Raw genomic sequence first — 89,627 nt, 5'->3', positions numbered from 1 at the left:
CTGGACGAACACGAGCGAAATGATCGATACCTGACGATGCGAGTGTCACCCATGTGACTGAACTCATTTGTTACCCATGTGCTTGTCCTCTACATTGCCCCGCATACGGGCCCGATGGAGCCGGGCTACCCTCGCGAACTCCCCCGCCACGGAGGCCCGCCCCGAGAGCACGTCCCTGTGCTCATCGGGGCTCTAGCGACATCCATGTCGCATGACCTCCTGAGCGCCGGTTTCGCTCGGCCTTCTGAAGGGGCGTTCCGGTGCGCTCGGATATTTCTCTGGAAGTCCAAAAGCCAGAGCCAGAGCTGACGCGCTTTTGCTTTTCGTAGGAGCGAGCTTGCTCGCGAACCCTGACTCCCCACGTTCGCGATAACTCGTAGGGCGCATAACGCCTACGGCGTTATCCGCCAAATCGCGGACAAAGTTGCTCCTACGGTTTCAGGAAGCACGGACGTAGGAGCGGGCCCTGCCCGCGAATCGCGCGCAGGGCGCGCTCCTACAGGGGAATGGCATGGCTCGGCCCGCGTAGGAGCGGACTCCGTCCGCGATTGGTCTCACCGCCCACGCCGGACACCCCGGTGGCACGGCCAACGGCGGATAACCGCGAACGGTCATTCGCCCTACGCCAGGTACCCCTCCACCTCCTCCGCCAGCCACTCGGCGAACACCGCCACCTTGGTCCGCGTCTCCTCCCGCTGCGGCCACACCAGCCAGTAGGGGTAGGCGTAGGGCGCGCTGACCTCGCCCAGTTGCACCAGCTCGCCGCGGGCCAGGGCGCCGGCCACCAGGCTGCGGCGTTCGACGCTCACGCCCAGGCCCAGGCGCAGGGCCTCCACCACCAGGTTGGAGTCGTTGACGGTGAACAGGCCGTCGCCTTCGGGCAGCGCCACGCCCGCCGCCTGGCACCAGGGCAGCCAGGACTCGAAGCCATGGATCAGCGGGCCGGCGAGGATCTGCTGCGGCGTGCGCGGCAGGCGCCCGCCGTTGAAGTGCGGGGCGCACACCGCCACCAGCTCGTCGTCGAACAGGCGTTGCTGGGCCAGGCCCTCCCAGTGCCCCTGGCCGATGCGGATGGCCACGTCGGCCAGGCCCTGGCGCAGGTCGATCACCTCCAGGCTGGCCAGCAGGCGCAGGCGGTACTGCGGGTGGCGCCGGCGGAAGCCCGGCAGGCGCGGCAGCAACCATTGCTGGGCGAAGGACGGCAGCACCGCCACCACCAGTTCGCCTTCGCTGGGCCGCGCCCGCGCCAGGCGCGTGGCCTCGGCGATGTCGCGCAGGGCGCGGCGCACCTGCAGGGCATAGAGCCGGCCCTCCTCGCTCAGGCGCAGGCCGCGGCCCTCGCGCTGCAGCAGGGTGACGCCGAGCAGTTCCTCCAGCTGGCGCACCTGCTGGCTCACCGCCGAATGGGTGACGTGCAGCTCGGCGGCGGCCTGGGTCACGCTGCCGAGCCGGGCCACGGCCTCGAAGCTGCGCAGCGCGGACAGGGGTGGATAGGCGCTCATGTAAGTTCCGCTAACCCTTGCAGTTATAAATCGTCGATTTTTTCCGCCCTTGCGAGCCGCTAGATTTGGCGACAAAAGCACTGGCGCACGGCCCCTTCGGCCGGCCACCCCATGTAATCTCCAATAACAGGATGCCTTCATGCAACTGATCGGAATGCTCGATTCGCCCTACGTCCGCCGCGTGGCCATCAGCCTGCGCCTGCTGGACGTCGACTTCAGCCACCGCTCGCTCTCGGTGTTCCGCCACGTCGAGGAATTCCGCGCCATCAACCCGGTGGTCAAGGCGCCCAGCCTGGTGCTGGACGACGGCCAGGTGCTGATGGACTCCAGCCTGATCATCGACCTGGCCGAATACCAGGCCGGGCGCAGCCTGATGCCCGCCGAGCCGGCCGCGCGGGTGCGCGCCACGCGTCTGCTGGGCCTGGGCCTGGCGGCCTGCGAGAAGGCCGTGCAGCTGTACTACGAACTGCAACGGGACGAGGCCCGGCGCGACCCCGCCTGGTACGCCCGGGTGGACCAGCAGCTGCGCGCCGCCTGCGCCAGCCTGGAACTGGAGCTGCTGACCCAGCCGCTGCCGCGCGACGGCAGCCTGGACCAGGCCGGCCTGACCGCCGCCGTGGCCTGGACCTTCATCCAGCTGGTGCATGCCGAGCGCGTGGCCGCCGGCGACTACCCGGCGCTGCGCGACTGGACGGCGTTCGCCGAGACGCTGGAAGCCTTCAAGGCCTTCCCGCCGGTGTGAACCCTGCGCGGGCGAGCCCGGCGGCTCGCCCACACTTCATCGTTATTGCAGTCAAACAGCAATAACATTCATTGGATATGCATCGTCGCGCTGTCTAGCATGGCCTCCAGCCTTCGCCCCTGCGGCGAATCGCCGCTCGACCAACCATAAGGAAGCGCCCGCCCGACCGGCCCCAGGCCGGATTCGCGATGCGCGGTGCCTGCGTGACATGCATCCATTGACTGCCCCCCTTCCCGGAGCCTCTTGCGAGGTGCCGCGATGAAAGCCGCTGCCTTCGAGGCCTGGCTGCGCCGCCTGGCGCCCTGCGCCGGGCCCTCGTCCAACCGCGACTGGCTGCGCGCCGTGCTCGGCTGCGGCCTGGCCCTGGGCCTGAGCATGCCCTTGTGCACCTGGCTGTTCGGCATCGACACCGTGCTGCGCATCGGCCCGCCGCTGGCCGCCTCCGCCCTGCTGGCCATCGCCGTGCCCTCCAGCCCGCTGGCGCAGCCCTGGTCGCTGCTGGGCGGCAACCTGGTGGCCGCGCTGGTGGGACTGCTGCTCGGCCACTGGCTGGGCCACAGCTGGCCGCAGGCGTCGCTGGCCATGGCCGTGGCGGTGCTGCTGATGCTCGGCCTGCGCTGCCTGCACCCGCCGAGCACGGCCATGGCCTTCAGCCTGGCCCTGGGCGGGCCGCTGGTGGACCAGCAACTGCTGCACCTGCTGCTGCCGGTGGGCGTGGCCTCGCTGGCGCTGATCGGCGTGGCCCTGCTCTACAACAACCTCACCCGCGCGCCCTACCCGCGCAAGCTCGCCACCCCGGCCAGCAACCCGCACCTGACCGCCGACCCTCTGCCCGGCGAGCGCCTGGGCCTGCACGCCGACGACCTGGAAAGCGCCCTGGCCAGCGCCGGCGGCTTCGTCGACGTCACCCCCGAGGACCTCGAGCGCCTGCTGCTGGCCGCCGAGAAGCACGCCAGCGAGCGCCTGCTGGGCGGCATCCGCGCGCGCGACATCATGTCCCGCGACATCCGCTCGGTCAGCCCGGACGCGCGCATCGAGGAGGCCTGGGGCCTGCTCGACAAGCACCACCTCAAGGCCCTGCCGGTGCTCGACCGCGGCCACCTGGTGGGCATCCTCACCTTGAGCGACCTGTTCCGCGGCCAGCGCCGCCTGCGCTCGCCCTTCGGCCAGCGCGTCGGCAACCTGATGACGCACCGCGTGCAATCGCTGCGCGAGGACGCCCAGCTGCCGGAGCTGATCCAGCTGCTTTCCGACCAGGGCCGGCACTGCCTGCCGGTGGTCGACGACGCCGGCCGGCTGGTGGGCATGCTCAGCCAGACCGACCTGATCGCCGCCTTCCGCCACCTCTGGCTGCAGCCGCAGGTGCAGGCCGAGCGGGCCCTGCAGCTGGCGGTCTAGGCCTCGTAGTCCCAGCGCTGCGACCAGTCTATGTCCTCGGCCACCACTTCGCGGAGGATGGCCAGGGCGTTCTGCAGCGCCGGCGAGTCCTTCTCGCGGGAGTACACCAGGTAGGTCGGGTAGATGAATTCCGGCGCCAGCGGCACCCGCTCCAGCACCCCGGCCTGCAGGTAGCTGTGCACCACCCGCGTGCGGAAGTAGCCGCTGCCGCCGCATTGCAGCAGGTGCTGCAGGGCCAGCGGGCCGAGGCTGAAGCGGGTGGCGGCGTGGGCCCGGTCCGGCAGCGCGGCGTCGTGCTGGCGGCGGAATTCCTCGCCCCAGTCGATGTAGATGTAGGGCTCCGGCTGCTGCGTCGAGCGCACCAGGATCAGCTTCTCCTCCAGCAACTGCTCCACCTGCATGCCCGGCCAGTAGTCCGGGCGGTAGACCAGCGCGGCGTCGAGCACGCCCAGCTCCAGCTGCTTCTGCAACTGCTCGCCGCTGCCGACCTCGGCGTGCAGGGCCAGGGCCGGCATGCGCTGGCGCAGGCGCACCGTCCAGCCGAGCATCAGCGGGTTGCTCAGGCTCAGCTCGCCGCCGATGCTCAGCGCCTCGCGGTAGCCCGCCGGCAGCGGCAGGTCGCGCCGCGCCGCGTCCCAGGTCTGCACCAGTTGGTTGGCGTAGCCGAGGAAGCGCTCGCCGTCGGCGGTCAGCCGGGCGCCGGCGCGGCTGCGCTGGAACAGCCGGCAGCCCAGTTGCGCCTCGAGGTTCTGCACCCGCGCGGTGACCGTGGTCTGGGTCACGTGCAGGCGCTGCGCGGCGGCGACGAAGCTGCCGCCACGGGCGATTTCCAGGAAGGTGCGCGCCAGGTCGATGTCCATGGGAAGGGCTTGCGGCGAAGGATGCCGCAGTCTAGTCGAACTCCAGTTCCTCGTGGCGCTGGCGGGTGAAGCGCAGCAGCCAGAGGCAGATGAGGAAGCCGCAGGCGGCCAGCGCCGCGGCCACCAGGAAGATGCTGGCGTAGTCCGAGTGCGCCGCCACCGCGCCCATCAGCGGGCCGGCCAGGCCCAGGGCCAGGTCGAAGAACAGCGCGTAGGCGCCCAGCGCCGAACTGCGGCTGGCGGCGGGGATGCGCAGCACCGCCTCGACGCCCAGCGCCGGGTACACCAGCGACAGCCCGGCGCCGGTCAGCGCCGTGCCGAGCAGGGCGAAGGCCGGGCTCGGCGCCTGCCACAACAGCAGCAGGCCGGCGCTTTCCACCAGCAGGCAGAGCACCGCCACGTTGAAGCCGCCGAAGCGGTTGATGGTCCAGGACAGCAGCAGCCGCGCGCCGACGAAGCTGATGCCGAACAGGCTCAGGCACCAGGCCGGGTCGGCCCAGCCGCGGCTGCCGTAGTAGAGGGTGATGAAGGTGGCCAGGCTGCCGAAGCCGATGGAGCCCAGGGCCACGCACATGCCGTAGGGGAGTACCCGGCCGAGCACGGCGAAGAAGGCCATGCGCGTGCCGGCGATGATCGGCGCCGGCGCCCTGCCGCGGGCCAGCAGCAGGCCCAGGCCGGCCAGCGCCAGGATGCCGGCGCCCAGGCTCCACAGCCCCAGGTGCGCGGCCATGCCCACGCCCAGCGGCGCGCCCAGGGCGATGCCGCCGTAGCAGACGATGCCGTTCCAGGAGATCACCCGAGCGGTGTTCTGCGCGCCGACCCGGGCGATGCCCCAGCTCGCCGTGCCGATGCCCATCAGGCCCTGGGCGAAGCCGATCAGCAGGCGGCTGCCCAGCAGTAGCGCCAGGCTCACCCAGACCAGCGCCTGTAGGCTGGTGGCCAACAATACCAGCGCGCCGCCGCCGGCCAGCGCCAGCAGGCCGTAGATCACCGCGCGCTTGGCCCCCAGGGTGTCGGTCAGGCGCCCGGCCAGCGGCCGCGAGGCGAGGGTCGCCAGGTACTGCGCGCCTATCACCACGCCGGCGGTGGTGGCGTCGAAGCCCAGGTCGTGGTGGACGAATCCGGGCAGCACCGGCAGCAGGAAGCCGATGCACAGGAACAGCAGGAAGGTGAAGACGACGATCGAGACGATCTGCAGGGTGACGGCGTGCGGACGCTGCTCGGGAGAGCTCATGAACGGGCCTGGCGCGAGGGGATGTCAGGGACTGCGCCATCATTGCCCGATGCCGGGAAAATTGAAAGCCACCTATCGATTCCGCGGCCGACCGGCCGGCGCCGAACGCCTATAGTTGATGCACGACCGACCACCGGAGGCCCACCATGGACACCACCCCACACACCTTCGCCGAGCTGTTCAAGCAACTGGGCCTGCCCAGCGGCCGCCAGGAGATCGACGCCTTCCTCGCCGCGCACCGCCTGCCCGAAGGCCAGGCCCTGGCCGATGCGCCCTTCTGGAACGAAGCCCAGGCGACGTTCATCCGCGAGGCCCTGGAAGAGGACTCGGACTGGACCGAGGAAGTCGACGAACTGGCCGCGCGGCTGTCCCACTGAGCTACTTCAGGTAGGAACGCAGCACGCCCATCACCTGGTCGAGGTCTTCCGCGCGCTGCTGCGGCGTGCGCGCCTCGGCCGCCAGGTGCTCGCGCAGGTGCCCTTCCAGCACCTCGGCCATCAGGCCGTTGACCGCGCCACGGATCGCCGCGATCTGCTGCAGCACCGCGGCGCAGTCGCCCTCCTCCTTCTCCAGCGCGCGCTCCAGCGCCTCGCTTTGCCCCCTGATGCGGCGGATGCGGGTGAGCAGCTTGCGTTTGTCGCGGATGGTGTGGGCCATGGGCTGACGTCCTCAAGGTATACTGGGGTATAGTATATGAAACGGATTCCGGGACATTCTCCCATGCCAGCCCCCGCCTTCGCTCCCTCGCACCCGCACGACTTCCACGAAAGCAACCCGCTGGCCGAGCGCGACACCCTGCGCGCGGTGGTGCTCACCGCGCTGATGATGGTGCTGGAGATCGCCGGCGGCTGGTACTTCAACTCCATGGCCCTGCTCGCCGACGGCTGGCACATGAGCTCCCACGCCCTGGCCCTGGGCCTGGCGTTCTTCGCCTACGTCGCGGCGCGGCGCCTGAAGGGCGACGGGCGCTTCGCCTTCGGCACCTGGAAGATCGAGGTGCTGGCCAGCTACAGCAGCGCCCTGCTGCTGCTCGCCGTGGCGGCGCTGATGCTGTTCGAGTCGCTGGCGCGGCTGATCAATCCCTCGCCCATCCACTACGCCCAGGCCATCGTCATCGCCGCGCTCGGCCTGCTGGTCAACCTGGCCTGCGCCTGGCTGCTGCGCGACCACCACGAGCACGAGCATGAGCACGGGCATGACCATGACCACGATCATCACCACGACCACGGGCACGCCCATGGCCACGACCTCAACCTGCGCGCCGCCTACCTCCACGTGCTGGCCGACGCCGCCACTTCGGTGCTGGCCATGTTCGCGCTGCTCGGCGGCCTGCTCTGGGGCGCGGCCTGGCTCGACCCGCTGATGGGTATCGTCGGCGCCGTGCTGGTGGCGACCTGGGCCCGTGGCCTGCTGCGCCAGAGCGGCCGCGTGCTGCTCGACGCGGAGATGGACGCGCCGGTGCTGGAGGAAGTGCGCCAGGCCATCGCCGCCGGCCCCTACCCGGCGCGCATCACCGACCTGCACCTGTGGCGGGTGGGCAAGCGCAAGTACGCCTGCATCCTCAGCCTCAGCACCGCCAGCCCGGCGCGGCCGGAGGACTTCAAGGCACTGCTGGGGGCGCACCAGGTGCTGGCCCATGTGACCGTCGAGGTGAACCCCGCCTGAGGCGCCGGGCGGCCTTTGACGATAGCGGCCATCTGCGGCCTAATGCACGCCCCCGACCGTCGCCGCCGCCCATGTCCGAGAAGCCGTTTTCCGCCGCCCAGCACCGCGCCAGCACCCTGCACCTGCCGGCCGGCCCCTGGTCGACGGTGCTCGACTGCCTGTGCGCGCGCTTCCCGGCGATCCCCCGCGAGACCTGGCTGCAGCGCCTGGCCCGCGGACGCGTGCTGGATGCCGAAGGCCGCGCCCTGGATGCCACAACGCCCTACCGCGAGGGCTTGCGCGTGCACTACTTCCGCGAGGTGGAGGCGGAAACGCCGATCCCCTTCGAGGAGCGCATCCTGCACGTCGACGAGCACCTGGTGGTGGCCGACAAGCCGCACTTCCTGCCGGTGACGCCCTCCGGCCAGTACGTCGAGCAGACCCTGCTGGCGCGCCTGGCCCGGCGCCTGGACAACCCGCTGCTGGTGCCGCTGCACCGCATCGACCGGCCCACCGCCGGGCTGGTGCTGTTCTCCGCCAACCCGGCCAGCCGCGCCGCCTACCAGGCGCTGTTCCGCGAGCGGCGCATGCACAAGCGCTACGAGGCCATCGCCCCGCCGCTGCCGCAGCTGGAATTCCCCCACGTGCGGCGCAGCCGCCTGGTGGACGGCGAGCCCTTCATCCTCATGCGCGAGGCCCAGGGCGCGGTCAACAGCGAAACCCGCATCGAGGTGCTGGAGCGCCGCGAGCACTGGTGGCGCTACGCGCTCTACCCGGTGAGCGGCAAGCGCCACCAGCTGCGCGTGCACATGGCCGCCCTGGGCGCCGCGCTGCGCAACGATCCGCTTTACCCGCAGCTGCTGCCGGAAGAGCAGCGGCGCAGCGACGACTACAGCCGCCCGCTGCAGCTGCTGGCCCGCCACCTGGCCTTCGACGACCCGCTGACGGGCCGGCCGCGGCAGTTCGACAGCCAGTTGCAGCTGGACTGGTGAGCCGGGCCTTTCATCGATTTCATCAATAGTCGAAAGCAGGAAGTTCCATTTCCGCCGGGGGTGGCCGTTGCGCTTTCATAAGCGTCATCCCACTGACGGAACGCAAGGAGCCCGCCATGAGCTATACCGCGAAGTCCTTCTCGGCGCTGGTCAACGCCCTGCGCGCCAACGGCATCACCCGCCCGGAGCAGATGGCCCGGCAGCCCTTCCGCAATGCCCAGGGCTACTGGTCGGCGGAGGTCAAGGCATGAACGCACGGACTTACCGCCACTCGCCGCTGGGCGAGGATGGGTCGCTGCTGTTCTACCTGCTGGCGGTGGCCTGGTTGCTGTGTTCGGGGGTCTGACGCCCCGGACTTGCAGGAGCGAGGGGGACGCCTGGTTTCGGGGCGCTCGGAGGTTTCTCTGGAAACCCGTAGGGCGCATAACGCCTACGGCGTTATCCGCCGAATCGCCCACGCCGGACGCCCCGGTGACACGGCCAACGGCGGATAACCGCGAACGGTTATTCGCCCTACGAGTTTGCCGGCTGACTCTGCATCATCCGCCCACGCCGAACGGCCCCCTCTCCCTTCAGGGCGGGCCGCGTAGGCGAGGGTTGGGGAGAGGGGACTGTCCGGCGCGATGCGAAACCACGAAGCTCCCGGGCTCCCCGTAGGGCGTATAACGCCTACGGCGTTATGCGCCAAATCGCGGACAAGGTCCGCTCCTACGGGGGTAGGAAAACGCTGTCGTAGAATGGGTTGAGCCTGCGAAACTCATGGGGCCGCCCCCGGGCTATTTCTTCAGGCAACCACTCATGAACGTCTTGCGCTCGTCGCCCTTGAGCGCCTTGGCCGCGGCGTCCTTGTTGCACTGGGCCATCTTCTCCTGCTGCGGGGTGAGTTTCTTGCCGGTGTCGCCGCCGCCGGCCTTCAGGCAGTTGCTCATGAAGGCCTTGCGTTCGTCGCCCTTGAGCGTCTTGGCGGTGGCGTCGGCGTTGCAGGTCTTCATCTTTTCCTGCTGGGCGGTGTTGGCGGCGAAGCCCTGCACCGAGAACAGCAGCGCGCACAGCAGCAGGGGAAGGCGGAGCTTGATCATGGAGCGGTCTCCTCGAATGATGATCGCTTCCTGAGCGTAGCTTGCTGTTACATTTGTGCGAGTCCGCCACCGCGCGCCCTGCCCGGCTGACAGCGCCCCGGCAGCGGTTATAATCGCGCCTGCTATGCTTTTCCCGCATATCCCTATCCATCAGCCACACGCCATCAGGAACACAGGTGACGAAAGACGAACTGCGCGCCGAACTGGAGCGCCAGGAACAGCGTTACAAGGATGTCTACGGCGGCGAGGTCACCCTCTACGCCGCCCAGCCCGACCCCGACAAGAAGCCCTGGCGCAAGCGCCCGACCGTGCAGGACAAGGCCTTCGACCGGGAACTGGAGAAGATGCAGAGCGACCTGCAGAAGGCGCAACAACGCCAGGCCGAACAGGACGCGACCTGAGCGGCGGCGGCCCCGCGAAAACGTTGCAACGCATTGCCCGCAGCGCTGCAAGCCCCGTGCGACCGGGTGTCGCGAGATTCCGAGAATCGCTTCAGGTTTCAGACGACATCCTATCGCTTCTGGCATAATCGCCGCCCCCGTCACCGACCGGTCACAGAAACTTCATGTTCGATCTTTTCAGCGGACTCGACCCCTGGGTAGGCATCAGCCTGGTGCTGGCGCTGGGCTTCGTCCTGGCCTTCGAGTTCATCAACGGCTTCCATGACACCGCCAACGCAGTGGCCACGGTGATCTACACCAAGGCCATGTCGCCCTACCGCGCGGTCATCCTCTCCGGCATCTTCAACTTCCTCGGCGTGCTGCTCGGTGGCGTCGGCGTGGCCTATGCCATCGTCCACCTGTTGCCGGTCGAACTGCTGATCAACGTCAACAGCGGCCACGGCCTGGCCATGGTGTTCTCCCTGCTGGCCGCGGCCATCGCCTGGAACCTGGGCACCTGGTACTTCGGCATCCCCGCCTCCAGCTCGCACACCCTGATCGGCTCGATCCTCGGCGTGGGCCTGGCCAATGCGGTGATCACCGGCGTGCCGCTGGCCGACGGGGTGAACTGGCAGAAGGCGATCGACATCGCCATGTCGCTGATCTTCTCGCCGCTGGCCGGCTTCCTCGTCGCCGCCCTGGTGCTGATCGGCCTGAAGTGGATGTACCCGCTGTCGAAGATGCACAAGACCCCGGAAACCCGCCGCGAAGTCGACGAGAAGAAGCACCCGCCGTTCTGGAACCGCCTGGTGCTGGTGCTCTCGGCCATGACCGTGAGCTTCGTCCACGGCTCCAACGACGGCCAGAAGGGCATCGGCCTGATCATGCTGGTGCTGATCGGCATCGTCCCGGCCAAGTTCGTCCTCGACCTCAACAGCACCACCTACCAGATCGAACGCACCCGCGACGCCGCCATCCACCTGAGCCAGTTCTACCAGCGCCACACCGACGTGCTCGGCGACATGCTGGCCCTGGGCAAGGGCGCCGACGGCGAGATGCCCGAGCTGTACCGCTGCGAGCCGAAGCAGACCGAGTCCACCCTCAAGGGCCTGCTGAGCGACATCAAGGGCATCTCCAGCTACAACGAACTGTCCGCCGACAGCCGCGTGCAGGTGCGCCGCTACCTGCTGTGCCTGGACGACACCGCGAAGAAGGTCGGCAAGCTCGACAGCCTGCCGGCGCGCGAGAAGGCCGACCTGGAGAAGCTGCGCAAGGACCTGACCAGCACCACCGAATACGCGCCCTTCTGGGTGATCATCGCGGTGGCCCTGGCCCTGGGCGTGGGCACCATGGTCGGCTGGAAGCGCGTGGTGCTCACCGTCGGCGAGAAGATCGGCAAGCAGGGCATGACCTATGCCCAGGGCATCAGCGCCCAGCTCACCGCCACCGCGGCGATCGGCATGGCCAACCTCTACAGCCTGCCGGTGTCCACCACCCACGTGCTGTCCTCCGGCGTGGCCGGCACCATGGTCGCCAACCGCAGCGGCCTGCAGGGCGGCACCGTGCGCAACATCCTGATGGCCTGGATCCTCACCCTGCCCACCTCCATGGCCCTGGCCGCCGGCATGTTCTGGCTGGCGTCGCGCTTCTACTGACAGCCAGGGGATGCTGACGACACTGGCGCTGTGCGCCTGGCTGGCCGCCTGTGCCGTCCAGGACCTGCGCCGCCGCCAGGTGGACAACCTGCTGACCCTCGGCGGCCTGGCCATGGCCGCCGGCCAGTTGCTCCTCACCGGCCACAGCCTGACCCAGCACGCCCCTGCCGCCGCCCTCGCCGCGGCCGGCCTGGGCCTGCTGCTGAGCCTGCCCGGCTACCTGCTGGGCAAGCTGGGCGCCGCGGACGTCAAGCTGCTCGCCGCGCTGGGCCTGGCCAGCGATCCCTACAGCCTGCTCTATGCCCTGGCCCTGGCCTGCCTGGTGACGGTGGCGCTGATGCTGGCGAGCAAGCTTTCCCTTGAGTCGCAACGGCTGCCGAAGGCTTTCGAAGGCTGCCTGAAACCCTTCGACCTGAGCCGCTCGAAGTCCTTTCCCTTCATATTCTCGATCTTCTGCGGCTACCTGCTGCAGCTGTCATTCCGCTGACGCCAATCATCCGCGCCACCGGCTAAAGTTCCGCCCGGCGCCGCCGATATAGCCTGCCTACTTCGTCGTTTCCGCAGGATGCTCTACCCATGCTTCGCCCGCTGTCCTTCGCCAAGAAGATCCTTCTGGCGGCCTCCCTCGTGGTGATCTTCGCCTTCGCCTGCTTCATCCTCTTCAACGACTTCCGCCAGAGCCGCGCCATCCAGGAGGACACCGAGTCCTACCTGCGCGAGATCGGCAGCCTCACCGCCAGCAACATCCAGAGCTGGCTGGAAGGCCGCATCCACCTGGTGGAGATGGAAGCCGCGCAACTGGCCGACGGCGAGCCGACCGCCGAGCGCATCCAGCACGTGCTGGAGCAGCAGGTGCTGCAGCGCAACTTCGAATCGGTGTACCTGGGCGAGGCCGCCAGCGGCGTCTTCACCATGCGCCCCTATTCGCCCATGCCCGACGGCTACGACCCGCGCCAGCGCGGCTGGTACAAGGACGCCGTGGCCGCCGGCCGGCTGATCGTCACCGAGCCCTTCCTCGACGCCGGCACCAAGGAGCAGATCCTCGCCATGTCGGTGCCGGTCATGCGCAACGGCCAACTGGTCGGCGTGGCTGCCGGCGACATGAAGCTGGAGACCATCACCGCCATCCTCAACTCGCTGAAGTTCGACGGCGACGGCTACGCCTTCCTGGTCAGCGACGCCGGCAAGGTGCTGCTGCATCCGGACGCCGGGAAAGTGTTCAAGAACCTCGCGGAAATCTACCCGCACGGCGCGCCGCAGGTCCGCCCGGGCGTCCAGGAGGTCGACGTCGACGGCCGCACCCAACTGGTCTCCATGACCCGCGTCGAGGGCCTGCCGGGGGTGTCCTGGTACGTCGCCCTGGTGCTGGACAAGAGCGCCGCCTACGCCATGCTCAGCGACTTCCGCACCTCGGCCATCATCGCCACACTGGTGGCCATCGTCGCCATCATCTTCCTGCTCGGCATGCTCATCCGCGTGCTGATGCAGCCGCTCACCGCCATGGGCCGCGCCATGCAGGACATCGCCCAGGGCGAGGGCGACCTGACCAAGCGCCTGAAGGTCGACAGCCGCGACGAGTTCGGCATGCTGGCCGAGGCCTTCAACCGCTTCGTCGAGCGCATCCACGAATCCATCCGCGAGGTGGCCGGCACCGCCCGCCAGCTGCATGACGTGTCGCAACTGGTGGTCAACGCCTCCAACTCGTCCATGGCCAATTCCGACGAGCAGGCCACCCGCACCAACAGCGTGGCCGCGGCCATCAACGAACTGGGCGCCGCCGCCCAGGAGATCGCCCGCAACGCCGCCGATGCCAGCCACCACGCCAGCGACGCCAGCCACCAGGCCGGCGACGGCCGCCAGGTGGTGGAACAGACCATCGCCGCGATGAACCAGCTGTCGGAGAAGATCAGCTACGCCAGCACCCACATCGAGGCGCTGAACAGCCGCACGGTGAACATCGGGCAGATTCTCGAGGTCATCAAGGGCATCTCCGAGCAGACCAACCTGCTGGCCCTGAACGCCGCCATCGAGGCCGCCCGCGCCGGCGAGGCGGGCCGCGGCTTCGCCGTGGTGGCCGACGAGGTACGCAACCTGGCGCACCGCGCCCAGGAGTCGGCGCAGCAGATCCAGGGCATGATCGAGGAACTGCAGGTCGGCGCCCGCGAGGCGGTCAACACCATGGGCGAAAGCCAGCGCTACAGCCTGGAGAGCGTGGAGATCGCCAACCGCGCCGGCCAGCGCCTGGCCAGCGTCACCGGGCGCATCAGCGAGATCGATGCGATGAACCAGTCGGTGGCCACCGCCACCGAGGAGCAGACCGCGGTGGTGGACTCGCTGAACATGGACATCACCGAGATCAACACCCTCAACCAGGAAGGCGTGGAGAACCTGCAGGCCACCCTGCGCGCCTGCGCCGACCTGGAGAACCAGGCCGGCCGCCTGCGGCAGTTGGTGGACAGCTTCCGGATCTGATCCGCCATCCATGAACAAGGCGCCTGCGGGCGCCTTTTTCATGTTCGCAAGATGCCACCTGTAGGAGCGGGCCCTGCCCGCGAATCGCGCGCAGGGCGCGCTCCTACAAGGGTGCGAGGCATGGGCACCCGTAGGGCGTATAACCGTTCGCGGTTATACGCCGATACACCGACCTCATGCCCGACCTCCCGGCCGAGAGCGGACCAGGGCCAAACGGCGGATAACGCCGCAGGCGTTATGCGCCCTACGTTCCATTCGCGGTCCGTTCCCATGCCCGGCCCATCGCGCACCACGCTTCTTTCTGCCTTTCACCCGCCGACCGCTACCGTTCGTCCGCCTCGCTAAAGCTTCCTACGGAAAATGCCGACTTCATGTCTGAAAGCCGCATCAGCCGGCGCTTCAGCCCCGGGCAAGGGCTTACCGGCACAGGAGTGCCATGGGCCGCACGCCATCCGCGAGCGGCCCCCACCGCCGCCCCACCCGGCGCGCGGTCTGTAGTCCGGGAGCCCCGAACCATCGCCGGGGCCCCCAATCACTGGCCCCCTCCCTGGATGCAAAAACAAGATGATGAAGAACCTGAAGTTCAGCCACAAAATACTGCTGGCCGCTTCCTTGGTGGTTTTCGCCGCATTCGCGCTCTTCACCCTGTACAACGACTACCTGCAGCGCAACGCCATCCGCGCGGACCTGGAGTCCTACCTGCAGGAAATGGGTGAAGTGACCGCCAGCAACATCCAGAACTGGCTCAGCGGGCGCATCCTGCTGGTCGAGCACAGCGCCCAGAGCATCGGCCGCGACAGCTCGCCGGCCACGCTCGGCGCCCTGCTGGAGCAGAAGGCGCTGACCTCGACCTTCAGCTTCACCTACCTCGGCCAGGCGGACGGCACCTTCACCATGCGCCCGGACGACAAGATGCCCGATGGCTACGACCCGCGTACCCGCCCCTGGTACAAGGACGCCCTGGCCGCCGGCGGCACCACCCTGACCGAACCCTACGTCGACGCCGCCACCGGCCAGCTGATCATCACCATCGCCACCCCGGCCCAGGCCGCCGGCAAGACGGTGGGCGTGGTCGGCGGCGACCTCAACCTGCAGGCCATCGTGCAGATCATCAACTCGCTGGACTTCAGCGGCATGGGCTATGCCTTCCTGGTCAGCGGCGACGGCAAGGTGCTGGTCGCCCCGGACAAGCAGCAGGTGATGAAGAACCTCGGCGAGATCTACCCGCAGAACACCCCGCGGATCGGCAGCGGCTTCAGCGAGAGCGAGCTTGACGGCGCCACCCGCATCCTCGCCTTCGCCCCGGTCAAGGGCCTGCCTTCGGTGAACTGGTACATCGGCCTGTCCATCGACAAGGACAAGGCCTACGCCATGCTCAGCACCTTCCGCACCTCGGCGGTGATAGCTGCGCTGGTCGCCATCGTCGCGATCCTCCTCCTGCTCGGCATGCTCATCCGCGTGCTGATGCAACCGCTCACCGCCATGGGCCGCGCCATGCAGGACATCGCCCAGGGCGAGGGCGACCTGACCAAGCGCCTGGCGGTGCACAGCCACGACGAGTTCGGCACCCTGGCCGAGGCCTTCAACCGCTTCGTCGAGCGCATCCACGAGTCCATCCGCGAAGTGGCCGGCACCGCGCGCCAGCTGCATGATGTGTCGCAACTGGTGGTCAACGCCTCCAACTCGTCCATGGCCAACTCCGACGAGCAGGCCAACCGCACCAACAGCGTGGCCGCGGCGATCAACGAACTGGGCGCCGCCGCCCAGGAGATCGCCCGCAACGCCGCCGACGCCAGCCACCACGCCAGCGATGCCAGCCACCAGGCCGGCGACGGTCGCCAGGTGGTGGAGCAGACCATCGCCGCGATGAACCAGCTGTCGGAGAAGATCAGCTACGCCAGCACCCACATCGAGTCGCTGAACAGCCGCACGGTGAACATCGGGCAGATTCTCGAGGTCATCAAGGGCATCTCCGAGCAGACCAACCTGCTGGCGCTCAACGCCGCCATCGAGGCCGCCCGCGCCGGCGAGGCGGGCCGCGGCTTCGCCGTGGTGGCCGACGAGGTGCGCAACCTGGCGCACCGCGCCCAGGAAGCCGCGCAGCAGATCCAGGGCATGATCGAGGAACTGCAGGTGGGCGCCCGCGAGGCGGTGACCACCATGGGCGAAAGCCAGCGCTACAGCCTGGAGAGCGTGGAGATCGCCAACCGCGCCGGCCAGCGCCTGGCCAGCGTCACCGGGCGGATCAGCGAGATCGATGCGATGAACCAGTCGGTGGCCACCGCCACCGAGGAACAGACCGCGGTGGTGGACTCGCTGAACATGGACATCACCGAGATCAACACCCTCAACCAGGAAGGCGTGGAGAACCTCAAGGCCACCCTGCGCGCCTGCGCCGACCTGGAGAACCAGGCCGGGCGCCTGCGGCAGTTGGTGGATAGTTTCCGCATCTGAGGATATGCGATGCGAAAAAGGCGCCTGCGGGCGCCTTTTTCATTTGCGAGCATATAGGTGGCACGCATGCTCTTCGTAGGAGCGAGCTTGCTCGCGAATGGTGTCACCCGGTGGCAGTTGTGTTTCGGGTTGGCTCCGCTCCCTCTCCCGCAAGCGGGAGAGGGGGCTATCCGGTATGCACGGGAAATTCAGCGTCAACCTGTAGGAGCGGGCCCTGCCCGCGAATCGCGCGCAGGGCGCGCTCCTACACGGGCATGGGGTATGGGCGGCCCTACGTCCTACCGCCGCTTGCCGCCCAGCAGCGAGCCCATCAGCCCGCGCACCAGCTCGCGGCCGATCTGGTTGGCGGCCTGGCGCACCACGGTCTTCATGGTCTGGCTGGCCAGGCTGCCGAGGATTTCCCCGGCCATGCTGCCCAGGCTGCTGCCGGCGTCGGCCTTGGTTTCACTGGGCGCCATCTTCTCGTCGGTGCGGCCGGTCAGGCGCTCGTAGGCCGATTCGCGGTCGATCGGCTTGTCGTAGCGGCCGGCCAGCGGCGAGCTGCGAATGATCGCGGCGCGCTCGGCTTCGCTCAGCGGGCCGATGCGCGACTGCGGCGGGGCGATGGCCACGCGCTGGACCATGGACGGCGTGCCCTTCTCTTCCAGGGTGCCCACCAGCGCCTCGCCGATACCCAGCTCGGTGAGCACCTGCAGGGTGTCGAACGCCGGGTTCGGGCGGAAGCCGTCGGCCACCGCGCGCAGGGATTTCTGCTCCTTGGCGGTGAAGGCGCGCAGGCCGTGCTGGATGCGCAGGCCGAGCTGGGCCAGGACGTCGTCCGGCAGGTCGCCGGGCGACTGGGTGACGAAGTACACGCCCACGCCCTTGGAGCGGATCAGCCGCACCACCTGCTCCAGGCGGTCGTGCAGGGCCTTGGGCGTGCCGTTGAACAGCAGGTGCGCCTCGTCGAAGAACAGCGCCAGCACCGGCTTGTCGGCGTCGCCGCGCTCGGGCAACTGCTCGAACAGCTCCGACAGCAGCCAGAGCAGGAAGGTGGCGTAGACCTTGGGCGCCTCGTGCACCAGCCGACTGGCGTCGAGCAGGTGGATGCGCCCGCGGCCGTCGGAGTCCGGCCGCAGGATGTCCTCCAGTTGCAGCGCCGGCTCGCCGAAGAAGGCCTCGGCGCCCTGCTGTTCGAGGGTCGCCAGGCGCCGCAACAGGGCCTGGGAGGAAGCCCCGGTGAACAGGGCGCGGTCCTCGCCAAGCACTTCCGGGTGGTCCTTGAGGTAGTTGAGCAGGGCCTTCAGGTCCTTCAGGTCGAGCAGCAGCAGGCCCTGCTGGTCGGCCACCTTGAAGGCGGCGAAGAGCGCGGCCTGCTGGCTGTCGGTCAGCTCCAGCAGGTTGCCCAGCAGCAGCGGGCCCATTTCGCTGAGGGTGGTGCGCAGCGGGTGGCCGGTCTTGCCGGCGACGTCCCACAGGCTCACCGGGTAGGCCTTGGCCTGGTAGCCCAGCCAGGGCATCGAGGCGATGCGCTCGGCCACCTTGCCCTGGGGGTTGCCCGCCGCGCCCAGGCCGCAGAGGTCGCCCTTGATGTCGGCGGCGAAGACCGCGACGCCGGCATCGCTGAAGCTCTCGGCCAGGTGCTGCAGGGTCACCGTCTTGCCGGTGCCGGTGGCGCCGGCGATCAGGCCGTGGCGGTTGGCCAGCTTCCACGGCTGGCTGACGGGCTGGCCATCGGCGCCGGCGCCGATGATGAGTTGGTTGCTCGCTGACATCCTTGCTCCCCTGGTGGACGGAAGGTCATCCGGCAAGACTGGCGCGTCGCGCGGCGAAGCGCAACGGCGGCGAAGCGCTTTTCAGCCCCGGGCCTCGTCGACGCGGAAGACGTGCTTGAGGTAGCGGCCGAAATTCTCGTCGTTGCACTGCATCTTGCCCGGGGTGTCGGAGATCTTCGCCACCGGCTGGCCGTTGCAGGCGGTCATCTTCAGCACGATGTTCATCGGCTCGACGCCGGGGATGTCGCAGGTGAACTGGGTGCCGATGCCGAAGCTGACGTCGATCCGCCCGCGCAGCGAACGGTAGATGTGCAGCGCCCGCGGCAGGTCGAGGCCGTCGGAGAACACCAGGGTCTTGCTGCGCGGGTCGATGCCCAGCTGCTCGTAGTGGGCGATGGCCTTCTCCGCCCATGCCAGCGGGTCGCCGGAGTCGTGGCGCAGGCCGTCGAAGAGCTTGGCGAAGTACAGGTCGAAGTCACGCAGGAAGGCGTCCATGGTGATCACGTCGGTCAGCGCGATGCCCAGCTGGCCGCGGTACTCGCGGACCCAGGCGTCCAGCGCGGCGGCCTGGCTGTCGATCAGCCGCGGGCCGAGCTGCTGGTGGGCCATCAGCCACTCGTGGGCCATGGTGCCCAGCGGCTTGAGGTCGAGCTTGCGCGCCAGGTGCACGTTGCTGGTGCCGACGAAGCGGCCCGGGAAGCTCGCCTTCAGCTCGCGCACCACGCATTCCTGCACGGCATAGGAGAAACGCCGGCGGGTGCCGAAGTCGGCCATCTTGAAGCCGGCCAGTTCCTCGGCGCTGGCCTCGCGGCGCAGCCAGTCGAGCTTGTCGCGCAGGCGCTCGCGCACCAGGTCCAGGGTCACCTGTGGATAACGCTGCAGGTTGCGCGCCTCGCTGATGCTGGCCAGCACCGGCACCTCGAAGAGGATCACGTGCAGCCAGGGGCCCTTCAGGCGCAGGAAGAACGCGTCGTTCTCGATGCCGGTCTGCACGTAGCGCATGTTGAAGCGGAACAGGCCGAGGAAGCGGATGAAGTCCGGCGTGAAGAAGGGAATGCGTTCGAGGAAGGCCAGTTGCTCGCTGCTGAAGCTCAGCCCGGCCAGCGCCTCGATGCGCTCGCGGATGCGCGCCAGGTACGGGCGCAGGTCCTCGCGGTTGCGGCAACGGAACTCCCACTCCACCTCGGCGTTGGGGTAGTTGTGCAGCACCGCCTGCATCATGCTCAGCTTGTAGAAGTCGGTATCCAGCAGGTTCTGCACGCCGAAGGGGGTGAATGCGGACTCAGCCATGCTCGCCTCTCGCCTGTCGTCAGCCTGCAGTCTAACGGCATGCATTCGCCGCGCGCAGAAAAAACCCCGCCGGGGCGGGGTTTTTCCAGTCGTTTCGGGCTCAGCGCGGCGCGCTGACGCCGCCCTGGGACATGCCGAAGAGGAACAGCAACAGGTCGTGGTCGGGACGCGCCGCCTGCTTGGCCTGCACGTTCGCCGGCACGCGACAGCTGGCCTGCTGGCCGTGGGAGCCGATCACTTCGGGGCCCGGCTCGTGCCAGGCAGCTGCCGCCAGCGTTGCCACGCCCAGGGCGCCAACGAGGAGCAAACTTCGTGTGATTTCTAGTTTCATGCCTGCAACCCTTTGATGGCGCTGCCAAACGCCGCCTCGTAACCATAGACAAAGGCTTGCCATTGCGCTTCCGTCCACGACGAACGGCGCTTCACCTGGCGCAGGTCGTGACGGGCCGCGCGCCTGGCGCTGAAACGCTGGCGGGCCTTCTCCATGTCGATCAGGGCCACGTCGATCTGCTCGCCCTCGACCTTGACGAAGACATGCTTGAGGTACAGGCAGCCATGCTGCCAGCGGCCCAGGTTGAGCCTGGCGAGGGTCTTGCCGTACTGCTGCAGCACGCGCTGGTGCACGGCCTCGCCCCAGCGCTCGTGGTCGCCGCGGGCGTAGCAGTCTTCCAGGCTCGAATAGCCGTCCAGCGACTCGGTGACCAGCAGGGCCTGCCATTCGCCGTCCACCTTGCGGCAGCCGGCGTAGACCAGGGTCGGCACCTTGACGCCCAGGGACGCGGCGGCCTGCAGCGCATCGCGCTCGCGGATGGCGGTCGGGTAGCCGAAGGGGTGCAGCAGGTCACGGTAGATGTGCCCGACCTGCTGCTTGCGATAGAGCAGGCGGCCATCGTCGGTCAGCACGCGCTGGACCCCGCTCTCGCCGCCGCGGCGCCGGTTCGGCTCCTCTACCCATTTGCCGGGAATCTGCAACCAGCGATCGATGGCATCTTCACCGGAAATTCGCTGCAGAGCTGCCAAATCAGCGCCCATCATTACTCCTTACGCAGAATGTAGACCCGCCACATGTGCACCAGCGGGACGAAATCGATATGGTCCTGCACCGCGAACCCGGCCTGGCGGAATTCCTCCTCGATGGTGCGGGCAGGAATCACGAAGCGGTTCTGGTACGCGTGCTTCTTGCGCCCTTCCTCGGCGCGACGACGTTTCCAGGCCTTGAAGTTGCCGTCGACCCACAGCGAAAGGATCACGCTGTCGCGGGTCACGCGGTGGAACTCGCGCAGCATGGTCATGCGGTCGCTCGGTTCACCGATGTGGTGCATCAGGCGCATGCTGAAGATGCTGTCGACGGCGTTGTCCGGCAAATCGATGGCGAACGCCGAAGTCTGCAAAGGTCGCACGCGTTTGACAACCTCCTCCGGCTGGCCGGCGCAGGCCACGGCGATCATGTCGGCGGAATTGTCCGCGCCGATGATCACCCGGTTGTCCTTCTCGGCCAGCATCGGCCAGAAGCGGCCGGCACCGCACGGCAGATCCAGCACCAGGTTCGGCTGGCCGGCCAGCTTGAGCGCCTGGCGGGCGATCTGGACATCGCGCCAATGGGAAAGTTTCCGAGACAGCCCACTGCGATGCTTGCGCAGGTAGCGCTCGGCATGCTGACGGTCGTACTTCTGGGAAAACTCGAGCTCGACGGGCTTGTCGCTCATGATGGGGTTCCTGCTCATTTTTTATACGAAACTACGGGTGATTCTGTATCCATGCGGTCATGCGCATGTGAAAAATTCGTCAAGCCTCGCCGACCAGGCGGACCTCGAAACGGCAGCCGTGTGGCTGTGCCGGTGTCAGGTTGACCTCCCAGCCTTCCGCCGAGCAGATCCTCTTCACCAGCGAAAGGCCCAGGCCAAGGCCCTCGCCGCGCTGTTGCGGGCCGCGGACGAAGGGCTGGAACATGCGCTCGCGCTGCTCCTCGGGGATGCCTTGGCCGCTGTCCTCGACGACGAAACCGCTGGCGGACAATTGCAAGCGGATGTGTCCTGCATCCGTGTAGTGCATGGCGTTGCGCAGCAGGTTGCTCATCACCGAGCGCAGGAAGGCCGCGTTGTATTGCTCCGGCGGCACCGCCTGCACCTCGTAGATCAGCTGCAGCCCCTTGGCCTCTATGGGCCCGCGCCATTGCCCGGCCAGGTCGTCGGCGATGCGCTGCAGGCCGGCCCGCGGGGCGATGTCCAGCTCCTTGGTGCGCGAGCGCGCCAGCATCAGGAAGGTCTGCACCAGGTCACGCATTTCCTCGCTGGCGGTGGTGATCCGCGCCAGCTGGGTACGCGCCTTCGGGCTCAGGCCCGGTTCCTCGGCGAGCAGCTCGCTGCTGCTGGCGATCACCATCAGCGGCGTGCGCAGCTCATGGCTGACATCGCTGGTGAACAGTTTTTCCCGGGTCAGCACCTGGTGCAGTTGCCCGATCGCATAGTCGAATGCCGCCGCCAGTTCGCCGACCTCGTCGTGGGCGTAGTCCGGCGCCAGCGGCGGCGCCAGGTCCAGCAACTGGTCGCGGTGGCGCACCTGGCGCGCCAGGCGCACCACCGGCTCCATCACCTTGCGCGAGAGCAGCCAGCCGAGCAGGCCGGCCAGCGCCAGGCTGAGCACGTAGCCGGTCACCACGGCAGCGTACAGGACCTGCTCGCGCGCCTCGAAATCGCTCTGGTCCTGCAGCAGCACGTAGCGGCGGCCATCGGCGTCGCGCACCAGCGCATGGAACGACAGCTCGCCGTCGAACACCTCGTGGAAGCCCGACTCCAGGCGCCGCAGCGCCGGCGGCATGGCATAGACGCCGACGCCGTCGCTGACGAAGAAGCGCATGCCCGGGTCCAGCCGCGGGCCCCTGCCGCTGCGCAGGTCCTCGTTGATGATGCGGTCCAGCTCGCCGCCCAGGTCACGGGAAATCAGGCGCTCCTCGACCACGTGCACCACGCCGACGATGCTCAGCGAAAACAGGCCGCCGACCAGCGCGGTCATGAACACGAAAGCAAAGACGATCCGGCGGGAAAGGCTCTGCCTATACTCCATTCGTTTCCTCCGCCAGGCGGTAGCCGACACCGTGGACGGTGTGCAGCAAGGGCATGGCGAAAGGCTTGTCGATCACCTGGCGCAACTGGTGGACGTGGCTGCGCAGGCTGTCGCTGTCCGGGCAGTCGTCGCCCCAGACGGCTTCCTCGAGCACGTCGCGGCGCACCACGTGCGGGCTCTTCTGCATCAGCACCGCCAGCAGCTTGAGGCCGATGGGGTTGAGCTTGAGCGGCCTGCCGCCGCGGTTCACTTCCAGGGTGTCGAGGTTGTAGCTCAGGTCCGCCACCTGCAGTTCGCGGCGGCCGCCGCCCTGGGTCCGGCGCAGCACCGCCTCGATGCGCGCGGCCAGTTCCGACAGGGCGAAGGGCTTGAGCAGGTAGTCGTCGGCGCCGGAACGGAAGCCCTGCAGGCGGTCGTCCAGTTGGTCGCGGGCGGTCAGCATGATCACCGGGGTGTCGCGCCGCGCGTCCTCGCGCAGGCGCCGGCACAGGGTGAAACCATCCAGGCCAGGCAGCATCACGTCCAGGACGATCAGGTCGTAGTGCGCGGTCGCCGCCAGGTGCAGGCCGGACAAGCCGTCCTGCGCGCAATCCACCGTGTAACCCTTGAGCCCCAGGTAATCCGCCATGTTGGCCAGGATGTCCCGATTGTCTTCAACCAACAGAATCCGCATGTTCCTCTCCGCTTTGCAGGGCACCCTAGACTAGCTCGCTTAATTGGAACTTAAGCGTCTTTGACGTTTTTTTCACAACGCCCCGGGCCGGCGGCGAGGCCGCGCCAGCCTTGGCGTGAAGGGAATGGATGCGCGGAGGGGCTTGCCTGCGCGGGGGCGGCCATCCGGCGCCCCCGCGGCGGTTCACTTGCCCATCAGCCAGTTGCCGGTGAACAGGCCGAGCAGGGTCATCGCCAGGGAACCGCTGACGTGCACCACGATCGCCCCCATCGCCCAGGCCAGGCGGCCTTCCTGCAACAGGGTGACGACCTCCGCGGAGAAGGTCGAGAAGGTGGTCAGGCCACCGCAGAAGCCGGTGATGATCAGCAGCCGCCACTCCGGGGCTATGCCCTGGGCGCTGGCGAAGTAGGCGACGGCGACACCGATGATGTAGCCGCCGATCAGGTTGGCGGCCAGGGTGCCGGGGGGCACGGTGGGCATCAGGCTGTTCAGCTTGAGGCCGAGGTACCAGCGCAGCAACGCGCCGATGGCGGCGCCGAGGGCGATGGCGAGAACCGGTTTCCACATGATCCTGTCCTTGAGGGGCTTTCGGACAGGCCGCAGGCGAACGCCTACGCGCCTGGTCCAGGTGAATGCGTAGGCATCATCAGCCACGGGGGCGGTTGAAGGAGGAATGCCATCTCCTGCGCGGCACATCTTGGCACAAAGCGCCGGAAACGAAAAAGCCCCGCCGAAGCGGGGCTCTTTCTCAGCCAGGGGCCGGGAGGCTTACATCATGCCGCCCATGCCACCCATGCCGCCCATGTCCGGCATGGCCGGAGCGGCCTTGTCGTCGACCACTTCGGCAACCATCGCCTCGGTGGTGACCATCAGGCCGCCGATGGAGGCAGCGGCCTGCAGGGCCGAACGGGTGACCTTGGCCGGGTCCAGGATGCCCATCTCGATCATGTCGCCGTAGACACCCGTAGCGGCGTTGAAGCCGAAGTTGCCGGCGCCTTGCTTGACCTTGTCAACCACCACGCTCGGCTCGTCACCGGCGTTGGCGACGATCTGGCGCAGCGGGGCTTCGACGGCGCGACGCAGCAGGGCGATGCCGACGTTCTGGTCTTCGTTGTCGCCCTTCAGGCCTTCGATGGCCTGCAGTGCGCGCACCAGGGCCACGCCACCGCCGGGAACCACGCCCTCTTCCACCGCGGCACGGGTAGCGTGCAGGGCGTCTTCGACGCGGGCCTTCTTCTCTTTCATCTCGACTTCGGTGGCAGCGCCGACCTTGATCACGGCAACACCGCCGGCCAGCTTGGCCAGGCGCTCTTGCAGCTTCTCACGGTCGTAGTCCGAGGAGGTCTCTTCGACCTGCTTGCGGATCTGGGCGACACGGGCCTCGATGTCGGCCTGGGAGCCGGCGCCGTCGATGATGGTGGTGTTTTCCTTGTTGATGGAAACACGCTTGGCGTTACCCAGGTGCTCCAGGGTGGCGCCTTCCAGGCTCAGGCCGACTTCTTCGGAGATGACGGTACCGCCGGTCAGGATGGCGATGTCCTGCAGCATGGCCTTGCGGCGATCGCCGAAGCCCGGGGCCTTGACGGCGGCGACCTTGACGATGCCGCGCATGTTGTTGACCACCAGGGTGGCCAGGGCTTCGCCCTCGACGTCCTCGGCGACGATCAGCAGCGGACGGCCGGCCTTGGCGACGGCTTCCAGCACCGGCAGCATTTCGCGGATGTTGGAGATCTTCTTGTCGACCAGCAGCAGCAGCGGGTTTTCCAGCTCGGCCACCATGGTGTCCGGCTTGTTGATGAAGTAGGGCGACAGGTAGCCGCGGTCGAACTGCATGCCTTCGACGACGGACAGTTCGTTCTCCAGGCCCGAGCCTTCCTCGACGGTGATGACGCCTTCCTTGCCGACCTTGTCCATGGCTTCGGCGATGATCTGGCCGATGGATTCGTCGGAGTTGGCGGAGATGGTGCCTACCTGGGCGATGGCCTTGGAATCGGCGCAGGGCTTGGCCAGGTCCTTCAGCTGGGCGACGATGGCCACGGTGGCCTTGTCGATGCCGCGCTTGAGGTCCATCGGGTTCATGCCGGCGGCAACGGCCTTCAGGCCTTCGTTGACGATGGCCTGAGCCAGGACGGTGGCGGTGGTGGTGCCGTCACCGGCGGCGTCGTTGGCCTTGGAGGCAACGTCCTTCACCAGTTGGGCGCCCATGTTCTCGAACTTGTCCTTCAGCTCGATTTCCTTGGCGACGGACACGCCATCCTTGGTGATGGTCGGTGCGCCGAAGGACTTGTCCAGCACGACGTTACGGCCTTTCGGGCCGAGGGTGGCCTTGACGGCGTCGGCCAGCACGTTCACGCCGACCAGCATTTTCTTGCGAGCGGAATCGCCGAACTTAACTTCTTTGGCAGCCATGTTCTCTTTCCTCTAAATCGAATTCGGTGGGATTGGGGACGCAGCGGATCAGTCTTCCAGGACGGCGAGGATCTCGGACTCGCCCATCACCAGCAGTTCTTCGCCGTCGACCTTGATGGCATTGCTGCCCGAGTAGGGGCCGAATACCACCTTGTCACCCACCTTCACTGCCAGGGCGCGAACTTCGCCGTTGTCCAGCACGCGGCCGGCACCGACGGCGACCACTTCGCCACGGTTCGGCTTCTCGGCGGCGGAACCCGGCAGCACGATGCCGCCCGCGGTCTTGGTTTCTTCCTCGCTGCGACGAATGACGACGCGGTCATGCAGAGGACGAAGCTTCATAGTCGTAACTCTCCCAAACAGTGGTTTCCAACAGCCGGATCGATGTCCGGCAGGTTTTGTTGAAGCCGGCTTCGCCGGTTTGCGGCCCGACGGGCGAGCCGCATAAGACAGCCTGTCCGAATGACAGGGACCTTGCGGTGCCTGCTACATGAGGTCGTCGTGGGGCATTTCAAGGCCGAGGGGAAAAAAATTTCAGCGCAGGCGATCGTTGTCGCGGCGTTCGAACTCGCCCTCGATCACGTTCGGCCCTTGTGGGCCGCGCGATTGCGCCGACGGGTCGTCGGCGAACGCGCGGCGGCGCTCCTCCTGCTCGCGCATGCGCCGGCGCAACCCGCCCAGCAGCAGGCTGCGGGTGAACGGCAGCAGGCAGAGCAGGCCGAGGATGTCGCTGATGAAGCCCGGCAGCATCAGCAGGGCGCCGCCGACCGCGATCAGCAGGCCCTCGAGCATTTCCTGCTCGGGCACCTCGCCGCGGGACAGACGCTCGCGGGCGCGCCACAGGGTGGCCAGGCCGGCCACGCGCAGCAGCGCCGCGCCGAGGAAGGCGCTGGCGACCAGCAACAGCAGGGTCCAGCCCACGCCGATGACGCTGCCGACCTTGATCAGCACGGCCAGTTCGATCAGCGGGAAGAGCAGCAGGAAGAACAGGGTGACTCGCATTTCAGGGGTCCTTGGCGGGGCGTCGGCCCGGATATTCCGTAGTTGGCGCCGACACCCGCCTATTTCAAGCCTGGATCACCTCGTTGCCTGGCCAAGCCTGCGCCCGCGCCAGTTGCACCAGCGCCTGGCGCACCTCGCCAGGGCTGGCGCAGGGCGCCGGGAACGGCAGCCAGTGGAGGATGGAGCCGACGCGCAGGTGGAAACCTTCCGTATCGATTCCCACCAGTTCCGGGGCCTCGCCCACCGGCAGGCCGGCCAGTTCCAGGTAGTGCACGATGGCATTGGCGTGGTCCTGGTTCATGTGCCCGACCATGCCCTGCTCCACCTCGCCGGCGAAGGGGTTGGCCAGGGGCACGCTGTCGGCGCCCAGCCAATGGATGTCGCCGAAACCGCCGATGAAGCGCCACTGCACCGGCTGCAGCACCCAGAAATCGAAGTCGTGGGCCCTGTGGTAGTCGCGCGAGCCGGGGAAGTAGGCGTAGTAGCGCTGCGCCGCGGCCTCGATCTCCTCGACGTCCTCCAGCGGCCGGGCCTCGGCCAGCAGGGTCAGGCGGCCGGCGGCCTGGATGTCGTCGGCGCCGCGCTCGCCCACCAGCAGCGAACACTTGGCGTCGGCCTGCAGGTTGTGGGTGTGCTGGGCGATCCGGCTGATCAGGATCAGCGGCCGGCCGGCGCCGTCGAGGCAGTATGGGACCACCGAGCCGAAGGGGTAGCCCGGCCACTTCTTCGACTGGGTGGAAAGCACTGCCCGGTATTCCTTGAGCAGCAATTCTCGGGCATTCTTGGCAGCTTTCACGCTCACCTTATGACTCCTCGCTAAGAATCCGTCGCAAACGGACGGGCACAGAAAATTCGTTCACCGTTGCCGGCGAGGCCAATCACCCGACATTGCCGTGGGGATTCCAACCATGCAATTGCAAGACAAGGTCATCATCATCACCGGCGGCGGCCAGGGCCTGGGCCGCGCCATGGGCGAGTTCCTCGCCGCCAAGGGAGCGAGACTGGCGCTGGTCGACCTGAACCAGGAGAAACTGGACGAGGCGGTCGCCGCCTGCAAGGCCGCCGGCGGCGACGCCCGCGCCTACCTGTGCAACGTGGCCAACGAGGAACAGGTTAGCCACATGGTGGCCCAGGTGGCCAGCGACTTCGACGCCATCAACGGCCTGGTGAACAACGCCGGCATCCTGCGCGACGGCCTGACCATCAAGGTCAAGGACGGCCAGCTGAGCAAGATGAGCCTGGCCCAGTGGCAGGCGGTGATCGACGTCAACCTGACCGGCGTGTTCCTCTGCACCCGCGAAGTGGCGGCGAAGATGATCGAGCTGGGCAACCAGGGCGCGATCGTCAACATCTCCTCCATCTCCCGCGCCGGCAACATGGGCCAGGCCAACTACTCCGCGGCCAAGGCCGGCGTCGCCGCCGACACCGTGGTCTGGGCCAAGGAACTGGCGCGCTACGGCATCCGCGTGGCCGGCGTGGCCCCCGGCTTCATCGAGACCGACATGGTCGCCAGCATGAAGCCCGAGGCCCTGGAGAAAATGACCGCCGGCATCCCGCTCAAGCGCCTGGGCCGCCCGGACGAGATCGCCCACTCGGTGGCCTACATCCTCGAGAACGACTACTACACCGGCCGCGTGCTGGAGCTGGATGGGGGGCTGCGCCTGTAGGACAGGCAGCTGCAAGCCTCAAGCTGCAAGCTGCAAACCGCTTGCAGCTTCTGGCTTACCGCTTGCAGCTTTACGCCCTACCACCCCACCCCGATCCCCAGCGTATAGCGCCGCTGGTTGACGCCGCCGTCCTCGGCGCTCAGGCGGTCCCATTCGCCCTTCAGGCTCAGCGCCGCCCAGGAGGTCAGCTTGTAGCGGATGCCCGCCTCGCTCTCCACCTCGTAGTCCACCTTCGACGACAGCGGCTTGCCCACCTCGCCGTTGGTGAAGATCTCGAACTGCTTGGCCAGCAGGTAGCGGTTGTAGTCCCACTTCACGCTCGCCGAATAGAAATGGTCCTTCTCGCCGCCCACGAAGTCGTAGTCGTTGCGGTTGACCAGGGTGGCCAGGGAGAAGGCGCCCAGTTCGTTGTCCCAGAACTGGTAGCCGGGACCGGTACCGACGGTGCGCTTCTTCTCCAGGTCCTCGACCCAGTCGCGCTTGTATTCCGCCTTGCCCTGCCAGAACCAGTGCTCGTCGAAGAAGCGGTCCAGGGCATACTCGGCGGAGTAATTGTTGACGCTGACCGAGTCGTCCTTCTTCTCGCGGTTGTACTCGCCCTGCAGGTTGTGCCGCCACATGCCGTGGCGGGCGTTGGTCTTGAAGTCGACGTCGTAGTCCTCGACGTCGTTCTCGGCCATGGTGTGGTCGACGGAGAAGTCCACCTGGCCCTTCCACACCCAGTCCTGCAGCAGCGGGCGCGGCGGCACTATCTGCTCGATGCTGGCCAGGGGCACAGTCTCCTCGGCGCCGTTGACCAGGGTGACCTTGCCCGGCTCGGCGGCCTTCAGGCCCTTGGAATGCTCGCCGGTGGCGTCCTCGTCGTGCTTGACCAGCAGGTTCTGCTCGGTCTGCAGGGTGGCGATCTTGTCGCCGGTCAGGGTGACCTCGCCGGCGTAGTCGGTGGCCAGCACCAGGCGGCCCCCGTCGTAGAGCTTGATCTTGCCGGTCAGCCGGTCACCGTTCTTCAGCCAGACGGTATCGGCCAGGGAAGTCAGTGGAGCGGCGGCGACGGCAAGGCACAGCAGGGTTCTCGACAACATGAGCGGCATTCAATTCGGATGGCTGGAACAAAAGCCGGGCATTATCCGCACACCCGACACCAGAGCAACGACTGACCGGCCCCCATGCGGGGAGTTCAACTGGATGGATGAAGGGCACCTCCTGCATCATTGCGGCTCTATGCTGTCGACCAGGCCCCGCTGCCAGTGGAAAACCGCCCCATGCCTTCGAGAAAGCCGCCCGCTCCCCTGCTGGAAAACACCGCCGACCTGGGCCTGGAAAGCCTGCAGGTACGCCGCGAGGCCATCTATCTGGCCTTGTCCCAGGTACCCGAAGGCTACGTGGTGAGCTACGGCGAGCTGGCCCGCATGGCCGGCCTGGGCCGCTCGGCGCGCCTGGTGGGCCGGGTGCTCAGCCAGCTGCCGGAGGGCTCGCGCCTGCCCTGGCACCGGGTGATCGCCGCCGGCGGGCGCATCAGCCTGCCGCTGGGCAGCCCGGGCGGCGACGAACAGCGGGCACGATTGCGCGCCGAGGGGGTCCGAATCCACAACGATCGGGTGGACATACGTCGGCACGGCTGGCTTCACGGCGGGCTCTGCGAGTAGAGTTCGCGTAATTTTTTGCGTGCTGGAAACCTTTCATGAAGAAGCACTCCTGGCGAGAGGCACTGGTTGCCTACAAGTCTCCCGCCAGTCTCGCGCTTTTGCTGCTCGGCTTCGCCGCCGGGCTGCCGACGATGCTGGTCTTCACCACCCTCTCGGTGTGGCTGCGCGAAGCCGGCGTGGCGCGGGAAACCATCGGCTTCGCCAGCTGGCTGGGGCTGGTCTACGCGTTCAAGTGGGTGTGGTCGCCGATGCTCGACCAGTGGCGCCTGCCCATCGTCGGCCGGCTCGGCCGGCGCCGCTCCTGGCTGGTGTTCTCCCAGGCGCTGATCGCCATCGGCCTGCTCGGCATGGCCCTGTGCAACCCGCAGAGCCACCTGCCCTGGCTGATCGGCCTGGCCCTGGTGGTGGCCTTCGCCTCGGCCACCCAGGACATCGCCATCGACGCCTACCGCCTGGAGATCGCCGAGAACACCCGCCAGGCCGCCCTGGCCGCCTGCTACATGACCGGCTACCGCGGCGCCGTGCTGCTGGCCAGCGCCGGCGCGCTGTTCCTCGCCGAGTGGCTGGGCTCCAGCAGCCTGCACTACAGCCAGGCGGCCTGGGGCCTGACCTACGCGCTGTTCGCCCTGCTGATCCTCCCCGGCCTGGTCACCAGCCTGCTGATCCGCGAGCCCGACGTGAACGTCCAGCCGCAGGCGGTGGGCAACTCCGCCTACGCCTTCAACCACCAGTTGCTCTCGGTGCTGCAACTGCTGGTACTGCTGATCTCGGTGCCGGCCATGCTCACCGCGCTGACCAACCAGGCCTGGCCGCGGGCGGGGCTCTACGCCCTGTTCATCGTCCTCTGCCTGAGCCCGCGCGGGCGCAAGCAGATCCGCCCGGTGCGCGAGCTGCTCTCGCGGGTGCGCCGGCCATTGCTGGTCGCCGCCCACGGCAAGGGCGTGCCGCAGTTCGACTTCGTCCACCAGGCGGTGTCGGTGATAGTGCTGATCATCCTGCTGGTGACCGGCACCGCCATGGCCAACTCCGCGGGCGCCGGCAAATGGTGGCTGGCGAGCCTCTACCTGCTGATCGCCCTGAGCTGCCTGTCGGCCCCCGGCCGCCTGCTGATGGCGCCGGTGCTCACGCCCATCACCGAGTTCATCCGCCGCTACCGCTGGCAGGCGCTGCTGCTGCTCGGGCTGATCTCCACCTACCGGCTCTCCGACACCGTGATGGGCGTGATGGCCGGGGTGTTCTACATCGACATGGGCTTCTCCAAGGAAGTGATCGCCACCGTCAGCAAGCTGTTCGGCGTCATCATGACCCTGGTCGGCGCGGCGGCCGGCGGCCTGCTCATCGCCCGCTTCAGCATCCTGCCGATCCTGTTCATCGCCGGCGCCGCCTCGGCCGGCACCAACCTGCTGTTCGCCATGCTGGCGCACATGGGCCCGATCACCGACCCGAGCGTGATCGGCGAGGACGTCTTCACCCTGCTGCGCGAATTCGAGCCCCGCGTGAGCATGTTCGTGCTGACCATCATGCTCGACAACTTCAGCGGCGGCCTGGCCGCCTCGGCCTTCGTCGCCTACCTGTCGAGCCTGACCAACCTGAAGTTCTCCGCCACCCAGTACGCCATGCTCAGCTCCACCATGCTGCTGCTGCCGCGCTTCATCGGCGGCTACTCGGGGAGCATGGTCGAGCACATGGGCTACGAGCACTTCTTCTTCGTCACCGCCGTGCTCGGCATCCCCACCCTGCTGCTGATCGGCTGGCTGTGGCTGCGCCGCGACAAGGGCATGCCCGACGGCGTGCCGCGCGAACCGGAAGAGCCGGTGGCCACGCGGCACGGCGCCGAGCGCAGCGGCTGAGCTGCCTTGGGCGGGCCCTGCCCGCAATTCGCGCGCAGGGCGCGCTCCTACAGGGGAATCCGTACCGAGGCGCCTTCGTAGGATGGGTATCGCTTCGCTCCACCCATCCTACGCCAGAATTCCCCCTCGACCTGTAGGGGCCCTGCCCACAATTGCGCCGGCAAGGCCGGCGCAGAAACGAAAAAGGCCGGCACATGGCCGGCCTTCCTCATGGGCTCGCCCTCACTCGGCGAAGGCTTCCTCCTCGGAACCCCTGACCACCCGCACCACCCGGCTCGGCAGCGCCAGGTCGATCCCGCGGTCGCGCAGGCACAGGCGCACCTGCTCGTTGAGCATGAAGGTCACCGCGCCGAAGTCGGCATTGGCGGTCCACAGGCGCAGCGACAGGGTCACCGAATTCTCGCCCAGGGCCGAGACCACCACCACCGGCGCGGGGGTCTTGAGCACGCGCGGGTCCTGGGCCAGCTCCAGGAGGATGCCGCGGGCGGCGTCCAGGTCGGCGTCGAAGGCCAGCTTGATGTCGAAGATCACCTGGCGCGTGGCCTGGCTCGAGACGTTGGTGATGATGCCGTTGGACAGCGCGCCGTTGGGCATGATGACCGTGCGGTTGTCACCGGTGCGCAGCACGGTGTGGAAGATCTGGATGCTGTCCACGGTGCCGGCGACGCCCTGCGCCTCGATGGCATCGCCGACCTTGAACGGGCGGAACAGCAGGATCAGCACGCCGCCGGCGAAGTTCGACAGGCTGCCCTGCAGGGCCAGGCCGATGGCCAGGCCGGCGGCGCCGATGGCGGCGACGAAGCTGGTGGTCTGGATGCCGATCATCGAGGCCACGCTGACCACCAGGAGGATCTTCAGCACGATGTTGACCAGGCTGCCGATGAAGCCCTGGAGGGTCTTGTCCACCCGCTGGCTGGCCAGCAGCCCGCCCACCCGGCGGGTCAGCAGGTTGATCAGCCACCAGCCGACCAGCAGGGTGATCAGCGCCAGCACGGCGTTGCCCAGGTAACTCAGCACCAGCGGCGTCCAGGCCTCAGCGCTGCGTACTATCTGGTCGTAGTTCATGTCCATGGAATGGGGCCCCCTTGGTTTCGATCCGTAGAAATGCGATCGCCATGGCGAACCATGGCGATCGGTGTTCGCCGAGCGGTACTCTAGTTGCGACGCCGCCCGGTCGACGAGGTTCCGCTCAATCGCGGAAGTTGTTGAACTGCAGCGGCATGCCCAGGGATTCGCTGCGCAGCAGGGCGATCACTTCCTGCAGGTCGTCGCGCTTCTTGCCGGTGACGCGCACCTGCTCGCCCTGGATGGCGGCCTGGACCTTCATCTTGCGGTCCTTGATCAGGCCGACGATCTTCTTCGCCAGGTCCTTGTCGATGCCCTCGCGGAAGTCCACTTCCTGCTTGACCACCTTGCCCGAGGGGTAGGCGTCCTTGAGCTCCATGCACTGGATGTCGATCTTGCGCTTGATCAGGTTGCTGCGCAGGATGTCGAGCATCTGCTCCAGCATGAAATCGGCCTCGGCGGTCAGGGTAACCGACTTGTCCTTGGGCTCGAAGCTGCACTTGCCCTTGAGGTCGAAACGGCGATCGAGCTCCTTGCCGGCGTTGTCCAGGGCGTTGGTCAGTTCGTGCTTGTCCAGTTCGGACACCACGTCGAACGAAGGCATGTCATCTCTCCAGATGGACGGCGCGACCCGGTTCACAGTCGGGCATGCGCCTGGCTTGACGGTAAAAATGCGCGCTCATTATAACTGAGCCACAAGCGCGCGCCCGGCCAAGAACCGGCGAACTCCCCCCGCCACCTCCGAGTCCCCTGCCCCATGCCAACCAACCATCTGAGCATCCTGGTGGTCGATGACGCGAAATTCTCCAGCGCCATGATCGGCCGGGCACTGAGCCAGGCCGGCTACCAGAACGTGCGCTTCGCCAGCAGCGCCAGCGAGGCCCTGCAGCTTCTGGAACGGGAACCGGTGAGCGTGCTCCTGGCCGACTGGCTGATGCCGGAGATGGACGGCCTGGAGCTCACCGCGCGGGTACGCCAGCTGGACGAGAGCGGCGACCACTACACCTACATCATGCTGCTCACCGGCAAGGAGGGCGACAACGCCCTGGCCGAGGCCTTCGACCGCGGCGTGGACGACTTCGTCAGCAAGGCGGCCATGAGCGAACAGCTGGTGCCACGGGTGCTGGCCGCCGACCGCCTGTGCAACACCCTGCAGCGCCTGCTGGTGGAAAACCGCCTGCTCACCGAGAACATCAACCGCCTGGAGGAGCGCAACCTGGTGGATGCCGCCACCGGCCTGGGCAACCTGCGCTACCTGCGGCAGAAGCTCGCCGACAGCATCCGCCAGGTGGAGTCCCGCGGCGGCGCGGTGTGCTACCTGCTGATCGGCATCCCCGCCCTGCTGGAGCAGGACGGCCAGCACTTCCCCGGCTTCCACCAGGAGCTGCTGCACGGCATCGGCCGGCGCCTGCAGCAACTGGTGCGGCCGCTGGACGTGCTGGCGCGCATCGACGAGCAGCACTTCGGCCTCATCACCCTGATCGACGACCTCCAGGAATGCTCGCCGAGCAGCTTCCGCCGCCTGCACGAGGGCCTCAACCTCAAGGCCTTCAAGACCAGCCGCGGCTTCGTCAGCCTCAAGGCCGGCATCGGCCTGGTTGGGCTGGACGCCAAGTCCCTGCCGCTGCAGGCCGAGGCCGTGCTGGAACAGGCCCGCCAACTGCTGCCCGACGCCTACGCCAGCGGGCGGATCAACGCCAGCCGGCTGCCCGGGGTGCGCTAGACTTCGCAGTACGCCCATCGACCTGCGAAGCCCCACCATGAACTGGACCATCCTCGGCGCCGGCAGCCTCGGCAGCCTCTGGGCCGCCCGCCTGGCCCGCGCCGGCCTTCCCGTGCAGCTGCTGCTGCGTGACCGCCAGCGCCTGGCGGCGTACCGCGCCCGCGGTGGCATCAGCCTGTGCGAGGACGGCCGCGAGAGCCTCTACCCGATCCCGGCGGAAACCGCCGGCCAGCTGAACGCCCCGATCCAGCGCCTGCTCCTGGCCAGCAAGGCCTACGACGCCGAGGAGGCCGCCGCCAGCGTGGCCGCGCACCTGGCCCCCGGCGCCGAGATCATCCTCCTGCAGAACGGCCTGGGCAGCCAGCAGGCGGTGGCCGCGCACCTGCCGCGGGCGCGCTGCCTGTACGCCTCCAGCACCGAGGGGGCGTTCCGCGATGGCGATTTCCGCGTGGTCTTCGCCGGCCGCGGGCAGACCTGGCTCGGCGACGAACACGGCGGCCCGGCGCCGGCCTGGCTGGCCGAGCTGGCCAGCGCCGGGATTCCCGCGCAATGGAGCGACGACATCCTCGAACGGCTGTGGCGCAAGCTGGCGCTGAACTGCGCGATCAACCCGCTGACCGTGCTCCACCACTGCCGCAACGGCGAGCTGGCCGGGCATGCCGAGCAGGTCGCCGGCCTGTGCGACGAACTCGGCCAGTTGCTCCATGCCTGCGGCTACGACGCCGCGGCGCGGGAGCTGCAGGGCGAAGTGGAACGGGTGATCGCCGCCACCGCGGCCAACTACTCCTCCATGTACCAGGACGTGGCCAGCGGCCGCCGCACCGAGGTCGCCTACCTGCTCGGCCATGCCTGCGCCGAAGGCCGCCGCCGCGGCCTGCCGCTGCCCGGGCTGAACGCCCTGCACCAGCGCCTGCGCGACGCGCTGCGCCAACGCGGATTGCCCGAGGCCTGAACGGCGGGCTAACCTGCCCGCCCCGCCCTCGATCGCCGAGCCCCTATGCCGTCCTTCATCAACCTGCGCCAGCGCCTGGAAAACCTGCCGGTCGGCCAGAAGATCCTCGCCGCCCTGCTGGTGCTGCTGGCCACCGTGTTGCTGGCGGCCAACCTGGCGTTCATCAGCGCGGCCTACTGGATCTCCCAGGACAGCGTGGCGCCCCAGGCCCTGCAGACCATCGGCCGGCTGATCGCCAACCCGGCGCTCAGCTACCCGGCGCTGAGTTCCCCGGAGCAGGCCGACACCCTGCTGCACCAGCTCGACGACTACCAGCCACTGCGCGCCGCCGCGCTCTACGATGCCAACGGCACGCGCATCGCCCAGTCGCCCCGGGAAGGCTCGCTGCCCAGGCACCTGGAAGACCTGGAGCGCTGGCGCGCCCACGAATACCGCCTCAACGCCCTGTTCGAGCTGCCCCAGCCCGGCGGGCGCAACGGCTACCTGCTGCTGGTGGCCAGCAGCGAGCTGCCCGGCGCCTTCTACACCGGCACCCTGACCGCCAGCCTGGCGATCCTGGCCGTGAGCGTGCTGCTGTGGATGCTGATCGCCCGGCAGATCCGCCGCCTGATCACCCGGCCGATCCGCAGCCTGGAGGAACTGTCGCGCCAGGTCACCCGCGAGGAGAACTACTCGCTGCGCGCCGAACGCGGCAACGCCGACGAGATCGGCCGCCTGTCCGACGCCTTCAACACCATGCTGACCCGCATCGAGGCCCGCGAGCAGCAGCTCAAGCGCGCCCGCGACGACGCCCAGGACGCCATGGCCCAGGCCCAGGACCTGGCCGAGGAAACCCGCCGCTCCAACCGCAAGCTGGAGCTGGAAGTCCAGGTGCGCAGCAAGATCGAGAAGAAGCTCACCGGCTTCCAGCACTACCTCAACAGCATCATCGACTCCATGCCCTCGGCCCTGATCGCGGTGGACGAACAGCTCTACGTCACCCAGTGGAACCAGGAGGCCAGCCGGCTCTCCGGCACCAGCCTGGACGACGCGGTGAACCAGCCGGTGTTCCTCGCCTTCCCCTCGCTCAAGCCCTTCCTGCTGCAGCTCACCCGCGCCGCCGAGCAGCACAAGGTGGAGCGCGTCGAGCGCGTCACCTGGGCCTTGATCGACTCGCCGCGGCACTATGCCCTGACCTTCTACCCGCTGATGGGCGGCACCGGCCGCGGCGCGGTGATCCGCATCGACGACATCACCGAGCGCCTGGGCATGGAGGAGCTGATGGTGCAGTCGGAGAAGATGCTCTCGGTGGGCGGCCTGGCCGCCGGCATGGCCCACGAGATCAACAACCCGCTGGGGGCCATCCTGCACAACGTGCAGAACATCCGCCGGCGGCTGTCGCCGGAGCTGCCGAAGAACCTGGAGGTGGCCGCCGAGGTGGGCATCGCCCTGGACGACCTCAACCACTACCTGGAGGCGCGGGAGATTCCCAGGCTGATGGACGGCATCCAGTACGCCGGCTCGCGCGCGGCCAAGATCGTCACCCACATGCTCGCCTTCAGCCGCCGCAGCCACCGGCAGATGGCGCCCTGCGAGCTGCCATCGCTGATCGAGCAGGCGGTGGAGATCGCCGGCAACGACTTCGACCTGGCCGGCGGCTTCGACTTCAAGTCGCTGGAAATCGTCCACGAGTTCGACCCGCACCTGGGCCCGGTGCCGGTGATCGCCAACGAGTTCGAGCAGGTGCTGCTCAACCTGCTGAAGAACGCCGCCCAGGCCATCCACCTGCGCGACGACGAGGAGGAAGGCGAACAGGGCCGGATCATCCTGCGCACCCGGCTGAACCCGCCGTGGGCGGAGGTACAGGTGCAGGACAACGGCTGCGGCATGCCCGAGACGGTGCGCAAGCGCATCTTCGAGCCCTTCTTCACCACCAAGGAAGTGGGCCAGGGCACCGGCCTGGGCCTGTCGGTGTCCTATTTCATCATCACCAACAACCACAAGGGGCAGATGGAAGTGCAGTCGGAACTCGGCCAGGGCACCTGCTTCACCCTGCGCCTGCCGCTGGGCGACGAGCCCGTGGCGCCGGTGGCGCTGCCGCCCCCGCAGAACAAGGAGCTCTGAGGCATGGGCTACCGCCTGTCGAAGATCTACACCCGCACCGGCGACGCCGGCGAAACCGGCCTGGCCGATGGCAGCCGGGTGCCCAAGCACCACCCGCGCATCGAGGCCATCGGTTGCGTGGACGAACTGAACAGCCAGTTGGGACTGCTGCTGGCCGACCTGCAGGAAGCCCGCAGCGCCGCGCTGGACCAGCTGCTGACGGTGCTGGCGCCGGTGCAGCACCGCCTGTTCGACCTCGGTGGCGAACTGGCGATGCCGCAATACCGGGCCCTGGACGACCACGAGGTGGCCCGCCTGGAGCAGGCCATCGACGCCTGGAACGAGGAGCTGGAACCGCTGAAGGACTTCATCCTCCCCGGCGGCTCCCGCCTGGTGGCGCAGATCCACGTGTGCCGCGCCCTGGCGCGCAAGGCCGAGCGCCGCTGCCAGCAGCTCAACGCCGAGGAGCCGCTGCAGGGCGCGGGGCTGCGCTACCTGAACCGGCTGTCGGACCTGCTATTCGTCGCCGCGCGCATCGCCGCCAAGCGCCAGGGCGTGGCCGAGGTGTTGTGGAAGGCGGCGGAAAAGCCCGCCTGAAACAAACTGAGCGGGCCCTGCCCGCGATTCGCGCGCAGGGCGCGCTCCTACAATGGGAATGACGTGGGGGCGATTGTAGGAGCGGATCTCATCCGCGATCCGCGCCGATACGTCCGGCTATCGCGGACAAGGTCTGCTCCTACGTTGCTGGGAAGCACGGCTTTTCGTAGGAGCGAGCTTGCTCGCGAACAGGAAGCGCTGCGGGGCTCATTCGCGAGCAAGCTCGCTCCTACGAAGAGCACCTCGGTACGGCCTGGCTGCTCCGGCCTACGCCCCGGCCTTCGGCCAGAACGCGCGGATGCCGGCCACGCCCTGGGCGCCTGCCTGCCAGGCGCGCTCCAGGTCCTGCGGGCCCAGGCCGCCGAGGAGGAATACCGGCTGGTTGAAGCCTTCCACCAGTTGCTGCGCCGCGTCCCAGCCCAGCGCCGGTTCGCCCGGGTGGCTCTGGGTGGGCTGCACCGGCGACAGGGTGACGAAGTCCACGCCCATGGCGCTGGCCAGCGCCAGCTCCTCGGCGCCGTGGCAGGAGGCCGCGAGCAGGCGCTCCTGGGGGAAGGGACGGCCGTTGGGGGCGTACTTGCGCAGTTGCTCGGCGGTCAGGTGCCAGCCGGCGGAGGGGAAGTCGCCCAGCCATTCCAGCGGGCCCTTGAGCATCAGCTGCGCCTTGCCGGCGCACAGCCCCACGGCGTCCACCGCCATGTCGCGGTATTCCGGGCTGTACATGTTCGGCGCGCGCAGCTGGATCAGGCGCACGCCGCCGGCCACGGCGGCGCGGATGCCCTGCAGGACTTCCTGCGGCTCCAGGCCGTCGGGGGTGATCAGGTAGCGCTCGGGCAGCCGCGCGGCGTGCACGATGGGCCGGTTGGCGGCGGGGAACTCGTAGTCGGGCAGCTCCCGCGGGGCCACCCAGGCCAGCGGCTGGCCCTCGGCGCCGTGGGGCTCGCCGGAGAACCCCGAGACCTCCCAGACGTCCAGCAGCACCTGCTTGTCCGGGTAGTCGTGGGCCACGCGGATCAGCGGCCGGGCGCGCTCGACGCGGATGCCCAGCTCCTCTTCCAGCTCGCGGGCCAGCGCCGCCTGCACCGGCTCGCCCTCCTCCACCTTGCCGCCGGGGAACTCCCAGAGGCCGCCCTGGTGCTTGTCGTCCGGGCGCCGGGCGATCAGCACGCGGCCATCGGCGCCACGGATCACGGCGGCGGCGACATGTACTCGTTTCACTGCATAACTCCTCGTCGGTTGCCGGCGCTCAGGGGCGCTCGGCCAGCGCGGCCTGCAGCCAGGGCTGGAAGGCCGCCCACTGGTAGATGGTGTCCACGTAGGCCTTGGCCAGCGGCGGCAGCTCCACGGCGTAGCTGCGCAGGCGCGTGGCCACCGGCGCGTAGAAGGCGTCGGCGATGCTGGCATGGCCGAACAGGAACGGCCCGTCCTGGCCGAAGCCCTGGCGGCACAGGGTCCACAGCTCGATGACGCGGGCGATGTCGGTTTCCACCTCGGGCGGCACCTTGGCCAGCGGCTTGTGCCGCTGCAGGTCCATGGGCATGTGCGAGCGCAGGGCGGGGAAGCCGCTGTGCATCTCCGCGCAGATCGACCGCGCCAGCGCCCGGGCCGCCTCGCCGCGCGGCCACAGGTGTGCCTCGGGGAAGCGTTCGGCCAGGTACTCGGCGATGGCCAGGGAATCCCAGATCACCCCGTCCTCGCACTCGAGCACCGGCACCTTGCCGGTGGGCGAGTGCTCGCGGATGCGCCGCGAGGTGTCGACGCCGCCCAGCGGGATCAGCACCTCTTCGAATTCCGCACCGGTCAGTTGCATGGCCAGCCAGCCACGCAACGACCAGGACGACAGGTTCTTGCTGCCAATGACCAGTTTCATCGCTCGTTCCTCGCTCAAGCTGCAAGCTGCAAGCTGCAAGCTGCCTTCAGGTCCTGTATTCCGCGTTGATCTTCACATACTCGTGGGACAGGTCGGTGGTCCAGATGGTCTCGCTGCAGTCGCCGCGGCCCAGCTCGATGCGGATGGTGATCTCTTCCTGGGCCATCACCCGCGCGCCCTGGTCCTCGGTGTAGCTGGCGGCGCGGCAGCCGCGGCTGGCGATGCAGACTTCGTCGAGGAACACGTCGATCTTGCTGACGTCCAGGTTCGGCACGCCGGCGTAGCCCACCGCGGCAAGGATGCGGCCCCAGTTCGGGTCGGAGGCGAACAGCGCGGTCTTGATCAGCGGCGAGTGGGCCACGGCGTAGCCGACATCCAGGCACTCCTGGTGGGTGCCGCCGCCATTGACCTGCACGGTGACGAACTTGGTGGCGCCTTCGCCGTCGCGGACGATGGCCTGGGCCAGCTCCATGGACACCTCGATCACCGCCTGCTTCAGGGCGCCGAACAACGCGCCGCTGGCCTGGGTGATCTCCGGCAGCGCGGCCTGGCCGGTGGCGACCAGGGTGCAGCTGTCGTTGGTGGAGGTGTCGCCGTCGATGGTGATGCGGTTGAACGACTTGTTCGCCGCGTCGCGCAGCAGGTCCTGCAGCACGCCCTGGGCGACCTTGGCGTCGGTGGCGATGTAGCCGAGCATGGTAGCCATGTTCGGCTTGATCATGCCGGCGCCCTTGCTGATGCCGGTGACGGTGACGGTGACGCCGTCGTGCACGAACTGGCGGCTGGCGCCCTTGGGCAGGGTGTCGGTGGTCATGATGCCGGCGGCGGCCTCGGCCCAGTTGTCCGGGCCCAGGGCGGCCAGGGCGGCCGGCAGCGCGGCCTCGATCTTGGCCACCGGCAGCGGCTCGCCGATCACCCCGGTGGAGAACGGCAGCACCTGGCTTTCGTCCACGCCGGCCAGCTCGGCCAGCCTGGCGCACACCGCCGAGGCGTTGGCCAGGCCCGGCTCGCCGGTGCCGGCGTTGGCGTTGCCGGTGTTGGTCACCAGGTAGCGCACCGGCCCGAGGAAGCGCTTCTTGCACAGCAGCACGGGCGCGGCGCAGAAGGCGTTGGTGGTGAACACCCCGGCCACGGTGGAGCCTTCGGCGCAGCGCATCACCACGACGTCCTTGCGACCGGGGCGCTTGATGCCGGCGGAAGCGATGCCCAGTTCGAAGCCGGGGACCGGATGCAGGGTGGAGATGGGGCCGAGACCGACAGCCATGGATGTGCTCCTTACGAAAAAGGGTGGATCGAATGTGAAAAACGCCGCGAGCGGCAGGGCCGGTCGCGGCGTCGTGTGGTCAGGTCAGGCGGATCAGTTCACCTGGCCATGGCAATGCTTGTACTTCTTGCCGGAGCCGCAGGGGCACAGCTCGTTGCGGCCGATCTTCGGCTCGGCGCGCACCGGCTCCAGCGGCACGACCTGGGCCGGGCCCTGCTCGCCCTCTTCGCCTTCCTCGGCATCGGGGGCCTGGTCGATGGACGGCGCCTCGGCGTGCTGGAACTGCATGCGCTTGGCCATTTCCTCGGCCTCGCGGCGCAGGCGCGCCTCTTCCTCGGCCGGATCCTCGCGGCGGACCTGGACGAAGGACAGCACGCGGATGGTGTCGCGCTTGATGGAATCCAGCAGTTCCTGGAACAGGTTGAAGGACTCGCGCTTGTATTCCTGCTTCGGGTTCTTCTGCGCGTAGCCGCGCAGGTGGATGCCGTGGCGCAGGTGGTCCATGGTGGACAGGTGGTCCTTCCACAGGTCGTCCAGCACGCGCAGCAGCATCTGCTTCTCGAAGGTGCGCAGCGCCTCGGCGCCGGCCAGCTCTTCCTTCTCGTTGTAGGCGGCGACCAGCTCGGCGAGGATCTTCTCGCGCAGGGTCTCCTCGTAGAGTTTCTCGTCGTCGTCCAGCCACTGCTGGACCGGCAGCTTCAGGCCGAAGTCGCTGTACAGCGAGGCTTCCAGGCCGGAGATGTCCCACTGCTCGGGCAGCGACTGCGGCGGGATGTGCTGGCTGATGGTGTTGTTCAGCACTTCCTCGCGGAACTCGGCGATGGTGTCGCCGATGTTCTCCGCGGCCAGCAGGCTGTTGCGCATGTGGTAGATCACCTTGCGCTGCTCGTTGGCCACGTCGTCGAACTCGAGCAGCTGCTTGCGGATGTCGAAGTTGCGGCCTTCGACCTTGCGCTGCGCCTTCTCGATGGCGTTGCTGACCATGCGGTGCTCGATGGCCTCGCCCGGCTGCATGCCCAGGGCCTTCATGAAGTTCTTCACCCGGTCGGAGGCGAAGATGCGCATCAGGTTGTCTTCCAGCGACAGGTAGAAGCGGCTGGAACCCGGGTCGCCCTGGCGGCCGGAGCGGCCCCGCAGCTGGTTGTCGATACGGCGGGACTCGTGGCGCTCGGAGGCGATCACGTGCAGGCCGCCGGCCTCGATCACCTGCTGGTGGCGCTTCTGCCATTCGGCCTTGATCTGCGCGATCTGCTCATCGCTGGGGTTTTCCAGGCCGGCGATCTCGGCTTCCCAGTTACCGCCCAGGAGGATGTCGGTACCGCGGCCGGCCATGTTGGTGGCGATGGTCACCGAGCCCGGCGCACCGGCCTGCGCGATGATCTCGGCTTCCTTCTCGTGGTACTTGGCGTTGAGCACCTTGTGCTCGATGCCGGCCTGCTGCAGCAGCTGGGAGACGTACTCGGAGGTCTCGATCGAGGCGGTACCGACCAGGATCGGCCGGCCCAGGGCCTGGCTCTGCTGGATGTCGGTGATGATCGCGGCGTACTTCTCTTCCTGGGTCAGGTAGACCAGGTCGTTGAAGTCCTTGCGGGCGATCGGCCGGTGGGTCGGGATCACCACCACGTCCAGGCCGTAGATCTGGCGGAACTCGAAGGCCTCGGTGTCGGCGGTGCCGGTCATGCCGGACAGCTTGGTGTAGAGGCGGAAGTAGTTCTGGAAGGTGGTGGAGGCCAGGGTCTGGCTCTCGGCCTGGATCGGCAGGTTCTCCTTGGCCTCGATGGCCTGGTGCAGGCCCTCGGAGAGGCGGCGGCCGGGCATGGTGCGGCCGGTGTGCTCGTCGATCAGCAGGACCTGGTCGCCCTGGACGATGTATTCGACGTTGCGGTGGAACAGGGTGTGGGCGCGCAACGCGGCGTAGACGTGGGTCAGCAGGCTGAGGTTGTGCGCCGAGTAGAGGCTCTCGCCCTCGCCCAGCAGGCCGGCCTGGCTCAGCAGTTCCTCGACGTAGGCGTGGCCCTGCTCGTTGAGTTCGACCTGGCGGGTCTTCTCGTCGATGCTGTAGTGGCCCTGCTGGGTCACCTGGCCCTCGACTTCCTCGATGTGGCGCTTGAGGCGCGGGATCAGCTTGTTGATCTTGATGTACAGCTCGGAGCTGTCTTCGGCCTGGCCGGAGATGATCAGCGGGGTGCGCGCCTCGTCGATGAGGATGGAGTCCACTTCGTCGACCACGGCGAAGTTCAGCTCGCGCTGGAACTTGTCCTGCAGGCTGAAGGCCATGTTGTCGCGCAGGTAGTCGAAGCCGAATTCGTTGTTGGTGCCGTAGGTGATGTCCGAGGCGTAGGCCGCGCGCTTCTCCTCCGGCGGCTGGAACGGCGTGACGATGCCCACGGAAAGGCCGAGGAACTCGTACAGCGGACGCATCCAGTTGGCGTCGCGGCGGGCCAGGTAGTCGTTCACGGTGACCACGTGCACGCCCTTGCCGGACAGCGCGTTCAGGTACACCGCCAGGGTGCCCACCAGGGTCTTGCCCTCGCCGGTGCGCATCTCGGCGATCTTGCCCTCGTGCAGGGTCATGCCGCCGATCAGCTGGACGTCGAAGTGGCGCATGCCCATCACCCGCTTGCCCGCCTCGCGGGCCACGGCGAAGGCTTCGGGGAGCAGGTCGTCGAGGCTCTCGCCCTTGGCCACGCGCGCCTTGAACTCTTCGGTCTTGGCCTTCAGTTGCTCATCGGAAAGCGCCACCATCTGTGGCTCGAGCGCATTGATGGCCTGGACCTGCTTGGCCATGCGCTTCACTTCACGCTCGTTCTTGCTTCCAAAGAGTTTTTTCAACAAAGGCGCAAACATATCGACTGGGTCATCCGAACTTGGGGAATGGAGGGCTGCCCGACTGGCTGGCCGCGGCTTGCATCGACGGCAAAGGGAGCATTCTACTCGGAAACGTGAACGAAAGAAGTGCCCAGGTCATGCCGGGGACTTTCCCTGCACGCACATTGCCTGGCCGGAACGCGGGGGAGGACTGGCAGTCCGCCTGCTTTATATTGTGTCGCACGGGGAAAGTTCAAGGCTCGACTGCGGCGGACGTCGGCGCGGCGGCCCGGGATGCCCCCATTCTGATACCATCGGCGCTCAACAACCCCGGAATTTTCGCCATGGCGTTCCGCCCGCTGCCGGCACAGGCCACCACCAAGCTGCTGCGCGAAGCCAAGCCGTTGCAGACGCTGTTCAACGAGGCCCAGCGCCTCGCCCAGTTGCAACAGCTGCTCGACAGCCAGCTGCAGCCGGCCGCGCGCCCGCACTGCCGGGTCGCCGCCTGGCGCGCCGGCAGCCTGCTGCTGGTGCTGACCGACGCGCACTGGGCCACGCGCCTGCGCTACCAGCAGAAACGCCTGCTGCGCCAGTTGCAGATGTTCGACGAGTTCGCCGGGCTGCAGCACATCCTGTTCAAGGTCCAGCCCCAGGTCGAGCGCCGGGCGCCGGTGCGCACCCACCAGCTCTCCGTCGCCGCCGCCGAAGCCCTGCAGGAAGCCGCCGAAGGCATCAGCAACCCGCGCCTGAAGGCCGCCCTGGAACGCCTGGCCAGCCGCAGCCGCCCGCGCGAAGACTGAGCCCCGCCGCTACCGCCGATCCGTTCGGGCCTTTCATCGGCCTTTGCCGGTGAACTCGTGTGAATTTTCCTTCTCCAACCTCCAAGCATCTTGCCCGCGTCATTTCGCAAACATAAAAAAAGGCCACCCGGAGGTGGCCTTCAATATGTACGGCTTGAAAGGAGGAAGGTTTCCTCAAACGGCCGCAGCGGGCCGCATGTAGGAAATCGGCGCGGTGCTCGCGTCTTCGAAGGTGACCACTTCCCAGGCCTCCTTGTCCGCGATGAGTGCGCGGAGCAGGCGGTTGTTCAGGGCATGGCCGGACTTGAAGCCGCGGAACTCGCCGATAAGGCTGTTACCAAGCAGGTACAGGTCACCGATGGCGTCCAGGATCTTGTGCTTGACGAACTCGTCCTCGTAACGAAGACCGTCTTCGTTGAGCACGCGATACTCGTCGACCACGATGGCGTTCTCCACGCTGCCACCGAGCGCCAGGTTCTGCGAACGCAGGTACTCGATGTCGCGCATGAACCCGAAGGTCCGCGCGCGGCTGACTTCCTTGACGAAGGAAGTGCTGGAGAAGTCCACCGTCGCCTTCTGGGTGCGACCACGGAAGACCGGGTGATCGAAATCGATCTCGAAGCTCACCTTGAAGCCGTCGAAGGGAACGAAAGTGGCGCGCTTGTCGCCCTCTTCCACGGTCACTTCACGCTTGATGCGGATGAACTTCTTGGCCGCCTCCTGCTCCTGCAGGCCGGCGGATTGGATCAGGAATACGAAGGGCCCCGCGCTGCCGTCCATGATCGGCACTTCCGAGGCGGACAGCTCGACATAGGCGTTGTCGATGCCCAGGCCGGCCATGGCCGAGAGCAGATGCTCCACCGTATCCACTTTGACGTCACCCTTGACCAGGGTGGTCGACATGGTGGTCTCGCCGACGTTCGAGGCCCGTGCCGGGATTTCCACCACCGGGTCGAGGTCGGTACGGACGAACACGATACCGCTGTCCACCGGAGCCGGCTTCAGGGTGAGGTAGACCTTCTCCCCCGAGTGCAGACCGACGCCGGTGGCCCGGATGATGTTCTTCAAGGTGCGTTGTCTGATCATGGCTTTGGCCGCTTTCGCGCAAGTTGCGAACTGTTGTCAACAATGGGCGGCGATGATAGCAGAACCGCCCTTTGCTGAACACCAATCACGTTCATACTCCTGATAAATTGCCTCAATCGGCCTGGCGACGCAGGAATGCCGGGATATCCAGGTAGTCCAGGTCGTCCTGCGGGTTGAGCTTGGCCGCGGTGGCCGCGCTGCCGTGCGCCTGGTTGCGCATCACGGTCGGGCGGTCCAGGTCACGGTAGTTCACCGACTGCTGCTCGCGCTGTACCGGAGCCTGGCTGCTGACCGCCTGGGTCTGCACGGTGTTGTCGACCACCTTGACCGGTTTTTCCAGGCGCGCGCCCAGGCCGGTGGCGACCACGGTGACGTGCAGTTCGTCGCGCATGTCCGGATCGATCACGGTGCCCACCTTGACGGTGGCGTGCTCGGAGGCGAACTGCTCGATGATGTTGCCCACGTCGGAGTACTCGCCCAGGGACAGGTCGGGACCGGCGGTGATGTTCACCAGGATGCCGCGGGCGCCCTGCAGGTTGACGTCTTCCAGCAGCGGGTTGCGGATCGCCGCCTCGGTGGCCTCGCGGGCACGGTTCGGGCCGCTGGCGGCGCCGGTGCCCATCATGGCCATGCCCATCTCGCTCATCACGGTCTTCACGTCGGCGAAGTCGACGTTGATCATGCCCGGACGCTTGATGATGTCGGAGATGCCGCGCACGGCGCCGGCCAGCACGTCGTCGGCCTTGGCGAAGGCGGCCAGCAGGCTGGCATCCTTGCCGAGGATGGTCAGCAGCTTCTCGTTGGGGATGGTGATCAGCGAGTCGACGCTTTCCGCCAGGGAGCGGATGCCCTCGTCGGCGATCTGCATGCGCTTGCGGCCCTCGAACGGGAACGGACGGGTGACCACCGCGACGGTCAGGATGCCCATTTCCTTGGCCACCTCGGCGATGATCGGCGCCGCACCGGTACCGGTGCCGCCACCCATGCCGGTGGTGATGAAGACCATGTCGGCGCCTTCCAGCACCTCGGCGATGCGCTCGCGATCCTCGATCGCGGCCTGGCGGCCGACTTCAGGGTTGGCGCCGGCGCCCAGGCCCTTGGTCACGCCCGGGCCAAGCTGCAGCACGGTGCGCGCCGCGATGTTCTTCAGCGCCTGGGCGTCGGTGTTGGCGCAGATGAACTCCACGCCATCGACGTTGTTCTTGGCCATGTGGTTCACGGCGTTGCCGCCGCCACCACCGACACCGATGACTTTGATTACTGCCGTTTGTGGGACGTTATCGACGAGCTCGAACATTTTCCCTTCTCCTTCCTTTCTAGTTGTGTCGCCTACGTTTTACCGCGCCGGTAAATCAGAAATTGCCCTGGACCCAGCGTTTGAGCCGTTCCAGGACAGGTGTCTTGGGTTCATCGCTGAAGCCGCTGCCGCCGGACATGGAGACGCCGTCGGACTGCTTCTGCAGGCCATACATGAGCAGGCCCACGCCGGTGGAATAGATGGGGTTGCGCACGACGTCGGTCAGCCCCTTGACGCCCTGCGGCACGCCCAGGCGCACCGGCATGTGGAAGATCTCCTCGGCGAGCTCCACGGCGCCTTCCATCTTGGCGGTGCCGCCGGTCAGGACGATCCCGGCCGGGATCAGGTCCTCGTAGCCGCTGCGCCGCAGTTCGGCCTGGACCAGGGTGAAGAGCTCGTCGTAACGCGGCTCCACCACCTCGGCCAGGGCCTGGCGCGACAGCTCCCGCGGCGGCCGGTCGCCGACGCTGGGCACCTTGATGGTTTCGCCCGCGCCGGCCAGCTTGGCCAGGGCGCAGGCGTAGCGGATCTTGATTTCCTCGGCGTACTGCGTGGGGGTGCGCAGGGCCATGGCGATGTCGTTGGTGACCTGGTCGCCGGCGATCGGGATCACCGCCGTATGGCGGATGGCGCCCTCGGTGAAGATGGCGATGTCGGTGGTGCCGCCGCCGATGTCCACCAGGCACACGCCCAGTTCCTTCTCGTCCTCGGTGATCACCGAGTAGGCCGAGGCCAGTTGCTCGAGGATGATGTCGTCGACTTCCAGGCCGCAGCGGCGCACGCACTTCTCGATGTTCTGCGCGGCGTTCACCGCGCAGGTCACCACGTGCACCTTGGCTTCCAGGCGCACGCCGGACATGCCCAGCGGCTCGCGCACGCCTTCCTGGTTGTCGATCACGTAGTCCTGGGCCAGGGTGTGCAGCACCCGCTGGTCGGCCGGGATGGCCACGGCCTGGGCGGCGTCGAGCACGCGGTCGATGTCGGCCGGGCTGACCTCGCGGTCGCGGATGGCCACGATGCCGTGGGAATTCAGGCTGCGGATGTGGTTGCCGGCGATGCCGACGAAGGCCGAGTGGATCCGGCAGCCGGCCATCTGCTGCGCCTCGTCGATGGCGCGCTGGATGGACTGCACGGTGGACTCGATGTTCACCACCACGCCCTTCTTCAGGCCGCGCGACGGATGGGTGCCGATGCCGACGATCTCCAGCTTGCCATCGGCCGCGACCTCGCCCACCAGTGCCACCACCTTGGAGGTACCGATGTCCAGGCCGACCACCATCTTGCCGCTCTGCACGCTTGCCATGGTTATTGCTGTCTCCTCAAATCACTGCGCGGCCGCGGCCTGGGCCACGTCCGTCTGCGGCAGCGGGTCGCGCCACGCCACGGCCAGGCCGTTGGGGTAGCGCATGTCGATGCGCGCAATCTTCGATATCTGTTCTTTCAGGGCCTTTTCGTAGATGGTCACGAAACGGCGGATCTGTTCGACCGTGTGGTCGCGGCCCAGGACGATCTGCACGCCCTGGGCGGTGTCCAGCGTCCAGGCGCCGCGCGAGCTCATCTCCAGGCTGGCGATGGTGAAGCCCAGGGGCCGCAGCAGTTGGCTGAGGATCTGGTACTGCTGCATCACCTTCTGCTGGGCGAACTGCGGGCCGGACAGGCGCGGCAGGTGCTCGTAGTGCGACACCTCGTGGGGCGCGAAGGCCTGGCCCTGGTTGTTCAGCAGCGCCTCGTCGCCCCAGCGGGCCACCGGCAGCTGTTCCTCCAGGTGGATCACCACCTGGTCCGGCCAGACGCGGCGCACCTCGGCGTGGGCGATCCAGGGCATCTGCTCCAGTTCCTGGCGCATGCCGGCCAGGTCGATGGTGAAGAAGCTGGCCGAGACGAACGGCGTGATGCGCTGCTGCACCGCCTGCTGGCTGATGTAGCTGAGGTCGCCCTCGACGCTGATCTTGGCGATCGGGCGGTCGGCGTAGGGCAGCACGTACTGCGCGCCCTGGTAGGCGCCGAAGCCCAGCGCGGCCAGCAGCACCGGCCACATCAGGATGCGCAGGAAGCCGAAGCCGGGCCTGGGCAGGCGAGCGCTGATCGGCTCCTTCGCCACCAGGCGGCTGGCGCCGCGCGGCACCGGCTTGCGCGCGGGCGCGCGGCCGATACCGGGTTGCGAGTGGCGGAGCATCGCGCCGTTCATGGTCTTACCCCCTTGCCTCGACGCTGTCGGCGAGGATCGCCAGCACCAGTTGCTGGAAATCCAGGCCGGCCGCGCGCGCGGCCATGGGCACCAGGCTGTGGTCGGTCATGCCCGGTGCGGTGTTGACTTCGAGCAGCCAGAAACGCCCCTCGGCGTCCTGCATCACGTCGGTCCGCCCCCAGCCCTGGATGCCCAGCGCCTCGCAGGCGCGGGCGCACAGGTCCTGCAGCTCGCGTTCCTTCTCGGGGGCAAGGCCGCAGGGGATGCGGTACTGGGTATCGCTGGCCAGGTACTTGGCGTCGTAGTCGTAGAAGCTGTGCGGGGTGCCCAGGCCGATGGCCGGCAGCACCTGGCCGCGCAGGGTGGCCACGGTGAACTCGGGGCCGCTGATCCACTGCTCGACCAGCACTTGCGAATCGTATTCGGCGGCGCTGCGCCAGGCCGCGATCAGCGCTTCCACGCCGTCCACCTTGGCCATGCCGATGCTGGAGCCTTCATGGGCCGGTTTGACGATCAGCGGGAAGCCCAGTTCCGTCGCGGCGCGGCGGCAGTCGTCCTCGCTGGCCAGCACGGCATAGGCCGGCGTCGGCAGGCCCAGGCTCAGCCACACGCGCTTGGTGCGCAGCTTGTCCATGGCCAGCGCCGAAGCCAGCACGCCGCTGCCGGTGTAGGGGATGCCGGCGACTTCCAGCAGGCCCTGCATGCTGCCGTCCTCGCCGCCACGGCCGTGGAGGATGATGAAGGCGCGGTCGATCTTCTCGCTCAGCAGGCGCTGCAGCAGGTCGTCGCCCACGTCGATGCCGAAGGCGTCCACCCCGGCGTCCTGCAGGGCCTTGAGGACCATGCCGCCGGATTTCAGCGAGACCTCGCGCTCGGCGCTCCTGCCGCCGTAGAGCACGGCGACGCGGCCGAAGGCACGGGGCTCGAGGGTGGATTCGAGTGCGTCGTTCATCACGCCTTCCTCGGGGCGTCGCCGCCGAACATCGGGTTCTTGATCAGCGCCGGGGCCAGGCCGCCGATGTCGCCGGCACCCTGGCAGAGCAGGATGTCGCCGGCGCGCAGCAGCGGCTTGAGCAGCGCGGCGAGGTCGCCGTCACGCTCCAGGTAGATGGGGTCGAGCTGGCCGCGCTGGCGGATGCTGTGGCACAGCTGGCGGCTGTCGGCGCCGGGGATCGGCTCCTCGCCGGCCGGGTAGACCTCCATCAGCAGCAGCACGTTGGCCTCGCCGAGCACCTGCACGAAGTCCTCGTAGAGGTCGCGGGTACGGGTATAGCGGTGCGGCTGGTAGACCATCACCAGTCGCCGCTCCGGCCAGCCGCCGCGCACGGCCTTGATCACCGCGGCGACTTCGCGCGGGTGGTGGCCGTAGTCGTCGACCAGCATCACGCTGCCGCCGTCGACCTGCAGCTCGCCGTAGACCTGGAAGCGCCGGCCCACGCCCTGGAAGCCGGACAGGCCCTGGACGATGGCTTCGTCGGAAATGCCCTCGTCGGTGGCGATGACGATGGTCGCCAGGGAATTCAGCACGTTGTGCAGGCCGGGCATGTTCACCGAGACGTCCAGCGGCTCGCGCTCCGGGCGCAGCACGGTGAACCAGGTGCGCATGCCTTCCTGGCGGATGTTGATGGCGCGCACGTCGGCGTCTTCGCTGAGGCCGTAGGTGACGGTCGGGCGCGCCACCTGCGGGAGGATCTCGCGGACCACCGGGTCGTCCACGCACATCACCGCCAGCCCGTAGAACGGCAGGTTGTGCAGGAAGTCGACGAAGGTCTTCTTCAGCTTGTTGAAGTCGCCGCCATAGGTGGCCATGTGGTCGGCGTCGATATTGGTGACCACCGCGACCATCGGCTGCAGGTGCAGGAAGCTGGCGTCGCTCTCGTCGGCCTCGGCCACCAGGTAGCGGCTGGTGCCCAGCTGCGCGTTGGTGCCGGCGGCGTTCAGGCGGCCGCCGATGACGAAGGTCGGGTCCAGGCCGCCCGCGGCGAACACCGAGGCGATCAGGCTGGTGGTGGTGGTCTTGCCGTGGGTGCCGGCCACCGCGATGCCGTGGCGGTAGCGCATCAGCTCGGCGAGCATTTCCGCGCGCGGCACCACCGGCACGCGGCGCTCCAGGGCGGCGGCGACTTCCGGGTTGGCCTTGTTCACCGCGCTGGAAACCACCAGCACGTCGGCACCGTCGGCGTTCTCCGCGCGGTGGCCGATGAAGACCTGGGCGCCGAACTTCTCCAGGCGCTCGGTCACCGCCGAGGCCTTGAGGTCGGAACCGGACACTTCGTAGCCGAGGTTCAGCAGCACCTCGGCGATGCCGCACATGCCGGCGCCGCCGATGCCGACGAAGTGGATGCGGCGGATGCGCCGCATGGTGCGGGTGCCGCCGGGTTCGTTAACCACGGGCCACCTCCAGGCAAGCGTCGACCACCGTGCGGGTAGCCTCGGGCATGGCCAGGCGCCGGGCGCTGGCGGCCATCTGCTTCAGGGATTCGGGATGCATCAATACCTCGGACAGCTGCGCGGCCAGGTCGGCGGCGTCGGTAGACTTTTGCGGCAGCAGGCGGGCGGCGCCCTCCCGTACCAGGAATTCGGCATTGCGCGTCTGGTGGTCGTCGATCGCGTGGGGCAACGGCACCAGGAAGGACGGCAGGCCGGCGGCGGTCAGCTCGCTGACGGTCAGGGCGCCGGCGCGGCAGATCACCAGGTCGGCCCAGGCGTAGGCCGCGGCCATGTCGCCGATGAACGGAGCGACGTCGGCTTGGACACCGGCCTGGGCGTAACGCTCCGCGGTGACCTCGGCATGCTGACGACCGGCCTGGTGGCGAATGGCCGGGCGCTGCTCGGCGGGGATCAGCCTCAGCGCCTCGGGCAGCAGCTTGTTCAGCGGCTCGGCGCCCAGGCTGCCGCCCAGCACCAGCAGGTTGACCTTGCGGCCGGCCAGCGCGGCGCGGGCGTCGGCGTCGAGGAACAGCTCGGCGCGCACCGGGTTGCCGGTGGTCAGGCGCTTGGCGCTGGCCGGGAAGGTGTCCGGGAAGGCCTCGCAGACGCGCCTGGCCAGCGGCGCCAGGCCACGGTTGGCGGTGCCGGCGACGGCGTTCTGCTCGTGGATCACCAGGGGCGCGCCGCTCAGCTTCGCCGCCACGCCGCCGGGGCCGGTGACGTAGCCGCCCAGGCCGAGCACGCAGACCGGCTTGAGCCTGCGAACCACGCCCAGGGCCTGGAACAGCGACTTGAGCAGGTCGAAGGGCGCGCGCAGCAGGGCCAGGCGGCCCTTGCCGCGCAGGCCGCTGACGTTGATCAGGTGCAGCGGCAGGCCGGCCTTGGGCACCAGGTCGTTCTCGATGCCGCGCGGCGTGCCGAGCCAGTGCACGGCGTAGCCGCGGGCCTGGAACTCGCGGGCGCAGGCCAGGGCCGGGAACACGTGGCCGCCGGTGCCGCCGGCCATGATGAGGACGTTACCTTTCATCGGCGAAGTCCTCCTCGGTGAATTCGTACTCTTCGCTGCCCACCGCCGTGCGCCGCTCCCATTCGATGCGCAGCAGCATGCCCAGGCAGGCGCAGCAGATGACCAGCGAGGAACCGCCGTAGCTGAGGAACGGCAGGGTCAGGCCCTTGGTCGGCAGCAGGCCGACGTTCACGCCGACGTTGATGAGGAACTGGCCGATCCACAGGAAGGCCAGGCCGTAGGCCACGTAGGCGGAGAAATACTGCTTGGCCTGCTCGGCCCAGATGCCGATGTAGAGCGCGCGCAGGCCGACGAAGACGAACAGGCCGACGGTGGCCAGGGCGCCGACGATGCCCAGCTCCTCGGCCAGCACGGCGAACACGAAGTCGGTGTGCGCCTCGGGCAGGTAGAACTGCTTCTGGATGCTGTTGCCCAGGCCCATGCCGGTCCAGCCGCCGCGGCCGAAGGCGATCAGCGCCTGGCTGAGCTGGTAGCCGGCGCCGAACTGGTCGGCCCAGGGGTCGCTGAAGTTGGTCAGGCGCGCCATCCGGTAGGGCTGGGTCCAGATCAGCAGGGCCACCGCGCCCACCGCCAGGGCCACCATCAGGCCGAAGCGGAACAGGCCGACGCCGCCGAGGAACAGCATGGCCGCCGCGGCGCCCATCATCACCACGGTGGCGCCGAAGTCCGGCTCGCGCAGCAGCAGGCCGGCGAACGGCAGCAGCACGGCGAAGGGCTTGAAGAAGCCGATCCAGCTCTCGCGCACCTCGTGCTGGCGGCGCACCAGGTAGCCGGCCATGAACACCACCACGAAGACCTTGGCGATCTCCGAGGGCTGGATGTTGAACAGGCCGAAGCCGATCCAGCGCATGGAGCCGTTGACCTCGCGGCCGACGCCGGGGGTGATCACCGCCACCAGCAGCAGGAAGGCCACGCCCAGCAGCTTCCAGCTGTGGCGCTGCCAGGTCTCCATCGGCGTCAGCATGGTCACGCCGCAGGCGACGAAGCCGATGGCCAGGTAGATCAGGTGGCGCACCGAGAAGTACAGCGGGTTGCCCGACTGCGCCGCCGCCACTTCCGAGGACGCCGAGGTCACCATCACCAGGCCCAGGCCGAGCAACGCCAGGCAACCGGCGAGCAGCGGGAAGTCCAGGTCGATGCCGTTGCGGCTGATCAGCGGGGACGGGTATGGGCGCAGGAAGGAGAACATCAGGCGATCTCCTCCACGGCCCTGGCGAACAGGCGGCCGCGCTCTTCGAAGTTCCTGAACATGTCCAGGCTGGCGCAGGCCGGCGACAGCAGCACGGCGTCGCCCGCTTTGGCGAGCTCGGCGGCCTTGCGCACGGCTTCGTCCAGCGTCTGCACGCGCACTTTCGGCGTCTGGTCGCTCAGCGCAGCGCCAACCAGCTCGGCGTCGCGGCCGAGCAGCACCACGGCGCGGCAGAACTTCGCCACCGGCTCGCGCAGGGCGCTGAAATCCGCGCCCTTGCCATCGCCGCCGGCGATCAGCACCAGCTTGCCGTCGATGTCGGCGCCCAGGCCCTCGATGGCGGCCAGCGCGGCGCCGACGTTGGTGGCCTTGGAGTCGTCGTAGAAGCTCACCCCGGCGCGCTCGCCGACCCACTGGCAACGGTGGGCCAGGCCGGCGAATTCACGCAGGGTCTGCAGCATGGGCTCGAACGGCAGGCCCACGGCGTGGCCCAGGGCCAGGGCGGCCAGGGCGTTGGACTGGTTGTGGGCGCCGCGGATCTTCAGCTCGCGTACCGGCATCAGCGCCTCGAACTGGAAGGCCAGGCACTTCTCGCCGCCCTCTTCCACCAGGCCGAAGGCCTTGAAGTCGGGCTTGTCGGTGCCGAAGGTCCAGCACGGCACGGCGTCGGCGATCAGCGGACGACTGAGGGCGTCGGCGCGGTTCACCACGACCTGGCGGGCGCCGCGGAAGATGCGGTGCTTGGCCAGGTGGTAGTCGGCCATGCCGTCGTAGCGGTCCATGTGGTCTTCGCTGACGTTCAGGCAGGTGGCGACCTCGGCGCCCAGGCGCTCGCAGGTCTCCAGCTGGAAGCTGGACAGCTCCAGCACGTACAGCTCGACGTCGTCGGCCAGCAGGTCCAGGGCCGGGGTGCCCAGGTTGCCGCCCACCGCCACGCGCTTGCCGGCCGCCGCGGCCATCTCGCCGACCAGCGTGGTCACGGTGCTCTTGGCGTTGGAGCCGGTGATGGCGACGATCGGCGCCTTGGCATGGCGGGCGAACAGGTCGATGTCGCCGGACAGGCGCACGCCACGGGCGGCAGCTTCCACCAGCGCCGGCGTACGCAGCGACAGGCCGGGGCTGACGTACAGCTCGCGGGCGCGGCAGAGGAACCCGGCGTCCAGCTCGCCGCAACGCACGTCCACCTGCGGGTACTGGGCGCGCAGGCTGGCCAGCTCCGGCGGATTCTCGCGGGTGTCGGCCACGGCGAAAGGCACGCCCTGGCGCGCCAGGAAGCGCACCAGCGACATGCCGCTCTTGCCGAGGCCGACAACGATGCGGAAATTGTCCGAAGCGATCAGGCTCATGCTGCTTTTGCCCTCAACGCAGTTTCAACGTGGCCAGGCCGATCAGCACGAGAATCACCGTGATGATCCAGAAGCGCACGATCACGCGCGGCTCCGGCCAGCCCTTGAGTTCGAAGTGGTGGTGGATGGGCGCCATGCGGAACACCCGTTTTCCGGTCAGCTTGAAGCTGGCGACCTGGATGACCACCGACAGGGTTTCCATGACGAACACCCCGCCCATGATGAACAGCACGATCTCCTGGCGGACGATCACCGCGATGGTGCCCAGCGCGGCGCCCAGGGCCAGCGCGCCGACGTCGCCCATGAAGACCTGCGCCGGGTAGGTGTTGAACCAGAGGAAGCCCAGGCCCGCACCGACGATGGCGGAGCAGAAGATGATCAGCTCGCCGGCCCCGGGCACGCTGGGGATCAGCAGGTATTCGGCGAACTTCACGTTGCCCGACAGGTAGCAGAAGATGCCCAGGGCGCCGCCGACCATCACCGTCGGCATGATCGCCAGGCCGTCCAGGCCGTCGGTCAGGTTCACCGCGTTGCTGGAGCCGACGATGACGAAGTAGGTCAGCACCACGAAGAAGATGCCCAGGGGAATCTCGATGTTCTTCAGCAGCGGCAGGATCAGGGTGGTTTCCACCGGGGTCTCGGCGGTCAGGTAGAGGAAGACCGCGGCGCCCAGGCCGAACACCGACTGCCAGAAATACTTCCAGCGGCTCGGCAGGCCGCGGGAGTTCTTCTCGATCACCTTGCGGTAGTCGTCGACCCAGCCGATGGCGCCGAACAGCAGGGTCACGGCCAGCACCACCCAGACGTAGCGGTTCGACCAGTCGGCCCAGAGCAGGGTGCTGATGGCGATGGCGGTGAGGATCAGGGCGCCGCCCATGGTCGGGGTGCCCTTCTTCGACAGGTGCGACTGCGGCCCGTCGTTGCGCACGGCCTGGCCGATCTGGCGGATCTGCAGGGTGCGGATCATCCAGGGGCCCAGCCACAGCGACAGGGCGAGCGCGGTCAGCACGCTGAGGATGCCGCGCAGGGTCAGGTACTGGAAGACGCCGAAGCCCTTGTGGAACTGTTGCAGGTACTCGGCGAGCAGCAGCAGCATCAATGTTTCTCCTCGGGGGAGGCGCACAGCGCCGCGACGACCTTGTCCATCGCCGCGCTGCGCGAGCCCTTGATCAGAATGGTGGTGGTGGAGGGTTCGCCGGCCAGGGCCTGGATCAGGCTGGCCTGGTCGGCGAAGTGCCGGCCCGCCGCGCCGAACGCCTCGACGGCGTTGCGCATCAGCGGCCCCACGGCATAGAGCGCACCGACCTTGCCCGCGGCGTAGACGCCCACCTCGCGGTGCGCGGCCTCGGCCCAGGCGCCCAGTTCGCCCATGTCCCCGAGGACCAGGACGGTCCGGCCGGAAAAGCCGGCGAGTATATCAACGGCCGCGCAGATTGACGCCGGGTTGGCGTTGTAGCTGTCGTCGATCACCCGCATGCCGTTCGTCGCCAGCTGGGCAACCGCGCGGCCCTTGACCGGCTGCAGTTGCGCAAGGCCCCGGGCGATCCCGACCAGCGGCACGCCCAGGGCGTGGGCCGCGGCCGCGGCGGCCAGGGCGTTGGCGACGTTGTGTTCGCCCAGCAGGTTGAGCTGGATGCGCGCCTCGCCGGCCAGCCCCAGCAGGGTGAAGCCGACGCAGCCGCGGGCGTCGCGCTGCAGGTCGCGGGCGCGGAAGTCGGCGTTGCCGTTGTTCAGCGCGAAACTCAGTACCCGGCGCCCGGCGGCGCGGGCCTTCCAGGTGTCGAAGGCGCGGTCGTCGAGGTTGAGCACGGCGCTGCCGGCCGCATCCAGGCCCTCGAGGATCTCGCCCTTGGCCAGGACGATCCTGTCCTGGCCGCCGAACTCGCCGACGTGGGCGGTGCCGGCGTTGGTGATGATGGCCACCTGCGGGCGTGTCAGGCCGACGGTGTAGGCGATCTCGCCGACCCGCGAGGCGCCCAGTTCGATCACCGCGCTGGCGTGCTGCGGGCCGATCTGCAGCAGGGTCAGGGGCGCGCCCAGGTCGTTGTTCAGGTTGCCGCGGGTAGCCAGGACCTCGCCCTGGGTGCGCAGGATGCTGGCGAGCATCTCCTTGACCGTGGTCTTGCCGCTGGAGCCGGTCACCGCCGCCACCTGGCCGGTGAAGGCGGCGCGGTTCAGCGCGCCGAGGCGGCCGAGGGCCTCGCGGGTGTCGGCCACCAGCAGCTGCGGCAGCGGCGCTTCCGCCACCTCGCGCTGCACCAGGGCGGCGACGGCGCCCTTGGCGGCGACCTCGGCGAGGTAGTCGTGGCCGTCGAAGCGCGGCCCGCTCAGGGCGACGAACAGTTGGCCGGCCTCGATGGCGCGGCTGTCGGTGCTCACCGCGTCGAAGGCGACGTCGGCGCCCAGCACGCGGCCTTCCAGGGCGGCGGCGACTTCACTGAGCAGCAGCGGCTTAAGCATCTTTCTTCACCTCCCAGGCTGCCAGCGCCTTGGCGGCTTCTTGCAGGTCGGAGAACGGCTGGCGGACGCCGGCGATCTCCTGGTAATCCTCGTGGCCCTTGCCGGCCAGCAGCACCACGTCGTCGGCGCCGGCGCCGGCGATCAGCTGGGCGATGGCCAGGCCGCGGCCCGGCACGAAGCGCACCGCCTCGGGCCTGGCGAAGCCGGCACGGATGTCGTCGATGATCCGCGCGCTGTCTTCGCTGCGCGGGTTGTCATCGGTCACCAGCACGCCGTCGGCATGCCGTTCGGCCACCTGGGCCATGATCGGGCGCTTGCCGCGGTCGCGGTCGCCGCCGCAGCCGAACAGGCACAGCAGCTTGCCGTGGGCATGCGGGCGCAGCGCCAGCAGGACCTTCTCCAGGGCATCGGGGGTATGGGCGTAGTCCACCACCACCAGCGGCTTGTCGCCGCCGCCCAGGCGCTGCACGCGGCCCACCGGGCCCTGCAGTTGCGGCAGCACCTTGAGGATGTCGCCCAGCGGGTAGTCCAGGCCGAGCAGCGCGCCGACCACCGCCAGCAGGTTGCTCAGGTTGAAGCGGCCGAGCAGCGGGCTGCGCAGCACGCCCTCGCCCTTGGGCGAGACCAGGTGGGCTTCGACGCCGGCGTCGCTGAAGCGCGCCTCGCGGCAATGGAGGAAGGCGCTGGCGTCTTCCAGGCTGTAGCCCATCAGGCGCGAGGGGTGCGCCTCGCCGGCCAGCTGGCGGCCGAAGGCGTCGTCCAGGTTGATCACCCGGCACTTCAGGCCCGGCCAGGCGAACAGCCTGGCCTTGGCGGCGCCATAGGCTTCCATGGTGCCGTGGTAGTCCAGGTGGTCGCGGGACAGGTTGGTGAACACCGCGACGTCGAATTCGAGGGCGGCCACGCGGCCCTGCTCCAGGCCATGGGAGGACACCTCCATGGCCACGGCGCGCGCGCCGTCCTGCTTCAGCCGCGCCAGGGTGGCCTGTAGCGCCAGGGCGTCGGGGGTGGTGTGCCTGCCGCTTTCCAGGGCGCCGTGGAAACCGTTGCCCAGGGTGCCGACGATGCCGCAGCGCTGGCCGAGCAGGTCCAGGGCCTGGGCCAGCAACTGGCTGACGCTGGTCTTGCCGTTGGTGCCGGTGACGCCGATCAGCTCGATGCCGCGGCTGGGCTCGCCGTAGAAGCGCCCGGCGATGGCCGAGAGCTGGGCGGCCAGGCCCTTGATGGCGACCAGCGGCGTATCGCCGCTGGGCGCGACGGACGCCCCCTCGGCCTCGTAGGCGATGGCGGCGGCGCCACGGGCGACGGCGTCGGCGATGTGCGCGCGGCCGTCGTGCAGGGCACCGGGAATGGCCAGGAACAGGTCGCCGGGCTTGACCGCGCGGCTGTCCAGGGTCAGCTCGCGGATCAGCACGCCGTCCTCGGCCTGCGGCAGCAGTTGGTTAAGGCTCATCGGCATCAGCCACGCCCTCCTTTCATGGGCGCAGCATCGGCTTGCTGCTGCGGGGTCGTCTGCAGGTTGTCTGGCGGAATGTTCATCAATCGCAGCGTGCCGGACATCACCTTGCTGAACACCGGAGCCGAGACCAGGCCGCCGAAGTAGCCGGCCTTGCTGGGCTCGTCGATGACCACGACGACCACGAAACGCGGGTTGCTCATCGGCCCGAAGCCGGCGAACAGCGAGCGGTAGGAATTCTCGGCGTAGCCCTTGGCGCCGGTCTGGGTCTTGCGCGCGGTACCGGACTTGCCGGCCACATGATAGCCGGGGACCTGGGCGCGATAGACGCCGTTCGGCGCCTCGACCACCTGCTGCAGCATGCCCTGCATGGTCTTGGCGACCGGCTCCGGGATCACCTGGCTGGCGGTCGGCTGGCGGTCGGCGCGGACCATGGTCAGCGGCACCGTCTGGCCGTTGTTGGCCAGGGCCGCGTAGGCGTGGGCCAGCTGGATGGCGGTGACCGACAGGCCGTAGCCGTAGGACAGGGTGGCGGTCTCGGCCTTGCGCCACTCGCGGTAGTTGGGCAGGTTGCCGACGCGCTCGCCGGGGAAGCCCAGGCCGGTGTCCTGGCCCAGGCCGACCTTCTGCATCAGCTGGTAGATGGCCTCGCCGCCGATGTCGAAGGCGACCTTGCTCATGCCCACGTTGCTGGAGCGGATGAGGATGCCGGTGAGGTCCAGCACCGGGCCTTCGGTGCGCGACACGTCGCGGATGGTGTAGCGGCCGATCTGCAGGGTGCCCGGGTAGACCTCGACTGTGTCGCTGGGCTTCCAGCGCCCGGTCTCCAGCGCCGCGCTCATGGAGAACGGCTTCATGGTCGAGCCCGGCTCGAAGACGTCGATCATGGCGCGGTTGCGCATCATCTCCGGCTGCATGTCGCGGCGGTTGTTCGGGTTGTAGGTCGGCTGGTTGGCCATGGCCAGGACCTCGCCGGTCTTCACGTCGAGGATCACCAGGCTGCCGGCCTTGGCGCCGTTCTCGACGATGGCGTTGCGCAGCTCGCGGTTGGCCAGGTACTGCAGGCGCAGGTCGATGGACAGCGCCAGGGTCTTGCCGGCCTTGGCGTTGCGCGTGACCTGCAGGTCGCGGATCAGGTGGCCGCGGCGGTCCTTGAGCACCTGGCGCTTGCCCGGCACGCCGGCCAGCCAGCTGTCGTAGGACAGCTCGACGCCTTCGCGGCCGCGGTCGTCCACGTCGGTGAAGCCGACCACCTGGGCGGTCACGTCGCCGGCCGGGTAGAAACGACGAAACTCCTCGATGGAGTAGACGCCGGGAATCCTGTTGGCCTTGACCTCGGCCATCACCGCCTCGCCCTGCTCGGGCGTGAGCCCGCGGACCAGGTAGATGAATTCCTTGTCGGCCATCTGCTCCAGGCGCGCGCTCAGCGCGTCGCGGTTGACCCCCAGGGCGTGGGCCAGGATCGGCCACTTGTCGCGCTCCAGCACCAGCTCCTTGGGGTTGGCCCAGAGGGTGGCGACCGGGGTGCTCACCGCCAGCGGCTCGCCGTTGCGGTCGGTGATCTGCCCGCGGTGGGCCGGAATGGAGATGTGCCGCACGCTGCGCGCGTCGCCCTGCTCCTGGAGGAAGTCGTGGTCGATCACGTGCAGGTCGACGATGCGCCAGACGATGGCGGCCACCATCGCCAGCAGCAGCCCGACGGCGACGCGGAAACGCCAGGGGAAGAGCGCGCCGTTGAGGTTCTTCATGGCGCCACCATGATGATTTCCGCCGGGTCCGGCACGCGCATCTTCAACTGGCCGGTGGCCAGGGTCTCGATGCGGCTGTAGGCGGTCCAGGTGCTCTGCTCCAGCACCAGGCGGCCGTACTCGGCCTGCGCCTTGTCGCGCACGCTGAGTTCGGCGTACAGGGTGTTCAGCAACTGGCGGTTCCAGTAGGCGCTGTAGGCCACGGAAATCGCCGACAGCAGCACGCCGATGAACAGCAGCAGCATGATGAAGCTGCCGGTGGGCAGGCGCTTGGCGAACAGGCGGCTCATCGCAGCTTCTCCGCCACGCGCATCACCGCGCTGCGCGAGCGCGGGTTGGCCTTGAGCTCGGCGTCGGAAGCGTACTGCGGCTTGCCCAGCAGCTTCAGGCGCGGCTCGAAGGCCTTGGCGCGGATCGGCAGGTCGCGCGGCAGGTTGTCCGCCTCGCCCTTGGCGTGCTTGCGCATGAACTGCTTGACGATGCGGTCTTCCAGGGAGTGGAAGCTGATCACCACCAGCCGGCCACCCACCGCCAGCGCCTCCAGGGCGGCGTCCAGGCCGCGCTCGAGGTCGCCCAGTTCGTTGTTGACGTGGATACGCAGGCCCTGGAAGGCCCGGGTAGCCGGGTTCTTGCCCTTTTCCCAGGCCGGGTTGGCCTCGGTGATCACGGCCGCGAGGTCGGCGGTGCGCTCGAAGGGCTTCTCCGCCCGGCGCTGCACGATGGCGCGGGCCATGCGCCTGGCGAAGCGTTCCTCGCCGTACTCCTTGAACACCCGGGCGATCTCGTCCTCGGCGGCGCTGGCGATCCACTCGGCGGCGCTGACGCCGCGGCTCGGGTCCATGCGCATGTCCAGCGGGCCGTCGTTGAGGAAACTGAAGCCGCGCTCGGGATCGTCCAGCTGCGGCGAGGACACGCCCAGGTCCAGCAACACGCCATCGACGCGGCCGGTCAGGCCGCGCGCGGCCAGCTCTTCGCCCATCTCGGCGAACGACCTTTGTACAACGACGAAGCGGCCGTCTTCGGCCGCCAGTGCTTGACCCGTGGCTATCGCCTGGGGGTCCTTGTCGAACCCGAGCAACTGTCCGCCCGGGTCCAGCCTGCCAAGCAAGGCCCGGCTGTGCCCTCCCCTGCCGAAGGTACCGTCCACATAACGGCCGCCCGCCCTCGGGGCCAGCGCGTCGACGGCCTCCTCGAGCAGAACGGTGATGTGTTGGTAGGTGGCGTTCACAGGCAGGCTCACAAAATCAGGTCGCGTAGTTCATCCGGCAGTCCGCCGGGTTCCTTGATGGCGGCGAGGTCGGCCTCGGCCACCGCATTCCACTTGTCTTCGTCCCACAGCTGGAACTTGTTCAACTGGCCGACGAGCATCGCCCGCTTGTCCAGCCCGGCGTACTCGCGCAGCCGCGGCGGCACCAGGAAACGCCCGTTGCCGTCCAGTTCCAGGTCCACCGCGTTGCCGATCAGCAAACGCTGCAGGCGCCGCGTTTCTTCACGCAGCGAGGGCAGCTCGCGGAGCTTGGCTTCGATGAGTTCCCATTCGGGCAAGGGGTAGACGGTCAGGCAGGGGTCGACGGCATCGATGGTGACGATGAGCTGGCCATTGCAACGCGAAACGAGCTCGTCACGATACCGACTCGGCATCGCGAGGCGCCCTTTGGCGTCGAGACTGATGGCGTTGGCTCCGCGAAACACGTCAGCGTTTCCCCCGGTGGTTGGCTTTCCTTGCCAATTGATCCCACTTTTACCCACTTCATACCACTTGCGCACACTATAGAAATGCGCGCTCCCCACCGTCAAGGCGAGGCCGAAGGGAAAAATCCTTATAGGACGGAGATTTAGCGTGCTTTTAAGAGGTTCGGTGGCGTTTTTGACGCCATCTGGAAAGGCAAAAAGCCCAGTGTTTTCAAAACACTGGGCTTTTTTACTTAAAGCAACTTCTTAAGATTTATGCTTCTTCCATCGCGCGACAAATGGTCGTTGTGGGAAGAAGTGGGAAAAGTGGGGAGAGCCGATCTGTAAGCCGGGTTCTGTCGAGGACAGCCATTCCTCTGGGACGTCCATCACTGAACGCCTCAAGCGACCTACCCGAATCCAGCGCGGGCCACGCAACGGATTCCTATTTGGTCTTGCTCCGAGTGGGGTTTACCTAGCCACGCACTGTTGCCAGCCGTGCGGTGCGCTCTTACCGCACCTTTTCACCCTTACCGGCGCTGTAGCGCTTAGGCGGTTGTTTTCTGTGGCACTTTCCGTAGGCTCGCGCCTCCCAGGCGTTACCTGGCACTCTGCCCTATGGAGCCCGGACTTTCCTCCCCCATGTGGAAACCACATGGCAGCGACTGTCCAATCGACTCTCCGGCGCCAAGGTTAGCGGCAGCGACTGCCTGCCGCAAGGGCAATCCGCCAGCCCGCTACGAAGGTCTCAGGTCGCGAACGGCGGCCTCAGTCCGCCTTGCGCTCCAGCGCCGCCTGGTACAGCAGGTTCTTGCGCACCCCGGTGATCTCCGCCGCCAGCGCCGCCGCGCGCTTGACCGGCAGCTCCGCCAGCAGCAGGTCGAGCACCCGCAGCGCTTCGGCGTCGATGCCCTCCTCCTGCGGCGCCTCCCAGCCGCCCAGCAGCAGCACGCACTCGCCGCGCTGCTGGTTGGCGTCCGCCGCCACCCAGTCGCGCAACTCGCCCAGGGGCAGGCCCTTGAGGGTCTCGAAGGTCTTGGTCAGCTCGCGGGCCAGCACCGCCTGGCGCGCCTCGCCGAACACCTCGGCCATGTCCTGGATGCACTCCAGCAGGCGGTGCGGCGCCTCGTAGAAGATCAGCGTGCGCGGCTCCTCGCGCAGCGCCTCCAGGCGCGCCTTGCGCCCGGCCGTCCTGGCCGGCAGGAACCCTTCGAAGACGAAGCGGTCCGACGGCAGGCCCGCCGCCGACAACCCGGCGATCAGCGCGCAGGCCCCCGGCACCGGGACCACCCGGATGCCCGCGGCGCGCGCCTGGCGCACCAGGTGGTAGCCGGGGTCGGAGATCAGCGGCGTGCCGGCATCGGAGACCAGCGCCACGTCGTCCCCCGCCAGCAGGCGGGTGATGAAGCGCCCGCCCTGCTCGCGCTCGTTGTGCTCGTGGCAGGCGGCCAGCGGCGTCTCGATGCCGAAGTGCTGCAGCAGGCGGATCGAGTGGCGGGTGTCCTCGGCGGCGATCAGGGCCACCTCGCGCAGGGTGCGCTGGGCACGGGCGCTGATGTCGTCGAGATTGCCGATGGGCGTAGCCACTACATACAAGGTACCGAGGGACACGCAGCGCTCCTTAATCCCGAACCGGAAAATTCCCCATTGTATCCCGTTTCAGGCGCCCGCCATCGCCTCGGCCTGCCGCCTTGGGTACAATTGCCGACTCTTTGAATGCGCCACGAGAAGCCCGATGATGATCGCTCGACTGCGTCCGCTTTCCGCCCTGTGCCTGGCCACCCTGCTGGCCGCCTGCGCCAGTTCGCCCTCCTCCAACCTCGGCGAGTTGCCGCGCACCCCGAACGCCAGCATCGAGCAACTGCTGCAGCAGGCCGCCACCGCCAAGCCCGAGGAAGCCGTGCTGCTCAAGCTGTCGGCCGCCGACCTTGCCTACCAGCAGAAGGACATCGCCCGCGCCGCGCAGATACTCCAGCAGCTCCCGATGGACAGCCTCAAGCCGGCGCAGCAGATCTTCGCCAGCACCCTGGATGCGCAGATTTCCCTGGCCCGCAACAAGCCCAAGGCCGCCCTCAAGGCCTTCGACCATCCCAGCTTCGCCCACCTGGGCGAATTGCCGGTGGAACAGCAGGCGCGCAGCGGCCTGGTCAAGGCCCAGGCCCTGGCCGCCGATGGCCAGACACTGGCCGCCGCCCGCGAGCGCGTGTTCGTCGACCCGCTGCTCAACGCCGAGGCCAGCAAGGCCAACCACGAGGCCATCTGGGGCCTGGTCTCCAGCCTGCCGGTGGAGCAGTTGCAACCGGTGGCCAACGAAGGCGACCTGAACGGCTGGCTGGACCTGGCCCGCGTGGTGAAGAGCGCCTCGACCCTGCAGGAGCAGCAGGCCAACATCGACACCTGGCGCCAGCAGAACCCGCAGCACCCGGCGGCCAAGCAACTGCCGGACGCCCTGGAGAAGCTCAAGTCGCTGGCCGCCCAGCCGCTGAACAAGATCGGCCTGCTGCTGCCCCAGCAGGGCCAGTTGGCCGGCGTCGCCCGCGCCCTGCAGGACGGCTTCATGGCCGCCTACTACCAGGCCCAGCAGGGCGGCAGCCAGCAGCCGGCCATCCAGCTCTACGACAGCAGCCAGGTGCGCTCGCTGGACGACTTCTACCGCCAGGCCCAGGCCGACGGCGTGCAACTGGTGGTCGGCCCGCTGGAGAAGCCGCTGGTCAAGCAGCTCGGCGATCGTCCGCAACTGCCCATCACCACCCTGGCCCTGAACTACACCGACAGCGCCCAGGCCGGCCCGGCCCAGTTGTTCCAGTTCGGCCTGTCGGCCGAGGACGAGGCCCGCGAAGTGGCCCGCAAGGCCTGGGACGACGGCATGCGCCGCGCCGTGGCGCTGGTGCCGCGCGGCGACTGGGGCGACCGCGTGCTGGCGGCCTTCAGCCGTGACTGGCAGGCCCGCGGCGGCACCCTGATCGCCGCCGAGCACGTCGACCAGCCGGTGGAGCTGGCCCAGCAGATCGCCGACCTGCTCCAGCTGCGCCAGAGCGAAGGCCGCGCCAAGCGCCTGCAGGGCGTGCTCGACAGCAACGTCGACACCCAGCCCTCGCGCCGCCAGGACATCGACTTCATCTTCCTCGCCTCGACCCCGCAGCAGGCGCGCCAGATCAAGCCGACTCTGGCCTTCCAGTACGCCGGCGACCTGCCGGTCTACGCCACCTCCAACCTCTACACCGGCCAGAGCAACCCGGCGCAGGACCAGGACCTCAACGGCATCCGCTTCTGCGAGACGCCCTGGCTGCTGCAGACCGGCAACCCGCTGCGCCAGCAGGTCGTGGCCCAGTGGCCGCAGGCCGCCACCAGCCTCGGCCGCCTCTACGCCATGGGCGCCGACGCCTACCGCCTGGCCCCGCGCCTGCCGGAGCTGAAGGCCCTGCCGGGCATGCAGCTCGACGGCTTCACCGGCAACCTGAGCCTGGCGCCCAACCAGCGCATCCAGCGCCAGCTGCCCTGGGCGGAGTTCCGCAATGGCCAGGCGCAGGCACTGGAGAACGGCGGCCTTTGATCGGCGGGCGCGGCGGCTCCGCCGAACTCGGCCGCCGCGCCGAGCAGCTCGCCCGCGAGCACCTGCAAGGCCAGGGCCTGCGCCTGCTGGCGCAGAACTGGCGGTGCCGCCGCGGCGAGTTCGATCTGGTCATGCTGGACGGCGATACAGTAGTATTCGTCGAAGTTCGCTGCCGCCGGCACCAGGCCTGGGGTGGCGCCCTGGAAAGCGTGGATGCGCACAAGCGCCAGCGGCTGGTCGCCGCCGCCGAACATTTTCTGCAACAGGAAGCCCGCTGGTCCCGGCACCCCTGCCGGTTCGACGTAGTGGCGGTGCAGCCCTCCGCGGGGACCCCACCCGCTCAACTGAACTGGATCACCAACGCCTTTGACACCTGATCAGACGCTCGACGAAAGGTCACACCTGATGGACATGCAATCCCGTATCCGCCAGCTCTTCCATGCCAGCATCGAGACCAAGCAGCAGGCCACGGAAGTGCTGATTCCGCATATCGAACAGGCCAGCATGGTGATGGTCAATGCCCTGCTCAACGAAGGCAAGATCCTCAGTTGCGGCAACGGCGGCTCGGCGGGCGACGCCCAGCATTTCTCCTCGGAACTGCTCAACCGCTTCGAGCGCGAGCGCCCGAGCCTGCCCGCCGTGGCCCTGACCACCGACAGCTCGACCATCACCTCGATCGCCAACGACTACAGCTACAACGAGGTGTTCTCCAAGCAGATCCGCGCCCTCGGCCAGCCCGGCGACGTGCTCCTGGCGATTTCCACCAGCGGTAACTCGGCCAACGTCATCCAGGCCATCCAGGCCGCCCACGACCGCGAGATGGTGGTGGTGGCCCTGACCGGCCGCGACGGCGGCGGCATGGCCTCGCTGCTGCTGCCGGAGGATGTCGAGATCCGCGTGCCGGCCAAGGTGACCGCACGCATCCAGGAAGTGCACCTGCTGGTGATCCACTGCCTGTGCGACCTCATCGATCGTCAACTGTTCGGGAGTGAAGAATGAGTCGTAGTCCGCTGACCCTCGCCGGCCTCCTTGCCCTGACCCTGGTCATGGGCGGCTGCAGCAGCTTCCTCAGCGCCACCCGCGAGGAGCCCATCGACGACAACCGCGGCACCCGCACCATCGGCAGCACCATCGACGACTCGCTGATCGAGACCAAGGTCGCGGTCAACGTCGCCAAGGCCGATCCGGACCTGGACCGCAACTCGCACATCGTCGTCATCAGCTACAACGGCGTGGTCCTGCTGGCCGGCCAGACGCCGCGCGCCGACCTGAAGAACAAGGCCGAGCAGGCCGCCCGCGGCGTGCAGAAGGTCAAGACCGTGCACAACGAGTTGCAGGTCATCCAGCCCTCCTCGCTGCTGGCGCGCAACAACGACACCTGGCTGACCACCAAGATCAAGACGCAGATGCTGACCGACGCCAACGTGCCGTCCTCGCGCATCAAGGTCGTCACCGAGAACGGCATCGTCTACATGCTGGGCCTGGTGACCCGCCGCGAAGGCGACCTGGCCACCCAGGTGGTGCAGAACGTCAATGGCGTGCAGAAGATCGTGCGGCTGTTCGAGTACATCGACTGAGCGACTTCAGCCAGTTGAAAAAGCCCCGCCAAGCGGTAATGCTGTTCACTTAAGAAAAACGCCGCGACTCCCATGGGAGTCGCGGCGTTTTTCTTGGTCTGTTTTCTAGCCTCTGTGGGTCGATTCTGGTGTCGAGCCCTCTCGGAGTGGCTGAAAAACATACAAACAACCCGCTGCCAGATGACTGGCAGCGGGTTTCTGGAGTAGCCCGCCAAGCGTTAAACGCTTAAGTGAACAGCATTACCGCCAAGCGGGGCTTTTTCTTGGCGCCGCGGCGGCTCTTCGTAGGAACGCAGGGCGCATAACCGTTCGCGGTTATCCGCCGCTGGCCAAAACTGTACCGGGACGCCCGGCGCGGCCGGTGAATCCAATCGCGGACGGAGTCCGCTCCTACGCTCGTGCTTCCGGAGCAGGCTCTGTCCACGATTCGGCGGATAACGCCGTAGGCGCTATCCACCACAGAATGGGTTGGGCGAAGCGATACCCACCTCGGCGCGCCCTGCAAAGCAGGCTCCTACGGGCCCACCTGCCCGCCGGCGAACCATCACAACCGCGCGGGCATGAAAAAGGCGATCCGAGGATCGCCTTTTTTCTTACTTGACCACCTTCAGGCTGGGCCGCCCGCTGGGCTTTGGCGGCTCGTCGCTGGGGCCGCCGTCGTCCTGCAGTTCCTCGTCGTCCGCCGGCACCGGCGGCTCCAGGTCGAAGACCATGCCCTGGCCGTTCTCCCGCGCATAGACCGCCATCACCGCCTGGGACGGGATGTACAGGCTCTGCGCCACGCCGCCGAAGCGCCCTTCGAAGCTCACCGCCTCGTTGTCCATCAGCAGGTGGCGCACCGCCGTGGGCGACACGTTGAGGACGATCTGGCCGTCGCTGGCATAGCCCGGCGGCACCTTGACCCCCGGGTACTCGGCGTTCACCAGGATATGCGGTGTACAGCCGTTGTCGACGATCCACTCATAAAGGGCTCGTACGAGGTAGGGTCGACTGGAATTCATCATCGGTATCCTTAGCGCATATCACGTTCTATAGAGGACAGACTAGCCTGGAAGCTGTCACGGGCGAACTGCCGCTCCATGTAGTCGAGCAACGGCTTGGCCTGCCGCGGCAGCTCGATGCCGAGTTGGGGCAGGCGCCAGAGGATCGGCAGCAGGCAGCAGTCGACCAGGCTCAACTCCTCGCTGAGGAAGAAAGGCTTCTCGGCGAACAGCGGCGACACACCCGTTAGACTCTCACGCAACTCCTTGCGCGCCAAGGCGCGATCGCCATCCTTCTGACGATCGTCGAGGATGCGGTCGACCAGGGCGCACCAGTCGCGCTGGATGCGGTGCACCAGCAGGCGGGTGTTGGCGCGCGCCACCGGGTACACCGGCATCAGCGGCGGGTGCGGGTAGCGCTCTTCCAGGTACTCCATGATCACCGTCGACTCGTAGAGCACGAGGTCGCGGTCGACCAGGGTCGGCACGCTGGCGTAGGGGTTGACCTCGGCCAGCTTCGGCGGGCAGCGCCCGGCCTGGACCTCGACGATGTCGGCCTGGACGTTCTTTTCCGCCAGGACCAGACGCACGCGGTGGCAGTAGTGATCGGCAGGGTCGGAGTAACAGGTGAGTTTATTGACTGCGGCCATGCCGGGCCTCCTCGCAACAGCATTTCAGGGAGGTAAAAAGACGCGCGCGCCCCGAGGGGCGCGCGCGCTTCAACGCTTGGAGCTGGCTGTGCTTAGTGCACGTCCTTCCAGTATTCGCGCTTGAGCAGGTAGGCGAACACGAAGAAGAAGGCCAGGTACAGCAGGACGTAGGTGCCGATGCGGTGGGAATCCAGCTTGTTCGGGTCAGCCGAGTAAGCCAGGAAGGTCACCAGGTTCTTCACCTTCTCGTCGAACTGCGCTTCGGTCAGCTGGCCGGTCTTCGGCACCACGGTGAGCTGGTCGCAGGCCTCGTGGGTCAGCGGCGTACCGGTCAGCGGATCGAACTGCTTCTTGCCATTTTCCACGACCTGGACCTGCTTGCAACCGATAACCTGGCGGCCTTGCACGCTACCCAGCACGTTGGGCATGCCGACGTTCGGGAACACCTTGTTGTTCACCCCCCACGGACGCTTGGGATCCTCGTAGAAGGAGCGCAGGTAGGTGTACAGCCAATCGGTGCCACGCACGCGGGCCACCAGGGTCAGGTCCGGCGGCGCGGCGCCGAACCAGACCTTGGCGTCGGCCGGCTTCATGCCGATGTCCATGTGGTCGCCGATCTTCGCCCCGGTGAACACCAGGTGGCTCAGCATCAGCTCCTCGGGAATCCCGAGGTCACGGCCAACGCGCTCGTAACGCTGGAACTTGGCGCTGTGGCAACCCATGCAGTAGTTGGCGAAGGTACGCGCGCCATCCTGCATGGCTGCTTTGTCGGTCAGGTCGATGTCGACGTGATCGAGGGCCGGTCCGTGGCCTTCGGCGGCGAAGCCGAAGAGGGGCACCAGGGCCAGAATCAATGCTGCGAATTGCTTTTTCATCAGCCAGTCACCCTTTCCGGAACCGGTTTGGTTTTCTCCATCCGGGTGTAGAACGGCATCAGGATGAAGAACGCGAAATACAGGATGGTGCACAGACGCGACAGCGTGGTGCCCAGCGGCGACGGGGCCTGGGAGCCGTAGTAGCCGAGGATCACGAAGGACACCGCGAAGATCACCAGCCAGATCTTGCTCAGCCAGCCCTTGTAGCGGATCGAGCGCACCGGGCTACGGTCGAGCCACGGCAGCACGAACAGCACGGCGATGGCGGCGCCCATGGCGATGACGCCCATCAGCTTGTCCGGAACGGCGCGCAGGATCGCGTAGAACGGGGTGAAGTACCACACCGGGGCGATGTGCTCGGGGGTCTTGAACTGGTTCGCCATCTCGAAGTTGGGCTTCTCGAGGAAGAACCCGCCCATTTCCGGGAAGAAGAAGATCACGGTGCAGAACACGAACAGGAAGACCACCACGCCGAGGATGTCCTTGACGGTGTAGTACGGGTGGAACGGGATACCGTCCAGCGGGATGCCGTTCTCGTCCTTCTTCTTCTTGATGTCGACGCCGTCGGGGTTGTTCGAGCCGACTTCGTGCAGCGCCAGGATGTGCAGCACGACCAGGCCGAGCAGGACGATCGGCAGGGCGATCACGTGCAGGGCGAAGAAGCGGTTCAGGGTGATGCCGGAGATCAGGAAGTCACCGCGGATCCACTGCGCCAGCGCCTCGCCCACCACCGGGATGGCGCCGAACAGCGAGATGATCACCTGGGCGCCCCAGTAGGACATCTGGCCCCAGGGCAGCAGGTAGCCCATGAAGGCCTCGGCCATCAGGGCGAGGTAGATCAGCATGCCGAACAGCCACACCAGCTCGCGCGGCTTCTGGTAGGAGCCGTAGAGCAGGCCGCGGAACATGTGCAGGTAGACCACCACGAAGAACGCCGAGGCGCCGGTGGAGTGCATGTAGCGGATGATCCAGCCGTAGTCCACATCGCGCATGATGTATTCCACGGAGGCGAAGGCTTCTTCCGACGACGGCGTGAAGCTCATGGTCAGCCAGATACCGGTGAGGATCTGGTTGACCAGCACCAGCAGCGCCAGGGAACCGAAGAAGTACCAGAAGTTGAAGTTCTTCGGGGCGTAATACTTGCTCAGATGGTCTTCCCACATCTTGGTCGCGGGGAAGCGGGCATCGACCCAAGCCATGAACTTGTTCATCAGGCTTTCTCCTGGTCCACACCGATGGTCAGCACGTCACCATCGAGGCTATAGGGCGGAATCGGCAGGTTCAGGGGCGCGGGCTGGCCCTTGTAGACGCGACCGGCCAGATCGTAGTGGGAGCCGTGGCAGGGGCAGAAGTAGCCACCCTTCCAGTCCGGGCCGAGGTCGGCGGGAGCGACTTCCGGGCGGAAGGTCGGCGAGCAGCCCAGGTGGGTGCAGATACCAACGATGACGGCGAGTTCCGGCTTGATGGAGCGCAGCTTGGGATCGACGTAGGTCGGCTGGTCGGAGGCCTTGGATTCCGGGTCGGCCAGCAGGCCCTCGAGGGTCGGCAGGGCGTCGAGCATCTCCTTGGTTCGGTGAACCAGGAACACCGGCTTGCCGCGCCATTCAGCGATGACCTGCTGCCCTGGCTCGATCTTGCCGACGTTCACCTTCACCGGCGCGCCGGCCGCCTTGGCCTTGGCACTGGGGAACCATGACCCCACGAACGGGACCGCAGCACCGACAGCTCCCGCGGCGCCGACCACCGAAGTGGCCGCGACGAGGAAGCGACGCCGGCCTGCATTCACGCCGTCATTACTCATTCAGTCGTCTCCCATCAGCTTTAGCCCGTTATCTTCTCGGGCCTTAGAGTAAAAGTTGTGCCGCAGAAAAATTCGCCAAATGGTAAAGAAAAGCCCTCTACCTGACAAGGTAATTACCCTTGAGCAGGAAGCTGGAGCCCTTGTGCCACGCGGCTCTCAGGCATGCGACACCTTGCCGCATAAATTGCCGGCCACCTTAATCCTAGGCATAAAAAAACGCCCAGTCCTGTTGGAGCTGGGCGTTTTTTCGAAGCGCCGTATTAACGCTTGGAGTACTGCGGACGCTTACGCGCTTTGCGCAGACCGACTTTCTTACGCTCAACCTCGCGGGCGTCGCGGGTGACGTAGCCGGCTTTGCGCAGGGCGCTGCGCAGGGTTTCGTCGTATTCGATCAGGGCGCGGGTGATACCGTGACGGATCGCACCGGCCTGGCCGCTGACACCACCACCGACGACGGTGACGTAGATGTCGAACTTCTCGGTGTTCTCGGTCAGCTCGAGCGGCTGACGTACGACCATGCGAGCGGTTTCGCGGCCGAAGAACACGTCCAGGCTGCGGTTGTTGATGGAGATATTGCCGGTACCCGGACGCAGGAAGACGCGTGCGGTAGCGGTCTTACGACGGCCAGTGCCGTAATTTTGAGTCGCCGACATGATGAGCTATCCCGTTAAATCTTCAGTTCTTGAGGCTGCTGAGCGGTGTGCGGGTGGCTGGCACCCTTGTACACTTTCAGCTTGCGGTACATGTCGCGACCCAGCGGGTTCTTCGGCAGCATGCCTTTGACCGCGATCTCGATGACGCGCTCGGGAGCCTTGGCAATCAGCTTCTCGAAGTTGATCGACTTGATACCGCCCGGGAAGCCCGAGTGATGGTAGTACATCTTGTCGGTGGCTTTGGCGCCGGTGACACGAACCTGTTCGGCGTTGATCACGACGATGTAGTCGCCGGTGTCAACGTGCGGGGTGTATTCCGGCTTGTGCTTGCCGCGCAGGCGGGTAGCGATTTCGGTAGCCAGACGACCCAGGGTCAGGCCAGCAGCGTCGACGACGAACCAGTCGCGCTTAACAGTTTCTGGTTTCGCGGTGAAAGTTTTCATTCGTTATAGCCTCAGGGGCCGCCTGAAAATAAGACGGCGAATCTTACTGGACAGTGGTTGCCTTGACAAGTCAAGGACAGCCAGAAACAGACACGATTTGGGGCTCGGGTCAGTGTGCGTCCGTAACGACTAGATGTATCAATCGGCAGGCTAGGCATCCCCCACCGATGAAAGGCTGCCGAATTATGCAGATTCCGGCAGAATTTACAACCTCGTCGACACTCGATTTCACTAGGAGAAGCGCATGGAGTACCGCCCGCTCGGCCGCACCGGACTGAAAGTCAGCGCCCTGTGCCTCGGCACCATGACCTGGGGGGAGCAGAACAGCGAAGCCCAGGCCTTCGCCCAGATCGACCTGGCCAAGGCCGCCGGCGTCAATTTCATCGACACCGCCGAGATGTACCCGGTGCCGCCGCGCGCCGAAACCTACTCGCGCACCGAGCAGATCATCGGCAACTGGTTCCGCCAGCGCGGCGACCGCGCCGACTGGATCCTGGCCAGCAAGGTGGCCGGCCCCGGCAACGGCATCAGCCACATCCGCGACGGCCAGCTCAGGCATGACCGCAAGAACATCGTGGCCGCGCTGGACGCCAGCCTGAAGCGCCTGCAGACCGACTGGATCGACCTCTACCAGTTGCACTGGCCCGAGCGCAGCACCAATTTCTTCGGCCAGCTCGGCTACCAGCACAAGGCCCAGGACTTCACCCCGCTGGAGGAAACCCTGGAAGTGCTCGACGAGCAGGTGCGCGCCGGCAAGATCCGCCACGTCGGCCTGTCCAACGAGACGCCCTGGGGCACCATGCGCTTCCTGCAGCTGGCCGAGCAGCGCGGCTGGCCAAGGGCGGTGTCGATCCAGAACCCCTACAACCTGCTCAACCGCAGCTTCGAGGTGGGCCTGGCGGAAATCGCCATCCGCGAGCGCTGCGGCCTGCTGGCCTACTCGCCGCTGGCCTTCGGCATGCTCTCGGGCAAGTACGACAACGGCGCGCGCCCGGCCAACGCCCGCATCACCCTGTTCAGCCGCTTCACCCGCTACACCAACCCGCAGAGCGAGCGCGCCTGCGCCCGCTACGTGGCCCTGGCCCGCGAGCACGGCCTGGACCCGGCGCAGATGGCCCTGGCCTTCGTCACCCGCCAGCCGTTCGTGACCAGCAACATCATCGGCGCGACCTCGCTGGAGCAGCTGGAAAGCAACCTGGGCAGCCTCCACCTGCAGCTTGCGGAAGAGGTGCTGGCCAGCATCGAGGCGATCCACAAGGACCAGCCCAACCCGGCGCCCTGAAAGCGGCGGCAGGCGGCAGGCCACAGGCTACAGGCAAGAGCGCGCTCTTCGCCTGCAGCCTGCCGCCTGTGGCCTGTAGCCGCTCACAGCGCCCTTGCGATAATTTCCTTCATGATCTCGTTGGTCCCCGCGTAGATGCGCTGCACCCGCGCGTCTGCCCAGGCGCGGGCCACCGGGTATTCCCACATGTAGCCGTAGCCGCCGTGCAGTTGCACGCACTCGTCGAGCACCTTGCACTGCAGGTCGGTGGTCCAGTACTTGGCCATGGCCGCGGTGGGCACGTCGAGCTTGCCTTCCAGGTGCAGCTCCAGGCAGCGGTCGACGAAGGTGCGCCCGACCTGGATCTCGGTGGCCATCTCGGCCAGCTTGAAGCGGGTGTTCTGGAAGTCCGCCACGGCCTTGCCGAAGGCCTTGCGCTCGCGGGTGTAGTCGAGTGTCCACTTCAGCGCCGCCTCGGCCGAGGCCAGGGCGCCCAGGGCCACGGTCAGGCGCTCCTGGGGCAGCTCCTGCATCAGGTAGACGAAGCCCTGCCCCGGCTGGCCGAGCAGGGCCTCCCTGGGCACGCGCACGTCCTGGAAGAACAGCTCGGAGGTGTCCTGGGCCTTCATGCCGACCTTCTCCAGGCGCTTGCCCTTCTCGAAGCCCGGGGTGCCGGCCTCGACCAGGAACAGGCTGGTGCCCTTGGCGCCGGCCTTGGGGTCGGTCTTGGCCACCACTATCACCAGGTCGGCGAGGAAGCCGTTGGTGATGAAGGTCTTGGAGCCGTTGATGACGTATTCGTCGCCATCCAGCACCGCGGTGGTCTTCACCCCCTGCAGGTCGGAACCGGCGCCCGGCTCGGTCATGGCGATGGCGCCGACCATCTCGCCGGAAACCAGCTTCGGCAGGTAGTGCAGCTTCTGCGCCTCGCTGCCGTAATGCAGGATGTAGGGCGCGACTATGTCCGAGTGCAGGGAGAAGCCGATGCCGGTCAGGCCGAAGCGGCCGATCTCCTCGATCACCACCGCGCTGTAGAGGAAGTCCGCGGCCATGCCGCCGTAGGCCTCGGGGATGTGCGAACAGAGCATCCCCGCCTCCCCCGCCTTGTTCCACAGGGCGCGGTCGATGTGGCCGTCCTTCTCCCACTGGTGGTGGAAAGGCACGGCTTCCTGCTCGAGGAACTTGCGCACGCTGTCGCGGAAAAGCTCATGGTCGGAACTGAACAGGGTTCTGGGGATCATGCTCGCCTCCTGGCGCCTCGCTGGAGGGCCGAATGTAGGGCAGCCCGCCGAGCGGCGCCTACTGGACACTTGCGCCAAAAAATAAGACGATCCAGCCGCCATTTGACCGGTTAAGCGTCGAATGCGGCCCTTAACAACAATGATAAGAACGATGTCCGAACAATCCGTATCTTCCCTGAAAAGGGTCAGCATTCTTGCGACCGACGGTGTCTTCGCCTCCACGCTCATGCAGGCGCGGGACTTTCTGCACATGGCCAGCCTGCGCTTCGGCAGGCAGGAAGGCCTGGGCCTCACGCCGCTGCTGCGCAGCCGCATCGTCAGCCCCGACGGCCAGCCGGTGCGCGCGTTCAGCGGCGACCTGCTGGCGGTGGACGGCGCCCTCGACGAATCCGACCTGGTGATACTGCCGGCCTTCTGGGGCGACTTCGACCAGTTGCTGGCGCGTTATCCACAGGTGGTGCCCTGGCTGCGCGAACGCCACGCCGCCGGCTGCGCCATCGGCAGCGAGGCCACCGGGGTGTTCTGGCTGGCCGAGGCCGGCCTGCTGGATGGCAAGGAGGCGACCACCTACTGGCGCTTCTTCGACGACTTCGCCGCACGCTACCCCAAGGTGCTGCTCAACCGCGAGAAGCACATCACCGACGCCGACAACCTCTATGCCGCCAGCGGCGTGACCTCCGCCCGCGACCTCTACCTGTACCTGATCGAGCGCTTCTGCGGCGCCAACGTGGCCCAGGGCGTCTCCCGCGACATCCTCTTCGAGGTGCAGCGCAGCTATACCCCCGGGCGCCTGGGCTTCGGCGGCCAGAAGCTGCACCACGACCCGGCCATCCTGCAGGTCCAGCAATGGCTGGAGGACCACTACGCGGACAAGTTCCGCTTCGAGGACGTGGCCCGCGAGCACGGCATGAGCATCCGCAACTTCATGCGCCGCTTCCAGGCCGCCACCGGCGACAAGCCGCTGCACTACCTGCAGCGCCTGCGCATCGAGACGGCGCGCAGCCTGCTGTCGACCTCGCGCAAGAGCATCAAGACCATCAGCTACGAGGTGGGCTACGACGACGCCAGCTTCTTCGCCCGGCTGTTCCGCCAGCACACCAAGCTGTCACCCAACCACTACCGCAACCAGTACCGGCGGAAAGAGGCCTGAAACACGCCAGCCGTAGGATAGGTCCCGTGCACCGGGGCAGCTGCCTATGATCGGGGCTGCCCTTCCAGAACAAGAACACGGGATACCGCCATGCGCCGCCTATTGCTCGTCCTGCTCGCCAGCTTCTGCCTGCCCGCCTTCGCCGCGGGCGACTGGAAGCCCTTCCCCTACGACCAGAGCGCCTTCGACTACGCCGGCGACAAGCTGCGCAGCGCCTGGCCGCGGCTGACCCGCGGCTTCGGCGGCTACCCCTTCCCCGACGCCGCCTGGGTGACGAAGATGGCCGCCGCCCACCCCGACGCGGTGGCCAGGACCGTCGCCGCCGGCAGCGGCTTCAGCGGCAAGCCCGAAGAAGCCCAGGCCTACGCCGAGAAGCTGCAGGACGTATGGCGCAAGGTGTTCCGCGGCGACTTCGCCCAGGCCCGGCAGGACGGTCTGGCCCTGGGTGTCGGCGGCCAGGTGCCGGCGATGTTCGCCCAGGTGCTCTACGCGATGTTCCTGGCCCCGGCGGCGGACAAGCAGCAGTTGCTGGAGGAAGTGATCAGCTACACCGACCAGGCCGGCCCGCTGCTCAACGCCGACCCCATCGCCCAGTTCGGCCGCGCCTACGCCAAGGCGCGGCTGGCGGAGGAACTGCCGGTGCCGGTGGTGCTCAAGCGCGGCTACACCAGCGACATTCCCAGGGAGCTGGACGCCATTCTCGCCAAGCAGCCCAACCAGCCCTTCGCCCTGGCGCTGTACGGCGGCTACGAGGCCGGCGTGATCCGCAAGGTCGGCAAGCTGGTCGGGCGCATGACCTACGGCGTCAGCGCGGACAAGATGGAGAGCTACTTCGCCCGCTCCTTCCGCGCCAGCGACGACCTGCCCATCGGCCACTACGAGTACGCCAACGCGCTGGGCTACGTGTATGGCGATGACGAACAGGACAAAGCGCTGGAGCAGTTGAGGAAAGCGGTGGCGGTCAAGCCGATCAACGCCATGGAGGCCCTGGAAGTGGCGCACGCCAAGCAGTTGCTGCAGAAGGCCGAGGCGCAGACCGCGCAGCGCTGAATGCTTTTCGTAGGAGCGAGCTTGCTCGCTCCTACGAAGAGCCAGAAACGAAAAAGGGCTGCCACTGTCAGCCCTTTCTCATCGCCCCCTCAAGGCCGGTGCGGCCGGCTGAGGAACTCGTGGGACTGCATCTCCAGCAGGCGGCTCAAGGTGCGCTGGAACTCGAACTCCAGGCGGCCGCCGGTGTACAGGTCCTTCAGTTCGACCTCGGCGGAGATGATCAGCTTGACGTTGCGGTCGTAGAACTCGTCCACCAGGTTGATGAAGCGGCGGGCCATGTCGTCCTTGGCCACGTTCATCTGCTCGACGTTGGAGATCAGCACCGCGTGGAAGATCTTCGCCAGCTCGATGTAGTCGTTCTGGCTGCGCGGGCCGTCGCACAGCTCGCGGTACTCGAACCAGGCCACGTCGTCGCAGGTCAGGCGCGCGCGGATCTCGCGGTTCTCGATCATCAGCACGTCGTCGCGGGTGGCCGCGGCGCATTCCGGGGTGAGCTTGCGGAAGTCGCGGGCCATGGCCTGCTCGGCCTGCTCGGTGAGCGGCCAGTGGTACAGCTCGGCCTGCTCCAGGGCGCGCAGGCGGTAGTCCACGCCGCTGTCGACGTTGACCACCTCGGTGTGCTCCTTGAGCAGGGCGATGGCCGGCAGGAAGCGGGCGCGCTGCAGGCCGTCCCGGTACAGGCCGTCGGGCACGATGTTGGAGGTCGCCACCAGGCTGACGCCGTTCTTGAACAGCTCCTCCAGCAGGGTCGCGAGGATCATGGCGTCGGTGATGTCGGAGACGAAGAATTCGTCGAAGCAGATCACCCGGGCCTCGTCGGCGAAGCGCTTGCCGATGATGGTCAGCGGGTTCTTCTCGCCCTTGAGTGTCTTCATTTCCTCGTGCACGCGCTTCATGAAGCGGTGGAAGTGCGTGCGCATCTTCTGCTTGAACGGCAGCGCGTCGAAGAAGGTGTCCACCAGGTAGGTCTTGCCGCGCCCCACGCCGCCCCAGAAGTACAGGCCCTTGACCGGCCCGTTGGACTTCTTGCCGAGCAGCTTGCCGAACAGCCCGGGCTTGGCCTGGTCGGCCGCCAGCAGGTCGTCATATAGACGCTGCAGGTGCTTCACGGCATTGGCCTGGGCCGCATCGTGGAAGAAATCGGGACGTTTGAGGTCTTCCTGGTAGCGCTGAAGGGGCGTCATGATCGGTAGCAAGGCAACGAAAACGGGGCCGACACTTTAGCGACGGCCCCGCTTCTTGGCAATCGGCCATCCGTCGAGGATGGCCGTTCACAACCTTACTCCTGGGGCGCCAGTGCCTCGCGCACGCGCTCGATGGCGGCATCGCGGCTGGCGGCATCGGCGAACTCGGGGCTTTGCGCCACGGCCGCGCCATCCAGCCACAGGGCGAAGGCATTGCCTTCGGCGCGCAGGTCCAGCGCCTCGCCGCCCTGCAGGCGCTTGCTCACCGCACCGGCGGACTTGCCGTCGGCGAAGGCACTGGACAGCAGCAGCTGCTCGCCGGCGGCGTCCAGCAGGCGGAAGCGGAAGCTGCCGTCTTCCTCGCGGAAGCTGACGATGCGCGCGCTCCTGGCGGCCTTCTTCTTGCCCTCGCCGGCCACCTGCACCTGCTCGCGGAAGGAGCGCAGGCCCACGGCCTCGCGCAGCTCGCCGAGGAACGGGGTGGCGATGCGGCGGGCCTTGGCGGCGCCGGCCAGGAGGATGTCCTCCAGGTCGCCCGGGCGGGTGATCAGCGTGTGGTAGCGCTCGCGAGCCTCGCCCAGCTCGGCTTCCAGCAGCGCGTAGAGGCGCTGCTTGGCCTCGCCCCAGGCCAGGCCCTCGAGCAGCGCGGCGCGGAATTCGGCCAGCTGCGCCGGCGTGGCGAAGGCCTGGTAGAGGGTGAACAGGTGCGAGCTGTCCGGGTCCTTCGGCTCGCCGGGTGCGCGGGAGTCGGTGACGATGCGGGCGATGGCGTCCTTGAGCTGCTTGCTGCTGCCGAACAGCGGGATGGTGTTGTCGTAGCTCTTGGACATCTTGCGCCCGTCCAGGCCCGGCAGGGTCGCCACTTCTTCCTCGATCACCACCTCCGGCAGGGTGAACAGTTCCTTGCCGTTGCCGAACAGGTGGTTGAAGCGCTGGCCGATGTCGCGGGCCATTTCCACGTGCTGGATCTGGTCGCGGCCGACCGGCACCTTGTGCGCGTTGAACATCAGGATGTCCGCGGCCATCAGGATCGGGTAGCTGTACAGGCCCATGCTGACGCCGGCGTCCGGGTCCTCCCCGGCCTCGACGTTCTTGTCCACCGAGGCCTTGTAGGCGTGGGCGCGGTTGAGCAGGCCCTTGGCCGTGACGCAGGTCAGCAGCCAGGTCAGCTCGGGGATCTCGGGAATGTCGGACTGGCGGTAGAAGGTCGCCTTGTCGGTATCCAGGCCCAGGGCCAGCCAGGTGGCGGCGATCTCCAGGCGCGAGCGCTGGATGCGCAGCGGGTCGTCGCACTTGATCAGCGCGTGGTAGTCGGCCAGGAAGTAGAAGGAGTCGGCCTGCGGGTCGCGGCTGGCGACGATCGCCGGGCGGATGGCGCCAGCGTAGTTGCCCAGGTGCGGGGTGCCGGTGGTGGTGATGCCGGTGAGGATGCGGGTCGTCATGGGATACCAGAAATCAGCGCGGGAAAAATGAGCGGCCTGGATGTTAACCCGCGGCGCCGACCGGCGCGAGCCGGGGCTGCAGCAGGTCCTTGAGCTCGATCAGCTTGCCGTGGAAGAAGTGGCTGCAGCCGGGCACGCGCAGCAGTTCGTGGGGCAGGCTCAGCGACTCGCTCCAGGCATAGACGCGGGCCGGGGTCACCACTTCGTCATCTTCGGGCTGTACCACGGTGATGGGGCATTGCCGCGGCAGCTCGACGGCGAAGCGTTCCACCGGCGGCGCCAGCATGAACAGGTGGCGCAGGGCCACGCCCTGCCCTTCCAGGCGCGCGGCGGCGTTGCCGGCCACGCAGGCGCCGAAGGAGAAGCCCATCGGCGTCAGCGGCAGGCCGGGGTGTTTCTCCCCGAGCCAATGGGCCGCTGCCAGGGCGTCGTCGATCTCGCCGCGGCCGTCGGCGTAGCTGCCGGCGCTCTGGCCGACGCCACGGAAGTTGAAACGCAGGGTGGCGTAGCCGGCATCCCGGGCGATGCGCTGCAGGGTGGCGACCACCTTGTTCTGCATGGTGCCGGCGAACAGCGGGTGCGGATGGCAGATCAGCGCCACGCCGACGGCGCCGGGCGTGTCCAGGTGCAGGGCTTCCAGGGGGCCGTCCGGGCCATCGATGAACAGGGGGATTTCGCGGGTGGACAAACAGCAACTCCGTGACCCCGAGGCGGGTCGTCTCGTCTAGCTCGATACCGCGCCGACACCGAGGCCTCGCCCCGTGGTATACAGCGCAGGTGCAAGCCGCTAACGTAAAGCAAAGCCGTCTATAGAGGAAGGATTCGCGTGGAACAGTCCCTCACCACCTGGTTGGTCCCGGTCATCGCTCTGCTCGTCGGGGCCGCTGTCGGCTTCCTGATCGCCCGCCTGCTGCCCGGCGCCGCGCCCAACCGCATGCAACGCCAGGTCGATGACCTGCAGGAACGCTTCGACAGTTACCAGCGCGAGGTGGTGACGCACTTCAACACCACCGCCAGCCTGGTGAAGAAGCTCACCCAGAGCTACCAGGACGTCCAGGAACACCTGTCCGAGAGCGCCGAGCGCCTGGCCCTGGACGAGCAGACCAAGCAGCGCCTGCTGGCCGCCCTGCACGCCGAGGACAGCTACCCCGAGCGCCGCGAGCGCCTGACCCCGCCGGCCAGCCAGGAGGCGCCGAAGGACTACGCGCCGAAGACCGGCGAAGGCCCCGGCACCCTGGACGAGACCTACGGCCTCAAGCGCAAGCTCTGAGCCCGCAGCGCCCGGAAAAACCCCGCCATGGCGGGGTTTTTTCATGTCTGGAAACAGGCTTTCGTAGGAGCGAGCTTGCTCGCGAAGGGTGTTTATCGGCTGGTGCCTGGTGTTCGCCCCGAAGAGCCCCTCTCCCTAACCCTCTCCCTGAAGGGAGAGGGGACCGTTCGGTGTGCTTGGATATTCTGGAGTCAGCCGGCAACACCGTTGGTTTCCGACTGAAACCATTCCTCCTCTCGGCACGGACAGGCCCCCTCTCCCTTCAGGGAGAGGGCTGGGGAGAGGGCGCTCTAAAGCCCGGCACCTAAAGTCCTCGGCAGCCCCCTTCGCGAGCAAGCTCGCGCCTACACAAAAAAGAAAAAACCCCGCCTAGGCGGGGCTTTTCACAACGCTGTCGCGATCAGATCGCGCCGCGCTGGCGCAGCAGGTCGAGGACCGCCTTGACGCCCTCTTCCACCGACTGGTGGTGGGTGTCGATCACCAGGTCGGCATCCAGCGGCACGTCGTAGGGGAAGGACTCGCCGGGGATGTTGTCCTGGCCGGCCGCGTACAGGCCCTGCGGGTCGCGCTCGCGGCAGACCTGCGGCGATGCCTGGACGTAGACGGTGATCAGGCGCTCGTCGCCGATCAGCGCCCTGGCCTGCTCGCGGCCTTCGGCGCTGGGCGCGACGAAGGCGCACAGGCTGATCAGCCCGGCCTCGTTGAACTGCCTGGCGACGTGGGCGGTGCGCAGCCAGTTCTCGGTGCGCCCGGCGCGGTCCTGGGGCAGGCCCTTGTTCAGGTCGTGGCGCAGGTTCTGGCCATCCAGCACGTAGACCGCCCGGCCCATGTCGAACAGCTTGCGTTCCAGGGCGTAGGCCAGGGTGCTCTTGCCGGCGCCGGAGAGGCCGCTGAACAGCACCGTGGCCGGCTGCTGGCCGAAGCGCGCGGAGCGCTCCTCGCGGCTCACGTGGGCGCCCTGGCCGTGGTGGCCGGCATGGCTCTGGCCGGCTGGCGGCGCGGCGATGATCATGCCGGCGCCGACGGTGCCGTTGGTCAGCCGGTCGATGACGATGAAGGCGCCGGTGGTGCGGTTCTGCGCATAGCCGTCGAGGGCGATGGGCGCATCCAGGCTGACCTTCACGCGGGCGATCTCGTTGAGCTTGAGTTCGCTGGCGGCGGTCTCTTCCAGGGTGTTCACGTCCACCTTGTGGGTGATGCTCGGGATCGATCCCGGCACGTAGCTGGTGGCGCGCTTGATGTCGTATTTCTTGCCCGGGAGCATGGGCTCCTCGGCCATCCACACGAGCATGGCGTCGAAGCCGTCGGTGACCTGCGGGCGGTTGTCCGCATGCACCAGCATGTCGCCACGGGAGACGTCGATCTCGTCTTCCAGGGTCAGGGTGATGGCCTGGCCCGGGCCGGCGTGTTCCAGCTCGCCTTCGAAGGTGACGATGGACTTGACCTTGCTGCCCTTGCCCGACGGCAGCGCTACGACCTCGTCGCCCTTGCGCACGATGCCGCTGGCCAGGGTGCCGGCGAAGCCGCGGAAGTTCAGGTTCGGGCGGTTGACGTACTGCACCGGGAAGCGCATGTCGTCCAGGTTGCGGTCGCCGGCGATCTCGACGGTCTCGAGGATCTCCATCAGCGACTGGCCGGTGTACCAGGGCGAACGCTCGGACTTGTTGACCACGTTGTCGCCCTTGAGCGCCGACATGGGAACGAAGTGCAGCGAGCTGGCCTTCAGCTCGATCTTCCCGGCGAACTGCAGGTAGTCGGCCTTGATCTGCTCGAAGACGCCCTGGTCGAAGTCCTTCAGGTCCATCTTGTTGATGGCGACGACGATGTGCTTGATGCCCAGCAGGGAGGCGATGAAGCTGTGCCGGCGGGTCTGGGTCTGCACGCCGTAGCGGGCGTCGATCAGGATGATGGCCAGGTCGCAGGTGGACGCGCCGGTGGCCATGTTGCGGGTGTACTGCTCGTGGCCGGGGGTGTCGGCGATGATGAACTTGCGCTTGGCGGTGCTGAAGTAGCGGTACGCCACGTCGATGGTGATGCCCTGCTCGCGCTCGGCCTGCAGGCCGTCCACCAGCAGCGCCAGGTCGACGTCGTCGCCGGTGGTGCCGACTTTCTTCGAATCGCGGGTGATGGCCTCCAGGTGATCCTCGTAGATCATCTTGGAGTCGTGCAGCAAGCGCCCGATCAGGGTGCTCTTGCCATCATCGACGTTGCCGCAGGTGAGGAAGCGCAGCAGCTCTTTACGCTCGTGCTGGGCCAGGTAGGCGAGGATGTCCTCGCTGATCAGATCGGATTGGTGACTCATTTCATTCGAGCTCCAAGCTGTAAGCTTCAAGCGGCAAGCCTGTCAGTTCACAGCTAGTCAGAAATTTTGCTGATCAACCCATGCAGCATGCGCGACAGCTCACGGGTTTCTTTAATCCATCCAGTTGCAAGCGGCTCGGCGACATAACCAATCTCGATGCCAATCATTGCCTGGGTCCTCAACTCACCGCAGGAACCTTTGGCAATCCAGAGAAAGCGACATTTCTCCCGATCGCTTTCCCTCTCCATGCCCTCGGCGATATTGCTCGGTATCGAAAGCGCGGATCGTGTGATCTGGTCCTTGAATCCCAGATCGCGACATCCCTCCATCGCCCTGTACACCTCTACCGCCAGGCGCTTGGCACGCTGCCAAACCTCGAGTCTTTCAAAATCCACTCTCGAAAGCCTCCTGCTTTTACTTGCAGCCTGCCGCTTGCAGCTTGCAGCCTTTCGTCAGAAATACCCCTGACGTTTCTTTTCTTCCATCGAACCTGCCTGGTCGTGGTCGATGACCCGGCCCTGGCGTTCGGAAGTGCGCGTCAGCAGCATTTCCTGGATGATTTCCGGCAGCGTGGTGGCGGTGGATTCCACCGCGCCGGTCAGCGGGTAGCAGCCCAGGGTGCGGAAGCGCACCATCTTCTTCTGGATGCTGGCCTTCTGTTCATCGCTGAGGTGCTCGAGGATGCGCTCGTCGTCGATCATGATCAGCGCGCCGTTCATCTCGATCACTTCGCGCTCGGCGGCGAAGTACAGCGGGACGATCGGGATCTGTTCCAGGTAGATGTATTGCCAGATGTCCAGCTCGGTCCAGTTGGACAGCGGGAAGACGCGGATCGACTCGCCCTTCTTCACCTTGCCGTTGTAGACGTTCCACAGCTCCGGGCGCTGGTTCTTCGGGTCCCAGCGGTGCTTGCTGTCACGGAAGGAGTAGACGCGCTCCTTGGCGCGGGACTTCTCCTCGTCGCGGCGGGCGCCACCGAAAGCGGCGTCGAAGCCGTACTTGTCGAGCGCCTGCTTGAGCCCTTCGGTCTTCATGATGTCGGTGTGCTTGGCGCTGCCGTGGGTGAAGGGGTTGATGTCCTGGGCCACGCCATCGGGGTTGATGTGGGTGATCAGGTCCAGGCCCATCTCCTCGACCATCTTGTCGCGGAAGCGGTACATCTCCTGGAATTTCCAGCGGGTGTCGACGTGCATCACCGGGAACGGCAGCTTGCCGGGAAAGAAGGCCTTGCGCGCCAGATGCAGCATCACGGCGCTGTCCTTGCCGATCGAGTACAGCATCACCGGGTTGTCGAACTCGGCGGCCACCTCGCGGATGATGTGGATGCTTTCCGCCTCCAGCTGTTTCAGATGCGTCAGTTTGTCGACCATGGCTACTCACGGAATTGCTTATGGACGGCCTTCGGGCCGTAGACGAGGGCGCACTCTACCACAACGCCAGACTCTAACCGGGAGCCTACTTATACCGAAAGAATATACCCATATAGCCACTTGTCAGAGCGCGCCAGGGCCCAGGAGACTAAGGCCCCAGGCTTGGCCGGGTGGATGGGGCGCGCCGCGGGAAACGAGATATCCACAGGCGCCCGCCTCTCCGACGAACAGCCCTTCACCCACAAAGCCGCCACCCGCCCCGGGCCCGGAAACAGATTCAGGAGGAAGCGCATCCCGCCCTCCGCTAGAGTAGGCCCCGGTAAGCGCCCCCATCTGAGCTACCCTATTCCTCATTCCCGACGCCCCAGCAGATTTCCCATGCGCCGCATCGCCCCGCTCCTGCCCCTGTTCCTCCTGATCGCCGCCTGCAGCAGCAAGCCCACCTCGCCGCCGCCGGCAACCGCCCCGCAAAAGGGTGGCGCGCCCACCACGACGCGCCTGTACACCCCGGCGAACCCGGTGCAGCCGATCAGCCCGCTGACCGGCGACTTCGCCAACAACCTGAACGCGCGGCGTTTCGTCGACCGGATGGTCAGCCTGCACGGCTTCGATCGCCAGCAGCTGCAGGACGTGCTGGGCCGCACCCAGCGCCTGGACTGGGTGATCCGCCTGATGGACCGCCAGGCGCCGACCTACCAGGCGCCGAGCGGCCCCAATGGCGCCTGGCTGCGCTACCGCAGGAAGTTCATCACCCCGGACAACATCCAGAACGGCGTGGCCTTCTGGAACCAGTACGAAGACGCGCTCGAGCGCGCCTCGAAGACCTACGGCGTGCCGCCGGAGATCATCGTCGGCATCATCGGCGTGGAAACCCGCTGGGGCCGGGTGATGGGCAAGACGCGGATCATGGACGCCCTGGCCACCCTGGCCTTCGACTACCCGCGGCGCGCCGACTTCTTCACCGGCGAGCTGGAGCAGTTCCTCCTGCTGGCGCGCAAGGAGCGCGACGACCCGCTGGCCCTGCGCGGTTCCTACGCCGGCGCCATGGGCTACGGCCAGTTCATGCCGACCTCGTTCGCCCGCTACGCGGTGGACTTCGATGGCGACGGCCACGTCGACCTGTGGGACCCGCAGGACGCCATCGGCAGCGTCGCCAACTATTTCCAGCAGCACGGCTGGGTCACCCACGACAGCATCGCCGTGCCGGCCAGCGGCCAGGCGCGCGGGCTCGAGGATGGCTTCAAGACGCAGTATCCGATCCAGACGCTGAGCGCCGCCGGGCTGCGCCCGCAGGCGCCGCTGGGCAAGCACCAGAGCGCCAGCCTGCTGCGCCTGGACATGGGCCGCAACTACCAGTACTGGTACGGCCTGCCGAACTTCTACGTGATCACCCGCTACAACCACAGCACCCACTACGCGATGGCGGTCTGGCAGCTGGGCGCGGCCGTGGACCAGGCCCGGCGCCGCTACGCCTCGACGCCCTGAATGCCCCGCCGCATCAGGCGGGGTTCGGGCAGTCGATGAAGCGGTGCTCGATGCCGAAGCGCTCGGCCAGGTAACGGCCCAGCGCCTGTACGCCGTAGCGCTCTGTGGCATGGTGGCCGGCGGCGATGAAGGTGATGCCGTTCTCCCGGGCGCTGTGCACCGTCTGCTCGGAGACCTCGCCGGTGAGGTAGGCATCCACGCCCGCCGCGATGGCCTGGTCGATGTAGCCCTGGGCGCCGCCGGTGCACCAGGCGATGCGCCGGATCGGCCGCTCGCCTTCCACCAGCAGCGGCTCGCGGCCCAGCACCCGGGCCACGTGGGCGGCGAAATCGGCTGGCGCCGTGGGCGCCGCGGGGGCGCCCAGCAACACGATGGAGCGCGGGTTGCCCGGCTCCAGCGGGCCCTCGACGTGCAGGCCGAGCTGTTGCCCCAGCTGCACGTTGTTGCCCACCTGCGGGTGCAGGTCCAGCGGCAGGTGGTAGGCGATCAGGCTGATGTCGTGGGCCAGCAGGGTCTTCAGGCGGCGCTGCTTCATGCCCACCACGCAGGGATTCTCGCCCTTCCAGAAGTAGCCATGGTGGACCAGCACCGCATCGGCCTGCGCGGCCACCGCCGCGTCCAGCAGCGCCTGGCTGGCGGTGACGCCGCTGACGATGCGCCGCACCTGCGGCCGGCCCTGCACCTGCAGGCCATTGGGGCAGTAGTCCTGGATGCGCGCGGCGTCCAGGTAGCGGTCGGCCTCTTCGACCAGCTCGGTCAGATCGATCGCCATCGAATTTCCTCCAGGCATTAGGGGAGACGGCTATTTTCTTGCCACGCCGCCCGTATAATGGCGGCCACCCTAGCGGCCTTCCCCAGGCCGAGCAACCCCCAAGGATCGTCCTCCGATGCTGAAGGCCCTGCGTTTTCTCGGCTGGCCCGCGCTTGTCGGCGTCTTGCTGGCGCTGCTGATCATCCAGCGTAACCCCGAATGGGTCGGCCTGCCCGAACAGGAAGTCCACCTGCAGCAGGCGCCCCTGCTCAGCCGCCTGCAGCAGGGCCCCGGGACCTATGCCGACGCCGTGACCCGCGCCGCCCCGGCCGTGGCCAACCTGTACACCACCAAGATGGTCAGCCGGCCGGGCAACTCGATGCTCGACGACCCGCTGTTCCGCCGCTTCTTCGGCGACAACCTGCCGCAACAGAAGCGCATGGAGTCGAGCCTGGGCTCGGCGGTGATCATGAGCCCGGAAGGCTACCTGCTGACCAACAACCACGTCACCGCCGGCGCCGACCAGATAGTCGTGGCCCTGCGCGACGGCCGCGAGACCACCGCGCGCCTGGTCGGCAGCGACCCGGAGACGGACCTGGCGGTGCTCAAGATCGACCTCAAGGACCTGCCGGTGATGACCCTCGGCCGTTCCGACGGCATCCGCACCGGCGACGTCTGCCTGGCCATCGGCAACCCCTTCGGCGTGGGCCAGACGGTGACCATGGGCATCATCAGCGCCACCGGCCGCAACCAGTTGGGGCTGAACACCTACGAGGACTTCATCCAGACCGACGCGGCGATCAACCCGGGCAACTCCGGCGGCGCCCTGGTGGACGCCAGCGGCAACCTGGTGGGCATCAATACCGCCATCTTCTCCAAGTCCGGCGGCTCCCAGGGCATCGGCTTCGCCATCCCGGTCAAGCTGGCGCTGGAGGTGATGCAGTCGATCATCGAGCACGGCTCGGTGATCCGCGGCTGGCTGGGCGTCGAGGTGCAGCCGCTGACGCCGGAGCTGGCCGAGTCCTTCGGCCTGCAGGACCAGGGCGGCGTGGTGGTCGCCGGCGTCTACCGCGACGGCCCCGCGGCCCAGTCCGGCATGCAGCCGGGCGACATCATCCTCGACATCGACGGCAAGAAGGCCGCCGATGGCCGCACCGCGATGAACCAGGTGGCGCGCACCAAGCCGGGCGAGCAGATCAGCATCCAGGTGCTGCGCAACGGCAAGCACGTCACCCTGCAGGCCGAAGTGGGCCTGCGCCCGCCGCCGGCCCCGCCCGCGCAGCAACAGCAGCAATGACGAAGAACGGCGCCCGAGGGCGCCGTTGCCTTTCCTGCCGAGGAAGGCTCAGAGCCGCGGGCGCAGGGCGTCCAGCAGCGCCTGGTTCTGCTCCTCGGTGCCGATGCTGATGCGCAGGAACTGGGCGATGCGTTCCTGCCTGAAGTGGCGCACGATCACGCCCTGCTCGCGCAGGCCGGCGGCCAGCTCGGCGGCGTCGTGCCGCGGGTGGCGGGCGAAGATGAAGTTGGCCGCCGAGGGCAGCACCTCGAAGCCCATGCCGCTCAGCTCGCCCACCAGCTTCTCGCGGCTGTCGATCACCGCCTGGCAGGTGCGCTGGAAGTACTCGCGGTCCTCGAAGGCGGCGATGGCGCCGGCCTGGGCCACGCGGTCCAGCGGGTAGGAGTTGAAGCTGTTCTTGACCCGCTCCAGGGCCTCGATCAGGTCCTCGTGGCCGACCGCCAGGCCGACGCGCAGCCCGGCCAGGG

At 67.6% G+C, this 89,627-nt stretch carries 86 protein-coding genes, 1 other RNA gene and 1 riboswitch (1 of these 88 only partly in view); of the genes, 29 read left to right on the top strand and 58 right to left on the bottom strand.

What is annotated here, in order from left to right; genetic code table 11:
• Positions 1-620: 620 nt before the first annotated feature.
• Positions 621-1,502 carry a LysR substrate-binding domain-containing protein gene (locus CHC02_RS06640; protein WP_089390700.1) on the bottom strand — a complete coding sequence of 294 codons (882 nt, stop codon included), beginning with the start codon at positions 1,500-1,502 and terminating at the stop codon, positions 621-623.
• Positions 1,503-1,641: 139 nt separating this feature from the next.
• Here CHC02_RS06640 and CHC02_RS06635 point away from each other — a divergent pair, with 139 nt between their 5' ends.
• Both CHC02_RS06635 and CHC02_RS06630 read left to right on the top strand, forming a co-directional pair.
• Positions 1,642-2,244 carry a glutathione S-transferase family protein gene (locus tag CHC02_RS06635; RefSeq protein WP_089390699.1) on the top strand — a complete coding sequence of 201 codons (603 nt, stop codon included), beginning with the start codon at positions 1,642-1,644 and terminating at the stop codon, positions 2,242-2,244.
• Between the two features lie 258 nt (positions 2,245-2,502).
• Positions 2,503-3,642 carry an HPP family protein gene (locus CHC02_RS06630; protein WP_089390698.1) on the top strand — a complete coding sequence of 380 codons (1,140 nt, stop codon included), beginning with the start codon at positions 2,503-2,505 and terminating at the stop codon, positions 3,640-3,642.
• Here CHC02_RS06630 and CHC02_RS06625 read toward each other — a convergent pair.
• Both CHC02_RS06625 and CHC02_RS06620 read right to left on the bottom strand, forming a co-directional pair.
• Positions 3,639-4,502, bottom strand: a complete 864-nt coding sequence (locus tag CHC02_RS06625) for a LysR family transcriptional regulator (RefSeq protein WP_089390697.1) — start codon at positions 4,500-4,502, stop codon at positions 3,639-3,641. The two genes, CHC02_RS06630 and CHC02_RS06625, sit on opposite strands and share 4 nt — an antisense overlap.
• 31 nt (positions 4,503-4,533) lie before the next feature.
• Positions 4,534-5,736, bottom strand: a complete 1,203-nt coding sequence (locus tag CHC02_RS06620) for an MFS transporter (RefSeq protein WP_089390696.1) — start codon at positions 5,734-5,736, stop codon at positions 4,534-4,536.
• A 146-nt stretch (positions 5,737-5,882) separates the two neighbouring features.
• Here CHC02_RS06620 and CHC02_RS06615 point away from each other — a divergent pair, with 146 nt between their 5' ends.
• Positions 5,883-6,113 (top strand): DUF2789 domain-containing protein, encoded by a 231-nt coding sequence (locus CHC02_RS06615; protein ID WP_089390695.1) that lies wholly within the window; start codon positions 5,883-5,885, stop codon positions 6,111-6,113.
• Between the two features lies 1 nt (position 6,114).
• On the opposite strand, the gene CHC02_RS06610 is transcribed toward CHC02_RS06615, so the two are convergent.
• On the bottom strand, positions 6,115-6,393 hold the full coding sequence (locus CHC02_RS06610) for a metal/formaldehyde-sensitive transcriptional repressor (RefSeq protein ID WP_089390694.1): 279 nt from the start codon (positions 6,391-6,393) through the stop codon (positions 6,115-6,117).
• Between the two features lie 63 nt (positions 6,394-6,456).
• On the opposite strand from CHC02_RS06610, the gene dmeF reads away from it, so the two are divergent.
• The 3 genes from dmeF (at position 6,457) to CHC02_RS30715 (ending at position 8,623) form a co-directional block, all read left to right on the top strand.
• On the top strand, positions 6,457-7,401 hold the full coding sequence (gene dmeF / locus CHC02_RS06605; RefSeq protein ID WP_089390693.1) for a CDF family Co(II)/Ni(II) efflux transporter DmeF: 945 nt from the start codon (positions 6,457-6,459) through the stop codon (positions 7,399-7,401).
• A gap of 71 nt (positions 7,402-7,472) precedes the next feature.
• Positions 7,473-8,372, top strand: a complete 900-nt coding sequence (locus CHC02_RS06600) for a pseudouridine synthase (protein WP_089390692.1) — start codon at positions 7,473-7,475, stop codon at positions 8,370-8,372.
• 116 nt (positions 8,373-8,488) lie between these two features.
• The gene (locus CHC02_RS30715) at positions 8,489-8,623 is read left to right on the top strand and encodes a hypothetical protein (protein ID WP_009618002.1); all 135 of its coding nucleotides are present in this window, start codon (positions 8,489-8,491) and stop codon (positions 8,621-8,623) included.
• 525 nt (positions 8,624-9,148) lie between these two features.
• Here CHC02_RS30715 and CHC02_RS06595 read toward each other — a convergent pair.
• Positions 9,149-9,451 (bottom strand): PsiF family protein, encoded by a 303-nt coding sequence (locus tag CHC02_RS06595; protein WP_089390691.1) that lies wholly within the window; start codon positions 9,449-9,451, stop codon positions 9,149-9,151.
• Between the two features lie 176 nt (positions 9,452-9,627).
• On the opposite strand from CHC02_RS06595, the gene CHC02_RS06590 reads away from it, so the two are divergent.
• The 5 genes from CHC02_RS06590 (at position 9,628) to CHC02_RS06570 (ending at position 16,412) form a co-directional block, all read left to right on the top strand.
• Positions 9,628-9,852, top strand: coding sequence for a hypothetical protein (locus CHC02_RS06590; protein WP_089390690.1), 225 nt, complete (start codon positions 9,628-9,630; stop codon positions 9,850-9,852).
• Positions 9,853-10,016: 164 nt separating this feature from the next.
• On the top strand, positions 10,017-11,486 hold the full coding sequence (locus tag CHC02_RS06585; RefSeq protein ID WP_089390689.1) for an inorganic phosphate transporter: 1,470 nt from the start codon (positions 10,017-10,019) through the stop codon (positions 11,484-11,486).
• A gap of 10 nt (positions 11,487-11,496) precedes the next feature.
• Entirely contained in the window at positions 11,497-11,973 is a 477-nt protein-coding gene (locus CHC02_RS06580; protein ID WP_089390688.1) for a prepilin peptidase, read from the top strand.
• Between the two features lie 89 nt (positions 11,974-12,062).
• Positions 12,063-13,958: a methyl-accepting chemotaxis protein gene (locus tag CHC02_RS06575; RefSeq protein ID WP_089390687.1), complete on the top strand. Its 1,896-nt coding sequence runs from the start codon at positions 12,063-12,065 to the stop codon at positions 13,956-13,958.
• Between the two features lie 564 nt (positions 13,959-14,522).
• On the top strand, positions 14,523-16,412 hold the full coding sequence (locus tag CHC02_RS06570) for a methyl-accepting chemotaxis protein (RefSeq protein WP_089390686.1): 1,890 nt from the start codon (positions 14,523-14,525) through the stop codon (positions 16,410-16,412).
• A 278-nt stretch (positions 16,413-16,690) separates the two neighbouring features.
• Here the strand turns inward: CHC02_RS06570 and CHC02_RS06565 are convergent, their stop codons facing one another.
• From CHC02_RS06565 to CHC02_RS06510, 12 genes are all read right to left on the bottom strand, one after another.
• The gene (locus tag CHC02_RS06565) at positions 16,691-18,166 is read right to left on the bottom strand and encodes a helicase HerA-like domain-containing protein (RefSeq protein ID WP_089390685.1); all 1,476 of its coding nucleotides are present in this window, start codon (positions 18,164-18,166) and stop codon (positions 16,691-16,693) included.
• 81 nt (positions 18,167-18,247) lie between these two features.
• On the bottom strand, positions 18,248-19,456 hold the full coding sequence (gene pncB / locus CHC02_RS06560) for a nicotinate phosphoribosyltransferase (protein WP_089390684.1): 1,209 nt from the start codon (positions 19,454-19,456) through the stop codon (positions 18,248-18,250).
• A gap of 100 nt (positions 19,457-19,556) precedes the next feature.
• Positions 19,557-19,787, bottom strand: a complete 231-nt coding sequence (locus CHC02_RS06555; protein ID WP_089390683.1) for a hypothetical protein — start codon at positions 19,785-19,787, stop codon at positions 19,557-19,559.
• Positions 19,784-20,488, bottom strand: a complete 705-nt coding sequence (locus CHC02_RS06550; protein WP_089390682.1) for a lipopolysaccharide kinase InaA family protein — start codon at positions 20,486-20,488, stop codon at positions 19,784-19,786. The genes CHC02_RS06555 and CHC02_RS06550 overlap by 4 nt, the downstream gene beginning before the upstream one ends.
• A 2-nt stretch (positions 20,489-20,490) precedes the next feature.
• Positions 20,491-21,162: a class I SAM-dependent methyltransferase gene (locus CHC02_RS06545; protein ID WP_089390681.1), complete on the bottom strand. Its 672-nt coding sequence runs from the start codon at positions 21,160-21,162 to the stop codon at positions 20,491-20,493.
• 79 nt (positions 21,163-21,241) lie between these two features.
• Positions 21,242-22,519, bottom strand: a complete 1,278-nt coding sequence (locus tag CHC02_RS06540; RefSeq protein WP_089390680.1) for a sensor histidine kinase — start codon at positions 22,517-22,519, stop codon at positions 21,242-21,244.
• On the bottom strand, positions 22,509-23,192 hold the full coding sequence (locus CHC02_RS06535) for a response regulator transcription factor (protein WP_089390679.1): 684 nt from the start codon (positions 23,190-23,192) through the stop codon (positions 22,509-22,511). The genes CHC02_RS06540 and CHC02_RS06535 overlap by 11 nt, the downstream gene beginning before the upstream one ends.
• 183 nt (positions 23,193-23,375) lie before the next feature.
• Positions 23,376-23,759 (bottom strand): fluoride efflux transporter CrcB, encoded by a 384-nt coding sequence (crcB, locus tag CHC02_RS06530; protein WP_089390678.1) that lies wholly within the window; start codon positions 23,757-23,759, stop codon positions 23,376-23,378.
• 63 nt (positions 23,760-23,822) lie between these two features.
• Positions 23,823-23,885, bottom strand: a riboswitch (Fluoride riboswitch).
• Positions 23,886-23,960: 75 nt separating this feature from the next.
• Positions 23,961-25,601, bottom strand: coding sequence for a chaperonin GroEL (gene groL / locus CHC02_RS06525; RefSeq protein ID WP_089390677.1), 1,641 nt, complete (start codon positions 25,599-25,601; stop codon positions 23,961-23,963).
• 48 nt (positions 25,602-25,649) lie between these two features.
• Positions 25,650-25,943, bottom strand: a complete 294-nt coding sequence (locus tag CHC02_RS06520) for a co-chaperone GroES (RefSeq protein ID WP_009617968.1) — start codon at positions 25,941-25,943, stop codon at positions 25,650-25,652.
• Positions 25,944-26,135: 192 nt separating this feature from the next.
• Entirely contained in the window at positions 26,136-26,603 is a 468-nt protein-coding gene (locus CHC02_RS06515; protein WP_089390676.1) for an FxsA family protein, read from the bottom strand.
• Between the two features lie 64 nt (positions 26,604-26,667).
• Positions 26,668-27,405: a HugZ family pyridoxamine 5'-phosphate oxidase gene (locus CHC02_RS06510; RefSeq protein WP_089390675.1), complete on the bottom strand. Its 738-nt coding sequence runs from the start codon at positions 27,403-27,405 to the stop codon at positions 26,668-26,670.
• Between the two features lie 106 nt (positions 27,406-27,511).
• On the opposite strand from CHC02_RS06510, the gene CHC02_RS06505 reads away from it, so the two are divergent.
• The gene (locus CHC02_RS06505; RefSeq protein WP_089390674.1) at positions 27,512-28,270 is read left to right on the top strand and encodes an SDR family oxidoreductase; all 759 of its coding nucleotides are present in this window, start codon (positions 27,512-27,514) and stop codon (positions 28,268-28,270) included.
• A gap of 77 nt (positions 28,271-28,347) precedes the next feature.
• Here the strand turns inward: CHC02_RS06505 and CHC02_RS06500 are convergent, their stop codons facing one another.
• Positions 28,348-29,352, bottom strand: a complete 1,005-nt coding sequence (locus tag CHC02_RS06500; protein WP_089390673.1) for a DUF481 domain-containing protein — start codon at positions 29,350-29,352, stop codon at positions 28,348-28,350.
• 180 nt (positions 29,353-29,532) lie between these two features.
• Between CHC02_RS06500 and CHC02_RS06495 the strand changes: the two genes are divergently transcribed.
• Both CHC02_RS06495 and ampG read left to right on the top strand, forming a co-directional pair.
• Entirely contained in the window at positions 29,533-29,916 is a 384-nt protein-coding gene (locus tag CHC02_RS06495) for an MGMT family protein (protein ID WP_089390672.1), read from the top strand.
• Positions 29,917-29,951: 35 nt separating this feature from the next.
• Complete coding sequence (gene ampG / locus CHC02_RS06490) at positions 29,952-31,766, top strand: MFS transporter AmpG (protein ID WP_089390671.1); 1,815 nt, start codon at positions 29,952-29,954, stop codon at positions 31,764-31,766.
• A 222-nt stretch (positions 31,767-31,988) separates the two neighbouring features.
• Here the strand turns inward: ampG and CHC02_RS06485 are convergent, their stop codons facing one another.
• Complete coding sequence (locus CHC02_RS06485; protein ID WP_089390670.1) at positions 31,989-32,837, bottom strand: mechanosensitive ion channel family protein; 849 nt, start codon at positions 32,835-32,837, stop codon at positions 31,989-31,991.
• A gap of 118 nt (positions 32,838-32,955) precedes the next feature.
• Positions 32,956-33,435 (bottom strand): YajQ family cyclic di-GMP-binding protein, encoded by a 480-nt coding sequence (locus CHC02_RS06480; RefSeq protein ID WP_089390669.1) that lies wholly within the window; start codon positions 33,433-33,435, stop codon positions 32,956-32,958.
• 153 nt (positions 33,436-33,588) lie between these two features.
• Here CHC02_RS06480 and CHC02_RS06475 point away from each other — a divergent pair, with 153 nt between their 5' ends.
• From CHC02_RS06475 to CHC02_RS06460, 4 genes are read left to right on the top strand one after another with little or no spacing between them, the layout of a single operon-like run.
• Complete coding sequence (locus CHC02_RS06475) at positions 33,589-34,554, top strand: response regulator (protein WP_089390668.1); 966 nt, start codon at positions 33,589-33,591, stop codon at positions 34,552-34,554.
• A 37-nt stretch (positions 34,555-34,591) separates the two neighbouring features.
• A complete protein-coding gene (locus CHC02_RS06470; protein WP_089390667.1) occupies positions 34,592-35,506 on the top strand; it encodes a putative 2-dehydropantoate 2-reductase in 915 nt (304 codons plus the stop codon).
• A gap of 57 nt (positions 35,507-35,563) precedes the next feature.
• On the top strand, positions 35,564-37,609 hold the full coding sequence (locus CHC02_RS06465; RefSeq protein WP_089390707.1) for a sensor histidine kinase: 2,046 nt from the start codon (positions 35,564-35,566) through the stop codon (positions 37,607-37,609).
• Positions 37,610-37,612: 3 nt separating this feature from the next.
• A complete protein-coding gene (locus CHC02_RS06460) occupies positions 37,613-38,185 on the top strand; it encodes a cob(I)yrinic acid a,c-diamide adenosyltransferase (protein ID WP_089390666.1) in 573 nt (190 codons plus the stop codon).
• Between the two features lie 267 nt (positions 38,186-38,452).
• Here CHC02_RS06460 and CHC02_RS06455 read toward each other — a convergent pair whose 3' ends face one another.
• From CHC02_RS06455 to secA, 4 genes are all read right to left on the bottom strand, one after another.
• On the bottom strand, positions 38,453-39,403 hold the full coding sequence (locus CHC02_RS06455) for a Nudix family hydrolase (RefSeq protein WP_089390665.1): 951 nt from the start codon (positions 39,401-39,403) through the stop codon (positions 38,453-38,455).
• A gap of 28 nt (positions 39,404-39,431) precedes the next feature.
• Positions 39,432-40,055 carry a glutathione S-transferase family protein gene (locus tag CHC02_RS06450; protein ID WP_089390664.1) on the bottom strand — a complete coding sequence of 208 codons (624 nt, stop codon included), beginning with the start codon at positions 40,053-40,055 and terminating at the stop codon, positions 39,432-39,434.
• Between the two features lie 46 nt (positions 40,056-40,101).
• Complete coding sequence (argJ, locus tag CHC02_RS06445) at positions 40,102-41,319, bottom strand: bifunctional glutamate N-acetyltransferase/amino-acid acetyltransferase ArgJ (protein ID WP_089390663.1); 1,218 nt, start codon at positions 41,317-41,319, stop codon at positions 40,102-40,104.
• A gap of 93 nt (positions 41,320-41,412) precedes the next feature.
• Positions 41,413-44,166: a preprotein translocase subunit SecA gene (gene secA, locus CHC02_RS06440; RefSeq protein ID WP_089390662.1), complete on the bottom strand. Its 2,754-nt coding sequence runs from the start codon at positions 44,164-44,166 to the stop codon at positions 41,413-41,415.
• A gap of 305 nt (positions 44,167-44,471) precedes the next feature.
• Here secA and CHC02_RS06435 point away from each other — a divergent pair, with 305 nt between their 5' ends.
• Positions 44,472-44,927 (top strand): DciA family protein, encoded by a 456-nt coding sequence (locus tag CHC02_RS06435; RefSeq protein WP_089390661.1) that lies wholly within the window; start codon positions 44,472-44,474, stop codon positions 44,925-44,927.
• 174 nt (positions 44,928-45,101) lie between these two features.
• Here CHC02_RS06435 and lpxC read toward each other — a convergent pair whose 3' ends face one another.
• The 18 genes from lpxC to rsmI all read right to left on the bottom strand — a co-directional run bounded on the left by lpxC (position 45,102) and on the right by rsmI (position 64,436).
• On the bottom strand, positions 45,102-46,013 hold the full coding sequence (gene lpxC / locus CHC02_RS06430) for a UDP-3-O-acyl-N-acetylglucosamine deacetylase (RefSeq protein WP_009617927.1): 912 nt from the start codon (positions 46,011-46,013) through the stop codon (positions 45,102-45,104).
• A 112-nt stretch (positions 46,014-46,125) separates the two neighbouring features.
• On the bottom strand, positions 46,126-47,310 hold the full coding sequence (gene ftsZ / locus CHC02_RS06425) for a cell division protein FtsZ (protein WP_009617925.1): 1,185 nt from the start codon (positions 47,308-47,310) through the stop codon (positions 46,126-46,128).
• A 55-nt stretch (positions 47,311-47,365) separates the two neighbouring features.
• A complete protein-coding gene (gene ftsA, locus CHC02_RS06420; protein ID WP_089390660.1) occupies positions 47,366-48,613 on the bottom strand; it encodes a cell division protein FtsA in 1,248 nt (415 codons plus the stop codon).
• 21 nt (positions 48,614-48,634) lie between these two features.
• Positions 48,635-49,498, bottom strand: a complete 864-nt coding sequence (locus tag CHC02_RS06415; RefSeq protein WP_089390659.1) for a cell division protein FtsQ/DivIB — start codon at positions 49,496-49,498, stop codon at positions 48,635-48,637.
• Positions 49,499-49,502: 4 nt separating this feature from the next.
• Entirely contained in the window at positions 49,503-50,450 is a 948-nt protein-coding gene (locus tag CHC02_RS06410) for a D-alanine--D-alanine ligase (RefSeq protein WP_089390658.1), read from the bottom strand.
• Complete coding sequence (gene murC, locus CHC02_RS06405) at positions 50,450-51,889, bottom strand: UDP-N-acetylmuramate--L-alanine ligase (RefSeq protein ID WP_089390657.1); 1,440 nt, start codon at positions 51,887-51,889, stop codon at positions 50,450-50,452. The genes CHC02_RS06410 and murC overlap by 1 nt, the downstream gene beginning before the upstream one ends.
• Positions 51,882-52,955 carry an undecaprenyldiphospho-muramoylpentapeptide beta-N-acetylglucosaminyltransferase gene (murG, locus tag CHC02_RS06400; RefSeq protein WP_089390656.1) on the bottom strand — a complete coding sequence of 358 codons (1,074 nt, stop codon included), beginning with the start codon at positions 52,953-52,955 and terminating at the stop codon, positions 51,882-51,884. Before murG ends, murC begins: the two co-directional genes overlap by 8 nt.
• Positions 52,945-54,144 (bottom strand): putative lipid II flippase FtsW, encoded by a 1,200-nt coding sequence (ftsW, locus tag CHC02_RS06395; RefSeq protein ID WP_089390655.1) that lies wholly within the window; start codon positions 54,142-54,144, stop codon positions 52,945-52,947. The genes murG and ftsW overlap by 11 nt, the downstream gene beginning before the upstream one ends.
• Positions 54,144-55,490 carry a UDP-N-acetylmuramoyl-L-alanine--D-glutamate ligase gene (gene murD, locus CHC02_RS06390; RefSeq protein ID WP_089390654.1) on the bottom strand — a complete coding sequence of 449 codons (1,347 nt, stop codon included), beginning with the start codon at positions 55,488-55,490 and terminating at the stop codon, positions 54,144-54,146. The genes ftsW and murD overlap by 1 nt, the downstream gene beginning before the upstream one ends.
• A 13-nt stretch (positions 55,491-55,503) precedes the next feature.
• Positions 55,504-56,586 carry a phospho-N-acetylmuramoyl-pentapeptide-transferase gene (mraY, locus tag CHC02_RS06385; protein WP_089390653.1) on the bottom strand — a complete coding sequence of 361 codons (1,083 nt, stop codon included), beginning with the start codon at positions 56,584-56,586 and terminating at the stop codon, positions 55,504-55,506.
• Entirely contained in the window at positions 56,586-57,950 is a 1,365-nt protein-coding gene (locus CHC02_RS06380; RefSeq protein WP_089390652.1) for a UDP-N-acetylmuramoyl-tripeptide--D-alanyl-D-alanine ligase, read from the bottom strand. Before CHC02_RS06380 ends, mraY begins: the two co-directional genes overlap by 1 nt.
• Positions 57,943-59,409: a UDP-N-acetylmuramoyl-L-alanyl-D-glutamate--2,6-diaminopimelate ligase gene (locus CHC02_RS06375; RefSeq protein WP_089390651.1), complete on the bottom strand. Its 1,467-nt coding sequence runs from the start codon at positions 59,407-59,409 to the stop codon at positions 57,943-57,945. The genes CHC02_RS06380 and CHC02_RS06375 overlap by 8 nt, the downstream gene beginning before the upstream one ends.
• A complete protein-coding gene (locus tag CHC02_RS06370; RefSeq protein WP_089390650.1) occupies positions 59,409-61,154 on the bottom strand; it encodes a peptidoglycan D,D-transpeptidase FtsI family protein in 1,746 nt (581 codons plus the stop codon). Before CHC02_RS06370 ends, CHC02_RS06375 begins: the two co-directional genes overlap by 1 nt.
• Positions 61,151-61,444, bottom strand: coding sequence for a cell division protein FtsL (gene ftsL / locus CHC02_RS06365; RefSeq protein WP_089390649.1), 294 nt, complete (start codon positions 61,442-61,444; stop codon positions 61,151-61,153). The genes CHC02_RS06370 and ftsL overlap by 4 nt, the downstream gene beginning before the upstream one ends.
• Complete coding sequence (gene rsmH, locus CHC02_RS06360) at positions 61,441-62,382, bottom strand: 16S rRNA (cytosine(1402)-N(4))-methyltransferase RsmH (RefSeq protein WP_089390648.1); 942 nt, start codon at positions 62,380-62,382, stop codon at positions 61,441-61,443. Before rsmH ends, ftsL begins: the two co-directional genes overlap by 4 nt.
• Before the next feature lie 8 nt (positions 62,383-62,390).
• Positions 62,391-62,846, bottom strand: a complete 456-nt coding sequence (mraZ, locus tag CHC02_RS06355; protein WP_089390647.1) for a division/cell wall cluster transcriptional repressor MraZ — start codon at positions 62,844-62,846, stop codon at positions 62,391-62,393.
• Between the two features lie 308 nt (positions 62,847-63,154).
• An RNA gene (rnpB, locus tag CHC02_RS06350) (RNase P RNA component class A) lies at positions 63,155-63,506 on the bottom strand.
• 87 nt (positions 63,507-63,593) lie between these two features.
• Positions 63,594-64,436, bottom strand: a complete 843-nt coding sequence (gene rsmI, locus CHC02_RS06345) for a 16S rRNA (cytidine(1402)-2'-O)-methyltransferase (protein ID WP_089390646.1) — start codon at positions 64,434-64,436, stop codon at positions 63,594-63,596.
• Positions 64,437-64,563: 127 nt separating this feature from the next.
• Between rsmI and CHC02_RS06340 the strand changes: the two genes are divergently transcribed.
• From CHC02_RS06340 to CHC02_RS06325, 4 genes are read left to right on the top strand one after another with little or no spacing between them, the layout of a single operon-like run.
• Positions 64,564-66,378 (top strand): penicillin-binding protein activator, encoded by a 1,815-nt coding sequence (locus CHC02_RS06340; RefSeq protein WP_089390706.1) that lies wholly within the window; start codon positions 64,564-64,566, stop codon positions 66,376-66,378.
• Entirely contained in the window at positions 66,378-66,755 is a 378-nt protein-coding gene (locus CHC02_RS06335) for a YraN family protein (RefSeq protein WP_425262402.1), read from the top strand. The genes CHC02_RS06340 and CHC02_RS06335 overlap by 1 nt, the downstream gene beginning before the upstream one ends.
• 28 nt (positions 66,756-66,783) lie before the next feature.
• Positions 66,784-67,377, top strand: a complete 594-nt coding sequence (locus tag CHC02_RS06330) for a phosphoheptose isomerase (RefSeq protein WP_009617899.1) — start codon at positions 66,784-66,786, stop codon at positions 67,375-67,377.
• Entirely contained in the window at positions 67,374-67,955 is a 582-nt protein-coding gene (locus CHC02_RS06325) for a BON domain-containing protein (protein WP_089390644.1), read from the top strand. Before CHC02_RS06330 ends, CHC02_RS06325 begins: the two co-directional genes overlap by 4 nt.
• A 593-nt stretch (positions 67,956-68,548) precedes the next feature.
• Here CHC02_RS06325 and CHC02_RS06320 read toward each other — a convergent pair.
• From CHC02_RS06320 to rplM, 7 genes are all read right to left on the bottom strand, one after another.
• Positions 68,549-68,956 (bottom strand): ClpXP protease specificity-enhancing factor, encoded by a 408-nt coding sequence (locus tag CHC02_RS06320; RefSeq protein WP_089390705.1) that lies wholly within the window; start codon positions 68,954-68,956, stop codon positions 68,549-68,551.
• A gap of 11 nt (positions 68,957-68,967) precedes the next feature.
• Positions 68,968-69,585: a glutathione S-transferase N-terminal domain-containing protein gene (locus CHC02_RS06315; protein ID WP_089390643.1), complete on the bottom strand. Its 618-nt coding sequence runs from the start codon at positions 69,583-69,585 to the stop codon at positions 68,968-68,970.
• A 92-nt stretch (positions 69,586-69,677) separates the two neighbouring features.
• Positions 69,678-70,460: a cytochrome c1 gene (locus tag CHC02_RS06310; RefSeq protein WP_089390642.1), complete on the bottom strand. Its 783-nt coding sequence runs from the start codon at positions 70,458-70,460 to the stop codon at positions 69,678-69,680.
• The gene (locus tag CHC02_RS06305) at positions 70,460-71,671 is read right to left on the bottom strand and encodes a cytochrome b (protein WP_089390641.1); all 1,212 of its coding nucleotides are present in this window, start codon (positions 71,669-71,671) and stop codon (positions 70,460-70,462) included. The genes CHC02_RS06310 and CHC02_RS06305 overlap by 1 nt, the downstream gene beginning before the upstream one ends.
• Entirely contained in the window at positions 71,671-72,261 is a 591-nt protein-coding gene (gene petA / locus CHC02_RS06300) for a ubiquinol-cytochrome c reductase iron-sulfur subunit (protein ID WP_089390640.1), read from the bottom strand. Before petA ends, CHC02_RS06305 begins: the two co-directional genes overlap by 1 nt.
• 260 nt (positions 72,262-72,521) lie before the next feature.
• Positions 72,522-72,914, bottom strand: a complete 393-nt coding sequence (rpsI, locus tag CHC02_RS06295) for a 30S ribosomal protein S9 (protein WP_009617885.1) — start codon at positions 72,912-72,914, stop codon at positions 72,522-72,524.
• Between the two features lie 14 nt (positions 72,915-72,928).
• Entirely contained in the window at positions 72,929-73,357 is a 429-nt protein-coding gene (gene rplM / locus CHC02_RS06290) for a 50S ribosomal protein L13 (RefSeq protein WP_074977748.1), read from the bottom strand.
• 244 nt (positions 73,358-73,601) lie between these two features.
• Here rplM and CHC02_RS06285 point away from each other — a divergent pair, with 244 nt between their 5' ends.
• Entirely contained in the window at positions 73,602-74,639 is a 1,038-nt protein-coding gene (locus CHC02_RS06285) for an NADP(H)-dependent aldo-keto reductase (RefSeq protein WP_089390639.1), read from the top strand.
• Positions 74,640-74,722: 83 nt separating this feature from the next.
• Here the strand turns inward: CHC02_RS06285 and CHC02_RS06280 are convergent, their stop codons facing one another.
• Entirely contained in the window at positions 74,723-75,859 is a 1,137-nt protein-coding gene (locus CHC02_RS06280) for an acyl-CoA dehydrogenase family protein (protein WP_089390638.1), read from the bottom strand.
• 250 nt (positions 75,860-76,109) lie between these two features.
• On the opposite strand from CHC02_RS06280, the gene CHC02_RS06275 reads away from it, so the two are divergent.
• Together CHC02_RS06275 and CHC02_RS06270 are read left to right on the top strand one after the other, a co-directional pair.
• Entirely contained in the window at positions 76,110-77,009 is a 900-nt protein-coding gene (locus tag CHC02_RS06275; RefSeq protein ID WP_167364809.1) for a GlxA family transcriptional regulator, read from the top strand.
• Positions 77,010-77,099: 90 nt separating this feature from the next.
• A complete protein-coding gene (locus CHC02_RS06270) occupies positions 77,100-78,059 on the top strand; it encodes a hypothetical protein (protein ID WP_089390636.1) in 960 nt (319 codons plus the stop codon).
• 89 nt (positions 78,060-78,148) lie between these two features.
• Here the strand turns inward: CHC02_RS06270 and zapE are convergent, their stop codons facing one another.
• The 3 genes from zapE to CHC02_RS06255 all read right to left on the bottom strand — a co-directional run bounded on the left by zapE (position 78,149) and on the right by CHC02_RS06255 (position 81,373).
• The gene (gene zapE, locus CHC02_RS06265; RefSeq protein ID WP_043272363.1) at positions 78,149-79,243 is read right to left on the bottom strand and encodes a cell division protein ZapE; all 1,095 of its coding nucleotides are present in this window, start codon (positions 79,241-79,243) and stop codon (positions 78,149-78,151) included.
• Between the two features lie 95 nt (positions 79,244-79,338).
• Positions 79,339-80,685 carry a tryptophan--tRNA ligase gene (locus CHC02_RS06260; protein ID WP_089390635.1) on the bottom strand — a complete coding sequence of 449 codons (1,347 nt, stop codon included), beginning with the start codon at positions 80,683-80,685 and terminating at the stop codon, positions 79,339-79,341.
• 43 nt (positions 80,686-80,728) lie between these two features.
• Positions 80,729-81,373: an alpha/beta hydrolase gene (locus CHC02_RS06255; RefSeq protein ID WP_089390634.1), complete on the bottom strand. Its 645-nt coding sequence runs from the start codon at positions 81,371-81,373 to the stop codon at positions 80,729-80,731.
• A 138-nt stretch (positions 81,374-81,511) separates the two neighbouring features.
• On the opposite strand from CHC02_RS06255, the gene CHC02_RS06250 reads away from it, so the two are divergent.
• A complete protein-coding gene (locus tag CHC02_RS06250; protein WP_089390633.1) occupies positions 81,512-81,955 on the top strand; it encodes a Z-ring associated ZapG family protein in 444 nt (147 codons plus the stop codon).
• A gap of 400 nt (positions 81,956-82,355) precedes the next feature.
• Here the strand turns inward: CHC02_RS06250 and cysN are convergent, their stop codons facing one another.
• From cysN to cysD, 3 genes are read right to left on the bottom strand one after another with little or no spacing between them, the layout of a single operon-like run.
• The gene (gene cysN, locus CHC02_RS06245) at positions 82,356-84,257 is read right to left on the bottom strand and encodes a sulfate adenylyltransferase subunit CysN (RefSeq protein WP_089390632.1); all 1,902 of its coding nucleotides are present in this window, start codon (positions 84,255-84,257) and stop codon (positions 82,356-82,358) included.
• A 53-nt stretch (positions 84,258-84,310) separates the two neighbouring features.
• Positions 84,311-84,652 (bottom strand): four helix bundle protein, encoded by a 342-nt coding sequence (locus tag CHC02_RS06240; RefSeq protein ID WP_089390631.1) that lies wholly within the window; start codon positions 84,650-84,652, stop codon positions 84,311-84,313.
• 57 nt (positions 84,653-84,709) lie between these two features.
• The gene (gene cysD / locus CHC02_RS06235) at positions 84,710-85,627 is read right to left on the bottom strand and encodes a sulfate adenylyltransferase subunit CysD (protein WP_043272357.1); all 918 of its coding nucleotides are present in this window, start codon (positions 85,625-85,627) and stop codon (positions 84,710-84,712) included.
• A gap of 378 nt (positions 85,628-86,005) precedes the next feature.
• Here cysD and mltB point away from each other — a divergent pair, with 378 nt between their 5' ends.
• Entirely contained in the window at positions 86,006-87,112 is a 1,107-nt protein-coding gene (gene mltB / locus CHC02_RS06230) for a lytic murein transglycosylase B (RefSeq protein WP_089390630.1), read from the top strand.
• A gap of 13 nt (positions 87,113-87,125) precedes the next feature.
• Here mltB and CHC02_RS06225 read toward each other — a convergent pair whose 3' ends face one another.
• Positions 87,126-87,884, bottom strand: coding sequence for a Nif3-like dinuclear metal center hexameric protein (locus CHC02_RS06225; RefSeq protein ID WP_089390629.1), 759 nt, complete (start codon positions 87,882-87,884; stop codon positions 87,126-87,128).
• A gap of 115 nt (positions 87,885-87,999) precedes the next feature.
• On the opposite strand from CHC02_RS06225, the gene algW reads away from it, so the two are divergent.
• Positions 88,000-89,160 (top strand): Do family serine endopeptidase AlgW, encoded by a 1,161-nt coding sequence (gene algW / locus CHC02_RS06220; RefSeq protein WP_089390628.1) that lies wholly within the window; start codon positions 88,000-88,002, stop codon positions 89,158-89,160.
• A 48-nt stretch (positions 89,161-89,208) separates the two neighbouring features.
• Here the strand turns inward: algW and hisC are convergent, their stop codons facing one another.
• Positions 89,209-89,627, bottom strand: the final stretch of a protein-coding gene (gene hisC / locus CHC02_RS06215) for a histidinol-phosphate transaminase (RefSeq protein ID WP_089390627.1). It continues 640 nt past the right edge of the window; only the last 419 of its 1,059 coding nucleotides appear in the window; the start codon falls outside the window, past its right edge; its stop codon occupies positions 89,209-89,211.

This window comes from Pseudomonas delhiensis (assembly GCF_900187975.1).
Classification (GTDB): domain Bacteria; phylum Pseudomonadota; class Gammaproteobacteria; order Pseudomonadales; family Pseudomonadaceae; genus Pseudomonas; species Pseudomonas delhiensis.
This window is presented reverse-complemented; position numbering and strand designations above follow the sequence as displayed.

Coding starts and splice junctions, on each gene's coding strand:
- CHC02_RS06640 (WP_089390700.1), bottom strand. CDS start 1,502: ATGAGCGCCTATCCACCCCTGTCCGCGCTGCGCAGCTTCGAGGCCGTG.
- CHC02_RS06635 (WP_089390699.1), top strand. CDS start 1,642: ATGCAACTGATCGGAATGCTCGATTCGCCCTACGTCCGCCGCGTGGCC.
- CHC02_RS06630 (WP_089390698.1), top strand. CDS start 2,503: ATGAAAGCCGCTGCCTTCGAGGCCTGGCTGCGCCGCCTGGCGCCCTGC.
- CHC02_RS06625 (WP_089390697.1), bottom strand. CDS start 4,502: ATGGACATCGACCTGGCGCGCACCTTCCTGGAAATCGCCCGTGGCGGC.
- CHC02_RS06620 (WP_089390696.1), bottom strand. CDS start 5,736: ATGAGCTCTCCCGAGCAGCGTCCGCACGCCGTCACCCTGCAGATCGTC.
- CHC02_RS06615 (WP_089390695.1), top strand. CDS start 5,883: ATGGACACCACCCCACACACCTTCGCCGAGCTGTTCAAGCAACTGGGC.
- CHC02_RS06610 (WP_089390694.1), bottom strand. CDS start 6,393: ATGGCCCACACCATCCGCGACAAACGCAAGCTGCTCACCCGCATCCGC.
- dmeF (WP_089390693.1), top strand. CDS start 6,457: ATGCCAGCCCCCGCCTTCGCTCCCTCGCACCCGCACGACTTCCACGAA.
- CHC02_RS06600 (WP_089390692.1), top strand. CDS start 7,473: ATGTCCGAGAAGCCGTTTTCCGCCGCCCAGCACCGCGCCAGCACCCTG.
- CHC02_RS30715 (WP_009618002.1), top strand. CDS start 8,489: ATGAGCTATACCGCGAAGTCCTTCTCGGCGCTGGTCAACGCCCTGCGC.
- CHC02_RS06595 (WP_089390691.1), bottom strand. CDS start 9,451: ATGATCAAGCTCCGCCTTCCCCTGCTGCTGTGCGCGCTGCTGTTCTCG.
- CHC02_RS06585 (WP_089390689.1), top strand. CDS start 10,017: ATGTTCGATCTTTTCAGCGGACTCGACCCCTGGGTAGGCATCAGCCTG.
- CHC02_RS06580 (WP_089390688.1), top strand. CDS start 11,497: ATGCTGACGACACTGGCGCTGTGCGCCTGGCTGGCCGCCTGTGCCGTC.
- CHC02_RS06575 (WP_089390687.1), top strand. CDS start 12,063: ATGCTTCGCCCGCTGTCCTTCGCCAAGAAGATCCTTCTGGCGGCCTCC.
- CHC02_RS06570 (WP_089390686.1), top strand. CDS start 14,523: ATGATGAAGAACCTGAAGTTCAGCCACAAAATACTGCTGGCCGCTTCC.
- CHC02_RS06565 (WP_089390685.1), bottom strand. CDS start 18,166: ATGTCAGCGAGCAACCAACTCATCATCGGCGCCGGCGCCGATGGCCAG.
- pncB (WP_089390684.1), bottom strand. CDS start 19,456: ATGGCTGAGTCCGCATTCACCCCCTTCGGCGTGCAGAACCTGCTGGAT.
- CHC02_RS06555 (WP_089390683.1), bottom strand. CDS start 19,787: ATGAAACTAGAAATCACACGAAGTTTGCTCCTCGTTGGCGCCCTGGGC.
- CHC02_RS06550 (WP_089390682.1), bottom strand. CDS start 20,488: ATGGGCGCTGATTTGGCAGCTCTGCAGCGAATTTCCGGTGAAGATGCC.
- CHC02_RS06545 (WP_089390681.1), bottom strand. CDS start 21,162: ATGAGCGACAAGCCCGTCGAGCTCGAGTTTTCCCAGAAGTACGACCGT.
- CHC02_RS06540 (WP_089390680.1), bottom strand. CDS start 22,519: ATGGAGTATAGGCAGAGCCTTTCCCGCCGGATCGTCTTTGCTTTCGTG.
- CHC02_RS06535 (WP_089390679.1), bottom strand. CDS start 23,192: ATGCGGATTCTGTTGGTTGAAGACAATCGGGACATCCTGGCCAACATG.
- crcB (WP_089390678.1), bottom strand. CDS start 23,759: ATGTGGAAACCGGTTCTCGCCATCGCCCTCGGCGCCGCCATCGGCGCG.
- groL (WP_089390677.1), bottom strand. CDS start 25,601: ATGGCTGCCAAAGAAGTTAAGTTCGGCGATTCCGCTCGCAAGAAAATG.
- CHC02_RS06520 (WP_009617968.1), bottom strand. CDS start 25,943: ATGAAGCTTCGTCCTCTGCATGACCGCGTCGTCATTCGTCGCAGCGAG.
- CHC02_RS06515 (WP_089390676.1), bottom strand. CDS start 26,603: ATGCGAGTCACCCTGTTCTTCCTGCTGCTCTTCCCGCTGATCGAACTG.
- CHC02_RS06505 (WP_089390674.1), top strand. CDS start 27,512: ATGCAATTGCAAGACAAGGTCATCATCATCACCGGCGGCGGCCAGGGC.
- CHC02_RS06500 (WP_089390673.1), bottom strand. CDS start 29,352: ATGTTGTCGAGAACCCTGCTGTGCCTTGCCGTCGCCGCCGCTCCACTG.
- CHC02_RS06495 (WP_089390672.1), top strand. CDS start 29,533: ATGCCTTCGAGAAAGCCGCCCGCTCCCCTGCTGGAAAACACCGCCGAC.
- ampG (WP_089390671.1), top strand. CDS start 29,952: ATGAAGAAGCACTCCTGGCGAGAGGCACTGGTTGCCTACAAGTCTCCC.
- CHC02_RS06485 (WP_089390670.1), bottom strand. CDS start 32,837: ATGGACATGAACTACGACCAGATAGTACGCAGCGCTGAGGCCTGGACG.
- CHC02_RS06480 (WP_089390669.1), bottom strand. CDS start 33,435: ATGCCTTCGTTCGACGTGGTGTCCGAACTGGACAAGCACGAACTGACC.
- CHC02_RS06475 (WP_089390668.1), top strand. CDS start 33,589: ATGCCAACCAACCATCTGAGCATCCTGGTGGTCGATGACGCGAAATTC.
- CHC02_RS06470 (WP_089390667.1), top strand. CDS start 34,592: ATGAACTGGACCATCCTCGGCGCCGGCAGCCTCGGCAGCCTCTGGGCC.
- CHC02_RS06460 (WP_089390666.1), top strand. CDS start 37,613: ATGGGCTACCGCCTGTCGAAGATCTACACCCGCACCGGCGACGCCGGC.
- CHC02_RS06450 (WP_089390664.1), bottom strand. CDS start 40,055: ATGAAACTGGTCATTGGCAGCAAGAACCTGTCGTCCTGGTCGTTGCGT.
- argJ (WP_089390663.1), bottom strand. CDS start 41,319: ATGGCTGTCGGTCTCGGCCCCATCTCCACCCTGCATCCGGTCCCCGGC.
- secA (WP_089390662.1), bottom strand. CDS start 44,166: ATGTTTGCGCCTTTGTTGAAAAAACTCTTTGGAAGCAAGAACGAGCGT.
- CHC02_RS06435 (WP_089390661.1), top strand. CDS start 44,472: ATGGCGTTCCGCCCGCTGCCGGCACAGGCCACCACCAAGCTGCTGCGC.
- lpxC (WP_009617927.1), bottom strand. CDS start 46,013: ATGATCAGACAACGCACCTTGAAGAACATCATCCGGGCCACCGGCGTC.
- ftsZ (WP_009617925.1), bottom strand. CDS start 47,310: ATGTTCGAGCTCGTCGATAACGTCCCACAAACGGCAGTAATCAAAGTC.
- ftsA (WP_089390660.1), bottom strand. CDS start 48,613: ATGGCAAGCGTGCAGAGCGGCAAGATGGTGGTCGGCCTGGACATCGGT.
- CHC02_RS06415 (WP_089390659.1), bottom strand. CDS start 49,498: ATGAACGGCGCGATGCTCCGCCACTCGCAACCCGGTATCGGCCGCGCG.
- CHC02_RS06410 (WP_089390658.1), bottom strand. CDS start 50,450: ATGAACGACGCACTCGAATCCACCCTCGAGCCCCGTGCCTTCGGCCGC.
- murG (WP_089390656.1), bottom strand. CDS start 52,955: ATGAAAGGTAACGTCCTCATCATGGCCGGCGGCACCGGCGGCCACGTG.
- ftsW (WP_089390655.1), bottom strand. CDS start 54,144: ATGTTCTCCTTCCTGCGCCCATACCCGTCCCCGCTGATCAGCCGCAAC.
- murD (WP_089390654.1), bottom strand. CDS start 55,490: ATGAGCCTGATCGCTTCGGACAATTTCCGCATCGTTGTCGGCCTCGGC.
- mraY (WP_089390653.1), bottom strand. CDS start 56,586: ATGCTGCTGCTGCTCGCCGAGTACCTGCAACAGTTCCACAAGGGCTTC.
- CHC02_RS06380 (WP_089390652.1), bottom strand. CDS start 57,950: ATGCTTAAGCCGCTGCTGCTCAGTGAAGTCGCCGCCGCCCTGGAAGGC.
- CHC02_RS06375 (WP_089390651.1), bottom strand. CDS start 59,409: ATGCCGATGAGCCTTAACCAACTGCTGCCGCAGGCCGAGGACGGCGTG.
- CHC02_RS06370 (WP_089390650.1), bottom strand. CDS start 61,154: ATGAAGAACCTCAACGGCGCGCTCTTCCCCTGGCGTTTCCGCGTCGCC.
- ftsL (WP_089390649.1), bottom strand. CDS start 61,444: ATGAGCCGCCTGTTCGCCAAGCGCCTGCCCACCGGCAGCTTCATCATG.
- CHC02_RS06340 (WP_089390706.1), top strand. CDS start 64,564: ATGATCGCTCGACTGCGTCCGCTTTCCGCCCTGTGCCTGGCCACCCTG.
- CHC02_RS06330 (WP_009617899.1), top strand. CDS start 66,784: ATGGACATGCAATCCCGTATCCGCCAGCTCTTCCATGCCAGCATCGAG.
- CHC02_RS06325 (WP_089390644.1), top strand. CDS start 67,374: ATGAGTCGTAGTCCGCTGACCCTCGCCGGCCTCCTTGCCCTGACCCTG.
- CHC02_RS06320 (WP_089390705.1), bottom strand. CDS start 68,956: ATGAATTCCAGTCGACCCTACCTCGTACGAGCCCTTTATGAGTGGATC.
- CHC02_RS06315 (WP_089390643.1), bottom strand. CDS start 69,585: ATGGCCGCAGTCAATAAACTCACCTGTTACTCCGACCCTGCCGATCAC.
- CHC02_RS06310 (WP_089390642.1), bottom strand. CDS start 70,460: ATGAAAAAGCAATTCGCAGCATTGATTCTGGCCCTGGTGCCCCTCTTC.
- CHC02_RS06305 (WP_089390641.1), bottom strand. CDS start 71,671: ATGAACAAGTTCATGGCTTGGGTCGATGCCCGCTTCCCCGCGACCAAG.
- petA (WP_089390640.1), bottom strand. CDS start 72,261: ATGAGTAATGACGGCGTGAATGCAGGCCGGCGTCGCTTCCTCGTCGCG.
- rpsI (WP_009617885.1), bottom strand. CDS start 72,914: ATGTCGGCGACTCAAAATTACGGCACTGGCCGTCGTAAGACCGCTACC.
- rplM (WP_074977748.1), bottom strand. CDS start 73,357: ATGAAAACTTTCACCGCGAAACCAGAAACTGTTAAGCGCGACTGGTTC.
- CHC02_RS06285 (WP_089390639.1), top strand. CDS start 73,602: ATGGAGTACCGCCCGCTCGGCCGCACCGGACTGAAAGTCAGCGCCCTG.
- CHC02_RS06280 (WP_089390638.1), bottom strand. CDS start 75,859: ATGATCCCCAGAACCCTGTTCAGTTCCGACCATGAGCTTTTCCGCGAC.
- CHC02_RS06275 (WP_167364809.1), top strand. CDS start 76,110: ATGGCCAGCCTGCGCTTCGGCAGGCAGGAAGGCCTGGGCCTCACGCCG.
- CHC02_RS06270 (WP_089390636.1), top strand. CDS start 77,100: ATGCGCCGCCTATTGCTCGTCCTGCTCGCCAGCTTCTGCCTGCCCGCC.
- zapE (WP_043272363.1), bottom strand. CDS start 79,243: ATGACGCCCCTTCAGCGCTACCAGGAAGACCTCAAACGTCCCGATTTC.
- CHC02_RS06260 (WP_089390635.1), bottom strand. CDS start 80,685: ATGACGACCCGCATCCTCACCGGCATCACCACCACCGGCACCCCGCAC.
- cysN (WP_089390632.1), bottom strand. CDS start 84,257: ATGAGTCACCAATCCGATCTGATCAGCGAGGACATCCTCGCCTACCTG.
- cysD (WP_043272357.1), bottom strand. CDS start 85,627: ATGGTCGACAAACTGACGCATCTGAAACAGCTGGAGGCGGAAAGCATC.
- mltB (WP_089390630.1), top strand. CDS start 86,006: ATGCGCCGCATCGCCCCGCTCCTGCCCCTGTTCCTCCTGATCGCCGCC.
- CHC02_RS06225 (WP_089390629.1), bottom strand. CDS start 87,884: ATGGCGATCGATCTGACCGAGCTGGTCGAAGAGGCCGACCGCTACCTG.
- algW (WP_089390628.1), top strand. CDS start 88,000: ATGCTGAAGGCCCTGCGTTTTCTCGGCTGGCCCGCGCTTGTCGGCGTC.